At 58.9% G+C, this 112,503-nt stretch carries 112 protein-coding genes, 1 tRNA gene, 2 pseudogenes, 1 CRISPR repeat array and 1 riboswitch (1 of these 117 running past the window's edge); of the genes and pseudogenes, 43 read left to right on the forward strand and 72 right to left on the reverse strand.

Translation table 11 applies throughout. The features are described from left to right. The 9 genes from ABGT66_RS02075 to ABGT66_RS02115 form a co-directional block, all read right to left on the reverse strand. On the reverse strand, positions 1-661 hold the 5' portion of the coding sequence (locus tag ABGT66_RS02075; RefSeq protein ID WP_346688504.1) for an ABC transporter substrate-binding protein. The gene continues 206 nt to the left of window position 1, outside the view; the window shows 661 of its 867 coding nt (coding positions 1-661); its start codon is at positions 659-661; the stop codon falls past the left edge of the window. Then, a complete protein-coding gene (locus ABGT66_RS02080) occupies positions 634-1,410 on the reverse strand; it encodes an ABC transporter ATP-binding protein (protein WP_346688505.1) in 777 nt (258 codons plus the stop codon). The genes ABGT66_RS02075 and ABGT66_RS02080 overlap by 28 nt, the downstream gene beginning before the upstream one ends. Next, positions 1,407-2,429: an iron ABC transporter permease gene (locus ABGT66_RS02085; RefSeq protein WP_346688507.1), complete on the reverse strand. Its 1,023-nt coding sequence runs from the start codon at positions 2,427-2,429 to the stop codon at positions 1,407-1,409. The genes ABGT66_RS02080 and ABGT66_RS02085 overlap by 4 nt, the downstream gene beginning before the upstream one ends. Before the next feature lie 3 nt (positions 2,430-2,432). Next, positions 2,433-3,317 (reverse strand): sirohydrochlorin cobaltochelatase, encoded by an 885-nt coding sequence (locus ABGT66_RS02090; protein WP_346688509.1) that lies wholly within the window; start codon positions 3,315-3,317, stop codon positions 2,433-2,435. Positions 3,318-3,491: 174 nt separating this feature from the next. Further along, a riboswitch (cobalamin riboswitch) is annotated at positions 3,492-3,670 on the reverse strand. 128 nt (positions 3,671-3,798) lie between these two features. Beyond that, complete coding sequence (locus ABGT66_RS02095) at positions 3,799-5,142, reverse strand: MATE family efflux transporter (RefSeq protein WP_346688510.1); 1,344 nt, start codon at positions 5,140-5,142, stop codon at positions 3,799-3,801. A gap of 490 nt (positions 5,143-5,632) precedes the next feature. Beyond that, positions 5,633-6,697 (reverse strand): alpha/beta hydrolase, encoded by a 1,065-nt coding sequence (locus tag ABGT66_RS02100; RefSeq protein ID WP_346688511.1) that lies wholly within the window; start codon positions 6,695-6,697, stop codon positions 5,633-5,635. Between the two features lie 365 nt (positions 6,698-7,062). After that, complete coding sequence (locus ABGT66_RS02105) at positions 7,063-7,770, reverse strand: carboxymuconolactone decarboxylase family protein (RefSeq protein WP_346688513.1); 708 nt, start codon at positions 7,768-7,770, stop codon at positions 7,063-7,065. A gap of 51 nt (positions 7,771-7,821) precedes the next feature. Then, positions 7,822-8,316: a cupin domain-containing protein gene (locus ABGT66_RS02110; protein ID WP_346688515.1), complete on the reverse strand. Its 495-nt coding sequence runs from the start codon at positions 8,314-8,316 to the stop codon at positions 7,822-7,824. A gap of 250 nt (positions 8,317-8,566) precedes the next feature. Further along, the gene (locus ABGT66_RS02115; RefSeq protein ID WP_346688517.1) at positions 8,567-8,941 is read right to left on the reverse strand and encodes a MerR family transcriptional regulator; all 375 of its coding nucleotides are present in this window, start codon (positions 8,939-8,941) and stop codon (positions 8,567-8,569) included. 192 nt (positions 8,942-9,133) lie between these two features. Between ABGT66_RS02115 and ABGT66_RS02120 the strand changes: the two genes are divergently transcribed. The 7 genes from ABGT66_RS02120 to ABGT66_RS02150 all read left to right on the forward strand — a co-directional run bounded on the left by ABGT66_RS02120 (position 9,134) and on the right by ABGT66_RS02150 (position 14,599). Further along, complete coding sequence (locus tag ABGT66_RS02120; RefSeq protein WP_346688518.1) at positions 9,134-9,892, forward strand: response regulator transcription factor; 759 nt, start codon at positions 9,134-9,136, stop codon at positions 9,890-9,892. A gap of 4 nt (positions 9,893-9,896) precedes the next feature. Beyond that, the gene (locus tag ABGT66_RS02125) at positions 9,897-10,217 is read left to right on the forward strand and encodes a hypothetical protein (RefSeq protein ID WP_300263587.1); all 321 of its coding nucleotides are present in this window, start codon (positions 9,897-9,899) and stop codon (positions 10,215-10,217) included. A gap of 3 nt (positions 10,218-10,220) precedes the next feature. Next, entirely contained in the window at positions 10,221-11,648 is a 1,428-nt protein-coding gene (locus ABGT66_RS02130; protein WP_346688520.1) for a HAMP domain-containing sensor histidine kinase, read from the forward strand. Positions 11,649-11,781: 133 nt separating this feature from the next. Continuing rightward, entirely contained in the window at positions 11,782-12,345 is a 564-nt protein-coding gene (locus ABGT66_RS02135) for a flavodoxin (protein WP_346688522.1), read from the forward strand. 44 nt (positions 12,346-12,389) lie between these two features. After that, positions 12,390-13,028, forward strand: coding sequence for a flavodoxin family protein (locus tag ABGT66_RS02140; RefSeq protein ID WP_346688524.1), 639 nt, complete (start codon positions 12,390-12,392; stop codon positions 13,026-13,028). A gap of 46 nt (positions 13,029-13,074) precedes the next feature. Beyond that, positions 13,075-14,136, forward strand: coding sequence for an alpha/beta fold hydrolase (locus ABGT66_RS02145; RefSeq protein WP_346688525.1), 1,062 nt, complete (start codon positions 13,075-13,077; stop codon positions 14,134-14,136). A gap of 160 nt (positions 14,137-14,296) precedes the next feature. Beyond that, a complete protein-coding gene (locus tag ABGT66_RS02150; protein WP_303147206.1) occupies positions 14,297-14,599 on the forward strand; it encodes a hypothetical protein in 303 nt (100 codons plus the stop codon). 62 nt (positions 14,600-14,661) lie between these two features. On the opposite strand, the gene ABGT66_RS02155 is transcribed toward ABGT66_RS02150, so the two are convergent. After that, positions 14,662-15,141 (reverse strand): Lrp/AsnC family transcriptional regulator, encoded by a 480-nt coding sequence (locus ABGT66_RS02155; RefSeq protein WP_346688527.1) that lies wholly within the window; start codon positions 15,139-15,141, stop codon positions 14,662-14,664. Positions 15,142-15,297: 156 nt separating this feature from the next. Between ABGT66_RS02155 and ABGT66_RS02160 the strand changes: the two genes are divergently transcribed. Together ABGT66_RS02160 and ABGT66_RS02165 are read left to right on the forward strand one after the other, a co-directional pair. After that, positions 15,298-15,546 (forward strand): DUF6485 family protein, encoded by a 249-nt coding sequence (locus tag ABGT66_RS02160; protein ID WP_346688529.1) that lies wholly within the window; start codon positions 15,298-15,300, stop codon positions 15,544-15,546. Next, positions 15,543-16,451, forward strand: coding sequence for a DMT family transporter (locus ABGT66_RS02165; RefSeq protein WP_346688531.1), 909 nt, complete (start codon positions 15,543-15,545; stop codon positions 16,449-16,451). The genes ABGT66_RS02160 and ABGT66_RS02165 overlap by 4 nt, the downstream gene beginning before the upstream one ends. A 360-nt stretch (positions 16,452-16,811) precedes the next feature. Here the strand turns inward: ABGT66_RS02165 and ABGT66_RS02170 are convergent, their stop codons facing one another. Together ABGT66_RS02170 and ABGT66_RS02175 are read right to left on the reverse strand one after the other, a co-directional pair. Then, entirely contained in the window at positions 16,812-17,720 is a 909-nt protein-coding gene (locus ABGT66_RS02170) for an IS3 family transposase (RefSeq protein WP_346688659.1), read from the reverse strand. Continuing rightward, positions 17,687-18,052, reverse strand: coding sequence for a hypothetical protein (locus ABGT66_RS02175; RefSeq protein WP_346688532.1), 366 nt, complete (start codon positions 18,050-18,052; stop codon positions 17,687-17,689). Before ABGT66_RS02175 ends, ABGT66_RS02170 begins: the two co-directional genes overlap by 34 nt. Before the next feature lie 138 nt (positions 18,053-18,190). On the opposite strand from ABGT66_RS02175, the gene ABGT66_RS02180 reads away from it, so the two are divergent. From ABGT66_RS02180 to ABGT66_RS02195, 4 genes are all read left to right on the forward strand, one after another. Next, positions 18,191-18,502, forward strand: coding sequence for an autotransporter outer membrane beta-barrel domain-containing protein (locus tag ABGT66_RS02180; protein ID WP_346688534.1), 312 nt, complete (start codon positions 18,191-18,193; stop codon positions 18,500-18,502). A 366-nt stretch (positions 18,503-18,868) separates the two neighbouring features. Continuing rightward, positions 18,869-20,983 carry a polyphosphate kinase 1 gene (ppk1, locus tag ABGT66_RS02185; RefSeq protein WP_346688535.1) on the forward strand — a complete coding sequence of 705 codons (2,115 nt, stop codon included), beginning with the start codon at positions 18,869-18,871 and terminating at the stop codon, positions 20,981-20,983. After that, positions 20,980-21,882, forward strand: coding sequence for a hypothetical protein (locus ABGT66_RS02190; RefSeq protein WP_346688537.1), 903 nt, complete (start codon positions 20,980-20,982; stop codon positions 21,880-21,882). Before ppk1 ends, ABGT66_RS02190 begins: the two co-directional genes overlap by 4 nt. Positions 21,883-22,049: 167 nt before the next feature. Further along, positions 22,050-23,057 (forward strand): hypothetical protein, encoded by a 1,008-nt coding sequence (locus ABGT66_RS02195; RefSeq protein WP_346688538.1) that lies wholly within the window; start codon positions 22,050-22,052, stop codon positions 23,055-23,057. Positions 23,058-23,168: 111 nt separating this feature from the next. Here the strand turns inward: ABGT66_RS02195 and ABGT66_RS02200 are convergent, their stop codons facing one another. Then, entirely contained in the window at positions 23,169-23,384 is a 216-nt protein-coding gene (locus ABGT66_RS02200) for a sulfurtransferase TusA family protein (protein WP_300261706.1), read from the reverse strand. 13 nt (positions 23,385-23,397) lie between these two features. Further along, positions 23,398-24,480, reverse strand: coding sequence for a YedE family putative selenium transporter (yedE, locus tag ABGT66_RS02205; RefSeq protein WP_300261709.1), 1,083 nt, complete (start codon positions 24,478-24,480; stop codon positions 23,398-23,400). A 459-nt stretch (positions 24,481-24,939) separates the two neighbouring features. On the opposite strand from yedE, the gene ABGT66_RS02210 reads away from it, so the two are divergent. Next, entirely contained in the window at positions 24,940-26,454 is a 1,515-nt protein-coding gene (locus ABGT66_RS02210) for a transposase (protein WP_346688540.1), read from the forward strand. A gap of 208 nt (positions 26,455-26,662) precedes the next feature. Next, positions 26,663-27,103 (forward strand): hypothetical protein, encoded by a 441-nt coding sequence (locus ABGT66_RS02215; protein WP_346688541.1) that lies wholly within the window; start codon positions 26,663-26,665, stop codon positions 27,101-27,103. Between the two features lie 112 nt (positions 27,104-27,215). Here ABGT66_RS02215 and ABGT66_RS02220 read toward each other — a convergent pair whose 3' ends face one another. Further along, positions 27,216-28,403 carry an iron-containing alcohol dehydrogenase gene (locus ABGT66_RS02220; RefSeq protein ID WP_346688543.1) on the reverse strand — a complete coding sequence of 396 codons (1,188 nt, stop codon included), beginning with the start codon at positions 28,401-28,403 and terminating at the stop codon, positions 27,216-27,218. 172 nt (positions 28,404-28,575) lie between these two features. On the opposite strand from ABGT66_RS02220, the gene ABGT66_RS02225 reads away from it, so the two are divergent. From ABGT66_RS02225 to ABGT66_RS02240, 4 genes are all read left to right on the forward strand, one after another. Continuing rightward, positions 28,576-30,063, forward strand: coding sequence for a hypothetical protein (locus ABGT66_RS02225; RefSeq protein ID WP_346688545.1), 1,488 nt, complete (start codon positions 28,576-28,578; stop codon positions 30,061-30,063). 15 nt (positions 30,064-30,078) lie between these two features. Continuing rightward, entirely contained in the window at positions 30,079-30,429 is a 351-nt protein-coding gene (locus tag ABGT66_RS02230; RefSeq protein WP_346688546.1) for a hypothetical protein, read from the forward strand. 148 nt (positions 30,430-30,577) lie between these two features. Further along, on the forward strand, positions 30,578-33,100 hold the full coding sequence (gene mprF / locus ABGT66_RS02235) for a bifunctional lysylphosphatidylglycerol flippase/synthetase MprF (protein ID WP_346688548.1): 2,523 nt from the start codon (positions 30,578-30,580) through the stop codon (positions 33,098-33,100). Positions 33,101-33,131: 31 nt separating this feature from the next. Further along, positions 33,132-33,908, forward strand: coding sequence for a DpnI domain-containing protein (locus tag ABGT66_RS02240; protein ID WP_346688550.1), 777 nt, complete (start codon positions 33,132-33,134; stop codon positions 33,906-33,908). Positions 33,909-33,941: 33 nt separating this feature from the next. Here ABGT66_RS02240 and dmpI read toward each other — a convergent pair whose 3' ends face one another. The 16 genes from dmpI to ABGT66_RS02320 all read right to left on the reverse strand — a co-directional run bounded on the left by dmpI (position 33,942) and on the right by ABGT66_RS02320 (position 50,945). Then, a complete protein-coding gene (gene dmpI, locus ABGT66_RS02245; protein ID WP_346688551.1) occupies positions 33,942-34,355 on the reverse strand; it encodes a 4-oxalocrotonate tautomerase DmpI in 414 nt (137 codons plus the stop codon). 24 nt (positions 34,356-34,379) lie between these two features. Beyond that, complete coding sequence (locus ABGT66_RS02250; protein ID WP_346688553.1) at positions 34,380-34,784, reverse strand: putative quinol monooxygenase; 405 nt, start codon at positions 34,782-34,784, stop codon at positions 34,380-34,382. Between the two features lie 102 nt (positions 34,785-34,886). Then, a complete protein-coding gene (locus ABGT66_RS02255) occupies positions 34,887-35,837 on the reverse strand; it encodes a DUF362 domain-containing protein (RefSeq protein ID WP_346688554.1) in 951 nt (316 codons plus the stop codon). A gap of 85 nt (positions 35,838-35,922) precedes the next feature. Continuing rightward, complete coding sequence (locus ABGT66_RS02260; RefSeq protein ID WP_346688556.1) at positions 35,923-36,789, reverse strand: carboxymuconolactone decarboxylase family protein; 867 nt, start codon at positions 36,787-36,789, stop codon at positions 35,923-35,925. Positions 36,790-36,946: 157 nt separating this feature from the next. Beyond that, positions 36,947-38,428, reverse strand: a complete 1,482-nt coding sequence (locus ABGT66_RS02265) for an altronate dehydratase family protein (RefSeq protein WP_346688557.1) — start codon at positions 38,426-38,428, stop codon at positions 36,947-36,949. A gap of 13 nt (positions 38,429-38,441) precedes the next feature. After that, positions 38,442-39,932 (reverse strand): tagaturonate reductase, encoded by a 1,491-nt coding sequence (locus ABGT66_RS02270; protein ID WP_346688559.1) that lies wholly within the window; start codon positions 39,930-39,932, stop codon positions 38,442-38,444. Between the two features lie 69 nt (positions 39,933-40,001). Then, positions 40,002-41,291, reverse strand: a complete 1,290-nt coding sequence (locus ABGT66_RS02275; RefSeq protein ID WP_294192768.1) for a TRAP transporter large permease — start codon at positions 41,289-41,291, stop codon at positions 40,002-40,004. Further along, entirely contained in the window at positions 41,291-41,791 is a 501-nt protein-coding gene (locus ABGT66_RS02280; RefSeq protein WP_294192767.1) for a TRAP transporter small permease, read from the reverse strand. Before ABGT66_RS02280 ends, ABGT66_RS02275 begins: the two co-directional genes overlap by 1 nt. Positions 41,792-41,885: 94 nt before the next feature. Beyond that, on the reverse strand, positions 41,886-42,911 hold the full coding sequence (locus ABGT66_RS02285) for a C4-dicarboxylate TRAP transporter substrate-binding protein (protein ID WP_346688560.1): 1,026 nt from the start codon (positions 42,909-42,911) through the stop codon (positions 41,886-41,888). 52 nt (positions 42,912-42,963) lie between these two features. After that, positions 42,964-43,989: a zinc-binding alcohol dehydrogenase family protein gene (locus ABGT66_RS02290; RefSeq protein WP_346688561.1), complete on the reverse strand. Its 1,026-nt coding sequence runs from the start codon at positions 43,987-43,989 to the stop codon at positions 42,964-42,966. Between the two features lie 144 nt (positions 43,990-44,133). After that, on the reverse strand, positions 44,134-45,417 hold the full coding sequence (locus ABGT66_RS02295) for a lactate racemase domain-containing protein (protein WP_346688563.1): 1,284 nt from the start codon (positions 45,415-45,417) through the stop codon (positions 44,134-44,136). Positions 45,418-45,511: 94 nt separating this feature from the next. Then, positions 45,512-46,795: a TRAP transporter large permease gene (locus tag ABGT66_RS02300; protein ID WP_346688565.1), complete on the reverse strand. Its 1,284-nt coding sequence runs from the start codon at positions 46,793-46,795 to the stop codon at positions 45,512-45,514. Then, positions 46,792-47,322: a TRAP transporter small permease subunit gene (locus ABGT66_RS02305; RefSeq protein WP_346688567.1), complete on the reverse strand. Its 531-nt coding sequence runs from the start codon at positions 47,320-47,322 to the stop codon at positions 46,792-46,794. The genes ABGT66_RS02300 and ABGT66_RS02305 overlap by 4 nt, the downstream gene beginning before the upstream one ends. A 126-nt stretch (positions 47,323-47,448) precedes the next feature. Next, complete coding sequence (locus ABGT66_RS02310; protein ID WP_346688568.1) at positions 47,449-48,489, reverse strand: C4-dicarboxylate TRAP transporter substrate-binding protein; 1,041 nt, start codon at positions 48,487-48,489, stop codon at positions 47,449-47,451. 452 nt (positions 48,490-48,941) lie between these two features. Beyond that, positions 48,942-49,904, reverse strand: coding sequence for a bifunctional 4-hydroxy-2-oxoglutarate aldolase/2-dehydro-3-deoxy-phosphogluconate aldolase (locus tag ABGT66_RS02315; RefSeq protein ID WP_346688570.1), 963 nt, complete (start codon positions 49,902-49,904; stop codon positions 48,942-48,944). 12 nt (positions 49,905-49,916) lie between these two features. Continuing rightward, positions 49,917-50,945 carry a sugar kinase gene (locus ABGT66_RS02320; protein ID WP_346688571.1) on the reverse strand — a complete coding sequence of 343 codons (1,029 nt, stop codon included), beginning with the start codon at positions 50,943-50,945 and terminating at the stop codon, positions 49,917-49,919. 279 nt (positions 50,946-51,224) lie between these two features. Here ABGT66_RS02320 and ABGT66_RS02325 point away from each other — a divergent pair, with 279 nt between their 5' ends. Beyond that, the gene (locus ABGT66_RS02325; protein WP_294192745.1) at positions 51,225-51,986 is read left to right on the forward strand and encodes an IclR family transcriptional regulator; all 762 of its coding nucleotides are present in this window, start codon (positions 51,225-51,227) and stop codon (positions 51,984-51,986) included. Positions 51,987-52,076: 90 nt separating this feature from the next. On the opposite strand, the gene ABGT66_RS02330 is transcribed toward ABGT66_RS02325, so the two are convergent. The 4 genes from ABGT66_RS02330 to ABGT66_RS02345 form a co-directional block, all read right to left on the reverse strand. Further along, positions 52,077-52,910, reverse strand: a complete 834-nt coding sequence (locus ABGT66_RS02330; protein WP_346688573.1) for an aldo/keto reductase — start codon at positions 52,908-52,910, stop codon at positions 52,077-52,079. A gap of 182 nt (positions 52,911-53,092) precedes the next feature. After that, positions 53,093-53,479, reverse strand: a complete 387-nt coding sequence (locus ABGT66_RS02335; protein ID WP_346688575.1) for a hypothetical protein — start codon at positions 53,477-53,479, stop codon at positions 53,093-53,095. A 13-nt stretch (positions 53,480-53,492) separates the two neighbouring features. Next, positions 53,493-55,190 carry a 23S rRNA (adenine(2503)-C(2))-methyltransferase RlmN gene (gene rlmN / locus ABGT66_RS02340; protein WP_346688576.1) on the reverse strand — a complete coding sequence of 566 codons (1,698 nt, stop codon included), beginning with the start codon at positions 55,188-55,190 and terminating at the stop codon, positions 53,493-53,495. Positions 55,191-55,275: 85 nt separating this feature from the next. Then, the gene (locus ABGT66_RS02345) at positions 55,276-56,508 is read right to left on the reverse strand and encodes a phosphodiester glycosidase family protein (protein ID WP_346688577.1); all 1,233 of its coding nucleotides are present in this window, start codon (positions 56,506-56,508) and stop codon (positions 55,276-55,278) included. A 426-nt stretch (positions 56,509-56,934) separates the two neighbouring features. On the opposite strand from ABGT66_RS02345, the gene ABGT66_RS02350 reads away from it, so the two are divergent. Together ABGT66_RS02350 and ABGT66_RS02355 are read left to right on the forward strand one after the other, a co-directional pair. Then, entirely contained in the window at positions 56,935-58,665 is a 1,731-nt protein-coding gene (locus ABGT66_RS02350; RefSeq protein ID WP_346688579.1) for a PEP/pyruvate-binding domain-containing protein, read from the forward strand. A gap of 2 nt (positions 58,666-58,667) precedes the next feature. Beyond that, the gene (locus tag ABGT66_RS02355) at positions 58,668-60,401 is read left to right on the forward strand and encodes a PEP/pyruvate-binding domain-containing protein (RefSeq protein WP_346688581.1); all 1,734 of its coding nucleotides are present in this window, start codon (positions 58,668-58,670) and stop codon (positions 60,399-60,401) included. A gap of 69 nt (positions 60,402-60,470) precedes the next feature. Here ABGT66_RS02355 and ABGT66_RS02360 read toward each other — a convergent pair whose 3' ends face one another. From ABGT66_RS02360 to ABGT66_RS02375, 4 genes are all read right to left on the reverse strand, one after another. Next, the gene (locus tag ABGT66_RS02360) at positions 60,471-61,853 is read right to left on the reverse strand and encodes a M20/M25/M40 family metallo-hydrolase (RefSeq protein WP_346688583.1); all 1,383 of its coding nucleotides are present in this window, start codon (positions 61,851-61,853) and stop codon (positions 60,471-60,473) included. A 19-nt stretch (positions 61,854-61,872) separates the two neighbouring features. Next, entirely contained in the window at positions 61,873-62,979 is a 1,107-nt protein-coding gene (locus ABGT66_RS02365) for a Xaa-Pro peptidase family protein (protein ID WP_346688584.1), read from the reverse strand. 74 nt (positions 62,980-63,053) lie between these two features. Beyond that, entirely contained in the window at positions 63,054-64,241 is a 1,188-nt protein-coding gene (locus tag ABGT66_RS02370; protein WP_346688586.1) for a DUF3798 domain-containing protein, read from the reverse strand. A 20-nt stretch (positions 64,242-64,261) separates the two neighbouring features. Continuing rightward, positions 64,262-65,269, reverse strand: coding sequence for an ornithine cyclodeaminase family protein (locus ABGT66_RS02375; RefSeq protein WP_346688588.1), 1,008 nt, complete (start codon positions 65,267-65,269; stop codon positions 64,262-64,264). A gap of 201 nt (positions 65,270-65,470) precedes the next feature. Here ABGT66_RS02375 and ABGT66_RS02380 point away from each other — a divergent pair, with 201 nt between their 5' ends. Together ABGT66_RS02380 and ABGT66_RS02385 are read left to right on the forward strand one after the other, a co-directional pair. Further along, on the forward strand, positions 65,471-66,181 hold the full coding sequence (locus ABGT66_RS02380) for an FCD domain-containing protein (RefSeq protein WP_346688590.1): 711 nt from the start codon (positions 65,471-65,473) through the stop codon (positions 66,179-66,181). A gap of 295 nt (positions 66,182-66,476) precedes the next feature. Next, positions 66,477-67,754, forward strand: a pseudogene (locus tag ABGT66_RS02385) (IS256 family transposase). Between the two features lie 258 nt (positions 67,755-68,012). On the opposite strand, the pseudogene ABGT66_RS02390 reads toward ABGT66_RS02385, so the two are convergent. The 7 genes and pseudogenes from ABGT66_RS02390 to ABGT66_RS02420 form a co-directional block, all read right to left on the reverse strand. Further along, a pseudogene (locus ABGT66_RS02390) lies at positions 68,013-68,147 on the reverse strand (integrase core domain-containing protein); the annotation flags it as partial. 564 nt (positions 68,148-68,711) lie between these two features. Then, positions 68,712-69,032 carry a multidrug efflux SMR transporter gene (locus ABGT66_RS02395; RefSeq protein WP_294193576.1) on the reverse strand — a complete coding sequence of 107 codons (321 nt, stop codon included), beginning with the start codon at positions 69,030-69,032 and terminating at the stop codon, positions 68,712-68,714. 228 nt (positions 69,033-69,260) lie between these two features. Beyond that, complete coding sequence (locus ABGT66_RS02400; protein ID WP_346688592.1) at positions 69,261-70,433, reverse strand: iron-containing alcohol dehydrogenase; 1,173 nt, start codon at positions 70,431-70,433, stop codon at positions 69,261-69,263. Positions 70,434-70,447: 14 nt separating this feature from the next. Then, positions 70,448-71,122: a DUF1638 domain-containing protein gene (locus ABGT66_RS02405; protein ID WP_346688593.1), complete on the reverse strand. Its 675-nt coding sequence runs from the start codon at positions 71,120-71,122 to the stop codon at positions 70,448-70,450. A 33-nt stretch (positions 71,123-71,155) separates the two neighbouring features. Further along, entirely contained in the window at positions 71,156-71,896 is a 741-nt protein-coding gene (locus tag ABGT66_RS02410; RefSeq protein ID WP_346688595.1) for a 2-phosphosulfolactate phosphatase, read from the reverse strand. Positions 71,897-72,095: 199 nt separating this feature from the next. Beyond that, the gene (gene tnpA / locus ABGT66_RS02415) at positions 72,096-72,578 is read right to left on the reverse strand and encodes an IS200/IS605 family transposase (RefSeq protein WP_346688597.1); all 483 of its coding nucleotides are present in this window, start codon (positions 72,576-72,578) and stop codon (positions 72,096-72,098) included. A gap of 181 nt (positions 72,579-72,759) precedes the next feature. Continuing rightward, positions 72,760-73,671, reverse strand: a complete 912-nt coding sequence (locus tag ABGT66_RS02420) for a YitT family protein (protein WP_346688599.1) — start codon at positions 73,669-73,671, stop codon at positions 72,760-72,762. Positions 73,672-73,836: 165 nt separating this feature from the next. On the opposite strand from ABGT66_RS02420, the gene ABGT66_RS02425 reads away from it, so the two are divergent. Next, on the forward strand, positions 73,837-74,271 hold the full coding sequence (locus ABGT66_RS02425) for a hypothetical protein (protein WP_294193571.1): 435 nt from the start codon (positions 73,837-73,839) through the stop codon (positions 74,269-74,271). A 63-nt stretch (positions 74,272-74,334) separates the two neighbouring features. Next, positions 74,335-75,522 (forward strand): Zn-dependent hydrolase, encoded by a 1,188-nt coding sequence (locus ABGT66_RS02430; protein WP_346688601.1) that lies wholly within the window; start codon positions 74,335-74,337, stop codon positions 75,520-75,522. Positions 75,523-75,639: 117 nt separating this feature from the next. On the opposite strand, the gene metX is transcribed toward ABGT66_RS02430, so the two are convergent. Both metX and ABGT66_RS02440 read right to left on the reverse strand, forming a co-directional pair. Further along, positions 75,640-76,710 carry a homoserine O-acetyltransferase gene (gene metX, locus ABGT66_RS02435; RefSeq protein ID WP_346688603.1) on the reverse strand — a complete coding sequence of 357 codons (1,071 nt, stop codon included), beginning with the start codon at positions 76,708-76,710 and terminating at the stop codon, positions 75,640-75,642. A gap of 9 nt (positions 76,711-76,719) precedes the next feature. Then, positions 76,720-78,015 carry an O-acetylhomoserine aminocarboxypropyltransferase/cysteine synthase family protein gene (locus tag ABGT66_RS02440; protein WP_303146862.1) on the reverse strand — a complete coding sequence of 432 codons (1,296 nt, stop codon included), beginning with the start codon at positions 78,013-78,015 and terminating at the stop codon, positions 76,720-76,722. A gap of 294 nt (positions 78,016-78,309) precedes the next feature. Here ABGT66_RS02440 and ABGT66_RS02445 point away from each other — a divergent pair, with 294 nt between their 5' ends. Further along, positions 78,310-79,356: a homoserine dehydrogenase gene (locus tag ABGT66_RS02445; RefSeq protein WP_346688604.1), complete on the forward strand. Its 1,047-nt coding sequence runs from the start codon at positions 78,310-78,312 to the stop codon at positions 79,354-79,356. Positions 79,357-79,422: 66 nt separating this feature from the next. Here the strand turns inward: ABGT66_RS02445 and ABGT66_RS02450 are convergent, their stop codons facing one another. The 3 genes from ABGT66_RS02450 to ABGT66_RS02460 form a co-directional block, all read right to left on the reverse strand. Further along, entirely contained in the window at positions 79,423-80,616 is a 1,194-nt protein-coding gene (locus tag ABGT66_RS02450) for an ATP-binding protein (protein WP_346688606.1), read from the reverse strand. A 175-nt stretch (positions 80,617-80,791) separates the two neighbouring features. Further along, positions 80,792-81,178, reverse strand: a complete 387-nt coding sequence (locus ABGT66_RS02455; RefSeq protein WP_346688608.1) for a helix-turn-helix domain-containing protein — start codon at positions 81,176-81,178, stop codon at positions 80,792-80,794. Positions 81,179-81,190: 12 nt separating this feature from the next. Beyond that, complete coding sequence (locus ABGT66_RS02460) at positions 81,191-81,625, reverse strand: helix-turn-helix transcriptional regulator (protein WP_346688609.1); 435 nt, start codon at positions 81,623-81,625, stop codon at positions 81,191-81,193. 163 nt (positions 81,626-81,788) lie between these two features. Here ABGT66_RS02460 and ABGT66_RS02465 point away from each other — a divergent pair, with 163 nt between their 5' ends. Further along, positions 81,789-83,108, forward strand: coding sequence for a Wzz/FepE/Etk N-terminal domain-containing protein (locus ABGT66_RS02465; protein ID WP_346688611.1), 1,320 nt, complete (start codon positions 81,789-81,791; stop codon positions 83,106-83,108). Positions 83,109-83,201: 93 nt separating this feature from the next. Here ABGT66_RS02465 and ABGT66_RS02470 read toward each other — a convergent pair whose 3' ends face one another. From ABGT66_RS02470 to ABGT66_RS02490, 5 genes are all read right to left on the reverse strand, one after another. Beyond that, complete coding sequence (locus tag ABGT66_RS02470; protein ID WP_346688613.1) at positions 83,202-83,699, reverse strand: sigma-70 family RNA polymerase sigma factor; 498 nt, start codon at positions 83,697-83,699, stop codon at positions 83,202-83,204. Next, complete coding sequence (locus ABGT66_RS02475; protein WP_346688614.1) at positions 83,692-84,039, reverse strand: D-Ala-D-Ala carboxypeptidase family metallohydrolase; 348 nt, start codon at positions 84,037-84,039, stop codon at positions 83,692-83,694. The genes ABGT66_RS02470 and ABGT66_RS02475 overlap by 8 nt, the downstream gene beginning before the upstream one ends. 68 nt (positions 84,040-84,107) lie before the next feature. Further along, positions 84,108-84,263 (reverse strand): YvrJ family protein, encoded by a 156-nt coding sequence (locus ABGT66_RS02480; RefSeq protein WP_300264136.1) that lies wholly within the window; start codon positions 84,261-84,263, stop codon positions 84,108-84,110. A 216-nt stretch (positions 84,264-84,479) separates the two neighbouring features. Then, the gene (locus ABGT66_RS02485; protein ID WP_294191983.1) at positions 84,480-84,707 is read right to left on the reverse strand and encodes a DUF2922 family protein; all 228 of its coding nucleotides are present in this window, start codon (positions 84,705-84,707) and stop codon (positions 84,480-84,482) included. Between the two features lie 48 nt (positions 84,708-84,755). Further along, positions 84,756-84,974, reverse strand: a complete 219-nt coding sequence (locus ABGT66_RS02490) for a DUF1659 domain-containing protein (RefSeq protein WP_294191984.1) — start codon at positions 84,972-84,974, stop codon at positions 84,756-84,758. Positions 84,975-85,129: 155 nt separating this feature from the next. Between ABGT66_RS02490 and ABGT66_RS02495 the strand changes: the two genes are divergently transcribed. The 7 genes from ABGT66_RS02495 (at position 85,130) to ABGT66_RS02525 (ending at position 89,873) form a co-directional block, all read left to right on the forward strand. Further along, complete coding sequence (locus ABGT66_RS02495; RefSeq protein ID WP_346688615.1) at positions 85,130-85,996, forward strand: PDZ domain-containing protein; 867 nt, start codon at positions 85,130-85,132, stop codon at positions 85,994-85,996. 194 nt (positions 85,997-86,190) lie between these two features. Further along, positions 86,191-86,406: a type II toxin-antitoxin system prevent-host-death family antitoxin gene (locus tag ABGT66_RS02500; RefSeq protein WP_300264131.1), complete on the forward strand. Its 216-nt coding sequence runs from the start codon at positions 86,191-86,193 to the stop codon at positions 86,404-86,406. Position 86,407: 1 nt separating this feature from the next. Next, positions 86,408-86,821 (forward strand): PIN domain-containing protein, encoded by a 414-nt coding sequence (locus tag ABGT66_RS02505; protein WP_300264130.1) that lies wholly within the window; start codon positions 86,408-86,410, stop codon positions 86,819-86,821. 214 nt (positions 86,822-87,035) lie between these two features. Beyond that, the gene (locus tag ABGT66_RS02510; RefSeq protein WP_300264128.1) at positions 87,036-87,341 is read left to right on the forward strand and encodes a type II toxin-antitoxin system RelB/DinJ family antitoxin; all 306 of its coding nucleotides are present in this window, start codon (positions 87,036-87,038) and stop codon (positions 87,339-87,341) included. Further along, positions 87,338-87,670 (forward strand): type II toxin-antitoxin system RelE/ParE family toxin, encoded by a 333-nt coding sequence (locus ABGT66_RS02515; RefSeq protein WP_346688618.1) that lies wholly within the window; start codon positions 87,338-87,340, stop codon positions 87,668-87,670. The genes ABGT66_RS02510 and ABGT66_RS02515 overlap by 4 nt, the downstream gene beginning before the upstream one ends. Before the next feature lie 99 nt (positions 87,671-87,769). After that, positions 87,770-88,765: a phosphohydrolase gene (locus ABGT66_RS02520; RefSeq protein WP_294191992.1), complete on the forward strand. Its 996-nt coding sequence runs from the start codon at positions 87,770-87,772 to the stop codon at positions 88,763-88,765. 1 nt (position 88,766) lies between these two features. Then, a complete protein-coding gene (locus tag ABGT66_RS02525; RefSeq protein WP_346688619.1) occupies positions 88,767-89,873 on the forward strand; it encodes a glycosyltransferase in 1,107 nt (368 codons plus the stop codon). Positions 89,874-90,253: 380 nt separating this feature from the next. Here ABGT66_RS02525 and ABGT66_RS02530 read toward each other — a convergent pair whose 3' ends face one another. Next, positions 90,254-91,195, reverse strand: a complete 942-nt coding sequence (locus ABGT66_RS02530) for a LysR family transcriptional regulator (RefSeq protein WP_346688621.1) — start codon at positions 91,193-91,195, stop codon at positions 90,254-90,256. Positions 91,196-91,392: 197 nt separating this feature from the next. Here ABGT66_RS02530 and ABGT66_RS02535 point away from each other — a divergent pair, with 197 nt between their 5' ends. From ABGT66_RS02535 to ABGT66_RS02555, 5 genes are all read left to right on the forward strand, one after another. Continuing rightward, entirely contained in the window at positions 91,393-92,316 is a 924-nt protein-coding gene (locus ABGT66_RS02535) for a DMT family transporter (protein WP_300264118.1), read from the forward strand. Positions 92,317-92,469: 153 nt separating this feature from the next. Continuing rightward, on the forward strand, positions 92,470-92,748 hold the full coding sequence (locus ABGT66_RS02540; protein WP_294192029.1) for a hypothetical protein: 279 nt from the start codon (positions 92,470-92,472) through the stop codon (positions 92,746-92,748). A gap of 29 nt (positions 92,749-92,777) precedes the next feature. Further along, positions 92,778-93,434 (forward strand): polyphosphate polymerase domain-containing protein, encoded by a 657-nt coding sequence (locus tag ABGT66_RS02545; protein ID WP_346688622.1) that lies wholly within the window; start codon positions 92,778-92,780, stop codon positions 93,432-93,434. A 21-nt stretch (positions 93,435-93,455) separates the two neighbouring features. Continuing rightward, positions 93,456-94,127: a DUF4956 domain-containing protein gene (locus ABGT66_RS02550; RefSeq protein WP_346688624.1), complete on the forward strand. Its 672-nt coding sequence runs from the start codon at positions 93,456-93,458 to the stop codon at positions 94,125-94,127. A 7-nt stretch (positions 94,128-94,134) separates the two neighbouring features. Then, positions 94,135-95,529 (forward strand): CotH kinase family protein, encoded by a 1,395-nt coding sequence (locus ABGT66_RS02555; RefSeq protein ID WP_346688626.1) that lies wholly within the window; start codon positions 94,135-94,137, stop codon positions 95,527-95,529. A gap of 66 nt (positions 95,530-95,595) precedes the next feature. On the opposite strand, the gene ABGT66_RS02560 is transcribed toward ABGT66_RS02555, so the two are convergent. Both ABGT66_RS02560 and ABGT66_RS02565 read right to left on the reverse strand, forming a co-directional pair. After that, complete coding sequence (locus tag ABGT66_RS02560; protein WP_346688628.1) at positions 95,596-96,453, reverse strand: ADP-ribosylglycohydrolase family protein; 858 nt, start codon at positions 96,451-96,453, stop codon at positions 95,596-95,598. Positions 96,454-96,513: 60 nt separating this feature from the next. Then, positions 96,514-97,293 (reverse strand): hypothetical protein, encoded by a 780-nt coding sequence (locus ABGT66_RS02565; protein WP_346688629.1) that lies wholly within the window; start codon positions 97,291-97,293, stop codon positions 96,514-96,516. Positions 97,294-97,374: 81 nt separating this feature from the next. Between ABGT66_RS02565 and ABGT66_RS02570 the strand changes: the two genes are divergently transcribed. Continuing rightward, a complete protein-coding gene (locus ABGT66_RS02570; RefSeq protein ID WP_346688631.1) occupies positions 97,375-97,842 on the forward strand; it encodes an NUDIX hydrolase in 468 nt (155 codons plus the stop codon). 174 nt (positions 97,843-98,016) lie between these two features. Here ABGT66_RS02570 and ABGT66_RS02575 read toward each other — a convergent pair. From ABGT66_RS02575 to cas9, 12 genes are all read right to left on the reverse strand, one after another. Further along, a tRNA-Leu gene (locus ABGT66_RS02575) sits at positions 98,017-98,101 on the reverse strand. A 63-nt stretch (positions 98,102-98,164) separates the two neighbouring features. After that, positions 98,165-99,094, reverse strand: a complete 930-nt coding sequence (locus ABGT66_RS02580; RefSeq protein WP_346688633.1) for an alpha/beta hydrolase — start codon at positions 99,092-99,094, stop codon at positions 98,165-98,167. 223 nt (positions 99,095-99,317) lie between these two features. Continuing rightward, positions 99,318-99,680: a 50S ribosomal protein L19 gene (gene rplS, locus ABGT66_RS02585; protein WP_300264086.1), complete on the reverse strand. Its 363-nt coding sequence runs from the start codon at positions 99,678-99,680 to the stop codon at positions 99,318-99,320. Positions 99,681-99,772: 92 nt separating this feature from the next. Beyond that, complete coding sequence (gene trmD, locus ABGT66_RS02590) at positions 99,773-101,026, reverse strand: tRNA (guanosine(37)-N1)-methyltransferase TrmD (RefSeq protein WP_346688634.1); 1,254 nt, start codon at positions 101,024-101,026, stop codon at positions 99,773-99,775. 1 nt (position 101,027) lies between these two features. Continuing rightward, positions 101,028-101,573 (reverse strand): ribosome maturation factor RimM, encoded by a 546-nt coding sequence (gene rimM, locus ABGT66_RS02595; RefSeq protein ID WP_346688635.1) that lies wholly within the window; start codon positions 101,571-101,573, stop codon positions 101,028-101,030. Next, positions 101,557-101,802, reverse strand: coding sequence for a KH domain-containing protein (locus ABGT66_RS02600; protein WP_294194828.1), 246 nt, complete (start codon positions 101,800-101,802; stop codon positions 101,557-101,559). Before ABGT66_RS02600 ends, rimM begins: the two co-directional genes overlap by 17 nt. A 12-nt stretch (positions 101,803-101,814) precedes the next feature. Further along, the gene (rpsP, locus tag ABGT66_RS02605; protein ID WP_294194830.1) at positions 101,815-102,087 is read right to left on the reverse strand and encodes a 30S ribosomal protein S16; all 273 of its coding nucleotides are present in this window, start codon (positions 102,085-102,087) and stop codon (positions 101,815-101,817) included. 73 nt (positions 102,088-102,160) lie between these two features. Further along, the gene (gene ffh / locus ABGT66_RS02610; RefSeq protein WP_346688637.1) at positions 102,161-103,522 is read right to left on the reverse strand and encodes a signal recognition particle protein; all 1,362 of its coding nucleotides are present in this window, start codon (positions 103,520-103,522) and stop codon (positions 102,161-102,163) included. 3 nt (positions 103,523-103,525) lie between these two features. Next, positions 103,526-103,870 carry a sigma factor-like helix-turn-helix DNA-binding protein gene (locus ABGT66_RS02615; protein ID WP_294194836.1) on the reverse strand — a complete coding sequence of 115 codons (345 nt, stop codon included), beginning with the start codon at positions 103,868-103,870 and terminating at the stop codon, positions 103,526-103,528. A gap of 82 nt (positions 103,871-103,952) precedes the next feature. Further along, positions 103,953-104,911: a CRISPR direct-repeat array (repeat unit 36 nt; unit sequence GTTATAGCTCTCTGTCACACTCCGAAATGCTATAAT). Positions 104,912-104,974: 63 nt separating this feature from the next. Next, complete coding sequence (gene cas2, locus ABGT66_RS02620; RefSeq protein WP_346688639.1) at positions 104,975-105,274, reverse strand: CRISPR-associated endonuclease Cas2; 300 nt, start codon at positions 105,272-105,274, stop codon at positions 104,975-104,977. A 49-nt stretch (positions 105,275-105,323) separates the two neighbouring features. After that, a complete protein-coding gene (gene cas1, locus ABGT66_RS02625; protein WP_346688641.1) occupies positions 105,324-106,202 on the reverse strand; it encodes a type II CRISPR-associated endonuclease Cas1 in 879 nt (292 codons plus the stop codon). Further along, a complete protein-coding gene (cas9, locus tag ABGT66_RS02630) occupies positions 106,189-109,353 on the reverse strand; it encodes a type II CRISPR RNA-guided endonuclease Cas9 (protein ID WP_346688642.1) in 3,165 nt (1,054 codons plus the stop codon). Before cas9 ends, cas1 begins: the two co-directional genes overlap by 14 nt. A gap of 522 nt (positions 109,354-109,875) precedes the next feature. Here cas9 and epsC point away from each other — a divergent pair. Together epsC and dctP are read left to right on the forward strand one after the other, a co-directional pair. Next, positions 109,876-110,598: a serine O-acetyltransferase EpsC gene (gene epsC, locus ABGT66_RS02635; RefSeq protein WP_346688643.1), complete on the forward strand. Its 723-nt coding sequence runs from the start codon at positions 109,876-109,878 to the stop codon at positions 110,596-110,598. 420 nt (positions 110,599-111,018) lie between these two features. Next, positions 111,019-112,020 carry a TRAP transporter substrate-binding protein DctP gene (dctP, locus tag ABGT66_RS02640; protein WP_294194843.1) on the forward strand — a complete coding sequence of 334 codons (1,002 nt, stop codon included), beginning with the start codon at positions 111,019-111,021 and terminating at the stop codon, positions 112,018-112,020. Positions 112,021-112,234: 214 nt separating this feature from the next. Here the strand turns inward: dctP and ABGT66_RS02645 are convergent, their stop codons facing one another. Then, on the reverse strand, positions 112,235-112,465 hold the full coding sequence (locus ABGT66_RS02645) for a hypothetical protein (RefSeq protein WP_346688645.1): 231 nt from the start codon (positions 112,463-112,465) through the stop codon (positions 112,235-112,237). Positions 112,466-112,503 lie beyond the last annotated feature (38 nt).

A 112,503-nucleotide genomic window follows, 5' to 3' on the forward strand; every position in this document is an offset into this window, starting at 1 on the left:
TCTTGAGCGCGCGCTCCAGACCCCACGGCGCGATCGAGCTGCCGCTGCGCAGAGGCTTCGCCTCCGCCGCGGCGTTGACTCCGCCCGCAAGCTCCACGAGATGCGCGGCCCACGAGTCGGGCGAGCAGGTGTGAAGCTCGCGCGACGTAGCTTCGACGAAGACGAGCGGCCTGCGCCCGCGCGAGGATTTCTCCGCCGCGGCGCGGATTTCGGCGCGCGCCTTCGCAAGCGCCGCGACCGCTGCGTCGGGCGAAGTTCCCGCGAGCTCCGCTATCTTGCGCAGATATTGCTCGAAGCCATCCCACGTTGGCGGGTCTATGACCTCGACGCGCACGCCCGCGCGTTCGAGCACTTTCTTCAGTTCGGGGTTCTGGCTGTCCGCGAGCGTGCGCGTCAGCACGAGGTCGGGGCGCAGCGCGAGCAGAGCCTCCGGCCCCGCCTTCATCGAAAAGCGCGGAACGCCGGGAAGAAGGCCCTCGTTGTCGTTCTCCGATATGCCGACGAGCTTCGCGCCCGCGCCGAGCGCGACGACGTTGTCCGTGTGGCCCGGGTAGAGCGAGACGATGCGCGCGTAATTTTCCGCGCGCGCGGGAATGGCGGCGAGCGCCGCGAATATGAGGGCGGAGGCGAAGATCAGAAGCCTTGCGCGGAAGGGTGCCATGCGCGTCCTCCTTCCTCCGACGTGTATTTTTTGAATTCTATGCCGTAGAGCGGGCCGAGCACTTTTTCGTCGAGCTCCGAGGCCGCACCCTGCGAGGCGAGCGCGCCGCCGCGCAGCGCGATGTAGCGGTCGGAGAAGGGTATCGCGGCGTTCAGGTCGTGCGCCGCGACGACGACGGTTTTGCCGTGCGCCGCGAGCTCGCGGAGAATGGAAAAAATCCGCACGGACTGGCTCGGGTCGAGCGCCGAGGTCGGCTCGTCGAGCAGGAATATATCGGGGTCCTGCGCAAGCGCGACGGCGATATAGACGCGCTGCTGCTCGCCGCCCGAAAGCTCCGAGGCGCGGCGGAAGAGCAGGTGCGAGACGCCCGCGCGCCCGGCCGCGTCGAGCACCGCCGCGTCGTCTTCGGCGTTCAGCTTCGAGAAGAGGCCGCAGTAGGGCAGGCGGCCCATAGCGATTACTTCGTAGACTGTGAAGGGCGACGAAATTTTCGTCTGCTGCGGCACGAAGCCGACCGCGCGCCCAAATTCCGCGCGCGACATGGAGCGCAGCTCGCGCCCCTCGAGCTCCGCGCTGCCGCGGTAGCCGACGACGCCGCCGAGAAGCTTCAGCAGCGTGCTCTTGCCGCTGCCGTTCGGCCCGATGAGCGCCGTCAGAGCGCCGCGCTCGACGCTCGCGGAAAATCCGCTCAGTATGTCCTTGCCGCCGTAGCCGCAGGAGACGGAGTCGAGCACGAAAGCGCCGCTCACGCCGCGCGCCTCCTTCCCGCGAGTATCCAGCAGAAGAACGGCCCGCCGATGAGCGCAGTTATCACGCCGACGGGAAGCTCGCCCATCCTCTGCGCGAGGCCGTCCGCCGCCGAGAGCAGCAGAGCGCCGCCGAGGAAGCTGAATACGAGCAGCGGGCGGCTCGCCGGGCCGATGAGCGTGCGCAGCAGGTGCGGCACGACGAGGCCGACGAAGCCGATGATTCCGAAGCAGCTGACCGCGAGCGCGGTCGCAATCGAAGCGAAGAACAAAAGCGTGCGGCGCAGCTTCCGCTCGTCGACGCCGAGCAACTCGCCGCGCCCTTCGCCGAGCGAGACGGCGTCGAGCTGCCGCCCGTAAACAAAGGCAGGGACGAAGACGAAGGCCGCGCCCGCCCACGCCATGAGCGCCGACGAGGGCGACGCGCCCGAGAGGCTGCCCATGAGCCAGAGCACGATGGCGCCGAGCTTGTCGTCGGCGATAGCTTTAAGGAAGGTCACGCCGGCCGAGAGCACGGCGTTCGTAATTATTCCGGCGAGCACGATGTAGGCCCCGCCGCCTCCGCTGCGCCACGCGATTACGCCGACGAGCCAGAGCGCGAAGAGCGCGCCCGCGAAGGCCGCGGGCGTGACGGCGAACGAGCCGAAGAAAAATCCGAGCGCGCCGCCGAAGGCCGCGCCCGAGGCTATGCCGAGGGTGTAGGGCTCGGCGAGCGGGTTTGCGAGCAAGCCCTGAAGCACTACGCCCGAGACCGCGAGCAGTCCGCCCGTCCCCGCCGCGGCGAGGAATCTCGGCAGCCGCACGGAGCGGACGACTAGAGCCTCGGGCGAAGACAAGTCCTCACCCGAGAGGAACGGAGAGATGAGCTCCGCGACGCGCGCGAGCGGGATAGCCCACTCGCCCTGCGTGATGCGCCACACCGCGGTGAGCGCGAGCAGCGAAAGCAGGACGAGCGCGAGCTTCGTCCGCTTCCCCGCCGTCTCTTTACGGTATTCCAGCAGATCGCGCGCGGAGCCTTCCATAGTTTATTTCATCATGTCCTTTATCTTCGCGACGAAGAGCTCCGCCATGTTCGGGTCCTCGCCGAGGCCGACGAGCTTCGTCGAGATGTTCTTGAAGCCCGCGGCCTTGAGCACGTTTATCCACGATTCGTCGTCGTCCGCGCCGGCGAGGTCGTTGTTCGCGTGGTCGCCCGCGACTATCATGAAGGGCGAAAGCACGAGCGCCTTCGGCTTCTCTCTCTTGAGACCCGCGATGACGTTGTCGATAGTCGGAGCCGCCTCGACGGTGCCGACGAAGAAGCGCCCCGGAGCCGCAGCGTCGAGCGAAAGCTGAAGCTGCGCATAGAGCGCGTTCGCGATATGCTCCGGCGTGCCGTGGCCCATGAGGACTATCGCCGTGCCCTTCTGCGCGAGCTCCTTGTCGAAGCGCTTGACTAGAATCTGCGCCATCACGTCGCAGTCCTTCACCGTCGCGAGGTAGGGCTGCCCGAGCTTAAGCTCCTTGAAGCCGTACTTGCCGCGTATCTGCGCGAAGCCGTTTACGAGGCTCGCTATATCGTCGTACTCCTCGCCCGGGATTATGTGCATCGGCATGACGCAGACGTGCGTGAAGCCCTCGTCGTTCATCTGCGCGAGCGCCTCGGCGGGCGTCGGGATTACGACGTTCTGCTCGCGCGCCAGCTTCCTGCGGATGATGTTCGACGTGTAGGCGACGCGCACCTCAGTGTCGGGGAACGCGGCCTTCGCGGAATCGACGAGGTTGTCTATCGCCTTCTTCGCCTCCGGCATCGACGTGCCGAACGAGGCTATCAGTATGCCGCGCTTGTCCTCCTTCGGCTTCGCCTCGGAAGCGAGCGCCGTTCCCGCAATCATTGCAGAGACCAATAACATCAGTGTGAGTGCAAACATTTTCTTCATCGCGTGGTTCTTCCTTTCCGCGCCGTCCTCGCGGCGCCTCGGTCAAAATTTCAGGCCCGACCAACAAAAAAAGACCCGGCGTATTCGTCCGCCGCGTCTCGCACCTTTTGCAGCTCTCAGGCCGTTTCTCTTAAAGCTGCAAAGGCGTTCGTCCGCGCAAACTTTCCCCCTTCCCCTCCCGGCGTCAGGTTTCCTGGCTCCCCTTCGTCCTCCGCCGCGCCTTCCCGACATTGTCAGTGGCATCTCGCGGCTTCGTCAGAGTTACAGTAGCGGGACTGCTCCGGCATCGAACCGGATTCCCTTGCGCCGAAAGCGAATATTCAACTGTCCTTCGATTATATTACAGCCCCGTAAAAAAAAGAAGACGAGCCCGCGCGGCACGTAAACGAAAAAAGCGCGCGGCGCGGCGTCTGTGCCGCAGCCGCGCGTTTTTACGCGTGCAAAAAATCCGCAAAAAACGGCGAAACGCGCCTTAGAGGAACGCGCGGCCGTCCGCGAGCCGCTTCGCACGGCGCAGCCAGACCGGCGCGAGGAAGGCGAGCGCGCCCATCCACGCGAGCGGCGTCGCGAAGCATATCCCAGCGTAGCCGAAGAAGCGCGCGAGCACGAAGGCCGCCGTCACGCGCATCACGAGCTCCGAGACGCAGGCCGCGAACGGCGTGCGCGCGTCGTCCATGCTCTGGAGCGCGGAGCGGTAGATGCAGAGCAGGCCGAGCAGAGGATAGAACGGAACGACGACGAAGAGATAGCCGTAGGCCGCCGCGTTGACCGCCGCCGTAGCGTCGTCGATGAAGAGCGGCACGACGTAAGCGCGCCCCAAAAGCATAATCGCGCCCATAATTACGTTCGCAATCTCAAGCTGCACCAGCGAGGCGCGCACGCCCGCCTTTATGCGCCCGCCGAGCCCCGCGCCGTAATTCTGCGCGACGTAGCCCGCTATCGCGACGCCGAAAGCGCCGTTGACGAGCACCGAAAGCTGGTCCACCTTCGTAGCCGCCGTGAAGCCCGCGACCGTCTCCGCGCCGAGGCCGTTGACCGCCGTCTGCATCGCGAGCAGCCCGACGCACATCACCGACATCTGAAAGCCCATCGGGAACGCGAGCCGCAGGTGGTTCTTGAAGAGCAGCGGCGACCTGTGCCAGTCGTTGCCGAGCACGCGCAGCTCGCGGAAATTCCGCGCGCCGTAGAGCGCGCAGAGCGCCGCCGAGACGAGCTGCGAAAGCACCGTCGCCCACGCCGCGCCCGCGACGCCCATGCCGAGCGGCACGATGAAGATAATGTCGAGCGCGATGTTCAGGAACGACGAAAATATAAGGAAGTAAAGCGGCGTCCTGCTGTCGCCGAGCGCGCGCAGAACGTTCGAAACGAGGTTGTAGGCGACCGTCGCGCCCGTGCCGAGCATGACGGCGAACATATAATCGTAGGCCATCCCGTAAATTTCGGGCGGCGTGTCCATCCATCGGATGATCGGATGAGCAGCGAGACAGCCGAAAAGCGTCAGCACGACGGTGAAAACGAGCGACAGCAGCGCCGAGGCCGCAATCGACCGCCGCACGCCCACCTCGCTGCGCGCGCCGAAGCGCTGCCCGATGCAGATGCCGAAGCCGCCCGTCAGCCCCTGCACGAAGCAGAGTATGAAATAGATGAAAGTCCCAGTCGAGCCGACCGCCGCTAGCGCCTCCGCGCCCATCGTGCGCCCGACGATGACCGTATCCGCGAGCGTGTAAAAAAGCTGAAACAAGTTGCCGCCGATAATCGGCAGCGTAAAGGCGAAGACCGTCCGCGCCGGACTCCCCGCCGTCAAATCCTTAACCATAGCGACGCGCCTCCAAAGTTCCCCGCGCGCCGCGCGAACGCCGCGCGCTTTCGAGAACGCATATTCTAGTACCAAGCGGCGGAAATTCAAGAGCCTTTTGTAAATTCATCGTAAAGAGCGCGAAGCAAGGAAAAGCGCGAAGCTTCACGCCGCGCGCCATAAGCCGGCGAAAACGCCGCCGCGTTATGCCGCGCACATGAAACCGACGGCGGCGGGCGTGCGTTTGCCCTGCGGCGCAGACGCAGCGCCGCGCGCGTGAATTTGACGCGCGCGATGTCACGTTTACGCGACATCCGCCGCGCGATGGCGCGAGCGTCAAACCGTCGCGCGGCACGCAAAAGCAACCGCCGCGCCCTTAAATTACGGACGCGGCGGTTGTTTTACGCAGAGGCGATTTTTTAGTTTTCGTGCGTTTGAGGAAAAGTGATTTTTTCAGTTTCCCTTCGTTCGGCGGAAAATGATTTTTTCACTTTTCCGCGCGCGGCGGCTCTTACAGATGTTTGCCGAAGAACTCCTTGAGCTTCGCGACTTCGAGGTCTACGTACTCGGGGACGTGGTAGGTGCTGATGTGCGTCGCGCCGGGGACGAGGTAGAGCTCTTTGTCGTTCGTGCCGGTCGCTTTGGCAAAGGCGTCGAGCGTCATGTAGAGCGAGTCGGCTTTCTCTCCGGCCATCATGAGCAGAGGCGCGTCGATGAGCTTTATCTGGTCGGTCGCGTCCCAGCTCATCAGCTCCATGAGGCTCGCGGTCGTGTAGCGGAAGGTCGAGTTCGGATGGCGGTGCGTCCTGCCGTAGTAGACCATGCCCTCGCGGTAGAGGTCGGTCGGGATTTTCGCTATCGCTTCGTCGGTGAGCGCGTCGAAGTCGACTTCGCCGGAGTAGCTCATCTTGCCCTGAAGCTCCGCGGCGCGCGCGTCTGAGGCGGCCTTCATACGTTCGTTTACAGTGTTCGCCAGCGAGCTCATGTATCCCTCGCGGCGCACGAGGCCGCTGTTGAACATGCTTAGCGTCGCGACTGCCTTGAAGCGCTTGTCGGATTTCGCGGCGTTCAGCGTGTAGCCGCCGCCTCCGCATATTCCGAGGACACCGAGGCGGTCAGCGTCTACGCCGGGATACGAAGAGAGGTAGTCGGCCATGCCGTGGATGTCTTCGGTGCGGTAGAAGGGCACGTCCTTGCTGCGCGGTTCGCCGCCGCTCGCGCCCTGGAAGGCCGCGTCGGCCGCTATCGTCACGTAGCCGAGCTCCGCCAAGCGCTGCGCGAAGAGGCCCGCGACCTGTTCCTTTACGCCACCGTTGGGGTGGGCGACTGCGACGGCGGGATATTTTTTCGATTTGTCGTAGCCCGCGGGCGTGTAGACGTTGGCGGCGATTTTAATTCCGTTCAGCTCGTAGCTGACGGGGTGGATGTTGACCTTGCCCGCTTCGTTTTTCGTTATCGCGCCGCGATAGACGAGGCCGAAGGGATTTTTCGCCTGTTCCGCCGCGTGCGCCTGATGGGCGAAAGCCGTTGCCGTTACCGCCGCTGCCGCGGCGAGCGCCATTACTGTCATGTTCATGTTTTTCTCTCCTTTGAGATTGTTTTCGGGGGTCCGGCGCGCTTTCGCGCCTCCCTCTCGTTTACGTGGGCATTGTACGGCGCGCGCCTTACGGCGGTATGACGCGAGCGAGGCGTAATGTTGCGCTTCGGCGGCGCACTCTTGCGGATTGTTGCAAAGCTGTAAAATTTCCAGCGAGGCGTGGAGAGCGTGCGAAAGCGGCGAATGGCGCGGCTGTTCCGCGTCGTTTTGCGGACGCGGCGGCGCGCGCCTCGGCTCGCCGTCGTTTCCTTAATTTCACGCGCGCGGCGTAAACACGCGAAAGCGCGGGGCTTTTTCGCTCCGCGCCATCGCGTTTGGGTATATGGGAAATTTTAGGAGAAGTCTTATTTTCTCGCGGCGAGCGCCTCTTTCAGCGCCTGCTCAGCCGCCGCGCCCTCGGCTTCGCCGACTTCGGCTTTAAGCGTGCGCGCGAGGTCTTCCATCTGCGCGGGCGTCACGCCGGTGTTGAGCGTGTTGCCGGTGTGCGAGCGCAGCTGCGCCCCGGCTCCGCTTATCGCAGAGAGCGCGGAGACTGTCGCTATTTCGCGCTCCTGCCACGTGAGTACGCCGCGCTCGAAGATGTCGGCGAAGAGATGCTCTTTGAGGAACATGTCGATGCCCGGCGCGAAGGCGGCGTTCGCGGCCTTGTAGCTGCGGCCGACGAGCTTGTCTCGGTTTTCAGCGCCGATTTTGTCTCTGTCCGCGTCGCGCGGAAGTATCTTCGGTTTCTCGCCTCTCGGATCTTTTATGCCCGCTTCGGCGCGTTCGCCCACCAGCGCCATGAAGCCGTTTATAGCGTTCAGGCTGCGCGGGAAGCCGCAGTAGGCGTACATCTGTATGAGGACTTCGTTTATCTCGTTGACGGTCAGCCCCGCGGCCAGCCCTTTTTCAAGCGCGGTCCTGAGCTTCGGCATGTCGCCCTTCGCTGTGAAGGCCGCTATCGGAGCTATGGCGCGCTGTTTGGGGGACAGCTCCTTCGCCTCTTCCGCGAAAGCCGCGGGAGCGAACGCCAGCATGAGGGCGCAAATTGCAAACGCACATATTTTCGTCATTTTCGTTACCTCCGTAAAAGTTTTTATGTTGCGCGGACGCGCCGCGATTTTCTAATTGCCCGGATAATCTTCGCCGTTCGTTTTTTCCATCCACGTGCAGCTGCGTCCCTCTTCGTCGAGCGGCGCGAGCGCTATGTGCGTCACGCCGGAGTCTGGCGCCGCACCGTGCCAGTGCTTGACTCCGGCGGGAATCCACACCGCGTCGCCCTCGCGCATCTCCTGCGGCTCTTCGCCCCACTGGCGGACGAGGCCGCGGCCTTCGGTGATTATGAGCATCTGACCGCGCGGGTGCGTGTGCCAAGCCGTGCGCGCGCCCGGCTTGAACGTCACCTCGCCCGTGGAAACGCCTATCTCTTTGGCGGGGAAGTAGCCGCGCGATACGGCCTCTCCCGTGAAGTTCTCCGGCGAGGCCGGGCCGACGCGCTGCTCCGTTTCGCAGATTATCCGCACGTTCGACTCCGCCTCGGCGCAGAGCACGCTCCATAGGAATATTCCGAGCGCCGCGGCGACGACCGCAATGGTTATGACTTTGACTGTTTTCTTCATGTTCTGCCTCCATATATTTGGTGTATTTTTATAGACGATATTCTTTAAGACCCGCCGCGGTTCACCGCGGCGGATGAGGAGAGGAATTTCCGCCCTCCGAAGGCCGCGCCGGCGCGGAATCGGCGGCGCGGAGAGCTGCTTTTGAGGAAGTGTGCGCTTTCGTCATGAGCGTGCCTGTTGGGTTCTGTCTATCTCTATGGGCGGGGCCTTCGTCCGCCTCTTGCCGGGCTTCGCGCTTCGGCTATCCGGCCTACGCCGCGAGCGCAGCGCCCTTGGCCTGCGTGCCGCGGCAGTATTCCGCCGCGCGGGCGAGCAGCTTTAATTGATCTTTCAGCGCTTCGAGCTCGGCTTTCGCGCGCGCCGTCCGCTCCGCTATTATTTCGCCGCGTCTTTCGAGCGCCCGCTCTCCGCGCCCCGCGGCGATGAAGTCACGTATGCGCGCTATCGGGATGCCCATTTCGCGCAGCGCCCGTATCGTGCGGATATTAAACAAATCCTCCTCGGAGAATACGCGCCGTCCGACGCCGTCGCGCGCTAGGCCGGGAAGGAGCCCTTCCTTGTCGTAGTATCTGAGCGTGTGCTCCGAGAGCCCCGTGAGCTCCGCCGTTTTTTTCATCGTGTACATCGCAGTCCCTCCGCGTCGTCCGTTTTCGCCCTTCGGCGCTTAATACTCTATCGCGCGCGCCTTACGCCGTTATGACGCGCGCCGCGCGTAACCTTGCGTTTGTCCCGCGAACCTTGCGGTTTTGTAAGATTTCGTCGCTGGAGTATGGAGCAACGATATATTAGAATGAAGCAAAGATTGGGAGGCGCGGAGATGAGCGAGGAAAAGACGAAAATTCTCATAGTTGACGACGACGCGGAGCTGCGCGAGCTTATCGCTGAGACGCTCGCAAATTACGGCTACGCTTCGGAGAGCGCGAAGGACGGCGCGGAAATGTTCGCGGCGCTCGAACGCGGCGGATTTTCGCTCGTCCTGCTCGACATCATGATGCCGGGCGAGGACGGCCTCTCGCTCTGCCGCAGGCTGCGCGCACACGGGACGCGCTGGGCTTCGCTGCCGGTCATATTTCTTACGGCTTTGCAGGAGACGACGGACAAGGTCGTCGGCCTCGAAATCGGCGGCGACGACTACCTCGGCAAACCCTTTCAAGCGAGGGAGCTTATAGCACGCGTGCGCGCGCTGCTGCGGCGCGCTTCGATGAACGGCGCGCCGCAGCCGGAGCCTCCGCGCGCGGGGGAAAATTATCTGCTCGCCTTCGGGAACTGGAAGCTCAACGTGATGGCGCGCCATCTGATAGACGAGTCGGGCGTCGCCGTGCCGCTCTCGGCGGCGGAGTTCCGCCTTCTCATGCTGCTGCTGAAGCACCCGCAGCAGGTGGTGACGCGCGACATGATTATGGACTACCTCGCGGAACGCAGCCTGAACATCTACGACAGGAGCATCGACGCGCAGGTCAGCCGCCTCCGCGCGAAGCTGCGCGACAAGAACGCGAACCCGCCGCTGATACGCACGATGCGCGGCGACGGCTATATGCTCGCCTCGCCGGTGCGGCGCGAGGCGGCGTGGGAATAGCCGGATGCGGCTCGCCGCGCAGGCCGGTTTCGGCGTTTTCACATTCATAGCGGAGAATCCCGCGCTCACGGCACTCATATGCTGCGCGGCGCTCGTTCTGCTCTGCCGCGTCGACGGCGGGCCGCGCCCGCTTTTCGCCTTCGCCGCATACTGCGCGCTTGCGGCGGCGGTCTATCTGCCTGGCGTATATTTTGGGGGCATGGGCGGCCTCCTACTGCTCGCCTATACGCTCGCGCTCTTCCCCGTGATTTTCGGCGCGCTCTGGCGCTTCATGCCGCGCTTCGGAACGCGGCACGGAGAGCGCGATATAAAGGAAGTGGAATAGATTATGAAAGGCTTCATAAAATTCCTGCGGCTCGACTCGCTCTGCGGGCAGCTCGTTGCAATAGCGGTGCTGAGCCTCGCGGCGCTCCAGTGCGTCAACTACTACGCCGTCTACTCGATTCAGCAGTCCTACGCGGGCGAGTTCCTCGCCGTCGGCCACGACTACATCGCCTCGGTCTGTCAGGCGCTCGCGCACATGAGCGCGGCGGAACGCGGGGAGTACCTCGCCTCGCTCGACAGGTCGCGCGCCGCGCTGCACAAGCCGTTCCGCTTCCGCGCCGCCGAAGCGCCGGAGTGGGAGACGGAAACGGATTATTACAAATCCGTGCTGGCGCGCGAGGCCGTGACGAAAATCCTGACCGAGGCGGGCATTCCGCCGCGCGACGTTCGCGCGCGCGTGCTCTATCAGGACGCGCCCGAGGCCTCGTCGCCGAGGTACGCGGGCTACGTCTTCCCGATGATGCAGATGCTCGTGCAGGACGGCGGCGGCTCGTGGCTTGAGCTCGTTCAGCCGCTCTCGGTGACGGACAGGCGGCTGATATGGCGTCAGAGGATTTTCATAATGCTTGAGTCGCTGATATGCTCCGCCGCCGTCATCATGCTCATCGTGCGCGCGATGCTGCCGCTGAACAGGCTCGGCAAAGAGATAGAGCGCTTCGGCGCGACGCCGGAGACGGCCCAGCCGCTCGAAGAGCGCGGAAATTACGAAGTGCGCGAGGTGGCGCGCTCTTTCAACAAAATGCTCGCGCGAGTGCAGCGCAATCTGACGGAGCGCAACAACATGCTCGAAGCGATGGGCCACGACCTGCGCACGCCGCTCGCGCGCGTGCAGCTGCGCCTCGACAGCATAGAGCCGCCCGAGCTGCGCGAAAAATTCGCCGCGAACATAGAGGAGATACGCTCGATAGTCGAGCAGGGGCTCGAGCTCGCTCGCAGCCTGCGCACCTCGGAGAAGGCCGTGCCGATGGACGCGGCGGCCTTCGCCGCAAGCGTGGCCGACGACATGGCGGCGAACGGCGGGGCCGTGACGTTCGCGGAAGCCGCGGACTGCGGCGAGCCGCCTCTCGTCGCGGCGCGTCCGACATGTCTGCGCCGCGCCGTCGAAAACCTCGCGGGCAACGCGCTCAAGTACGCGGGCGGTGCGGAGCTCTCAGTCGAACGGCGCGGCGAAAGCGTGATAATCCGCGTCGAGGACCGCGGCCCGGGAATCCCGCCAGAGCTTCTCGAAAAGGTCTTCGAACCCTACTTCCGCGTAGAAGGCTCGCGCAGCCGCGGAACTGGCGGCACGGGCCTCGGCCTCACGATAGCGCGCAACATGGTGCTCCTCAACAACGGCTCCCTGACGCTCGAAAACCGCGAGGGCGGCGGCCTGCGCGCGGTGATAACCCTGCCCGCGCTAAAGATGGCGAAAATCGGAGAAATCCGAAGCTAGAGGCTTGTCTTAGACGACGCTCTAAGAATTAGCATAAATCAGGCGAAAGAACAAAACAGGAGCAATTCGGGAAAAGCGCACGGCGCTTGTCCGCTGTTGGCGCTTTGCCCGAAGAAAGGAGAACGAAATGAAAATGAGAAAAATTTCTGCGTTTACGGCTGCCGCCGCGATTTTCGCGGCGCTCGGATTTTCGGCGGAAGCGGCGCGCGCCGCGGAAGCTCCGCTCGCGGGAGACAAGAAAGCGCTCGTCGTCTACTTCTCAAAGACGGGCAACACGCAGGGCGTCGCGGAGACGGTCGCGAAGCTCACGGGCGCGGATATATTCCGCTTGGAAACCGTCGAGCCCTACCCCGACGACTACCACACGTCGACCGAGGTCGCAAAGCGCCAGCTTGAGGAAAACGCGCGCCCCGCGCTCAAAGCCGTGCCGCAGGATCTCGCGCGGTACGACGTGATATTCCTCGGCCACCCCGTCTGGTGGCACACCATACCGACGCCCGTCATGACCTTCCTCGAAGGCGCGAAGCTCGCGGGTAAAACGATAATCCCCTTCTGCACGCACGGCGGCGGAGGCGCGGACGAGAGCGCGGCGGCGATACGTAAGCTCGCTCCGAGCGCTGCGGTGCTCGACGATAAAGAGTTCTACGGAGGAGCGTCCGAGGAAGAAATAGCGGATTGGCTCGCGTCGCTGAAATAGCGGCTCGCGCGCAAAAATATAAAAATTTCGGGAGGAGTTATGCAATGAAGGTAATGCTCGTAAACGGAAGCCCGCACAAGAACGGGACGACAAACGCGGCGCTCGGCGTAATCGCGGAGCAGCTCGGCAAAGACGGGGTCGAGAGCGAAATTTTCTGGCCGGGCGCGAAGCCCATATCCGGCTGCATAGGCTGTATGGCCTGCGCGAAGCTCGGCAGGTGCGTCATTGAGGGAGACCGCGTCAACGAATTCGTCGAGCTCGCAGAGAAGGCGGACGGCTTCATCTTCGGCACGCCGACGCACTACGCGGCGGACGCGGGGCATATCACATCGTTCATGCACCGCGTCTTCTACTCCGACTTTATAGGCAGAAGCGGCTCCGCCGTGCGCCTCAAGCCAGCCGCGGCGGTCGCGGTCGCGCGCCGTGCGGGAGCGGTCCCCGCCTTCGACCAGCTCAACAGGATGTTCACGATATGCGAGATGCCCGTAGTCTCCTCGCGCTACTGGAACATAGCCTTCGGTCACAACGCCGAAGAACTTATGCAGGACGCGGAAGGGCTGTGGACTCTGCGCACGCTCGCGCGGAACATGGCCTTTTTCCTAATGTGCATCGAAGCGGGAAAGAAGCTCGGCGTGACGCCGCCAGAGCAGGAAGAGCCGGTCTTTACGAATTTTATACGCTGACGCAGAACGCGCGGAAGAAAGGAAGAATCAAGCTATGAATAAATTTTTGAAAAACGCATTCGCGGCGCTCGCGCTCGCGGCGGTTATCTGCGGCGCGGCGTTCGCAGCGGAGCCTCAGCCGATCGTGATACGCGAGCAGGGAGTATTCGCGGCGGGCGGAACGGTGAAACAGAATCCCGGCAAGTTCGACCCGTACAAATGGAACGCTGAAGGTCAGACGCTGCACGGCGACCACGCGCGGGTCTTCTACCAGATACCGGAAAACGCGAAGAAGCTGCCGCTTGTATTCCTTCACGGCGCGGGGCAGTCGATGGCGACGTGGCAGACGACGCCCGACGGACGCGAGGGCTTTCAGAACATCTTCCTGCGCCGCGGCTTCCCGGTATATCTTCTCGACCAGCCGAGACGCGGACAGGCGGGACGCTCGACCGTGGACATGGAGGTGAAGGCCGCGCCCGACGAGCAGCTTTTGTTCGGAATCTTCCGTTTGGGAATCTGGCCCGACTTCTTCCCGAACGCGCAGTTCTCGCGCGACCCCGCGGCGCTTGAGCAGTATTTCCGTCAGGCGACGCCGAACACCGGCCCTTACGACGCCGAGGTTATATCCGACGCGGTCTCCGCGGTTTTTGACAGAATAGGCGAGGGCGTGCTCGTAACGCACTCGCAGGGCGGCGGCCCGGGCTGGCGCACGGTTATGAAGAATCCGAAGGTTCGCGCGGTCGTAGCCTACGAGCCGGGCAGCGACTTCGTCTTCCCGAAGGGCGAGGCCCCGGCCCCGATGCCGAGCTCGGCTGGAACTCTCGCGCCCACTGAGGTCAAGCTTGAAGATTTTCTGAAGCTGACGAAAATTCCGATAATCGTCTACTACGGCGACAATATACCGGAAGAGCCGTCGGCGAACCCGGGACAGGATAACTGGCGCGTGCGCCTCGCTATGGCACGACTCTGGGCCGGTGCGGTGAACAAGCACGGCGGCGACGCGAAGCTCGTCCATCTGCCCGAGATAGGTGTGCGCGGCAACACACACTTCCCCTTCTCCGACCTCAACAACATCGAGATAGCGGACCTCATGTCGCAGTTCCTGCACGAAAAGTGGCTCGACAGGTAGAACTTACGAAAGCGGCGAAATCCGACGGGCCGCCCGCCGCGGCTCGCAGCGCGTCGCGCACTTATTGCGGCGCGCCGCGTTTTCCTATATATTGCGTCTGTTGGAGTGAGGAATTTACGCTCAGGCATATTGAAAAAGCCGAAAGAGGGGCGTTGTGCAGATGACGTATGTCGCTGTGGCGGGGCTGTTCATAGTTTATTTGATAACCGAATATCCTGCGCCGGCCTGCGCGGCGGGGGCGCTGGCGCTGTGGCTGCTCTGCCGCGCCGCAGGAAGTCTCGTCCCGGCCGCCGCCTTTGCGGTATACTGCGCTCTTACGGCGCTCGCATACGCCGCCGGCAGGGCGTTCTTCCACACGTCGTATCTCCCGGGTATGGGCGGGTTGGCGCCGCTCGGCGTTATGGTCGCCCTCTTCCCCGTCATATTCGGCGCGCTGTGGCTGTTGCTGCGCCGCCTGATGTGACGGCGCGCGCCGGAAAAAATCTGCCCGTTTTCGTACGCAGCGCGCCGTGGCGCGAATTTCCGCTACTCCGCGCCCTCCGCGGGGCGGATGCCGAGCTCGCGCTCCGCGGCTATCAGGTGCGAGCGGACGAAGCCGTAGGCGCGCAGCGATTCGAGGAAACCGCGCATCTCGTCCTTCGAGCGGAAGGCCGCCTCTATGAGAAAGTCCAGCTCACCGTAAATTTCCCAGAAGCGTATCACCTCGCGCGAATTTTCGAGCAGCGGCGCTAGCGTCGCGTTCGGCGTGCCGCTGAACTGCGCGTCGGGGTTGAACTTGAAGGTTATCATCACGTGCAGCGCGCGGCCGACGGCCTCGGCGTCAAGCTCCGCGCCACAGCGCGCAATCACGCCGCGCTCCTCCATGCGCAGCACGCGCTCGCGCGCCGCGGGGCGCGTCAGCCCGACCGCGCGCCCTATCTCCTGATATGTGACGCGCGCGTCCTTTTGCAGCAGCGCGAGGATTTTCCAGTCCGTCGCGTCGAGCTCGTCCCTTTTCAAAACCAACGTAAGCCGCCTCCGTTCATCGTGAAGTTCTAAGCGCGACGATACCTTACAAACGTAAGCGCGCGCTCGATAAAAAGATTCTATCCGATATTTCGCAAAATCGAAAACTCTGGGAAAATTACCTCAAACAGAGCCGGAAGGCATGGAGTGATGAAAATGTCCGAAATCGACGCTGAAACGAAAAAATCATGGAGCTCGCCCTTCTGCACCTGCGTGGACACGGCCTGTCCGAACCATCCGTCGAACCACACAAAGGGCTGCGCGCCATGCGTCGCCGCCTGCGTTGCGAAGCGCGAGATACCAGTCTGCTTCTTCCGTAAAATTCAGCCAGATATGTCGCGCGACCAGGATTACAGCTTCGAGGGCTTCGCGCGCTTCGTGCTGACGGGGCGCAGCAAAGAATGATGAACGGACAGACCGCGCGCGGCGTCCTCATGGCGCTCGGCACGGCGCTCGCGTGGGGCGGCACGGGCTCGTTTGCGAAGCTCATCGCCGCGGGCGGCGTCAGCCAGCTCACCGTCGTCTGCTACCGCGGCTTCTTCGCCGCCTCCGTCGTCGGCCTCTTCATGCTCGCGCGCCGCGGCTCGTCGTTCTTCCGCTGCACGCGCGCGGAGCTCGCGCAGTACGCGGCGCTCGGCGTCTTCACGGTGCTCTTCAACGCGACCGGCTACATGATGTCCTGCGTCTACCTCTCCGTGCCGCAGGTGCTGATGCTCAACTACACATTCCCCATCGTGACGATGGCGGGAAGCGCGCTGATAAACGGCGAGCGTCCCGCGCCGCTCCAGGTGCTCTCGGGCTTCCTCGTCCTCGCGGGCCTCTACGTCGGATTTGCCGCGGGCGGCGTGGACCTGCGCTCGATCTCGCTCGCGGGCGTCGCGTGGTCGATGCTCTCCGTCGCGGGGCTCTCGGGCAACGCGCTGCTCTCGCGCAGAATCTCCGGGCAATCCGAGCCGCTGAAACAGCTCTTCTACTCGCACCTCCTGGGCGCGCTCATGCTCGCCGCGATACGCACATGCGCGGAAGGCTGGCCCGACCTCGCGAACATGACGCCGCGTATATTCCTCTACATGCAGTACCCCGCGACGTTCGCCGCGCTCGTGGGCTACGGCCTGCTCTTCTCCGCGCTCCGCCGCATCTCCGCCTCGCTCGCGAGCATGATATGCACGATGGAGATAGTCTTCGCAGCCGCGCTGACGCCGCTCATCATCGGCGAAGTGCCGCCGCTCCACGAGCTCGCCGGCTGCGCCGTAATCGCGGGCGCGGTGCTCCTCTCGATAGCCTCCGAACGCGGAGGCAAAAGCGCGTAGCCGCTTGTTATGCAAGACAACAATAAAAACGCCGAAAAAACATCTTGCATCGTTGCATAAAGACGGAAAATTTTTCTTTGCCTGGGAAAATTCAAGAAAATAATTTATGCAAAAATGCGCGATTTTACGCTGATGAAAAGCGCCGCCGCAGCGTTGACGCAAACAGAATTGTCTGTACTCATCAAATAAAAGATTACAGTATGTCATCTATACAGAATTAAGGCTCATCTATAAACTAATCTTTTGTATGTTATTTTAAGCACAATGAAAGGAGTTATTCGCCAATGGCAGTGCACTAGTCAACAAAAATTGGACATTAGACTTTTCTAATCCTGTACAATAGGGGTATATCTCTTTACTTCACTTCTTCCTCTTAGAATTACCGTTTCCGCTATACGCCTCCCTATACTGTTTCGGCGTCATATATCCCAGCGCATAGGCGGGACGCTCTTCGTTGAAGAATTTTATGTATTCTTCTATCTCCCGTTCTATGCTTTCTTTGCCAGTTACGTGAAAGTCTGTAAACAGTTCCGATTTCAGCCAGCCGTTTATCGCTTCCATCGCAGCGTTGTCCGTCGGCGTACCAGCTCTGGACATTGAATGTCCTATGTGGTGAAGGCGAAGTATGTCGTTGTATTTCTTGGACGCATATACCGCGCCCTGGTCTGAATGCAGTATCGTCTGCCATTCCGTTTCTTTTTCTCTGGTTTTTATCAGTCCTTCTAAACCGTTTATGTATGTCATCCTGTCTCCGCGTCTTGAAGACAACGCATGGCTCACTATTTCGTTGTTCCACAGGTCCATGTACAGCGTGAGTTCGTAATACGTCCCTTTGAAGCAGAACGCCGTCATGTCGCTCGCTATGTACTGCATCGGCGCGTATGCGGGAAGGCCGGCGAGAAGCAGGTTCGGAAACAGCCTGTACGGATTGCCTGGTTTTTTATAGCGGTAGTGTTTCGTCCTGCTTTTTATACCGGCAGCCCTGCAGCATTTATAGGCGTACGGATCGGAATGGACTATCCCGGTATCAAGCCTTATCTTCGCGTTGAGCCATCTGTATCCGTGCGATGGGTACTTCTTATGGTATTCCATAAAGAGCATTATGTTTCCGGCAAAGTCTCTCGCCCTCTTGGATGGTTCAAAAATGCTGCGCTTCCAGTTATAGAAGCTGCTTCTGGGGATTCCGGTTACGCGGCATAGGAGGATTACCGGAAAATATTCGGAGAGTTCGAGGATTACTTGGTATTCGAGCTGTCTAAAAGAATATATTCCTTTGTTCGACCATCTCCTTTCACCTCGTAGCCTTTTTTTAATCTTGCTTCAGCCACTTTTGATTTTATCAGCTCGATAATGAGTTCTTTTTTAGTCATAGACTCATAATCTGAGATGTCCGGTCGGCTTTCGGAAGGCTTGTAAACATAGCAGCCTGTGTTATTCCCCGAGGATTTAGGCGGCAGACTGTTGGAATCACGATACATGCGCATGTAGTCCCTTGCAGTGTCGTCGCTGATGCCGTAGGCTTCCGCAGCCTCATAACGGCTCATTGTACCTTCATAAACCTTTCGTCCTATCTCAAGACGTTCTTCCTTCGTGTACCGCATGGCAGGCCTCCTGTACATATAAGCACTATGCTTATGACTCAAGATATGATTGTCATGTACCGAGAACAATTATATCTTGTCTCACTTTTACCCCCTTCGTGTACAGGATTAGTTTAGCAGTGCAATTTCGACGTCGATATGGGCGACACGGATTCGGTGCGCCTGCGCGGCGGCCTCGTGCTCGGACGCGAGATTATCAACGACGACGGCTCGAAGTTCCGCGGCTACGTCAAGGCCTCGATTCAGCACGAATTTGACGAAAAGACGGATATCTGGCTCGACAGGCGTCTTTTCGTCTCAGACCTCTCAGGCACGTGGGGAAGCTACGGCCTGGGGCTCCAGTACAGGGCGAAGCACGGTCAGTCTCTCTTCTTCGATTTCGAATACGGCTGCGGCGAGAAACGCGAGCAGCCGTGGGCCGTGCAGCTCGGCTACAGGATAGAAATGTAGCTGAAATTTGCTTCCGTCGCGCCCTCCAGGGCGCGTGAGTTGAAACGCTTATGTTGCGTTTAGCGCTCATAACGGGATCGCCGCTCTCCGGGACGCCGGAGGGCGGCGGTTTCGTTTTAGGAGATTTTAACATTTAATTTTCGATATATATGAACTTAAACAATTTTTTGTTTATGTTGATTTGGAATAAAATCTTACGTTCCTACTGATTTGGTGTAAAGTTCCGCAGCTCAGTAATATCCCGCAGAATACGTCGCGCGCGGCGCCCGTCGGGCACGCCGCGCTTTTTCTTTACAAAACTGTAACGTTGGATTTCGGCGAAAAGCGCCGCGCTTCCGCGTTTTCGCGGTAGTATGTAGTCGGAATATGATAATTTTGACGAACCTAGCGACGGGGGACGACGAGATGATTATGAACAACAGAGAGCTGAGCTGGCTTGTTTTCAACGACCGGGTGCTTCAGGAGGCGCAGGACAGGAGCGTGCCGCTGATGCAGAGGCTGCGCTTCCTCGGTATTTTTTCGAACAATCAGGACGAGTTTATAAAGGTGCGCGTCGCGAAGCTGATACGGCTGAGCCAGCTCCGCGGGCTGAAGCCGTCGCAGCAGGCCAAGCGCCGCGAGGCGGTGGAGGTCCTGCCGCAGCTTTACGCGCGCATGGCGGAGTCGCAGGAGAAGTTCGACGCGGCCTACGACGCGATTCTCAAGGAAATGGCGGAAATCGGCATAAACGTCGTGAAGGAGACGCAGCTGACGGAGGAGCAGGCGAGGTTCTGCATCGACTATTACGCGTCGGTGGTCAGCGAGCGCATAGTGCCCTTCCTCGTGCGCAAGACGATGAAGATGCCCTTCCTCAGCGACGGCGCAATCTATCTCGGCGTAAAAATGACCGGCGAGTCGGCGCAGAGCACGCGCTACGCGATAGTGCAGATTCCCGTCAGCAGCGCCTGCCCGCGCTTCGTCGAGCTGCCGCCCTCCGCGCCGGGCCGCCGCGACATAATTTATCTCGACGATATAATACGCTTCTGCCTGCGCGAGATTTTCTTCATGTTCAAGTACGACGATATCAGCGCGCATACGCTGCGCGTGGTGCGCGACGCGCAGATAGACATGGACGACGACATCTCGAAGAGCCTGATGGAGAAGATGGAGGAGGGCATCGAGAACCGCAACTTCGGCGACCCCGTGCGCATAATCTACGACAAGGACATGCCCGCGGACCTACTCCAGCTCATCGTCAGCAAGCTCACGGTGAAGAAGGGCCACGGCCCCTCGCTCGACCCGGGCCGCCGCTACCACCTGAAGCGCGACCTGATGAAGTTCCCGCGCGTCGCGCCGCAGCTCGAGGAGAAGCTGCCGGCGCAGCTGCGCCATCCGCTCATCAAGCCCTTCGCGAGCATCCTCGAGGTCGTCGCGCGCCGCGACATCATGCTGCATTTCCCGTACCACACCTTCAACCACGTCATAGACTTCCTGCGCGAAGCCGCGATAGACCCGAAGGTCGAGAGCATCTTCATCACGCTGTACAGGACGGCGGAGCACTCGAAGGTCATCAACGCGCTCATCGGCGCGGCGAAGAACGGCAAGAACGTCACCGTCGTCATGGAGCTGCTCGCGCGTTTCGACGAAGGGCAGAACATAGAATACGCGGACATACTCCAGCGCGCGGGCGTGCGCGTCATCGACGGCGTCGCGGGGCTAAAGATCCACTGCAAGCTGATACTCGTCGAGCGGCGCGAACGCGGAGGCACGCGCGGCTACGCCTACGTCGGCACGGGCAATTTCAACGAATCGACGGCGAAGATATACTCCGACTTCGGCCTGCTTACCTGCCGCCATGAGATAGTCGCTGACGCGCGCGCGGTGTTCGACTTCATATCGGCGCACAGGCCGCTCGAATGCCGCGAGCTGCTCGTCGCCCCTTACAACATGCGCTCGACCTTTGAAAAACTCGTAGAAGATGAAATAAAGAACGCTAAAAAAGGCAAAGAAGCCTATATAAAGGCGAAATTCAACAGCCTCACCGACGAGGATATGATAAACTTGCTCTACAAGGCGAGCCGCGCCGGCGTGAAGATAAGCCTCATCGTGCGCGGGGCCTGCTGCCTCCAGCCCGGAGTGCCTGGACAGAGCGAGAACATCCGCGTGATAAGCATCATCGACATCTACCTAGAGCACGCGCGCATGGCGATATTCTGCAACGGAGGCCGCGAGAAAATATTCATAATGAGCGCGGACTGGATGACGAGAAACCTCAGCCGCCGCATAGAGGTAGGCACGCCCGTCTACGACGAGGCGATACGCGAGCAGCTCCGCAGAGTCTTCGAGCTCCAGTGGAACGACAACGTCAAGGCGCGCGACATGGCCGTCTTCGGCGAGAACCGATATTCCGCGGGGAACGGCGGAAGCGAAAAATGCCGCTCGCAGCTCGCGCTCCACGAATTCTACAAAAAAGCGGCGGAGGAAGAGAGCGAACAGCAATGAAGAACATGAACACCATCGCGGCGATAGACATCGGAAGCAACGCCGTGAGGTTCCTGATAAGCAACATCGAAGAAGACTCCGACAAAAAATGCCGCAAGGTCGCCTTCCTGCGCGTCCCAGTGCGCCTCGGCGAGGACGCCTTCACGAGCGGCACGATAAGCGAAGAGCGCCGCGCGCGGCTCTGCGAGGCGATGCAGTCCTTCGACCACCTCATGAAAGCCTTCGGCGTGCGCGACTACCGCGCCTGCGCGACCAGCGCAATGCGCGACGCGAAAAACGGCCCCGAGGTGCTCGCCGAGATAAAAGAAAAAAGCAACATCGACGTGGAAATAATCTCCGGCGAAAAAGAGGCCGAAATAATCTACGCCGCGGCGCAGCCCTTCATAGCCTCGGCGGGCGGCGGCGGAGAAAAGAACTCGCTTCACGTCGACGTCGGCGGCGGCAGCACCGAGGTCGTGGTCTACGCCGAGGGACGCGTCGCGGAGTCCTACTCCTTCCCGCTCGGCACAGTCCGCCTGCTCAACAAGGCCGTCTCGAGCGAAGAAAAAGACGACTTCAAAGCCGCGCTGCGCGAAATCGGCGGCAAATACTCGATACAGCGCATAATAGCCTCCGGCGGCAACATCAACAAAGCGCAGAAGCTCCTCAACAAACGCGAGGGCGAGCCCGTCAGCTACATCGAGCTCAAAATGCTCTACGACATGCTCAAAAAAATGACCTTCGAGGAGCGCATCAAGAACTTCAAGCTCAACCCCTACCGCGCCGACGTAATCATCCCCGCGCTGAAAATCTTCCTCACCATCAGCAAGCTCTGCGGCGCGCCGAACCTCATAGTCCCGCAGGTCGGCTTAGTCGACGGCATCATAGCGAAGCTCTTCGCGGAAAGACGCTGCGGATAGGCAGAACAAGACGACGCAGCCATAATACATACGCCGCGCCGCGCAATTTGCGCCGGCGCGGCGTTTTGTGTCTACCGCGTCTGACGACGTTACGCCGCGTCGCTGTATGCTGTATAATCTAATCTAAGCAGCTGGAATTTTCGGTACACAAGGAGGCATAGTCAACAATGTTGGAGTGTGCGCTGGAATACATGGACAAGATATTGTTCGACGAAAAAATTTATAAAATCTGGGACGGCCTTATCGAAAACGGCGGGGAATGCAATGAAGACGACAATTTGAGCAAGATGGCCGCCAGCCAATATAATAAGTATTTGCAGCCGGGGAAGAAAAAGGGCCGGGCGATGGAATCGCTGAAGCCGGCGGAACAGGGGTATCAGGTGCCCGAGCCGTGGAATGGAGACTTGGAGAAAGCCGATATACTGTTCCTCTCCTCCAACCCCGGCATTAACGTTTTTGAGAAATTCCCACGCTATATAGGCAGAGACAAAGCGTCAGGAGAGATGAGATTCTCTTACGCGCCTGTCACAGACGCCGCGCAGGCCGATTATTTATCGCGCGAAGATGTAAGACAGTTCTTCATCAGGCGTTTTCAGGAAAACCCATACACACAGTCGCGCCTTCCCGGCGTTTATGAGTTTATAAAAAATGGCGACGGCGGCGTCGGTCCGTGCCGCATAAGAGGCGTCAAATACTGGAATGTGATGATGAAAATAGCCGCAAATATCCTCGGCATAGAACTTGACGAGAAAATGGCGGACGAATCGGCACGGCGGGAGATATTCAGCCATATCCTCAGTATGGAGATGGTTCCATTCAAATCCGCAAAAGAGGGCGACATTCCAAAAGACTTATGGAAAGATTGCTGGGAGGATAATTTTTCAAGAGAAATATTCTACAGCAGCAACGCGAAGGTCGTCTTTCTGGTCGGCTGGAAAACGACCAAGATGTTCTGCACACTCGAAAGGGACAGAGGAATAAACATAATGGATGCGAAAACGCTGTGGGGGTCCAAAGAGCGGCGTAGCGCATGGACTTACGACGAGAAGGGCAGAATGGTCGTCGCAATTAAACATCTGAGCGGCGCGTGGGGGGCCTATGATAAACTAATGCCAAGCGAATATTACACGCCCGAGATTTTCAACAAAATGCGGGAACTTTTGTCGTCTCGATAGACAATACTTGCAGACGAAAGAAAAAACGGCGGGCCCGCAATGAGCCCGCCGTTCCGTTATGCGTACTGAATGACTGCCGTGCGGCGTTCCCGTGCGTAAAACGCGCGCGCGTTACTTCGTCGCGGTGACGGCGTAGCCGCCGTCCTGCTCCTTCCATTCCGTCTTCCAGCCGGCGTTCTGCGCGAAGCGCATGACGTTCTCGCGCGAGGTGACGGTGTCCACAAGGATTTCGACGACGCCGGAGCTGTGCTTGTCGAGCACCCTTTTCGTTTCGATGACGGGCTGCGGGCAGGAGAGGCCGCGCGCGTCCACTGTGATTTTATCCATGATTACACGCCTCCTAGTTCATTCTGTGTTTGAAAGCGAAGCCGACGGCGAGGCAGAAGACGAGCCCCGTTATCGTCGCTGGTATGCCGAAAGCGCCGATTCCCGTCGCGGAGCTCGCGAGCGAGAAGTTATGCGCGAAGGCCGCGCCGACCAGCATTCCCATCACGAAGCTGCCCGCGTCAGAGTCGCCCTCGCCGGACATAATCAGCATACGCCCGGGGCAGCCTCCCGCAAGCGTAAAGGCGAGGCCGGAGAGCGCCATGCCGAGGAAGTTCCACAGCTGCATCGTGTGGGCGACCGGCTGACCCTCAAATCCCGGCTTGAACTGTCCGAGCGCGAAGTTCGTCACAAAGGCCGCGACGATGAAGGCCGCGATACCCTTGAAGAGATGGCAGTCCCTTATCATGATAAGGTCGCGCACCGCGCCGATGGTGCAGAAGCGCGTGCGCTGCGCGAGCCAGCCGACGATGAGCCCAGCGGCGAGCGAGATAAGTATCGGAGCGTGGGCCGCGCCGGGGCCGCTCTCTGAGAAGAATATCGGCCCCGTGCCCTTCGGTCCGAGCAGCGGACGGACGAAGAGCAGAATCAGTATCGCGGCGGCGAAGAGCGGCATGACGAGCCCCGCTGCCTTCGGCGTCGGGCGCGACGGGCCGAGGCTGAAGCCGCCGTAGAGAAACCAAACGCCGATGCCGATGCCGGCGATGAGCCCGGCGATGCCGGCGATTGCGTTCCAGTCGCCGCCCGCGAGACGCAGATAGGCGCGCCACGGGCAGCCGAGGAAGACGAGCGCGCCGATCATAGCGAAGAAGCCGAGCGCGAAGCGCACCATCGGCGACGAGCCGCCGCGCGGCCTGTACTCGGAGAAGGCGAGCGCCGAACCGAAGGCCCCGAGGATGAAGCCCGCGATTTCGGGGCGCAGATACTGGACAATCGCGGCGCGGTGCAGCCCGAAGGCCCCCGCGATGTCGCGCGTGAAGCAGGCGACGCAGAAACCCATGTTGCCGGGGTTGCCGAATTTTACGAGAAAGGCGGCTATTACGCCCAAAACCAGCCCCGCAACCGCCGGGCCGTTCTTTGACATAAGCAGACGATCCATTTGCTTTTACCTCCAATTATGTTCGGAATATAAAATCGAAAACAACGGACGAAACGCACGGGCGGGACTGCCGCGCACAATACGGCAGCGGCGGCAACTTCGCGCCTCCAAGCGCGCGGACGTACGCAGAAACCGGCGATTCGTCCTTCGCTTACAAATAAAGGGGGAAAATATGCGAGAGCGCGCCGCGGCAGACGACAGACCCGTTACACGAGCCGATACCGGCAAATCACGTCATCTGGCCACTCTCCCTTCCGGCCGAAAACGTCCGGCCACATGATTATGATAGTCACAAACGGCGCATTTAGCAATGATTTCAGAAAATTTGCGGTTGTGCGCAGGCATAATAAAAAGGAAAAGTAAGGTGAAAGCGAAAACCTTTTGACGTACTTGTCTTTATCAAGCTTTGACAATATACTTAAAGTATACTAACGCAGACACACAGGAGCGGCGGAAGCGATGGCGCAGAGCGTCAGGATAGAAATCAACGAAGGCCATAAGCTATATAAATACTGCGACAGGCTGACGAAGGCCGCGGGCGCGCTGTGGAACGCGGCGCTGTCCCGAATCACGCACGGCGCGGCTATGTGCGGAAAGCGTGAGAGCGTAATGACCGCCGCGGAACGGCGCGTGTGGAACGAGCTCATGGCAGTCCTCCCAATTATCAGAAGCGAGCCGTGGTTCGTCGTCAGCCCGGCGGTATTCCTCGACTCTGTCTTCATGAACGACTTTTTGGCCGCCATAGGCTGTGAGGAATATGTTTTCCCGTTCCTGCCGCGCAGCTCGGCGCGGTACACAGTGAAGAACGCCGCCGCGGCGGTACGCAGCTACCGCAAAGCGCTAGAGGCTTACGAGAAAAGCAAGAAAAAGCCTCAAATCAAGCCGCAGCCGCCCAAAGAGTCAAAGCGCGGAGGCCGCTGCTCCGTCACCATACACAGAGACGAATGCGCATATCACGCATGGAAACGAAGAAACGGCGAAGAGGCGCGGCGCATAGGCCTGCCGCTTGCGAAACGAAAACGGCGCTTCGATATCAGCGGCGCAGACGTGCCGGGGCAGCTGGCGCAGGTGACGATAACTCCGAAAGGCGGCGGCTTTGAGCTTATTCTCGCCTTTGAGGAAGAGATTCCCCCTCCGGCGGCAAAAAACGACGGCGCGCCCTCCTATGAGCCCCCTGTCGCGGACTGCCGCTCCGCCGCGGCTGGACAGAACGCGGCAGGTTCCGCGCTTCGCGTCGAATGGGACGACTCGCTCCCGAACGCGCTGCGCGTCTGCGCAATCGACACTGGAACGGATAATTTAGCCGCGATTACGAACAACGTCGGTGAACCGTGCTTCCTGCTCAAAAAGGAAATGCTGAGCGGCGAACTCTCGCGGCTGCGGAACGAGATAAAACAAATGCGCGGACTGCCCCGCGTAAAGCCGCACATAATCGCGGTGGAAAGGGGCAAGGCCGCCGCGCTCCTGAACACTCGCGAAATCCACCGCACTCTCGACATGGCGGCGAAAATCATAATCGACTGGTGCGCGCGCGTGGAAACGGGCACGATTTTCTGCGGGACCGCCGCGCTGCGCAGACAACTGGTGCGAATCGACACGAAGAGCAACGCGAGCTTTTACGCGAGCGTCTATAATTTCATCTCCGCCGTACTGATTGATAAAATACGCAGAAAAGCCGCTGCCTCGGGCATCCAGTTCGTTGCTGTGGACGAGGCGTACACGTCGCTCGCATCGTTCCCGGACGGCGACGCGATACCGTCGGCGAACAGCGGCATCATAGAGGCCGTTTTCTCCGGCAAACGAGTGACGCAGGACAAATACAGAACAGCGGACGGAACATATATCCACGCCGACCTAAACGCGAGCGCGAACATAGCGCGCAAAGCCTGCCCCTCCGCCTTCGCCGGAGAGCACACGCCGCCGGATTTCGACAACATCATTGTGATAACGGATCCGTTTACGCAGAGGATGTAGATTAAGGAAGCTCTGTCGATATGCCGCCCAAGCAATACGAAAAGGTCCGGCGACAAAAAACGCTTAACGCCGCATCGAGCAGACTGTTGGGACAAAGCCGCGGCGCGACGGGCATCACGCGGACGTTGTCAATTCTGCGGCGGCGTGTTAGATTCGGCACGGCGCTCGCAAACGTTTTGCAGGATAAAATCTCGGGGAGGAATAATTCATGATTCGTTGGTCAATCGAGGACGAAAACGGCTGCGAAGGATTTTTCGAGAGCAAATTTTTCCGCAACGACGAGAACGGCGGCGAATTTAGTATTTACGGGGCGGGGCAGGAGTTGAAGGAATGCGCCGAAAAATGCGTCGAGGCATTCAACGGCCTGCCGGAACCGACGATAGACGAGATTTGTGAAAAGCTCGCCGCCGCCGCGCGCGAAGAGGTCGAGGAGGAAGGTTTCGAGCTGCCCGCGCTCGACGGCCCGCGCGGTATTTTAAACTACTGCTGGTTCAACGCGATATACGTGGACATGGCAGGAAAAGACGACGAAACCGCCTACGCGGTCGAAGGCGAAGGCGACTGGGGCGCGCCGACCGGCTTCGTCATAAGAGGCGGCAGGGTAATCTACGCGGGCGGCGATTATCTGGATTACATACAAAACGCGTAGCCGCGCGCGCAAATGTCAGGCCGCCGCAGGCAGGCAAAATACAGGACGAGCGGAGCAAAGCGCCCGCTCGTCCTTCTTTTTACCTAAAAGGCAGAAACATCCGCCGTTTTTTCTACATCGCCGCCCTAAATATCTTCTCCATATCCTCGGCGGAGAGCTTTTTCATCGTGCCTACGCCGCCTTCAAATTTTGCGGCGCATTTTTCCGCCATTTCTTTGAGCTGCGCGCCGGTGGGCTCTATGCCGAGCTCGCGTATCGTGACGGGCATTTTCAGATCGCGGTAGAACTCTTCCATCGCGGCGATGCCTGCGAGCGCCGTCTCTTCGTCCGTCGCGGCGGGCTGCAGGCCCATGACTTCCGTCGCAAACTGCGCGAAGCGCGCGGGGTTCTCTTTATAGACGTAGCGCGCCCAGCTTCCCCATACCGCGGCGAGCCCCGCGCCGTGCGCGACGTCGAATATCGCGCCTATTTCGTGCTCAAGCTGGTGCGTCGCCCAGTCTCCGCCGTCGGTGCCGCAGCCCGTTAGTCCGTTGTGCGAGAGGCTGCCCGCCCACATCACTTCGGCGCGCGCGTCGTAGTTTTCCGGCTCGGACACAAGTATTTTCGCGTTCCTGATAACGGTGCGCATCAGCGCCGCGGCTATGCCGTCGGTGAGCTCCATGCGTCCGCCGCCGCCGAACCAGCGCTCCATCGTGTGCATGAGGATGTCCACGCAGCCGCAGGCCGTCTGGTACGCGGGCAGGGTCATCGTCAGCTCGGGGTTCATGACGGCGAATTTCGGGCGGCAGAGGTCGTTGCCGTAGCCGCGCTTCGTTTCGGTCGCTTCGTCGGTTATTACGGAGGAGCAGCTCATTTCGCTGCCGGCCGCGGCTATGGTAAGGACGGAGCCTACGGGCAGGCAGGCGCGCGGCACGCGGATGCGCGCATAGAAGTCCCACACGTCGCCGCGCTCTTCGTCTGCGGCGCCGTATGCTATCGCCTTCGCCGAGTCTATAACGCTGCCTCCGCCGACGGCGAGGATGAAGTCGACGCCCTCGCGGCGGCAGAGCTCTATCCCTTCGTTGACGAGCGAAAGGCGCGGGTTCGGCACGACGCCGCCGAGCTCGACGAAGCTGACGCCAGCCTCGCGCAGCGACTCGCGTATCCTGCCGAGCAGCCCGGTGCGTTCGGCGCTGCCGCCGCCGTAGTGGAGCAGCGTCTTTTTGCAGCCGAGTCCGGCGACGAGTTCCCCGGTCTTATTTTCAGCTCCGCGTCCGAACACTACCTTGGTCGGCGTGTAATATGTGAAATCCTCTATCATCGGAAATTTTTCCCCCTCGCGCGGTATTCGCGCAGAATTTTCTTGCCGTCTTAAATTATAGCGTGAAGCAGCAAAAGCGCGAGAGCCCCTAATTTTGCGCCGCACGCGCGCCGCCGCGCGCTCTCCGCTATAATAATGGCGTGTCAGTACCTTTCGAAAGGAGGCGCGTCGCATGAAGCGCGCTCGTAAATTTACCGCCGCGGCGGCGTTTCTGCTTTTTCTCGCGGGCTTCGCGCTTCCGCGCGGAGCGGAGGCCGTCCGCCTTACGATAGATATTCCGTCCGTGACTGAGACGGTGCTCGAGTCCGGGCGCGACTTCTACGTCGCGGGGCACATAGACCGCGAGGGCGTGCCCGCGGCGGAAATGCCGCTCGACATCCGCGTCGAGGTCGCGGACGCGGGCGAGATGCGCGACGGCATACGCAGGCCGGTGCGCGTCGTCGAAAGCCGCGTCGGCAAAAGCGGCGTGACGGAGCCGCGCGACATACTCTTCGACTGCGCGGGGATCGCGCCGTGGGTGAAGCTCGCGCGCGAGGAGCTTGCGGCGTCGCCGCCGCCGGAGCTCGTCTTCCGCGCCGAAGCGCCCGCGTCGTTCCGCGACCCGCGCGTCAAGGCGGCGGTGACGGAGGAGCGTTACGCGGCGCTCGTGCAGGGCGGCGCGACGAAGGAATGCGGCGGCGATTATTCTAAAATTTACGACACGGACCTCGAATGGAACTACTTCCGCGTAACGGCCCTCGCGCTGCACGAGGGGTGCGTCGTCGCAGAGGTTTACAAGGACGTTATGCTCGGCTCCGTGCCGGACAAAATTCTGGCGCGCTTCTCGCCGCCGGAGCATTTCGCCAAGGCCTCGGCGCTCGCGCGCGAGCGCGGCTGGCGCATGTATCTCGACCCGTTCCCGGGCTACTGGAACGCGGGGCTGCCCGCGCCGTGCGAGATACCTGTCCGCTGGCGCGCGAACGACGCACTGGAATATTCCTCCGGCTTCGTCCACGCCGTGATTTACAACATCTCGGAGAGCAGCGCCTCGCAGAGCGTGGAGCTCGGGCGCATCGCCTTCGACGGGCGGATGTTCCGCAGCGACGAGGTGCTCTTCTACGTCTACGACATCGGCGAGCCGTCGCTGGCATACGAGGGACGCGAGGGCGAGGCGCGCCGCGAAGGGGAGCTGGTGCGTCTCGCGGAGGGCGAGAGGCTGCGCTTCTCGCGCGCGGAAATCGGCGAGCGGCCCGAAAAATACTTCCCTCGCGAAAACGCGGGCCGCGTAGACTGGAACGTCTACAACTCCGTCGCCTTCCGCCCCGGCGAGGCCGTGACGCTCTACGGCGTCGTGACGCCCATCCAGCCGATGCTCTCCGAGGTCGAGCCGAACGACGACGGCACATATACGATTAACAACAGAATAAAAACGCTGCGCCTGTGCGCCGAGGAAATCAGCCGCGGCGAGGTGATAATCGACGAATTTCCCGTCGGCCTCGAACGCTTCTACGACAACGCCGCGCCAGACGCCGCCTCGCCCTCGCTATACGAATTCCGCAGCACGCTGCGCCTGCCGAAGCGCGAAGGCAAAAGCCTCTACACAGTGACGACGCAGTGCTTCGACGCGCACGGCGAAGCGGTAGAGGGGACGGAGACGATTTTCTATCTCTGGGTGCGGTGAAGGAGAATTCCGAAAATGAATGAAGCGGACGAAAAAGTATTTCCATTCGCCGACGCGCCGGACACGGCGGCTATTGTCTGCCGTCATGTTTTGGAGGAGGGCGCGCCTGTAACCTACGTCTCGCACGACGAGGACGACGGCATGTGGCAGTTCCTCTGCGGCGGTTTGCACGAGACGGCGGACGCGCGGCTCGTCTCGCTTTACTCCGTCTGGAAGCGCGACGAATCCGTGGGCGGGTTGTGCGAAATGCCGCCTGGATTCTTCGCATGGCGCTCCTGTGTGGAGGACGGGTGGCGCGTCGGGAAACGGCGAAGCGCCGGACACGGCGGATTAAGGCCGAGGGCCGTTCGCAGGCGAAGAAACTAAACGGCCCGATAAACCTGCGGGCGGGGCGGGATTTTTCAGAGAAAATACGCAGAACGAAACGGCGGCGCGCAATTTTACGGCTCGCCGCCGTTTCGTATCGCGCGATATAATTTATCAGAAAAAGCATAACGAAAGCGGGGCGGCGCGGATGGAGAGAGCGGTCAGGATTGCGAAAAAGCTTCTGCCTTTTGCCGGCGCGGCGGTGTTTCTGCTCGCCGTTTACGCGATACACAGGGAGCTCGCGGGCGTGCGGCTGTCGGAGCTGCGCGCGGCTTTTGCGGAGACCGGGGCGGAGGACGCGGCGCTTGCGCTTCTCGCGGTCGCGCTGAATTACGCGGTGCTCGCGGCGAACGAGGCGCTCGCTGTCGCGGAGGGCGGCGGCGGGCTGCCGTGGCGCAGGACGGCCCCCGTTTCGTTCATCGCGAACGCCGTCGGCTTCAACCTCGGCGCGTCCGCGATTTCCGGCGGCGCGGTGCGCTGGCGGCTTTATTCTGCGCTGGGGTTCGACCCGGTGCGCATCGGGCGCGTCATAGCCTCGACGCAGGCGGCCTTCGTCCTCGGTCCGGTGACTGCGGGCGCGCTTGCGTTCATAATCGCGCCTGACGCTGTTTTCGCGCGCGCGGCTTGGCTCGGCTCCGCGCGCTGGCTGCTCGCGGCGCTCTGCCTCGCCGTTCCCGCCGCGGCGTTCACCTTTTCGTTCCACGGCTCGATTCCGTGGATAGAGGGGCAGAGGCTCGCCCTTCCGTCGCCGCGCGGCGTCGCGGCGAAATGTCTGCTCGGCTTTCTAGATATAGCAACGGCCTCGCTTGTGCTCGGCTTCGCGCTGCACGCGGAGGGCGCGCCGTTTTTCGCGCTCTTCTCGGCCTACGCGCTCTCGGCGCTGCTCGGCTCGCTGAGCCAGATCCCTGGCGGCCTCGGCGCATTCGACGTGACCTTCATGCTGCTGATGTCGCCCTTCTGCGGTCACGCGCATATCGTGAGCGCCCTGTTGCTCTATCGCTTTTTATACTACATCGTGCCGCTTGCGCTTGCGACGGCGCTCCTTCTCCTGACGGAGCTGAACGGGCGCTTCGCCGGAGCGCTCGGACGGATAAGCTTCTTCCTGCCGGACGCGGCGGCGCTCTGCACCTTCGTCGCGGGCGTCTGGCTGCTCGTCTCCACGGGCGTCGCCCTGCCGCCCGACGGCGCGGCGAAGCTCGCGGCATTCCCGCTGCCTCTGCTCGAAGCGTCGCATTTCATGCGCAGCCTTGCGGGGACGCTGCTGCTCTTCCTCGCGTGGGGCGTCGCGCGCAGGCTTAAGTCGGCGTGGCGTGCCGCGGTCGCCGTTCTCGCGCTTTCGCTGCTCATAACGATGATAGGGCCCTTCCGCCCGATACGGACGGCCTTCCTGCTTCTGCTGCTCGCCGCGCTTTTCTTCTCGCGCCGCGAGTTTTACCGCCTTTCGTTCTTCTCGAACCCAGGCCCCGCGTGGAGCGCCGCGATTCTGGCCGCGGCCTGCGCCGCGCTCTGGTGGGGCTTCTTCTCGTACCGCACCGTTGAGTTCCGCGGCGATATGTGGTGGATATTTACCTTCACCGAGGGCGCGCCGCGCTTCCTGCGCGCAGCGGCGGGCGCATCCTTCACGCTGCTGGCGGCCTTCCTCGTGCTCTGGCTGCGCCCCGCGAAGCTGCGCATGGACTGCCCCACGCCGGAGAAGATACGCGAGCTCGTCGCCGCGTCGGGCGACAGCGAGGCGGCGCTCGCCCTGCTCGGCGACAAGCGCTTCTTCATGTCCGCCGACGGCAGGGCCGCCGTCATGTACGCCGTCTCCGGCTCCTTCTGGATCTCGATGGGCGACCCGATAGGCGACAGGGAGAGCGTCCCGGCGCTGATATGGGACTTCTGCGAGGCGGCGGACCTGCGCGGCGCGAGCGCGGCCTTCTACGAGGCGGGCGGCGACTGGCTGCCGGTCTACGGCGAGGCCGGGCTCAAAATTTCGCCGGTCGGCGACGAGGCGCGCGTCGACCTCTCCGAGATGACCGGAGAGCTCGAAGGGCCGAAGTGGCGCAAGCTGCGCCCGATAAGGAAGCGCGCCGCCGCGGACGGAATTTCCTTCCGTGTCGTAGAGGGCGCGGAGCTCGACGCGGTTATGCCGCGCCTTGCGGAAATATCGCGCGAGTGGCTCGAAAGCGTCCACGGCGGCGAAAAGGGATTTTCTCTCGGATTCTTCGACGAGGGCTACATGCGCAACTTCCCCGTCGCCGTGGCGGAGAAGGAAGGCGCGATATTCGCCTTCTGCAACCTCTGGCTTGGCGGCGACGGCTCCGAACTCTCGGTCGACCTCATGCGCTACGGCAAAGACGCGCCGCGCGACATAATGACGTGGCTCTTCCTCGAAGTCATGCTCTGGGGCAAGGCGCGCGGCTTCCGTTGGTTCCGCCTCGGCATGGCCCCGCTCTCGAACCTCGACCCCGACAACTCGCTATTCGAGCGGCTCGGCGGCTTCATCTACGAGCACGGCGAACATTTCTACAACTTCAAAGGCCTGCGCCAGTACAAGGAAAAATTCAGCCCCGAATGGCGCCGCCGCTACCTCGTCTACAAAGACACCTTCGTCCTCCCCGCGCTCGTATCGCAGCTAGTGCGCCTCGTCTCGTCGAAGCGCGGCCCCGGCTGCGGCTGCGGGGCGTGACGGCGGAGACGCGAAGGTGTGTAGCGGGAATATGAATTGTTATTTTGACCGAAGCTTGGCGGCGCAATATAAAAGCGTATCGCAGAAGATCCGTGTAATGACCGAGGCGTGGGTGACGGAAAATATCGCCTGTCCGCGCTGCTGGGGCTCCAGGCTCGCGCATCTCCCGCAGAATACGCCGCTCGGCGATTTTTCATGTCCTCCGTGTGGCAGTCAGTACGAACTGAAAAGCAAGCGCGGTAAAGTCGGACGTAAAATCGTCGGCGGCTCATACGATAAATGTATCGAACGTGTAATGAGCAATGACAATCCAGACTGGCTGGTGATGAGCTACGACGCGGCGGAGCTCTGTGTGAAAGATCTGTGGTTTATCCCGAAGCATTTCTTCGTGCCGGAGATCATTGAAAGGCGTAAGCCGCTTTCGGAACACGCAAAGCGCAAAGGCTGGATCGGCTGCAATATCCTGTTCGACGAAATCCCCGCGCAGGGGCGTATAGCGCTGGTCAGCGGACGCATCCCCGCGGCGAGATTGGATGTCGAGCGGCGCGTCAAGCTTGCGGAAAAGCTGTATACGGGCAACCTCGGCGTTCGCGGCTGGCTCATGGACGTGCTGACCTGCGTCAACAAAATACCGGACGAACGCTTCACTCTTAGCGAAATATATGGATTTGAAGCGGAGCTTCAGGTCAGGCACACCGGCAACAACAACGTCCGCGCTAAGATACGCCAGCAGCTTCAGCTGCTGAGGGACAGAGGGCTGCTGGAGTTTGAGGGCCGCGGCGTATACGTCAAAAAAGCGCGCGGCTGACGCAGCTCATTTACTTCGCGTCCATCCCGTTGATTATTCAGCGCGGCGAATTTCGTGCGGTGCTGCAAGTCGGCCTTGCGCACGACGGCGGCGAGGCGTCATGGGCAGAACGCCGTCGCCTAGGCGCTGCGTTTGAGCGCCGCGCAGCGCATTTCTATTGCAACCTATATCTCGCGCGTTGGCAAAATTTAAGGCCGGGGGCTTCGCTCTCCGGCCTGTCGTGTGCTGCGGCGCGCGCGTGTTTTTTACTGCGCGGGCTGTTTTTTTGTGCGCCGAGAGCGGCAGGCCGCTGGCGCCTATGTTGTCGGGGTCGTTCTCCTTGAGGAAGACGAAGATTATATCCTTCGGCAGCCTCAGTATTTTCGACGCGCTTTCGGTCAGCTCGGCGATGAGCTGCGTTTTCTGTTCTTTCGTGAGCTTTGCGGCTTCTACCGTAATCGCGGGCATTTTGTAAAATCTCCTACCGTTCCGTTATTTTGCGGGCTGCGCGCCGAGTCGGTCGCAGAGCTCGAGCGGCGTGACGCGGATGACTTTCTTCGAGACCGCCATATCTTTAGTCGTCTCTATGTATTTTTTGAAGTGCGGCGTCGCACAGTGGGCGTCGTAGGCCGCGTCGTCCGTGTACATGTCGAAGAAGGTGAGCTTGTTCGGGTCCTCGGCGTCGGCGACCATGTAGAGCGCTATGACGCCGGGCTCGACGCGCAGAGACTCGCGCATCTCCTCGCGCACGGCGGCGAGGAACGCTTCGCGGCACTCGGGCTTGAGCACTATCTCTGCCATGTTGACGCGCGGGGCTTTTTCTTCGGCGAGCGCCGTTCCCGCGAACGGCAGCGCGAGCGCGGCGGCGCAGAGCAGAGCTAAAATTACGTTTTTCATAGAAAATCTTCCTCCTTGAATTTTTCGCGCGGCGGGTGATTTCGGCGCGCGCTGTAAAAATATGCCGGGCGCTCGCGCGTCCGGCTGTTTTGCGTTGTTTCGCTAGTCGAGCGAGACGAGCTTGTATTCGCCCGTTCCCATGCCGAGCTCCTTCATGTAGGAGAGCTGGCGCAGGCCGTGGCGGCTTTCTATGCGTTCGCGCAGGCCGCCGTCCTTGTTCTCGGGCAGCGCGTATATCATGTCTATCGTCGCCTGGTCGACGGCGAGCAGGCTCGTCGAGCCGAGGATGCCGATGTCGGCGAGGGCCGGAGCCGCGGCGCTCGAGCCCGCACAGTCGCAGTCGACGGACATGTTCTTCATGACGTTGATGAAGGTGATGCGCTTGCCGAAGTGGTCGACGACGGCCTTAGCGGATTCCGTCATCGCTTCCATGAATTCGTCCTGCGTGCGCCCCCACTGGCTGCCGTCCTTCGCGTGGATCATCCGCTTGCCGACCTTGCCGTCCGCGCAGCCGATGCCGATGTTCTTGAGCGAGCCGCCGTAGCCGCCCATCGTGTGGCCCTTGAAGTGCGTGTAGACGACCATCGAGTCGTAGTCCGTGATGCTACGCCCCATCGACATTTCGGTGAAGTGCTTGCCGCCCTTGACGGGGAGCATGACGGTGCCGAACTCGTCCATTATATCGACCTTGCAGAAGTCGAAGCCGTTGGTCTTGAGCGTCTCGCGGTGTCCCTCGGTGGTCTGGCGCGGGCTTGAGTAGTAGACGTTGGTCTCGACTATATTGCTGTTCGGGATGTGCTCGACGAGCGCCTTCGCCATCGGCAGGGGCAGCAGGTTCGGCCCGTTCGGCTCGCCGGTGTGGAGCTTTACCGCGACCTTGCCAGTGATGTCCGCGCTGATTTTGTCGTAGATTTTGAGCAGTCCCGCGGGGCTGATGTCCTTCGTGAAGTAGACGACGGGAACGTCCGCCTCCGCGCCGAAGGCCGCGCCTCCCGCGAGCGCGACCGCAGCCGCCGCCGTGAGGCCGAGCAGCCGTTTGATGAATTTTTTCATGCAACGCCCTCCTTTAGGATTTTTTCGTGAAATCTGTGCCGCTATGGTAATGCTTGAAGCGCACTCGAAGTCAAGCGCCGCGCCGTTATTTCTGCTGCCCGGCGACCTCTGCTACGCAGCCGAGCGCGTTGAGCGTCCGCGGGAAGCCCATGTAGGGGAGGCACTGGGTTATCGCCTCTATCATCGTCGTCTCGTCGTTGCCTACGTTGAGGTTCGCCTGCACGTGGCTCTTGACCTGGCTTTCGCAGCCGCCCTGCGCGGAGATTATGCAGAGCGTCAGGATTTCGCGCGTCTTTATGTCGAGCGCGCCGCGCGTGTAGAAGTCGCCGAAGCACATCGATGCGAGGTATTCGGCTACGTGCTTGCGGTTCTCCGGCGAGCTTTGGTACATTCCGTCGAGCCCCGCGGGGAAGATGGATTTCTGCGTGAGGGAACCCTTTTCGCCGCGGTCGGCCTCCGTCACCGTCGCGACGCTCTTCGGCAGCGCGGCCTTCTTTTCGCGGAGCGCCTCGTTCATCTTGTCCGCCGCCGCGAGCGCCTTCGAGAAGCCTATGTAGGGCGCGCACTGGTAAATCGCCTCTTGAATCTCCTCGGCGGTCAGCCCCGCGTTGACGGCGGCCTTGACCTGCGCCTTGAGCTCGTCGAGCGTCTGGTTCACCGTCAGCACGGAGAGCGTGATGAGCGCGCGCTGTTTGTCGGTCAGCACGCCGCGCCGGTAGATGTCGCCGTAGATGAAGTTCGTCGCCATTTTGCCAAGCTCGCCGCCGTTTTTGTAGAAATCGCCGTCGCCGCCCTTGAAGAGCTCATTGAACTTCGCCTCCGCAGCCGCCGCGCGGTTCCTCGTCCCTATCTCCTTCGCCCACCGCGGGGCCTCCTCCGCGAAGCACGCGCCCGCGCACATAAGCGCCGCGAGAAGCGCCGCCGCCATGACAATCAAAATTTTCGCCTGCATGTAAATTCCTCCTTAGAATACTGCTTTTGCGAAAATCCTAAAATCTGGAGGCGGCTCCATGTCAAGAGCGCGCGGCGATTTTACAAAAAAATGCGCGCCCCCGCGGGCGCTTCGGAGCGTTTCCCGCGGGGGCGCGTTTATTGGGAGGGTGGATGCGCTAGAGCGTTACGCCGTCTTTGAAGATGGCGATTTCGCGGAAGCCCATCTGTTCGCTTTTCGTCTGTTCGCCGCCCGCTACGCGGAGGACGAGGCCGAAGAGGCGCTTCGCGGCTTCCGTTATCGGCTCGCCGTCGGCGACAGGGCCGGCGTCGAAGTCTATCCAGCCCGATTTTTTCGCGGCGAGCTGGCTGTTGCTCGCAATTTTGATGGTCGGCGCGGGCGCTCCGAAGGGCGTGCCGCGTCCCGTCGTGAAGAGGATTATGTGCGCGCCCGCGGCGGTCATCGCCGTCGCGGAGACGAGGTCGTTGCCCGGGCCGTAGAGCATGTTGAGGCCGTGCGCAGTGACCGCGTCGCCGTAGCCTATAACGTCGGCTATCGGCGCGCTGCCGCCCTTCTGGACGCAGCCGCAGGACTTGTCCTCGAGCGTCGTGATGCCGCCTTTTTTGTTGCCGGGCGACGGGTTTTCGTAGACGGTCTCGTGGTGGCTGATGAAGTAGTCCTTGAAGCTGTTGAGCATATTCGCGGCCTTGTCGAAGACCTCGCGGCTGACGCAGCGGCTGAGCAGCATTCCTTCAGCGCCGAACATCTCGGGCACTTCGGTGAGCACGGTGCTGCCGCCGCGCGCAATGACCATGTCGCTGAAGACGCCGACGGTCGGGTTCGCCGTGACGCCGGAGAGGCCGTCGGAGCCGCCGCACTTCATGCCTATGACGAGGCCGCTGACTGGGACGGGCTCGCGCTTGAACTGCGAGGCGTACGCGGCGCACTCTTCAAGCAGCGCGCGCCCCGCGGCGAATTCGTCCTCGACGTCCTGGCAGGTGAGGAATTTTATCCGCTCCGGGTCGTAGTCGCCGAGCTCCGCGACGAACTGGTCGTGCTGCAAATTTTCGCAGCCGAGGCTGAGCACGAGCACAGCGCCCGCGTTGGGATGGCGCGCGAGAGCCGCGAGCAGCTTGCGCGTCTGCGCGTGGTCTGCCCCGGTCTGGCTGCATCCGTAGGGATGCGTGAAGGCGTAGAGTCCTTCGACGCTGCCCGCAACGAGGTCCTGGCTGTCGGCGGCGAGCTTCTTCGCCACGTCGTTGACGCAGCCGACGGTCGGGATTATCCATATTTCGTTGCGCACGGCGACGCGTCCGTCCCTGCGGCGGAAGCCCATGAAGGTCTCGGGCTCGACGCGCTCGACGGCGGGAACCGCAGGCTCGTAGCTGTATTCTTCCTCGCCCGAGAGGTTCGTGCGCATGTTGTGCGTGTGTACCCACGCGCCCGCGGCTATGTCCGCCGTCGCGTGGCCTATCGGGAAGCCGTATTTTACTACGGGCTGCCCTTCAGCTATCGCGGCGAGGGCTATTTTATGCCCCTGCGGAATCTCTTCCGCCGCGGTGACGGCCCCGCCGCCGACGAGCAGGGTTTCGCCCGCGGCGACGGGGTGCAGCGCGACGGCTACGTTGTCGCGCGGATTTATGCGGATGAGCTTCGTCATGAAGCCGCGTCCCTTACAGGCAGGAGGCGTAGGCCGCCTTCGCGCCCTCGGCGCGTATCTCCTTGAGGTCCGCGAGCACGGTTTCCTCGAGGCCCGCTATCTCCGTCAGATCCTGGTCCCACATCTGCTTGTTCGTGAGGACGGCATGGACGAGCTGCTCCGGCGTGTCGTTCCTGTGCTCCCAGTAGAACTCGAGCGCCCAGCGGTCGTCGCTGACTGTGTAGGTGTTGCCCTTCGGTCGGCGGCAGACGAGCCCCTTGTCGGTGAGCTCCTGCACGTCGTTGGAATAGAAGGCGATGTAGGCGGCGAGGCTCATCGTGAGGCAGACGGGCAGCTTGCCGTTGATTTTGATGTAGTCGAGGAAGCTCGGCATGTTACGCGCCTTCCATTTTGAGGTGGAGTTGAGCGAGATGCTCATAAGCTCGTGGTCGACGAAGGGGTTGTTGAAGCGGTCCTCGACGGCCGAGGCGAACTCTTCGAGGTCTTTCTTGTCGAGCGGCAGAGTCGGGATGACCTCTTCGTGGAGCATTTTGTTCATGAAGCCCTTCACGTCTTCGTCGTGCATGCAGTCGCGCACGATGTCGAAGCCCGCGAGGTACGCGCCGAGGACGAAGCCGGTGTGGGCGCCGTTGAGTATGCGCACCTTGCGTTTCTTGTAGGGCGTAACGTCGGGGACGACGATGCAGTTGAGGCCGGATTTCTTGAACGGCAGCTGCTCTTCGAGCCACGCTGGGCCTTCGATGTTCCATACGCCGAAGACTTCGCCGACGTCTATGAGTTCGTCGTGGTAGCCGTTCTCTTCGTCGAGGCGAGAGGCCTCCGCGGGGTCTTTGACGCGGCCCGGCACGATGCGGTCGACGAGCGTCGAGCAGAAGGTGCATTCGCCGCACCATTTGGCGAAATCTTCTTCAAGCCCCCACTGAGCGATGTACTGCTTCACGCACTTTTCGAGCTCTTTCCCGTTGTTGTCGATGAGTTCGCAGGAGAGTATCACGACGGGCTTTTTGCCGGCCTGCCAACGCTTGTAGAGCACCTGCGTGAGCTTCGCCGGGAAGGACGAAGGCGGGCAGTCCTCTTTGCCGCATGCGGGGTCGTATACTATGCCGGCTTCGGTGGTGTTCGAGACGATGTACTCGAGGTCGTCGGAGACGGCGACTTCCATCATCGCGTCGTAATCCGCCTTCTCATAGGGGTTGAGGCAGCGGCTGACCGAAGATATGACGCGTTTGCGGTCGACCTTCTCGCCGTTTTCACGTCCGCGCAGGTAGAGCGTGTAGAGCCCCTCCTGCTCGTTTATCTGCTTCGCGAGTCCCGGCGCTATCGGCTGCACGAGGACGGCTTTGCCGTTCCATCCCGCGCGCTCGTTGGACATGTCGAACCAGTAGTCGGCGAAGGCGCGGAGGAAGTTGCCTTCGCCGAACTGCAGAATCTTCTCCGGCGCTTTTTCGAGTATGTAGCCTTTGTAGCCGGAGCGTTTGAGAACGTCATAATTGAGTCTTTCCATGATTTTTCACCTCAATAAGTCAAGCGAGGCGCAGCGGAAAATCCGCCGCACCCCGCGGTAATATTTGGATTAGTCTCCGAGAAGCATCAGGATTCCCGTTGAGAAGACCGGGACGTAGGTTATGAGCAGCAGGTTGATGACGAGCAGGATGTAGAACGGTACCGCTTCCTTGATAAACGCGCCAGTTTTGCAGCCCGTTATGCCGCAGGTGACGAACATCAGCGTTCCCATAGGCGGCGAGAGCGCGCCTATCGCGTTGTTGAAGATGTAGGTCATCGCGAACTGTATCTCGTTGATGCCGTAGGCCTGCGCGATCGGGTGGAGCAGCGGAACGAGGATTATCATCGAGGCGTTTCCTTCGATGAACATTCCGACGATGAGCAGGAATATGTTCACTATAAGAAGGAAGACGTACTTATTGTCGATGGTCGAGACTATCCACTCCGTAAGCTGCTGCGGGAGGCGCTCCTTCGTCAGCACCCACGAGAAGACGCCCGCCGCCGCTACGATGAGCATTATCGACGAGGTCGTGCATACGGTCTCCTTGAAGCCCTTCTTCATATCCTCCCAGCGCATTTCGCGGTAGATGAAGCCGAGCATGACCGCGTAGACGATCGCCACTGCTCCGGCTTCGGTCGCCGTGAAGACGCCGATGCGGATTCCGCCGATGATGATGATCGGCAGAAGCAGCGGAAGTATCGCGGGCTTGAAGGCCGCGACGTACTCTGGGAAGGTGACGCGCGTCGTGCGTATCGGGGCGTAGCCGCGCTGCTTCGATATTATGCGGACGACTATCATCATCGAGACGCAGAGCAGGAGGCCGACGCCGATGCCCGATATAAAGAGGTCGCCTATCGAGACGTTCGCGATGCAGCCGTAGAGTATCATCGATATTCCCGGCGGGATGAGCGGCGTAATCATAGCCGAGGTGGCCGTGACGACCGACGAGAATTCCTTAGAGAAGCCCTTCTTCTCCATTTCGGGGACGAGCATCTTCGCTTCCATCGCCGCGTCGGCGAGGTTGGAGCCGGAGAGTCCGCCCATGAGCGTGGAGAGGAGGACGTTGACCTGCGCGAGGCCGCCGTACATGCGGCCCGTCATGACTTCGCAGACGTTCATGATGCGCGCCGTGACGCCCGTGTAGTTCATCATGATGCCCGCGCATACGAAGAACGGTATCGCAAGTAGCGCGATGCTTTCGACGCCGGTTATAGTCTGCTGCGCGAAGATTATCGGGTTGACCTTAGGGCTCGCGACGAAGTAGACCGCCGCGCCGCCGAGGACTGAGATGAATACCGGCACTTTAAGGAAGAGAAGCACCAGCATTACGACAGAAGCTGCAAGCAGTATGGTATTCATTATTGCTCAACGGCCTCCTTAGCTTCGGATTTGACGCCCTTGAAGAGCGCGTAGAAATAGCTGATCACCATCAATACGAATGAGACAGGGCCGATGCCGTAGATAAGGGCGTAGGGGATTTTGAGCATCGGCGTCGCGCGTCCGCTTCTTAAGAAAATTCCGATGTAGCCGAGGCTCTGGTAGAAGAGATAGCCGAGCACCACGACGACCACGATGGAGATGAGTATCTCCATGATCTTCTGCATGCCCTTCGGCATGAGGTCGACTATCATTTCGATGGCGACCTGGTTGCCCGCGCGGAAAGCTACGCCCGCTCCCGCGTAGACTATCCAGACCATGCAGGCGAGCTGCACCTCTTCGAGCCATGTGAAGGGCGCGCCGAGCAGATAACGGAAGGGGACTCCGGCGAAGGTGAGGACGATCAGTATCGCGAGGACCACGGATGCGACGATCGTATCCAGATTCCAGAGCACGGCCTTGAATTTGCTCTCTTGATTCATTATTCATCCTCCTTTTGGCGAAAACCGGCGGCATCCTTGGTTCTCCAATTTTGCCGCCGGTTCGCCGACTGTCGTTGAATTTACGTTTGGGGCGTTATTTCGCCGTCTTGCCCATAGCGGCGCAGACCTTCTCGTAAAGTCCGTCGGACCAGCCGAAGGTCTTGCTGTGCTTGTAGAAGTCCTGCGCCTTCGCGCGGAAGCCGTCGAGAACCTCCTGCGTCGGCTCGACGACCGTCACGCCGTCGTCCTTCATCATCTTGAGGTAGTTGGCCTCTTCCTTGGCCTGGACTTCGTTGTTGTACTTGCCGGCTTCGATTCCGGTCTCGACCAGCCACTTCTGCTGCTGCTCGGTGAGGCTGTTGAACCAGTCCGCGGAGCAGACGAGCGTCGTGAAGTTGAGGACGTGTCCGTCGAGTATCAGATATTTGCCGACTTCGTGTAGCTTGCGTCCATAGAGCGTCGCGAGCGGGTTCTCGGCTCCGTCGATGGTCTTCGTCTGCATCGCGGAGTAGACGTCGCCGAGGTCCATGCCCGTCGAGACGGCGCCGAGGCAGTCAAAGCCGTAGGACTGAATCTGGTTGTTGGGGACGCGGATCTTCATGCCCGCGAGGTCCTCTACCTTGTTGACCGGTTTGACGGTGAGCGTGTGGCGTGCGCCGTAGACCCAGTTGGAGACGAGGACCTTGAGTCCCTTCTTCTCAAGCTGCGCGCACTGGTCCTTGTACCAGTCGGACTCTATGAGCTTCCAGCACTGCTCCCAGTTGTCGAAGAGGAACGGAGAGAAGACGATTCCGAAATCGGGCACGCCGTAGTCCGCGTAGAAGGCTCCGTCGGCAAGGGTGCAGACGGGCTCGCCGATGAGCATGGAGTCGATCAGCTCGTTCTTGCTGCCGAGCTGACTGTCGGGATAGGGGGTGATCTTCATCGTGCCGCCGGAGGCCTTGTCGAGCAGCTCGGCCCACTTCACTATTCCCTGTCCGAAGGGCTCCGTGATGGAGTTCTCGAAGCCTATCTGGAGCTCGATCACGTCGTCCGCCGCGAAGGCCGTGCCGCCGAACACGAGGGCGCAGGCGAGAGCCGCGCTGCATACCATAGCCGCAAATTTCTTCAATGACTTCATAACAACTTTCCTTCCTTATATAGAGATTTTTTTTCGCTCCGCCCGCCGCTTGCTAGGCGAAGTCGATTACAACCTTGAGCATCTTTCCGGCGTTCGCCGAGAATTCTTCGAACGCCTTCGGGGCTTCGTCGAGTTTGTAGGTGTTCGTCACTATCTTCTCGAGGTCGACGCCGCCTGCCTTCACGAGGTCGATGAGTTCGAGGAAGTCCTTCTTCATCGCGTTGCGCGATCCGTAGATGTTGAGCTCCTTCTTCTGGATAATCGTGAAGAAGAAGTCGTCGATGTTCTTCTTGGAAACGCCGATGAGCACGACGCGCGCGCCGAAGCAGGCCGCGTCGATGCAGTTCTGGAAAGTGCTGGGCAGGCCGACCGCCTCGATCGTAACGTCGAAGCCGTCGCCGTTCGTCAGCTCCTCGACGCCCTTCGTAAAGGCCTCGGGCGAGGAGTTCAGAAGCTTGTGGTCGAGGCCGAAGGTCTTGAAGGCGTAGTCGAGCTTGTCCTCGGCGACGTCGCAGATGGTGACCTCCGCGCCCTTCGCCTTCGCCGCCACCGCCGCGAGCACGCCGATGGTTCCAGCGCCGACGACCAGCACGCGCTCGCCCGCCTTCACGTCCGCGCGCGAAACGCCGTGCCAGCTGATGCAGAACGGCTCGATAAGCGCGAGCGTCTTCGCGGGCAGCCCCTTGCCGTCGTAGATGCGCTCGACCGGCATCGTGATGTACTCGGCGAAGCCGCCCTCGCGCTGCACGCCCATCGTCTGGTTGTCGGTGCAGGCGTTGACAAGGCCGCGGCGGCAGGAGTAGCACGTGCCGCAGTTGAAATAGGGATTGCAGGTTACGATCATTCCTGGCTTGAGTCCCTTGTCGTTTTCGTCGATTTCGACAATCTCGGCCGCAAGCTCGTGGCCCGGGATGCGCGGGTACGAGACGTAGGCGTTCGCTCCGCGGTACGAGCCGAGGTCGCTGCCGCAAATGCCGCCGTAGAGCATCTTAAGCAGAGCCTCGCCGGGTTTGCGCACCGGCTTGTCGATTTCCTTGACGACGACCTTGCCTGGTTCTTCGATGCAAATTGCTTTCATGGTGATTCCTCCCAACAGTTTTGTAAGAAAAGATTTATTTTCCAATTACTTACAGCTTATTTTCCCGCGACGGGATAAAGCCTCTTTCATACCACAGCGGACGAAGGACGGATTCCTGCGCGCCGCTTTTCCGGCCTTCCGCGGCTACCAGAGATTTCCGTCCTCGTCGAAAGGCATGTACTCCGGCTCGGACTCGATCTCTATATCCGGGTTGGCCTCCGCCTCGGCCCAGTACGACTCCGAGAACATGATGTGCTCCAAATGCAGGCTGTTCGGTATGCGGACGACGCGCGGATTCGACTTGTCTATCTCGTTGCAGCTCTTGATGCAGACCTGTATAGTCTCCCTGTCGCTCTCCATAACGATAGGGATGCGCACGCCGCCGAGGACGGTGCAGGTAATCGCGTTTGGATACATCGACGCGAGGTCGAGCTTGTCGAAGACGCGCTTCGTCGTCGCGCTGGCATAGCCCAGCCCGATGCCGTTGCCGTGCGTCTCCGGGCTTAGGTCGAGCACGGCCACGCGCTGCGCGTCGATGCCACCGGTCGCGTATGGAGTGCAGAAAGTTCCCGTGATGTTGGGGTCCATGCCGTCGCCGCTGAAATTTTTCCCGATATAGTCCACTATCAGCACGTCGCACGAATCGACGCGGATTTTCGGCATGTAGCTGAAAGCCTCTTTCAGCAGCTCCGGCTCCACACGTTCGATGTCTTCGGCCGCGACGGCCGTTATCTTGCAGGTCTCGTCGAAGGCGTTCTCAATTACCGGCACGCCAAAAAGTACCGGCGCGTTCTTCAAAATGCAGCGGCCGTACAGCGGAACGTTCTTCGCCATATTTTTGAAGCCGGCTTCGTGGCACTTCTCCGCGCCGAACTGTTTGCCGAGGCCTATCGCCATCATCTTCATCATGCCGCTCTCGTAAGGGCCGCGGAACGCCGTGTGCGGCTTGACGCGGCAGCCGAGTATTATTCCGTCGGCCTCCGCGGCGTTTTTATCGATGTACACATCGCCGCCTTCGTCGTTGACGCCTATCTTCTTGACCTCCATCGAAGAGACGACGGGGCAGCCGATGTAATCCTCTACGATTCCATAACCGGCCAAGATTTCGCGCTGGCCTTCCGCGGTCGCGCCGCCGTGGCTGCCCATGGCGGGCACGACGAACGGGAACGCCCCGCGCGACTTTACAAAGTCTGCAATACATTTAGTGGTCAGCGCTACGTTGGCGATGCCGCGCGAACCTGCGGTAATCGCGATGCGCATGCCGGGCCGCACGCGCGACGCGAATTTTTCCTCACTCAGCAGTTCTGCGATCACCTGCGGTATGCGCTCAGGCTCGATATGGTCGTGCGAGAACTTCTGCCGCACGCGGAACATTTTCGGTATAAACGTATCTTTCACCAAATCAGCAACCAATGGACGTTCTCTCATAAAAAACCCCTCCGGGTGTTAATAAGCCCCGACCGGTGCTTCGCAAATATCTGCTTCAACACCGGTTCGGGTTCTAAATCTGCGTATCGTCTGACTAATAAACCAAATCCACCAAGAATGTTGAGAGCGGCGGGAAGTAGGTCAGAATAAGGATGTCGATGAAGAAGAGTATATAGAATGGAATAGATTCCTTCATGAAATCCTTAGTAGGACACTTCGTAATGCCGCAGGTTACAAACATCAGCGTTCCCATAGGCGGAGTGAAGGCTCCTATCGTGCAGTTGAAGATGTAGACCATCGCGAAATGTATCGGGTCTACGCCGAAAGCGAGAGCCACGGGATGAAGCAGCGGACTCAAGACTATCATAGAAGCGTTGCCCTCGACGAACATTCCGACGATGATTAAGAAAATATTAACTACGAACAGGAACACATACTTGTTGCTGAAGGCTTCCGTCATCCAGCTAGCGAAGGTCTGCGGAATCTGCTCGCGCGTCAGTATCCACGAGAAGCAGGAGGCGGCCGCGACTATCAGCATTATCGAGCTGGTCGTGGTAACAGTCTCTTTGCAGCCCTTCGCGAAATCGACTACGCTCATTTCGCGGTATATAACGCCGAGCATGAGCGCGTAGACGATGGCGACGGTTCCGGCTTCGCTCGCCGTAAATACGCCGATGCGGACGCCGCCGATGATGATTATCGGCAGAAGCAGCGGAAGAACCGCGGGACGTATTGCCGCCCATTTCTCGCCGACAGACAGCTTCGTCGTGCGTATCGCCGAGTAGCCGCGCTTCTTAGACAGGAAGTGCGTGAAAATCATCAGGCATACGGTCAGGAACAGTCCAGGGCCGATACCGGCGACGAAGAGCTGGCCGACGGAGATGTTGTTGATGCAGGCGTAAATAATCAGCCCAGTTCCGGGCGGAATCAGAGGAACGACCATGCCGGAGGCCGCCGTGATAACGCTTGAGAACGCTTTGGAGTAGCCGTGCGCCTCCATCGCGGGAACCAGCATCTTAGCCTCCATAGCGGCGTCGGCGAGGGACGAACCGGAAAGCCCGCCCATCAGCGTCGAGAGCAGAATGTTGACCTGAGCGAGGCCGCCGGGCATACGCGCCGTCAGTGCGGCGCAGCAGTCCATGACGCGGCGAGTTACGCCGGTGTAGTTCATGAACACGCCAGCCATTACGAAGAACGGAATCGCAAGCAGCGCAAGCCCCTGTGCCCCGGCGAGCACCTGCTGGGCGAAAATCGCCGGGTTGGTCGCCGGATTGCCGACGAAATAAATCGCAGAAGCGGCGAGGACCGAGATATAGACCGGCACCTTAAGGAAAAGCATCACCAATAGAAGGATGCAGGAGAGAGTGATGATGTTCACCGCTTTTTCGCCTCCTCAAATTCTTCGTCCGTTATAGCTTCTATCGTCTCCTGCTCCGTGTAATGGAACCAGTTGACCAGTATAAAGTTGACTACCTGCCAGATGCAGGAGAACGGGACGATGCAGTATATCATGATGTACGATAAATGAAGGACCGCCGTAGTACGTCCGCTGTTTGCAAAGACCATCATGTATTTAATTGAGAGATAACCGAGGAATGCAAGAGTGGCTATCGTTATAAGCAAAATCACGATGTTGATGATGTTTTTGAGCCACTGAGGGAAGTATTCAAAGAATATTTCAATCACCGCGTGGTTGCCGGTGCGGAACGCGGCTCCGGCTGCGCCGAAAATCACCCATACGATCGTCGCGGCCTGAACTTCTTCAATCCAGGTGAACGGGCTGCTGACGACGTAACGGGCGATTACTCCCGAGAAGGTCAGCCCGACCAGCACGCATGCGGCGATCGAGGCGATCACTACGTCAAGGTTCAGCAACATGAATTTCCAATCAATCTGTTGTTTCATGCTAGTAGCCTCCGATTTCAGACAAGAGCTGCTTTATGGTAAAAACGCCGGTTCGACGCCCTTCCTTACGCGGAGAAGGAAGCCCGCGTCGTTTGGCTTCCTTCTCCGTCAACAGCGTTGCCTGCGTTATTTTCCTTCGGCGATCTTTCTGACCGTGTCGTAGAGGCCTTCGCTCCAGCCGAGCGTCTTGGTAGCTTCGTTGAAGAAGGGCTGGGCCGCCTTCACCCACTCAGCCTTTTCTTCCGGCGTCAGGTCGATGACGGTCACTCCGGCGTCCTTCATGCCTTTTTCAGCGGCCGCGGTCGCTTCGTCGTAGAGTTCGTTATTGTAAAGTCCCGCTTCGTCGGCGCACTCCATAAGGACTTTCTGCTGCTCGGGGCTGAGCGTGCTGAAGAATGATTCTCCGCAGATCCACATCGAGGTGGCGAGGATATGCTCGTTCTTCGTCAGATACTTCGCGACTTCCTGGAAGGAACGGTTGTAAAGCGAGCTGATCGGGTTTTCAACGGCGTCGATGGTCTTGCCGCTCATAGCCTGGTAGACGTCGCCCATGTCCATGCCGACCGGCGTGGCGCCGAGAGCCTTGAAGCTGGTGATGGAGAGGTCGTTCGAGGAAACGCGGAGCTTCAGTCCGGCGAGATCCGCGGGCGTGCGAACTTCACGAATAGCGAGGATGTCGCGCGCGCCGTAGATCCAGTTGGAGGTCAGGACGCGGAGGCCGCCGGTCTTCGCGAGCTGGTCGCAGAGGTTCTTGTACCAATCGCTGTCTATGATTCTCCAAAGCTCGTCCCAGTTCTCGAATGCATAGGGAGCGTAGAAAAGGCCGAAGTCGCGCACGCCGTAGTCCGCAAGGAACGCGCCGTCCGCGACGGTGATGATGGCTTCGCCCATGAGCATCTGGTCGATAAGGTCGTTTTTCTTGCCGAGGGTCGAGTTGGGGAAGAGTTTAAGCTCTATCGAGCCGCCGGACTTCTTCTCGACAAGTTCTTTCCAACGCTCCGCCGCCTTAGCCGCAGGTTCCGTGACGGCGTTCTCATAGCCGACGTTGATGCTCACCTTTTTGTCCGCAGCGCTGGCCGCGTCCGCCCCTCCGAAAAACGCGAGGCCGAGCGCCATCGCTCCGCAAAACAGTGAAGCCAAAATCCTTTTCTTCATTGTACCCTTCATCTTAAATCTTCCTTTCCTCTTTTATATATGTAGGTTGAGACAACCTATATATCCATGAATATGTAGAGCGCCCGCCGCCGTTTACCGCACGAAGTCTTCGCAGATGAATCCGGCCCTCTCCGCGGCTGTATGCCGCCCTGCTTTCCAATGCGCGTCGCTCTTATGCCGATTCCTCCAAACATATTTGTTGAGAAAACTTAAAATCAACTTGCACATAACTTGTATATTAGATAGATTACTGTTACAGTATATGCCCCGCGCCTCGGGTTGTCAATTCGTGCGGAGGACTTTCATCAATTTTCACAAGTGCGGACAGCACAAAAGTTTTCGTAAAACGACATACTCGTTATGTGCTTATGATGAAAGCCGCGCGCAGAGGCGGAGGCACGGCGGCGCGGGGCCATAAAAAAGCGGGCCGGCGCTTCCGCGCCCGCCCGCTTTTTTCGTTCTTTCTACTTCCTGTTCAGATGCACCGCGAAGCCCGCAACCTCTCTGTCGAGGTAGGCGACCGTGATGCGTCCGTCTTTTCTCTTTATCGTCTCTTCCACTACGCCGATGCCGAAGCCCGAGAACCACTCGAGAGCGCGCTCGACGGAGAGCGTCTCGATAGCGATGTGTCCCTTCTCGCCGCGGCCCTGCGCCTTCATGAACTCGAAGGACTTGCCGACGAAGGCGGAGCTGTTGCCCTCCTTGAAGGGCATTCCGAGCATTGCGGAGAACATGCGCGCCTCGTCGAGCGCGCAGCACTCGCACTGCGGGTTGATGCCGATGTGGAGGAGCGAGAAGCCGAGTGACAGCAGGCGCGCCTCGCGGCAGAGCGTCTCAATGCGTCCCCAGTCGCCGGCCTTGACCGCGTCCGAGGGAACCATCCAGCTTCCGCCGACCGCGAAGACGTTCGGGCAGGAGAGATAGTCGATGAGGTTCTTCGGGCCGACGCCGCCGGTCGGGATGAAGGAGACCTTTCCGCCGTAAGGGCCGTTGAGCGCCTTGAGCATCGCGACGCCGCCGGACTGCTCCGCGGGGAAGAACTTGATGACCTTGAGGCCCATCTCGAGCGCCTGCTCGACCTGGCTCGGCGAGCTGACGCCGGGCGTCACGGGGAGGCAGAGCTGCTGGCAGTGGGCTACGACGCGCGGGTTGAAGCCCGGCGTGACGATGTACTTCGCGCCGGCTTCCGCAGCCGCGTCCGCCTGCTCCGTCGTGAGGACGGTGCCCGCGCCGAGGATGAGCTCGGGGCATTCTTTGGCGAGAATCTTTATCGACTCCGCCGCCGCGTCGGTGCGGAACGTCACTTCCGCGACGGGGATGCCGCCCGCGATGAGCGCTTTGCCGAGCGGCAGCGCCTCTTCGGGCGAGTTGAGCTTGATGACCGGTACGAGGCCTATGCGGCCGAGCTTTTCGAGAACTTCGTTCATCGTCCTGTCTCCTTATCTCTGCACGCGGCCCGAACCGTCGCCGCCCGCGAGCGTGAGGACGTCGCTGACCGAGACTCTGTTGTAGTCGCCGAAAATCGTGTGCTTCAGCGCCGAAGCCGCCGCCGCGAACTCGACCGCCGCCTGCGGCGTCTCGAGGTTGTTGAGCCCCCAGATGAGGCCGGAGCCGAAGGAGTCGCCGCCGCCGATGCGGTCGACGATGTCGCGGATTTCGTACTTCTTGCTCGTGTAGAAGCCGTCCTTCGTCGCCATGACTATCGACCAGTTGTTGATGTCGGCGCTGACGCTCTCGCGGAGGCTGACCGCGAGCTTCTCGACGTTCGGGTAGATCTCCATGACCTTCGCCGCGAGCGTCTTGTACTTGTCGCTGTCGATGCTGCCCTTCGTCACGTCGACGTCGAGCTCGATGCCGAGGCACTTCTGGCAGTCCTCTTCGTTCGCGATGAGGACGTCTACGTACTTTGTTATCTCGGACATGACCTCCTGCGCGCTCTTGCCCCACTTCCAGAGCTTCTTTCTGTAGTTGAGGTCGCAGGAAACCTTGACGCCCATCTCGTGCGCGGCCTTCATAGCCTCGAGCGTCACTTCCGCCGTGCCTTCCGCCACCGCGGGCGTGATGCCCGTCGTGTGGAACCACGCGGCGCCGTCGAAGATGGCCTTCCAGTCGAAGTCGCCGGGCTTGACCTCGGTGATCGACGAATGGGCGCGGTCATAGACGACCTTCGAGGGACGCATGCAGGCGCCCTTCTCCGCATAGTAGATGCCGACGCGGCTTCCGCTTCTGCGGATATACTGCGTGTCGACGCCGAAGCCTCTGAGCTCGCGCACCGCGGCGTCGGCTATCGGGTTGTCGGGCAGAGCCGTAACAAAAACCGCCTCTTCGCCGTAATTGGCGAGCGAGACGGCGACGTTGGCCTCCGCGCCTCCGAACGTAGCCTCAAGCGACGGCTTCTGGAAAAGAACGTCAGTCCCCTGCGGCGAAAGGCGCAGCATCAGCTCTCCGAAAGTTACAAACTTTTTCATTTTTTATTGCCTCCCTGTTGAAGTTCAACAAAATTTTTTTGACGACTTATAACTTTCTCGAATATTTTTGTTCCGTATCTCGGAACGATGTTTCATATATCTTAACGATAAAAGTGTACTTCTTAAATTACGTAAATGTCAAGCGGAAGTTCGTAAAATTACCGATGAAAAATTTTTTTTGTTCGCGCGCACCATAGGCCGATGATTTTTGCAGCTTTCGGAGGCTTGCGCTACAATAGCGCAATACGCCCGGGCGTAATTTTTTTGAAGAGGTCTGAAATGGCTGAAACTGGCAAAAATCACGAAGCTATAAAAAAGGCGGTGCTCCTGCTTTCGGAGCTTACTAGGAAGAGCGGGCCGTCGGGCGTGACGGAGCTCGCGCGCGCGCTCGACATGCCGAAGGCGACTGTGCACAGGATACTCGGCATACTCTGCGAGGACAACGTCGTCGTCAAGACGGCGGACGGACGCTACAAGGTCGGGCCGACGGTGCTGCTCTGGAGCGGCGGCTACAGGTATTCGACGGCGGTGATAGAGCTCGCCGCGCCGTGGCTGCGCAGGCTGCGCGACGCGACGAACGAGACCGTCCACCTCTGCGTCTACAACAACGGCGCGGCGCAGTACGCGGACAGGCTCGACAGCACGCAGAACGTCACGCTGCGCTGGTCGCGGCTCGGCTCGGAGCTCCCGCTCTACTGCACGAGCGCGGGGCGCGCGATACTTTCGCAGCTGCCGCAGGAAGAGCTCGACGCATACCTCGATTCCGCGGAGCTTTCGCCGCGCACGGCGAGGACCGTCACGTCGAAGGAGGAGCTGAAAAAGATGCTTGCGCGCTTCCGCGTGCAGGGCTACGCCGAGGAGATAGAGGAGAACGAGGACAACATCCGCTGCCTCGGCGGCGCGATAACGGACCGCGAGGGTTATCCGGTCGCGGCGATCAGCCTGACCGCGCCGACCTTCCGCTTTACCGACGAGGACGCCGCAAAGTACGGCCCGATGATCGCGGAGTTCGCGCGCGAGATTTCAAAACAGCTTCCGTAGCGCGCGGCGTTTTCCGCGAGTCGCAAAATGAACGGCCCGTCCCTGACGCTTGGGGGCGGGCCGTGGTTTTGTGCTTCTTCGGCGGGCGCGCTATTGTTTCAGCAGCGCTTCGACCTTTACGGGGTTTTCGGGCGTGCCGGACATGGCTATGCCGGTGTCCATTTTTTCAAGGCGCGCGATTTCTTCGGCGGAGAGCTCGAAGTCGAAGAGGGCGGCGTTTTCGCGGATGCGTTCCGCGTGTGCGGATTTCGGGACAGGCGCGGCGCCGCTCTGCATGAGGAAGCGCAGCGCCGTCTGTGCGGGGCTTTTGCCGTGCGCGGCGGCGACGGCCGTCAGCTCCGCGTTTTCAAACATTTCGTTTCTGCGTCCCTGTCCGAGCGGCGCGTAGGCCATGCAGCGCACGCCGTATTTGTCCATCCATTCGCGCTCGGCTCGGCGCTGGCAGAGCAGGTGCATTTCTATCTGGTTCGCGGCGGGAGTGACTTCGTTGAATTCTATCAGGTCTATCAGGCGGTCGGGGTTGAAGTTCGAGACGCCTATCGCGCGTATCACGCCCTCGGCGCATAGTTTCTCAAGCTCGCGCCACGCGGCGTAGTAGTCGCCGAGCGGCCAGTGGAGCAGCACGAGGTCGAGGTAGCCGGCGCGCAGCTTTTTCAGCGACGCTTCGACGGTCTCGCGCGTTTTGGGGTAGGAGCGGAAGTTGACCTTCGTGACTATGAAGAGCTCGCCGCGCGGCACGCCGCCCTCGGCTATGCCCGCGCCCACGGCCTCTTCGTTTTTGTAGGCCTCCGCCGTGTCTATCATGCGGTATCCGCAGCGTATCGCCTCCGCGACGCTTTGCGCGCATTCCTCTCCGTTCATCTTGAAGGTACCGAAGCCGAGCGCCGGCATCGTGATTCCGTTGTTCAGTGTGAAGCTGTTCATCGCAGCGCCTCCGTGGTCTTTTTATTATTTTTTCAATCCGCAATATAGCGGACAACGCGCCGTAAGGCAAGTGCTTCGGCGCAAAGCGCGCGCCGCGCGGATAAAAAAGCGGCCCGTTCCCTGTGTGCGGGAGCGGGCCGTGAGTTTCTGCTGTTTTGCGGACGCGCGGCGCGGCGGCGCTTTTATTTCGTTTCGGCTTCGTCGTCCTTGCGCAGCGCGGTCGCGGGGAGCTCGACAACCTCTACGGCCTCGGCCATCTCTTCGTCGTCGGCGGCTACGTTTATGTAGGGGCCGCGCGCGTCATATCCGCCGCGGGGCGGCGTCGGGTCGTCCGACGAGTATATGCGGCGGCGCGAGGGCTCGGCCTGCGGCTCTTCTTCGGCGCGGCGGCCTGCGCCGCGCGAGGTGTAGACGGTGAAGCCGGAGCCGCCGCGAAGCAGGCGCAGCAGCCACATCACGATGAACGCGGCGAGCAGCACGCCGACGAACATTATCATGAACGGGAAGGCGAGGCCGAAGAATACCGTCCCTATTATGAGGAAGAGTATCAGATAGAGCGAAAAGTTCATCTACTTTGCCTTCCTACGATTTTTTCGCGTTCCGCTTCGGCTTCGCGGAGTTTTTGTAGAATTTGGCGAAGGGGCCGTCCTTCGGCGCTGGCGCGGATTTCCGGCGCGGCGCGCTTTTTGCGGGGCGCTCGCGGAAGCTGCGCTCGCCGCGCGCTTCGCCCGCCTCGCGGCCGCGTTCTTCGCCGCCGCCTCTGTAGGTCGGGCGCGCCTCCTTCATTTTGCCGCTGCGGTAGCGCTCCTGCGGCTCGGCGTTTTCGCGGCGGCGCTTGAAGGCTCCGCGCTCTTCTTCGTTTGCCGAGAAGCGGCGCTCTCCGGCCTCGCGCGCGCCCGCGTAACGGCGTTCGTCTCTTTCCTCTCCGCCGCGGAAGCGTCCGCGCTGCCCGCCGTTTTCGTCGCGGCCTCTGAAGCCGCCGCGCTCTTCGCCGTTTCCGGCGAAGCCGCGTTTTTTATATCCGTCCCCGCCGCGCGCAGGACGTTCGTCCCTCGCCCTGTCTGCGCCGTAACGCGGACGCGCCCCGGCGCTTTCGTCGCGGCGTCCGAAGGCTCCGCGCCCGCCCTCTCTTCCGCCGGACTCGCGGCGCTTCGGCTTCTCCGCGGGCTTTGCCGCGCGCGCCGCGGCGCGCTCCTCGGCCATTATGTTCCTCGGCGCGGAGAACGTTCCGTGCTCGAGCGGCGCGTCTATGCCGTTTTCCTTGCGGCGAAGCTGTCCGCAGGCCGCGTCGATGTCAGCGCCCTGCTCGGCGCGTATCTCGCATTCAAAGCCCGCCGTCTGGAGCACGCTCTTGAAGCGCAGCACGTCCTCCGCCTCGGGCTTCGCGTAGCGCCCCTCGACCGAGTTGCACGGGATGAGGTTTACGTAGACGTGGATGCCGCGCAGGAAGCGCACAAGCTCTCTCGCGCGCTCGACGCTGTCGTTGACGCCTCCGAAGAGCGCATATTCAATCGTTATGCGGTCGCCAGTAGTTTCTTGATAATCAACCAAAGCCTCGCGCAGCTCCTCGACGGGATAGCTGTTGTTGACGGGCATTATCATGCTGCGCAGCTCGCCGTCGGCGGCGTGGAGCGATATCGCGAGCCGCACGCCGAGCCCCGACTCCGCGAGCGCGCGGATACCGGGGATTATGCCCGAGGTCGAGACCGTTATGTGACGGATGCCGAGGTTGCGCAGCTTCGGGTCGTTCAGCATCCTGATGGACTTGAGCACCGCCTCCGTGTTGAGGAACGGCTCGCCCATGCCCATGTAGACGACGTTGTTTATCTCGCGACCTATCTTCTTTTCAATAGCGGCGACCTGTCCCGCTATCTCGCCAGCGCTGAGGTTGCGCACGAAGCCCGAGAGCCCCGTCGCGCAGAAGGTGCACTGCAGCGGGCAGCCGACCTGCGTCGAAATGCAGGCGGTCAGCCTGTCGCCCTGCTTCATCAGCACGGACTCGACGGACTCGCCGTCGCGCAGCCGCCAGAGGAACTTGCGCGTGCCGTCCGCGGACCTCTGCTCGCGCGCGAGAACCGGGAAAGCAAAGTCGAGCTTCTCCGCGAGCTTCTCGCGCAGCGGCTTCGACAGGTTCGTCATCTCCTCGGGGTCGTCGGCGTGCTTCTGCCAAATCCACTGGCATATCTGCCCCGCGCGGTAGGCCGGCTCCTCCAGCGCCTTCTCCGTATATTCCTTCCATTCGCCGAAATCCATATCCGGCGCGTAAATTTTCTCTGTCATTTTTATTTTCCTCTCGCCTTTCGCGTATTTGCGTATCGATAAAGCCTTATATAGTTTAACAGCGGCGCGCCCTCCGGCGCAACGTCTACTGCCGCACTCCCGCGCCCGGCTCGAACATCAGCACAGCGTAGGGAATCGGCCGCTCCACGTCGCTGTCGTTGCTCGGCTGCGAGAAAGTCATCCCGCGCCACCATATCGAGCTCGAGCCGCCGCCGTCGAGATTCAGCGCGTCCGTCAGCGCCAGCCCCTTGATGCAGAACGTCCGAAGCTCCTCTATCGTCATGCCGACGCTGTGCATATTGTCGCGCCCGTCCACGACGCCCCAGAAGACACGCGAGCCGTCTGTCCCGACGAAGGTGCGCGGATGGCGGCGGTTCAGCACCGCGGGGTCCACGTCCTCCGTGTTCGGCGCGGCCTCGCCCTCCTTCACGAGCAGCGGCCCCGCCTGCATCATCTCCGTATACTCGTCATACTCGTGCACCGAGCCGATGTTGTTGACAATCTTGCCGTCTATAAAGATGAAGCCGCCGCTCTCGTTCCAGCCGAAAGCCGAGCGGTTCGGCCAGAATTTCGCGTTATCCGTGCGCCCCTGGCGGCGCAGCACGCCGATCGGCTTCGCGCCCGAGAAATAGCCGCCGTTGATGCCGCCGACGACGCCGTAATTTTCTACCGCAATCGTCGCGAGCGCCGCGCGCTTCGAGCCTATCATCTCCGCCGTCGCAATCTGGCACGGCACCGCCGCCATATCCACGGCGAGCGCAGCGGCGAAAAGCGGCTCGTTCCTGCCGTTCTTCATATCGCCGTTCGCCGGGCCCGACGGGGTGCCGACGCCGCGCTTCACCATAAACAGCGTCGTACCGTTCCACGAGAACGAAGCCTTCCACGAGACGGACTTCGCGCACTCGCGCAGCCAGCCTTCAAACCCTTCCATATCCTCCGGCGTCAGCAACTCGTCCAGCGACGCCGTCATAGCCGCGGGCGGCTGCGGGCTCATCGTCGCAGAAATATACGAAACGCCCTCCACCTCCGGCCACTCGGGCAGAATCCCGATTTGGTCGACGGCGGCGAGCGCGAAGCCCCAGCCCATAGCCTCGAAGGCGAAGCGCAGCGCGTCGCGCCTCGTCATATCTCCCTCGACCGCGGTAAGAAACTTCTCCGGCGTCTCGCGTCCGAGCGCCTCGAACACGACGGGCGCAGCCTCCGCCTGCGTCAGTGCCTCCGCGCGCGCCGCGGGAAACGCCGCCGCGCAGACGAGCGCCAACGCCGCGAAAGCGGCGCGCCCCGCAAATCCAAACCCTGCAAAAAAATCCTTCGTCATAATCCTATCCGCATACGCTCCGTTCGCAGTCCATCTGTAAATTTTCGCGGCGCGGCGCAGCTTCGCCGCCCGTCCGCATATTGTACCACTTGCCCGCGCGTCCATTGCGGCTTCATTTGTATCAAAAAAGTATGGAGATTTTATGGCGGAACTATAAGCGTTCCAAAAGCCCGCCGCGCGGACTAAAACGGGAAAACGCGCGTGTTAATTCTAATTTCATGCGCGCCACAAATTAAATCATAGGTAAAACGCAAACGATATAAAACGAAATCGGTGCTAGCGTTTGACAGGCGGCATTTTGTTATACGCGGTTTTTGCGCGGCGCGTCCGCCTCAAACGTTATATAATACAATAAGAAAGAGTTTTGTTTTTAAATCCGCCCGGCGGCGAAGAAGGCGCGGGAACGGTCAGGAGGAATTGGATTTTATGGACTACGGAGAGTATTACAAGAGTTTCGATCCTTACCCCTATTATGAGGAGCGCGGCTGGCTCATCGGCGACGGGCGCATCGGCGGGAAGGCGAAGGGGCTTTCGTTCGCCCACTTCGTTTTGTCGAAGAACGGCCTGACGGACGACGTGCATCTGCCGGATTACTCCTTCGTCATAACGACGTCGGTATTCAACGAGTTCATGGAGATTAACAATTTCTGGGAGAAGCTCGAAAATCTGCGCGCGCACACGGACGGCCCGATTATCTACAAGGCCTGCGCCGAGGCGCGGCTGCCATACGCGCTTGACGAGCCTCTCGAAAAGATCCTCGACCTTATCCAGACGCCGCTCTGCGTGCGCTCGTCGTCAACGCTCGAGGACGACGTGAAGCTTTCGTTCGCGGGCAAGTACGCTACCTGCTTCTCGTCGAACTCCGGCTCGCGCGAGGAGCGGCGCGCGCAGCTCGAGGCCGCGATAAAGGAAGTCTACGCCTCGACCTACAACCCCGCGGCGCGCGAGTATAAGCGCAAGCACGGCATCAAATGGGGCGGCGAGCGCATGGCGGTGCTGATTCAGCCCATCGCGGGACGGCAGTACGGCAAGATGTTCTATCCCGAGCTTGCGGGCGCGGCCTTCTCCAAGGTTTTCCGCCGTCCGTCGCCGCGCATCAAGAAGGACGACGGCGTCGCGCGCATATGCTTCGGCCTCGGAACGCGCACGGTGGACAGAGCCTACGCGCGCACCTTCTATCTGACGAATCCGAACCTGCGCCCAGAGGGGACGAAGCCGCACGAGATAGTGACGCACTCGCAGGAGCATTACGACTACGTCGACCTCGAGAAGCAGGGCTTCGCCTCCGAGCACGTCGCCTACACGGTGCGCGACATCATCAAAAAGCACCGCATGGCGCAGACTTATCTCCAGTGGTTCGACGACAACTCCTTCCACTGGATTCACACGGACACGAGCAACATGAACGCGCCGCGCCCGGTCTTCACCTTCTCGGAGCTGCCGAGCCGCTGCCCGAAGCTTTTTGCGCGCATCCGCAAGCTGCTGCCGCTCTTCGAGAAGGAGCTGCAGCTTCCCGTCGATATGGAGTTCGCCTACGAGGCTTCGGACGACCGCTTCACGCTGGTGCAGATGCGCCCGCTCTCCGTCTACGACGACAAGGGCAAGGTCAGCATCCCGGATGTGCCGCTCGAGAAAACTATACTGCGCGGCGACCGCATGGTGGCGAACGGCAGGCTCGAGGGGACGAAGCATATAATCTACGTCGACCCGGAAATTTACGGCAAGAAGGCGGACTTCTCCGAGGTCGCGCGCGCTGTCGGCGAGGAGAACGACAAGCTCGACGGCGAGCGTTACATACTCGTCGGCCCGGGCCGCTGGGGCAGCTCGAACCCGATGCTCGGCGTCCCCGTGCGCTACGACGAGCTGTCGAACTCCGGCTGCCTGGTTGAGCTCGGAATACCGCAGAAGGGCATGGCCCCGGAGCTGTCGTACGGCACGCACTTCTTCCTCGACCTCGACTGCGACAACATCCTCTACCTGCCGGTGTTTGACGGCGCGCGGAATAACGTGTATAACAGAGACTGGTTCGAGAGCCACAAATGGAAAAAAACGTCCCACCCCGCCGTAAGGCACTACGAGGGACTTTTCGACGTGCTCCTCGACGGAGACACCGAAACTGGAATAGTGATAGACAAAACCGACGGGGAAGGTGAATAACGATGACCTCTGCCGAAAAGGCAAAGGAACAGTACTTTGAGTGGCAGCCCCACGACGATCCCGATTTTGCGCCGCTGATATGCGGCAAGGGGACCATCGGGGGCAAGGGGCGCTCGCTGCTTTTCGCGCTGCGCAGGCTCCGAGACAGCGGCGATCCGGACATGAGCCGCGTCAAGGTGCCGCGCTCGATATATCTCAGCATCGAGATATTCCACAAATTCCTTGAGCGCGTGCCGTCGCTCGACACGCTGCTCGCATGCGGCGACCCCGAGGGCATGGAGCGCGTCTTTCTGCTGACGCCGCTGCCCGAAGAGGTCTCGCTGCGCATACGCCAGTTCCTCGCAGACATGAACGACCCCGTCGTCATACGCAGCTCGAGCCGCCTCGAAGACGACGTGAAGCACTCCTTCGCGGGGAAATACCTCAGCACCTTCCTCGGCAACAACAAGGGCACGCTCGAGGAGCGCGCGCAGGCCGTCGAAGACGAAGTGCGCCGCATATACTCGCGCACCTTCTTCCCCGCGGCCGAGGACTACCGCCGCCGCCACAAGCTCGGCGACGACGACATGGGCATAATCATCATCCGCATGGCGGGACGCTGGCGCGGGCAGTACTATTATCCCACGATGGGCGGCGTCGGCTACTCGCAGAACTTCCGCCGCTGGACGACGAGAATACGGCAGGACGACGGCCTCGTGCGCATAGTCTTCGGCCTCGGCACGATGAGCACGAAGCGCGGCTACGCGCGCACCGTCTCGCTGACGAACCCGATACTGCGCCCCGAGGGCTTCTCCCCCGAAAAAATAGCCGCCATAGCGCAGGAGCACTTCCACGTCATAGACGCGAACCATCCGAACCGCCTCACGACGCTGGACATAAAAACGGAATGGCGCCAGCTTTTGCAGTACCATCCGGACTTCTCCGCCTACGCGCAGGTCTTCAGCCGCGAGGACGGCGAGGGCGCCTTCTCCTCAATAATGAAGAACATGGCGCAGCTCGAGCCGGGAAGCAAAATCTGCTTCACCTTCGACAACTTCCCGCGCAAATATCCGGTATTCTACCGCCGCGCGAAAAAAATGCTGAAATTCCTCGAAGCGCAGATGGGCGTCCCCGCCGACATCGAATTCGCCTACGAGCCGACCGAGGACTCCTTCTGCCTCATACAGTCGCGTCCCTTCTGGACCAACGCGTCGGACCTCGACGAATGGCCCGAAATCGACGAAAAAAGCATACTCCTCCAGGCCGACCGCATGGTCACGCACGGCGCGATCCCCGATATACACAAGATAGTCTATGTGGACTACAACCTGTACTTTGAGCGCCGCGACTTCTACGGCACGGCGCGCCTGATAGGCGAGCTCAACGAAGCCTCGCGCGGCGAACCGTACATTCTGGTCGCGCCGGGACGCATCGGCTCAAGCAACCCGGAGCTAGGCGTCCCCGTACAATACGGCGAACTCACCAACTGCCTCGGCATGGTGGAACTCGGCATCCCGCGCCTGGGCTACATGCCCGAGCTTTCCTACGGCACGCACTTCTTCTCCGACCTCGAAGTCGACGGCGTCCTCTACATGCCGGTCTTCGCAGGCGAAGACCGCAACATCTTCAACATCGACTGGTTCGACCGCACCCAATGGACCCCCTGGGGCAACGACACCATCCGCGTCTACAAAGGCGACTTCGCCGCCTACATGGACGGCGAGAAAAACAGAGGGGTGATTGTGGAGAAGGGGTAAAAATACAAACAGATCAAAACTAAAGTTGGTCAATCTTTTTGTTAGCCAACTTTAGTTTTAATCTAGATTTTATTGACAGAAACTTGGGAACTTTGTCATAATTGATGCAATCATTTTGATCGCACAATTATAGTCTTCTAAATATATATTTTCGTTAGGAGCGTGTTCACGGCTGTCTTCATTCATTACCCCAATCATTATGCATGGGATATTCATTTTCCCGCATACTGCACCAACGCCGCTACTCCCCCAATCGTTGAGAATGACGTTGGGTCCCATTCCATAAATATCATACGCTGAACTTACAGCTGCTTTCATAAGCGCGGAGTTACTATCCGTACGGAACGGTTCATACGATGACTCCAATTCCACATCGATATCGGGAAAACCATGTTTATCTAGATGCTTTCTTATCTTCGCCATAACACTATCAACAGTCTGGCCTTTAACCAACCTCAAATCTAAATAAACAACAGCTAAGCTAGGTAGTATCGTTTTTGATTTTCCATTATGAAAATCACTCTCGAATCCATTAATATTAATCGTCGGGTAATTTATGAGACGCATCTTAACGGCATCGCCAGTTTCATGGTTTAAAAACGATTGCACTCCGCACGTCTTGTAGGTTGCTTCTTCGTCCAGAGACATGTCATGTATGATAGCCAATTCACTCTCGGATAGAGGCACAATATCATCAAGATATCCCTGAACTAATATTTCCTCCTTACTATTTTTCATAGAAGCAAGCGCCCATATTATCCGCCATATGGGGTTAGCGATAATTGCGGCATTGGCCGAGTGCAGGTCAGAGGCCGCAGTTCTACACGACAATTTAATTTTACATATTCCTTTTACACCCAGTGTAATATGTGGACGTCCTCTCTCAAGATCTCTGCTACCGCCCTCCCAGAAAAAGCCGTCACACTGTAGCATATCAGGGTATTTCTTCATAAAAGCTGCAAGATGAGGACTACCGATTTCTTCTTCGCCATCATAAAAAAACTTTAAATTAACAGGAAGTGTGCCATGCACTTGTAGGTACGCGTGTACAGCGCATATACGTGAGAACATGCTCCCTTTATTGTCTGCAACACCTCGTCCCCATAGTCTACCCTCACGAATCACAGGTTCAAATGGCGGTGATACCCATTTATCGAGCGGCTCGGCTGGCATTACGTCATAATGGTTATAAAACGCAAGCGTATGATTGGCTCCTACGTCTAGATGTGCAAAAATATACGGCGATCCACCTGTTTCTATCTTTTCAGGCTGTATATCCAGCTTATTCTTTAAGAAATATGCGCATATATCCGCCATTTTATCCATACCAGCATGATACATCGAGATACTTGGCTGACGTACAGCTTCTACTAACCAATCAATATAAGTGTCCATATTAGCATCTATGTATTGATACACCTTTTTGAGAGTATCGTCTGATATATGAAGCATGCTAGATTCTCTCCTAAAACTATAAAATGACTTGTAATGTTTTGGGATATTGATTGAGCACCCACGCCTGTCCTGAGTCATCAACAGCGACAAGATTCTCTATTCTTATACCATATTTTCCAGGGAAATAAATACCAGGCTCTATGCTAAAAACATTTCCAGGACATAAAATATGTTTGTTAAATGCTTTGATAAATGGGGTTTCATGAACTGATATACCAACTCCATGCCCTGTTCTGTATGGGAAATAATCGCCGTACCCAGCTTCTTCGATAACATGCCGTACGGTACGATCTATATCTCCAGCGCTAATACCAGAATGTACTGCCCGTTCTCCGGCTGTTTGTGCATCCAGTACGATGTTATATATATTTCTTTCTTCTGCAGAAGGCTCGCCGACAAAAAATGTGCGTGTCATGTCCGAGAAGTAACTCTTATATCTCCCGGAAAAGTCTATTAATACTATGTCTTTTTCTTGTATTACGCGACTGTCCCCGTTATAGTGCGGCAACGCGGCGTTGGCTCCTGAAGCGACTATATGGCTAACGTGCTTACAGACACCGCGTGCAAGATCATTATGTATTTCTGTAAGTTTATCAGCAATTTGACCTTCAGTAAGGCCTGGGCGAATAAATTTGCTAACCTCGCTGATAGTATCATCTGCAATTTTTGCTGCATGCTGCATTAATGCAAGTTCTTCAGCATTTTTTATGCTTCTTAGCGGACTTAAAATTTCTTCTCCATCGCAGCATATTATATCCATGGCGGTTGAAATCTTCAGCATATCTACCGCACGGACAGCATCGTTGAAAGCTATCCGACCGGAAGTAATACCGACCTTACGGCAGCTTGCAATAAATGTGTCGACAAATCCTGTATGATCTTCCCATACCGCGCACAATGAAGAATCTCCGGCAATTTCCCGCATTTCTTCTAAGTAAAGTTTAGGCGTCATAAAGAAAAATTGGCCTTCTTTTGTAACTAGCAATCCTTTAAAGCGCTCATCTGGCAGGCAGTCTAACCCACACATATATTCAAGATCAGGTGATGGCGCAATAAAAAATGCATCATATTGATGTTCTAACAACAAAGCCGTCAGAGCGTCTAGTCTATCTTTATGCATCATATGAATATAAACTCCTTTCATAAAAAGGCCGTTGGCATATACAATATACCAACGGCCTTATGAAGCCTTAATGTCTATTTAATCTTGCGATATTTTTCTGGAACTTCGATATCTGGTGTTCCTACAAAACCATCTCCGAAAATATAAGTATCTTGATATATGAGCATTAAATTTCTACTGGTAACACCTGTCCCCAAGTCAGTGTAGTAATTGCCGTTCCATTTGGAGCCAGGAGTCGCATTGTCAAAACACGTCAGGAAATCTTTCTTGCTGGAAAGCTTCATTTTCCCTTCAACCACATTAATTCCAAAGTCTACCAACGCAATTGTATTGGCATAACCATAAGAGTAGGCCCATGTCCCCATTCGCCCTTTACCACCTGCTTTAATCACAGCATCTTCTACCTTTTTTAATATTGCCGGCCAATCTCCGGCTTCATCAGATAGATCTATACTAAAAGCCGCTGGGTAACCGACCAATGGAGAAGGGCTATCTGCTTCAATATACATACCGCCATATTTAGCAATTTGGCGCAGAAGAGGTTCATGCAAAGCATAGTTGGTTGTAAAAAACACCGTTTTCGGCCCATATTTTTCCACCCAAGCAGGAACTTTTTCGATCATAAACTGCTGTGCTCCAACAACACCGACATCACTGGTAGGGTCAGGAGCGCTTTCATATGCAAATTTCATTCCTAAATCTTTGCATGCTTCCTTAATAATGGCAACTCTGCGCGCGATACTTTCATAACTCATATGCCTGGGGAAAGAAATATGGACAAAAGTATCTGCCCCCATTTTCTTCGCAGTATAAGCTAAAAGGTAACCTTTATCTATAAAATCTATAGTAGTAGCCATATCAGCAGCCGATGTGATAACATTCGGGTCTTCATGCGCCTCGCCGACGAGGCAAATGATGTCTGGCCGCTTCTCTTTTACGCGCCGTATTGCTTCTGTCGTACCAGGGACACCTTGATTAATGACGATAACTTTCAATTCCGGATCATCCGCCAACCCGGCAATTTGCGATATAGTTGTTTCCATTTCAGACATAAAGTTATCCGGATATGTGACATGTTTAATTATACCGCCATCTGACACATCACCATATTTTTCTAAACAAAATTCAGCGCCACGTACTTCATCTTCACTCTGAGACAGAGTCCCTGTAACAATTCCTATATGAAATTTGGGCTCCGCATATCCAATGGAGCACATCAGCATAGCTATCATGACAGCTAAAATAATCTTACTGCACTTCATAGTATATTCCTCCCATTTTCTTAGATCTCCAAAGCCTTATTAAAGATAAAAGCTTCTCCTAAATTCTGCTCAAGAACCTTATCATACAACATCGTCGCTACAGCAATATCCATTGCGCCGGTTCCTATCGGTATACAGACAATGCGTTCATGCTCAGAAATTTTATATTCTTTTGTCTGTGCGACAATTTCGCCAATAGTTGCATTAATGTCACACTCTTTAAATTGACCTGAATCAACTACACTCTTTAAAGCACCTCGATGCATCGTTTGCCCGACAGAATCAACGATGACATGATCAGCGCTTAGCAGCAACTCATCTTCACACTCCGTAAAGGACCCCATAGGAAATAAGATTTGCCCCTCTTTAAACCATGAATTCTTGATAAATTTATCCTTACCATGAGTTACAGAAACAATAATATCTGTGCCATAAAAAACATCCTCTGGCTTTTCGCTGACAATGAATTTTGTATCAATTTGCCTTGACATCTCTTCGACAAATTTAGCAGATGCTTGCGGGTTGATGTCGTAAAGCCGTATCTCTTCAATATCAAAAACTTCGCTAAACGCCATAAGCTGCGTGCGCCCCTGAGTGCCAGCACCAATTAACCCTAACCGAATTTTTTTCTTATTCTCGATGTATTTTGCTGCTACGGCAGCTTGTGCACCTGTCCTATAATTTGTTATTTGTGCACCGTCCATCACACATTTAAAAATTCCAGTGGCAGGATCAAACAACAATATTAAAGCGATAATATAAGGTAGCCCCCATTTTGGATTATTCAATGAACCGCCAACACATTTAATGCCTGCACTTTTTTTGCTATGAATATACGCCGGCATAGCATTAAGTCCATTTTTATAAGGCGGCCATTCAGCGTCTTCCCCCAATTCCAGCGTGATTTTCGTCGGACAAACAACTTCCCCACGCCCCCAATCTCGGAAAGCATCCTCACATGCAGTCACAGTATCCTTCATAGTTAATAATCTTTGAACAGTCTCTGCATCAATTAACCTACACGGCATAAAAACTCCTCCTATATAACTATTCTTGCGCATTGAGCTATCGGATTATCCTACAATATATCATACATTTTACCCTGAGCAATTTGTCATGTCAATAATTTTATTAGGCTGTATAAATTATTTTTTACATATTTACATACAATCATATATTCATTACATAACCTATAAAATGTTACAATGTTCATGGAGGGAGAGTTTGAGATGATTCAAGCAATTGCAAAAACGACCGTGACCCAATCCATATTAGACGAAATGATAAAGTTGATAAAAAACAATACATGGATGCCTGGAGAAAAGATCCCCAGTGAAAATGAACTGGCGATAGCATTTTCAGTTGGCAGAAATTCTGTCAGAGAAGCGGTTAAAATTTTAAATAAAATGAATGTATTAATTTCCCGCCCTGGTCAAGGCACTTTCCTTGCAAAAGATGCGATAAGCAATATTCTATCATCAGAACTAATTATTACAGGATATAAAAACGCGTCGTTTGAGGAGATAGCTGAAATACGAACTCTTCTGGAATCTCAATGTGCATATTGGGCAGCGCAGCGTGTTGACGACAGCGATATAGTGGAGTTAATAAATCTATTGGAGAGCATGCGTGCTAGTGAAAAAAGCACTTTATTGGAGCAAAACAAAATCCACTATATTTTCCACGAAACGATCATTAGACTTAGTAAAAATTCTCTGCTCAAACCAATGTTATTATCCATTAAAGCAGAAATAGACAATCACCATGCACGCTTTGATACGCTTTCACCTAACGATATAGCGGAGCTCATAAACGATCAAGAAAAAGTATTACTTGCCATAATAGCAAAAATGCCAGACAGAGCGCAAGATGCAATGAGATATCACCTTGAACGAGCGCAAAAATTTATAGAAAAAGAGTGTAAGATGAGCAAACAATAATACTGAGGATATTGTATGACGCTGAGAAATTATGTTAAATCTGATATATGTCCAGAATATCAAAGATATTCATAGAATATGATGTCTAAGGGCTTAGTGGGCAACATATTTATATATTACCACATAGCACTATAATATACCCAATCGAGAGTGTGAACAGAATTCTGTAAGTTGAAATCCATCCCACCCTGCTATGGTAGACTTGCTAGGAGGATGGTTTATTATGTCACGCATCAGCAAACAGCAGAGTTCTTCAGATGAGCCTAAGAAAACCAGGCGGCAGCGCCGTTCCGAGATGAGCCCGGAAAAGCGCGAGTTCCTCCGCAATTTCGTCGGTATGTACGATATCAAGACGGCGGCGGATCTCCAAGATGCCGTCAAGGACCTTCTCGGAGACACCATCAAGGATATGCTCGAAGAGGAAATGAACGAGCATCTTGGGTACGAGAAGTATAAACATTCAGACAACCCCGACAGCCGTAACGGATACAAATCAAAGGAAATCATGAGCAGCGCTGGCAGCATCACTATAGACGTTCCTCAGGATCGAGACTCAGCCTTTGAACCAAAGGTTGTGAAGAAGGGACATTACAAGCCGGCTGCGCGGAGCGCATTCAAAAATATCCTCAGCCGGCGCAGTATGCGGGGGCGTCTGCCGTAGAAGGATATCAACGCCATCGAGCAGAAGATAATCGCCATGTACGCACGAGGAATGACGACACGCAATATTTCCGACACTATCATGGATATATACGGCTTTGAGGTGTCAGAGGGATTCATTTCAGACGTTACTGATAAGCTTCTGCCTAAGATACAGGAATGGCAGTCACGTCCGCTCGAAGATGTATATCCGGTAGTCTTCATCGACGCAATTCACTACGCTGTAAGGGACGAGGTAGGCGTACGCAGGAAGGCTGCGTATATTGTTCTAGGCATATCTGCGAGCGGACACAAGGACGTTCTTGGCATCTACATTGGGGAGAACGAGAGCGCGAAGTACTGGCTTTCTATCCTTAACGAGCTTAAGAACCGAGGCGTAAAAGACATCCTTATCGTCTGTGCCGACGGCCTTACCGGCATCAAGGATGCCATAGAGGCGGCCTTCCCGCAGACCGAATATCAAAGATGCATTGTACATCAAGTCAGGAACACGCTGAAATATGTAAGCGACAAAGACCGCAAGGCGTTCGCGAACGACCTCCGCAGGATATACGGCGCACCCAGCGAAGAACTCGCCCTTGGCGAGCTTGACCGAGCCGCTGAGAAATGGCAGCAGAAATATCCTAACTCGATGAAATCGTGGTACAAGAACTGGGACGCCATATCTCCAATCTTCAAATTTTCGTCAGAGACAAGACGCGTCATATATACGACGAACGCCATAGAGAGCCTGAATTCCATATACCGGCGTCTGAACAGCCAGCGCAGTTCATTTCCCGGAGACCAGTCTTTACTCAAGGCGCTGTACCTCGCCACAATGGAAGCCACGAAGAAATGGAGGCTTCCAATACGCGACTGGGGCAAAATATACGGAGAACTGTCGATAATGTACGAGGGGAGGCTGCCTGAGTAGCCGTGACTTCATGCTAAAAAACGATACCGGCGTCAAATTGAGAAATTGACGCTTAGCGGCCTATACCCTATAGTAGAAACGTGACGGCGTCTGGCGAAAAGACGCCGCCACATCAAAATCAACTGCCACAGCAGCGGCAGTCTTGGATAACTTACAGAAAGAACTTCACAGGCTCGCGTAAGTCATAATTTCCCGAGGAGACTTTAATCCGAGAGGCCTCCTCGGGAAGTTGTTGTATCTGAGGTTATGGACTGCCAGCTATGCAGCAAAATCTTTCAATGAATAGAACTTATGCGACACATAATAGAAGTATTCGTTGTCTTTCCTGTGCGACCTTTCCACCTTTCCGTTATGACGCGGCGTGTACGGCTTTATCCGCTTATGCCTTATCCCATAGCACGCTAAATATTTTTCAAAGAGCGTAGGCTCGCCTTTCTCAGAGGTAAAACGTTGGGCAAATTCAGAACCGTTGTCCGTCTGGACACATTCTCATACGGACTTAAAGAATCTCAGTATATGCGTCATAAATACCATTGACTCAATTTGTCGTTAAGGAACTTAAGAGAACCGTTGTAAGGCTTAATCCACCTGTAAATACACTATCTGTTCGTGGCGTATCGTGTAGCGGCTCTTGTGACGCCACACTTTATCACGTACGTGGTTAGAGATGATTGCCTGTAACGTTCCTTTTGTGATGTCTTGCTCTTGTGGGGAACCATCCTTCTCTTAGTAGATTTGTGGTGAAATTACTTTACGGTATAGGCAGGCCTCCTGCTTTTTGTTTACTGTATCTCTTTGCATATTCACATTAACTGATATTTTACATATATATTATTATATTGTGTCTTATATACTTCTGCTCTCTGTTACATATATAGGATAAACTTAAAGGCGCTCCGCTTACGTATTTCGGCGGAGGAACGCCCGGCTCGGGAAATTCTGCGCGCGGAGGCGCGTTTAGTGGCCGGAGGTGAGCTTGAGGCCGATTATCCCCGTTATGAGCATCGCGACGAAGAAGAGGCGCGGGAAGGTGACGGGCTCCTTGAAGAGCACGATACCGACCGCGACCGCGCCGAGCGCCCCGACGCCGGTCCACACGCCGTAGGCCGTGCCCATGGGAAGCTTCTTGACCGCCATCGCCAGGAAGTAGAAGCTGACCGCCATGCCCGCGAATGTGAAGATTGTAAATTTCAGGTTTGTGAAGCCGTTTGAGTATTTCATGCAGGTCGACCAGACGACCTCGAATATGCCCGCGATGAAGAGCTCTATCCACGCCATGAGGATTTTTCCCCCTTAAAAAATAATCGCCTTCGCCCGCGCGTCTTCTTCGGCCTAACGACGCTGCGGCAAAGGCGTGTGCGTCCACCCGGCGGCGGACGCTGCTCGGGGAAGAATATCACAGCGCGCGCGCTTTGGCAACGGCGGCGCGGCGAGGATTCCGAGCGCGCCGCTAGGCCGCAAAAAAGGCGGAGCCCCGGCCCCGCCCTCAGCGTTTCCCGTATTTTGCTACCACGCGCGCTCGTATATTTCCTTTACGGCTTCTTCCGTGAGCCTGCGCGGGTTGTTGTTTATCAGTCGCGTCTCCTTCATCGCGGCCTTCGCCATGTGCGCGGCGGCGTCGCGCGGGATTCCGAAGTCGCGCAGCCGCGTCTTGACGCCGCACTCCTCGCCGAGCGCGATCATCGCGTCGAGCGCCGCGGAGGCCGCGCGCTCCGCGCTCATGCCAGCAGTGTTTATGCCCATCGCCTCGGCTATCGGGACGAACTTCTCCGGGCAGCCGTCGAGGTTGTATTCCATGACCCAGCGCAGCATCGCGGTGTTCGCCTCGCCGTGCGGCACGTGGAACTCGCCGCCGAGCGGGTATGCCATCGCGTGGACGCCCGCCGTGCCGGACATCGCGAAGGCCATGCCCGCCGTGAGGCTGCCGTAGGACTGCGCGGCGCGCGCGGCGGCGTTGTCGGGCTCGCGCACGCAGGCGGCGAGGTTCGGCGCTATTTTGCGTACCGCGGCGAGCGCGAGGTCCTGCGTCAGCGGGTTCGTGCCGAGCGAGAGGTAGGACTCGACCGCGTGGACGAGGGCGTCCATGCCCGAGGCCGCCGTTATCGCGGGCGGCAGTCCGTGCGTCAGCTCGGGGTCTACGAGCGCGATGTCGGCGACCATGCTGCCGCCCGCGACGCCCTTTTTCATCTTTTCCTCGGGGAAGGAGAACACCGCGACCGCCGAGACCTCCGATCCGCTCCCCGCGGTCGTCGGTATCATTATCGTGGGCAGGCCGCGCGCGGGGACCTTCTCCGAGCCGACCATCGCCGCCGCGTCGAGCTCGGGGAACTTCGCGAGCACCGCCGCCATTTTTGCGAAATCCATCGAGCTGCCGCCGCCGAGCGCGATGAGGCAGTCGCCGCCGAGCGCGCGTATATCAGCCGCGGCCTTGTATAAGAGCGCGACGGGCGGCTCCGGCTCGACCTCTGGCCAGAGCTCGGGCTTCATGCCTAGCTTCCTCGCGCCGTCCATGAGGCGCGCGAGCGCTCCGCTCTTTGCGATGCTGCGCCCCGTTATAAAGACGGGCCGCTTCGCGCCGAGCGCCGCCGCCTTCTGCGCCGCGAGGCTTGAAATCCCGGCCTCGAATATGACCTCGCGCGGCATCCTGAAATTAAAGGGCCGTCCTATGATATTCTCCATTGTCGTCACCTTCGTCATTTTTGTTCCTTGTGCGGGAAGAACATATCGCGCGTAAGCGTCTCGCCCGCCTCCGCGACGACGAACAAATCATCCCAGTCGCCCGAGACGAGCTTTTCGAGCACGACGCTGCCGCCCGGCACGTGCCGCAGCTCGCAGCGCGCGATTTCCGCGCCGCGGCGCGCCTGCGCGAGAAAGTCCTCCGCGCGGCTGTCGTAGGTACCCGTGTCGATTATGTCCGCGTGCGTGTAGCTCGCGAACCATTTGTCGAAGAGCGCGAGCCCCTGCTCGCGGCCGTACCTTTCGCAGACGGATTCGCGCAGCCCTTCGAGCGAGTAACGGCCCGTGTCCGTGTCCCTGATGTAGATGTGTCCCGGCTCTTTTAGATTTTCGTGCGGCGCGCCGTCTCTGTTCAGCAAAATCGTGATGCAGTCGTCGGCGCGCGGCGCGACGACGCGCACCGGCGCGTACACAGACTCCCACGAGCCGCCGCAGAAGCCCATCGCGACGAGGACGGTGTCGAACTCGCCCGCGAGTCCGCCGAGCGCCGCAATGAGCTGAAGGCGCATTTCCTTCGGCTCGGCGTGGTAGCGCCTGTCGACGCAGCGCACGGGGTAGCCCGTCCCCATCTTTCGCTGCGCCGCCGCCACCTGACGCGCCATAGAGCTGCATGCGAGAATTACCGCGTTCATTGCGGCGTCCCCCGTAATTTGCGACCCGCGCCGTCAGCGCCCGACTATCGCCGGAACGCCGGAAATTTCCTTGACGACGGGGACGGTCGAGCTCGCGTCCACTTCGCCGCAGAAGAAAAGGTCGTTGTCGAAGCCGAGGCCCGAGAGTATCTTTCCGTGCGTCGAGGCCTGGCAGACCGCCGTGATGTCCGGCCCCATCGACTGCCACAGCGACATCGCCGCCATCGCGCCGTCGGTCAGCTCCATCTCCTCGGCGCCGTTAGAGGGCGCGAGCGCCAGCAGCTTCTCGACGAGCATCCCGGCGCAGATTGTGTCCTCGAGCGAAAATTCGCCGTTGCGCCCCGCGCATATAATCCCGACCGACGGCCCCGCGCAGAGCGCGTCCCAGGCCGCCGCCTCCGCGTTGCGCACGCAGCCCGCAATGACGTGCGCGCAGTCCTTCACGGCGCGCATTATCGCGCGCGTGCCGTTCGAGGTAGTGATTATCGCGTGCTCCGGCGCGCCCGCGGCCTGGAGCTCTAACGGCGAGTTGCCGAAGTCGAAGCCCGGAGCGGGCAGCCCGCCGCGCTCGCCCATAATTTTCCAGTCCTCGCCCAGCTTCTCTTTCATCGCGAAAGCTTCGTCTACCTCCGTCACGGGCACGAGCACCTCGCCGCCCATGTCGAAGAAGGTCGTTATCTGCGTCGTCGCGCGGAGCAGGTCGACGACTATGCGCGCGTCGTGCTTTTTGAGAGCCTCGCACGGAAGGAAAGCCACGTCGAATGTGTATTTCAATTTGAGAGACCTCCAAAGTTTATATATGAAGATTATATAACCGCGCCCGCGCCGCCGTAAGCCCCGCGCGGCCGCAAATCAGAACTACCGGCTAAGCCGGTAGTTTGTGCCAGCCCTATAAGGGCATATTACCGGCAGCTCTAAACGAGCTTGAAAGTCCGCCAACCGCACCACTTTCCCGGGCGGCTCCTAAAGGAGCTTACCGGGAATCTTTTTTGCCTGCGTTGACCGGCTTACCCGTAAACGGGTCTACCGGCTCAAACAAACTCAGCTGGTCTGCTTGATAGTCCTCTTTCAGCTGGTTCTTGATATACTCCGCTATTTTTTTCTGATTGCGCCCTACTGTGTCTACGTAATATCCTCTGCACCAGAAATGTCTGTTGCCATATTTGTATTTCATATGTGCAAAGCGGTCGAATATCATAAGCGAGCTTTTGCCCTTCAGGTATCCCATAATCTGCGACACACTATATTTGGGCGGTATGGCAATCAGCATATGGATATGGTCTGCGCAAAGATTGGCTTCAAGAATTTCAATTTCTTTCCTCTCGCATAGGGTTCTTAAAATTTTTCCAATCTCAGTTTTCAGCCTGCCGTAGATAATCTGTCTTCTGAATTTCGGAGCAAAGACTATATGGTATTTGCAATTCCATTTTGTATGTGCTAGGGTTTCTGTGTCCATGTTGGACCTCCTCTGTACGTTGCTAAGACGGTTGACGGACTGTCTTATACTACGTCAGAGGAGCTTCTGTTCATAGCTATAAGCTGAATGAACTCCATGCATAGCATGGAGTTTTCTTTATACAACAAAGCCCGCCGTGCGGCGGGCCGTCGATTTCGTAAATTTTGCCGGGCGGCGCGTGCTACACGTTGCGCCAGCGCTTGAAGCCGCGGCCCACAACCTCGTCCGCCTCGGCGAGCACCATGAACGCGCCCGGATAATTCTGCGCGAGGAACGCCTTCAGCTCGACCGCCTCGCGCGTGCGCAGCAGCGTCATAATCGTGAAGCCCGCGTGATGCTTGTAGCCGCCCTCGCTCTTCAGCAGCGTGCAGCTGCGGTCAAGATGCTGCGAAATAAATTCGACGACCGCCTCCGTGTGCGACGTGACGACGAAGACGAGCTTGCGCTTCTCGAACGACGACAGCACGCGGTCCATCGCCATGCCGTTCACGTAGCAGGAGACGAAGCCGTACATCGCGTTCGTCAGCCCGATGATGCCGATGGAGATGAGCAGCAGCGTCATGTTGAAGTAAATGCTTATCTTGCCTATCTCGAGGCCGTACTTCTTGCGCAGCACCGATATCGCGATATCCAGCCCGCCGATGCAGACGCCCTGGCGGTAAAGCAGCCCCGCGCCGAAGCCCTTGATCGCGCTGCCGACCACCGCGACGAGAAACCTGTCCTCGATGACCGGGAACTGAATCGTCTGCATTAAGTCGAGCGCGAACGAAAGGAAGAAAGCGTTGAAGACCGTCCAGATAAGAAAGCGCCGGTTAAGCGTCCGCGCGCCCCACGCGAGCATGACGACGTTCAGCGCGAGCAGCGTGTAGGCCGGGTTTATTCCGAACGCGTACTTCACGAGCACCGAGACGCCCGTCACCCCCTGGTCGGCGAATCTGTACGGCAGCGTGAAAGCCGCGACCCCCACCGAATAAATAATAATCGCGACGACCGACGTGACGAGCGTGCGCCACTCGGAAAAGAATATAACCTCGGCCTTCCTGTATAAATGCTTCCACTTCAGCCCGTCCGCCGGATGCCCGGAATGTTCCATAGCGCCGTTCTCCCCGTATGCTCTCGCAGTTTTTTCGCGCGCGCCGAACGGCGCGCCTCTCCGCGTGATTTTAGCACAAACCGACATTTTTGCCGCGCGCCTCTTTTGCGCGGCGCAAGCTGTGATAAAATGTAGCCTGAAAATTTATGTTCGGGAGGAATAACAATGCCGGCACCAATGCAGATAAGCCTTGAGGAGATAATATCGATGCTGCTCCAGCGCGTCGAAGCCCTCTCCGCAAGCGACGAAAACAGCAAAACCAAGCAGAATATAATCTACAGAGCCCTCTACAAAAAAGGACTCATCACCGAAGAAGACATACTCGACTCCGTGAAGGAAGAATACCGCATGCTCAAAGAGCTCGGCGTGATACAGGACGAGCCGAGCGACGACATGTACAAGACCATCACCGACGGCATCCTCCAGTGGATAAAGGGCGACGTCGAAGGCATCAAAAAGTCGATGGCCGAATACGAGCAGAAGCTCCGCGAATTCGCACGCGAAGAAGCCGCGAAAAAGCCGAAAATCGAAGTAGCCGGCGCCAACGTCCTCAACCAGCTCGACGCCGCAGCAAACAAAGGCGGAAAGCTGATAATATAACAGGCGGTCCGCCGCATACGTTTGCGGGGCGGCTCTTTTTCGACAATACAGGAGTGAAATCAAGTGAACAAGGTAAACGAGATACTCAATGAGATAGGCCGCGCCGGACGCGCCGAAGACGGCTCCTACACGCGCGCATGCTACAGCCCGGAATACTTCGAGGCCGTCGACATAACGGAAAAACTCATGCGCGAATACGGCATGGTAACGTCGCGCGACGCGGCGGGCAACCTCCGCGGCGTTCTGCGCGGCGCGGGGCTCGGCCATAAAAGCATAATCATAGGCTCGCACCTCGACACAGTGCCGAGCGGCGGACTCTTCGACGGCGCATACGGCGTCGCGGGCGGACTCGAGGTCGTCCGCAAGCTCAAGGAAGAGGGCAGAAAGCTGCGCCACACGCTCGAGCTCTACGCCTTCAACGCGGAAGAGTCGAACCCGCTCGGCGCCACCTTCGGCAGCCGCGCCGTGACCGGCCTCGTATCGCCCGAGCAGCCCGGGCTTGCCGAGGCGCTGAAAAATTACGGACACACCGTGGACGAGATAACGGCCTGCCGCCGAGATTTCAGCGACGCGAAATGCTACCTTGAGCTTCACATCGAGCAGGGCGACTACCTCTTCAACGAAGGGCTCAAAATAGGCGTCGTCAGCGGAATCGTCAGCGTAATCAGCTACCGCGTGACCGCGATAGGCCACAGCAACCACGCCGGAACGACGATGATGAAGAACCGCCACGACGCGATGGTCGCGATGGCGAGGCTTATCACGGAAGCCGACAAACGTTGCCGCGCGATAGACGACACTCTGGTGCTGACGGTCGGGACGATAAAATGCTGGCCCGGCTCTGAAAACGTCATCCCCGGCAAGGTCGAATGCACCTTTGAAATGCGCCACATGGAAAAGTCTAAGACCGACGAGCTGATAAAAGAGATACGCGAAATCGCGGACAGCATAGATACCGTAAAATTTGAAATAGTCAATATGATTAACAAGGGCTCGGTCTCATGTGACGCGCACCTGATGGACGTGATAGGCGCGGCGGCGAAGGAGGCGGGAGAAAAGCCCGTCGTCATGCCGAGCGGCGCGGGCCACGACGCGAACCCGATGGCGCACCGCGTGCCCATCGGCATGATATTCGTGCCGAGCAAGGACGGCCTGAGCCACTGCCCCGAAGAGTGGACGGAGCCGCAGGATACTGAGGCGGGCGCTGAGGTGCTGTACCGCACGGTGCTCGCGCTGGACGCGGAAGATTAACGCGGCAATTTTGAATTACGGCATAATAATCTAATACGGAGAACGGGCGGAGAATTTTATCCCCGCCCGTTTTATTTGTGCCGCAGAATAAACATATCGAAAAAACCAGATATTCTCTTACCCCTGCAAAAACTCCCTCAAATAGTCGTCGAGCTGGTCGAAGTCCATCAGGAAGGCGTCGTGGCCGTTGTCGCTTTCTATTTCTTCGTAGTAGGCGGCGACGCCGTTTTTGGCGGCGGCGCGGACGGCTTCTTCGACCTGCCAGTTGGGGAAGAGCATGTCGCTGGATATGCCGAGGCCGAGCAGCCTGCGCCCCGCGAAGCGTTTCCACGCCGCGTCGACGCCGCCGCGGCCCGCGCCTATGTCGTGCAGGTCCATCATGCGCGTGAGGTAGAGGTAGCAGTTCGCGTCGAAGCGCTTGACGAGCTCCTGCCCGTGGTGGTGCAGGTAGCTTTCTATCCGGAACTGTCCGCCCCACGCGCCGGCGGCTTCGTCGGCCATTTCGCGCATGTAGCGGTTTGAGAAGGTTTGTTCGCTTTTGTAGGTTATCATGGCGAGCATTCTGGCGGCGGCGAGGCCGTTGACTGGGCCCGCGCCTTCGTAGTCGCCGCCGCGCCACTGCGGGTCGTCCATGATGCTTTGGCGCTGGACGGCGTTGAAGGCTATCGCCTGCGGGTATAGGCGGTCGGGTGCCGCGATGAGCGCGCAGCTGTTCGCGAAGTCGGGGAAGGATATCGCGGCTTCGAGCGCTATCATGCCGCCGAGCGAGCCGCCGACTACGGCGCGCAGGCGTTTTACGCCGAGCGCTTCGAGCGCGGCTTTCTGCGCGAAGGCCGTGTCGCGCGGCGAGAGTATGGGGAATCTCATGGCCCAGCGTCGCCCGTCCGCTGGATTGACGGCTGCGGGCGAGGTGCTGCCGTATGGACTTCCGAGGTTGTTGAAGCATATTACGCGGTATTTCCGCGTGTCGAGCGCCATGCCGTCGCCGACGACCGCGCCCCACCACGGCTCCGGCTCGCCCGCTTTGCGTTCGCCGGCAAGCTTCCAGCTTCCGGTCAGCGCGTGGCAGACGAGTATCGTCTCGTCCCCTTCGCCGTAGTCTCCGTAGGCCTGCGTCAGCTCTTCAAAGTACGCGCCCGAGGGCAGCGTCACGCGCGGCAGGACTACGGAGGAGTGTTCTTCGCGCATTATTTGCGTTTACCGCGCCGCCGCGGCGAGCCCTCTTTCAAGGTCGGCTATTATGTCGCGCGCGTCCTCGATGCCGACGCTGAGGCGCAGCATTCCGTCGGATATTCCCGCGGCGCGGCGCTGTTCCGGCGCGAGCTGCGAGTGCGTCGTGCTGGCGGGGTGCGTGACGAGCGTGCGCGACTCGCCGAGGTTCGCGGCGTGGTGGATCATCTTGAGCGCGTCTACGAATCTGCGCCCCGCCTCTACGCCGCCCTTGACTTCGACCGCCATCATGCCGCCGCAGCCGTCTTTGAGGTAGACCTTCGCCATGTCGTTCTGCGGATGGCTCGCGAGGCCGGGGTAGCGCACCCATTCGACCTGCGGATGGTTTTCGAGGAAAGTCGCGACTTCCATCGCGTTTTCGCTGTGGCGCTTCATGCGGAGGCCGAGCGTGCCGAGCGACATGCGAAGCAGGTAGGCGTCGAAGGCTGACGGGCAGCCGCCGAGGTCGCGCAGAATCGAGGCGCGGAGCTTCGCGGCGAAGGCTGCGCGGCCGAAGCGCTCCGTGAAGGTGACGCCGTGGTATCCCGCGTCGGGCTTCGCAAGGCCGGGGAATTTATCGGGATAGGCGGCCCAGTCGAAATTGCCGCCGTCTATCACCGCCCCGCCGATGACGTTGCCGAATCCGGAGATGTATTTCGTAGTCGAATGGAAGACGATGTGCGCGCCCCACTCTATAGGGCGGCAGAGCGCGGGCGACGCGAAGGTGTTGTCCACGACGAGCGGCACGCCCTGGCGGCGCGCTATGCGCGAGAGCGCCTCGAGCGGCGCGACGTTGATAATCGGGTTGCCGATGGTCTCGGTGAAAATCGCGCGCGTTTCGTCGTTGATCGCCTGCTCAACCTGGCAGGGATGGTCTCCGTCGACCATTATCACCTCGACGCCGAAGCGCGTCAGCAGATTCTGGAGGAAAGTCAGCGTCCCGCCGTAGACCTTGCGCGAGAGGACGACGTTCGTCCCCGCCTCGCAGAGCGCCGCCGCGATATGCGAAAGCGCGGCCTGCCCGGAGGCGAGCGCGACCGCGCCGACGCCGCTTTCAAGCGACGCGAGCGTATCTTCGAAGGCCTTCACCGTCGGGTTCGCGATGCGCGAATAGGTGAAGCCCTCCTCCTCGAGATTGAAAAGCCGCTCCGCGTGAGCGCCGTCATGGAACTGATAGGCCGCCGTAGCGTATATGGGCAGCCCCAGAGCCCCCGTCGCGGGGTCGCAGTCCCAGCCCGCGTGCAGAGCCCTCGTCATAAAGCCGTAATCCTTGCAGTCCGCCATAAAAAACGCCTCCTTATAAAAAAGCGGCCCCGTTCCGAAAGCCGCGCCGTTATGCAAAAATATTGAAAAAACCGAAAGCCCCCGCCCGCGGCGCGCTCTGTACGGAACGCGCCATATCAGCGGAAAAAGCCGTTCGGAAGCCGATTCACCGCCATTCTAGCGGCGCGCTCCGCCCTTGTCAAGAAAGCCGCGCGCGCGTTAAAATTTATCCAAAATCAAAGACGCGGGCGGCCCTCTGAGGCAAAACCGCGCGCGTCGGGAACGCTCATCAAAAAAACGGAGGGACTGACGAAAATGGAGAGAACCGTAAAAATCTGCATGGCGGGCTTCGGCAACGTCGGCGTACGCTTCGCGCGCATGCTTCTGGAACATGAGCGCAGCCTTCGCGACGAATACAACTGCCGCGTCGTCGTCACCGGCGTCTGCACGCGCACGCGCGGCACCGTCATCAACCCCGAAGGGCTCGACCTCGGCGCGCTCCTAATAATGAAAGAAGAGCTCGGACGCTTCGACTCCGAATACCCGGGCTTCACGCCGAACTGCGGCGCGCCCGAAATGATAGAGCGCTGCGGCGCGGACATATTCATAGAGCTCAGCACACTCTCCGTCAAAGACGGCGAGCCCGCGTCAAGCTACATACGCGCGGCGCTCGAACACGGAATGCACGTCATCACCGCCAACAAAGGCCCCGAGGCGTGGCGCTACGCCGAGCTCAAAGCGCTCGCGGACGAACACGGAAAACGCTATCTCTTCGAAACCGCTGTGCTCGACGGCACGCCGCTATTCAACATGGCGCGCGGCTGCCTGCCCGGCTGCGAAGTGACCGCGATACGCGGAATCATCAACACCACGACGAACTTCATCCTCGGCGAAATAGAGCGCGGCGGCACATACGACGAAGCCGTCGCCGAGGCGCAGCGCCGCCAGTTCGCCGAGGCCGACCCCTCGATGGACGTAGACGGCTGGGACGGCGCGGCGAAAATATGCGCGCTCGCCAACGTCCTGATGAACGCGAACGCGACGCCCGAAGACGTGCGCGTGCGCAGCCTGCGCGAAATCACGCCGCGAGAAATAAAAGCCGCGCGCGAAACCGACTGCCGCATAAAATACATCTGCTCCGCCGAACGCGCGGAAGACGGCGCGCTCGCCCTCTCCGTCGCCCCGGCGCTCGTCCCGATGGACGACCCCGCCGCCCTCGTCAACGGCACCTCGAACATCATCACGCTCCGCACCGACATGATGGGCGAAATCTCAATCATAGAAAAAGACCCGGAAATAAAACAGACCGCCTACGGCGTCTACAGCGACCTGCTGACGATAATAAGCGGGGAAAAGGAATAAAAGAGAACAACGGGAAATATACAAAACCGCCGCCGCCTCGTGACTACTGGGCGGCGGCGGTCGTTTCTAACTCCATCGCGCCGCCGTAAGAAAATCTCTGATATTGTTGTGCTTTATCCCGTTCCGGCTTAAATCCAGTTCGTCCATCGAGACTACATATTTAGGATAGTTGTCGGGGACAGTCTCGTAAACGCCGAACTCGCGCCGTACTGTCTCGTCGGATGCGAGCAGATAGCACACCTGCACATATATTTTCTCTCCGTGCTTTTCCGCGATAAAATCAATTTCCTTGTCCCCGGCCTTGCCCACCGTGACGGAATATCCGCGCCGCAGCATTTCCATGAACACGATATTTTCAAGGACGAGATTAACGTCGCGCATATTGCCTCCATAGACGGCTTCTCTTATGCCGTGGTCGGCGGCGTAATATTTTTCGTTGGTCGTAAGAATCTGCTTCCCCTGCAAATCCTGCCGCCGCACTCTGTAGAACAGATAAGCGTCTGCACAGTACGTTATGTAGTTGAGGATCGTCTCTGTTGACACCCCGCGCTTTTCGCTCTTAAAGAATTTGGAGACGGACGTAGCGGAAAAAGTAGTTCCTATATTCGCCATAACGTAGGCGAGTATCCGCTCGAGCAGGTCCACGTCGCGCACCTGATTGCGCTTGACTATATCTTTCAGCTGCACCGAATTAAATAAATCCTTCAGATATTGGCGGCACGGCTCCTCCTCATAACGCAGATTGCCTAAATAAGGCATTCCGCCGAACAGCAGGTACTTTTGAAAACATACGTTGGGCGGCGTATCGTGGAAAACCGAACGATAAAGCTCCGTAAATTCGGAAAATGAAAAGGGATAGACCACGAACTCCACGTACCGGCCTCCGAGATAAGTAGCGAGCTCCCCTGACAGCAGCTTCGCGTTGGAGCCCGTTATATAAATGTCGCAGTCGAACTCGACACGGAAGGAGTTGACGCACTTCTCCCAGTCCGCGACCTCCTGGATTTCGTCGAAAAAAAGGTATGCTTTTCCTTCTATTTGCTTGACGCGCGAGGCAATCTCGTCGTGAAGCGCCCGCGCCGTAAGCAGACGGGCGAATCGCATATCCTCGAAATTGATTGAAACGACGCTCTCCCGCCCTACGCCCGCGGCGGCCAGCTCGTCCTTAATAAGCTCGAGCATGACGGATTTCCCGCTGCGCCGTATGCCGGTTATCACCTTGATAAGCTCTCCGCCGATAAACGGGCGTATCCTGCTCATATACGCTTCGCGCTTTATCACCGAAATCAACTCCCCGCGTGATATTTTATTCTCTACGCAGGATATATTATAGCAAAATCATATTTTTATTCGATATATCGAATAAAATCTGGATCACGTTTTCATTCTCTATATCATGTCATGGAAAATGCGTCGGTTTTTTGCCGCGGCGCTCCTATGTGTGCCCTTCGCTCTCCCTCTTTATCCTCTGCCATAGCAGCTCGACGTGGGGGAAGACCTTTCTGGCGTCGTCGGGCGACATGTCGTAGCGGACGGTTTTGCCGCATTCCCTTCTTTCAACCGACAGCATGACGGAGTCGTCCCGCACCCTTGCGGTGAGCGAGTAGACGACGCAGAGGCCTTCTCCTTCGCCGGCGCAGTCCTTGCGCTTTTCCGGCGCGTCGGGGTCGAGAACCTCGCCCATCAGATACGCCGCCGAAGTGCGCAGCGCCTCCGCCAGCTTGAGAAGATTCGCGCTGTCCGGCATAAAAACGTCGCGCTCCCATGAAGACACCGTCTGCCTCGCCGTACCGACCAGATAGGCGAGCTCCTCCTGATTCATAATTCCGCGCCCTTATCCCCGCGTCTCCATCTCTTTTTCTATCTTTTGCCACAGGCGCTCAACGAAGGGGAATACGCGCTCGGCGCATTCAGGCGGGAGTTCGTAGCGCACCGTTTTGCCGTTCGAGCTTTTTTCCATCGATATAAGAATCGGTTCAGGCGCCGCGGCGTTCAGCGAGTAGGCGGCCTTGACGCTTCCGCGGCTCGGGCGCGGCGCATCGCCGTCCGGCGCGGCGGGTTCGGGCTGCGGCGTTTCGCCCATTATGTAGGCTACGGAGGTGTTGAGCACCTTCGCCAGCTTCAGCAGATTCGCGCCCTCCGGCAGACAAATGTCGCGTTCCCATGACGAAATCGTCTGGCGCGCGGCATCGACAAGATATGCAAGCTCTTCCTGACTTTTTACACCGTTTAATTTTCTGAGATAGCGTATCCTTTCGCCGACCGACATCGCCAAGCACCTCCGTCAAAAACATAGCGCGAAAGCAGAAAGGCGAAAGCAATTATATATGTCATTTTTAAATGTCATTTTGACGTGTTTGCTTGACAGACAAAGAAGCGTGTCTCTATAATTTGGTGACTGGTACAAAGTTTGTCTGATTGGTGATGATATTATGGGCAAAGAGCTGCCGCCGCGGAGCGAGATGTATGGGTGGAACGACGAGTATGACGAGATAGACCTCGTAGACATCTTATCCTCTTTATGGAAGCGCAGGCTGATGATAGCGGCGGCGGCGTTCGTCTGTATCGCGTGCGCGCTGGGCTGGCTGCTGCTCACGCCGCGCGTGTACGAGAGCAGGACGACGCTGCTTTTCCTGCCGCCTCTGCCCGCCGAGATAGACAGCGAAGAAAGCCGCAGCGTCGTGCTGACGCCGGACACGTATTTCACCCTCGCGACGGCGGAGGATTTGCTGCACGACGTAGCGGAGGCCGCTTACCGCGGCGCGGCGGGCGAGGATATGCCGTCGGTCGCGGCCATGCGCCGCAGCTTAACGGTCAAGCTTGCGGAATCGTCTGAGAAGGCGCAGGGCGTGCCGGACCAGATGGCGATGTCCGTATCCTTCCGCGCGCGTGAGCCCGAAGAGGCAATGAAGGTGCTGACGCTCTGGACGGAATTGTTTATAAAGAGGAACGCGCAGCTGTTCGTCGACAGGACGGGTTCTTCGTTCGAGTTCCTCGGCAAATCCGTCGAGACCGTGCAGAAAGACCTTGAAGCGACGGAGAATAGTCTGCTCGCATACCAGAAGGAGAATACCATTCCGCTGATGAAGGTTCGTCTTGCGGCGCTCGAACAGACCTATTCCGGCCTGCTGGCGCAGTATAACGAAAAATCCGCCGCCCTCCCGCCGCTTGAGGCGGAGGAGAAAGCGGCGGCGAAGCTGCTTGCGAAGGAGCCGGAGACGAAAGCTCTGTCGCGCGGCATGAGCCGCGAGGCGCTGTGGAATTTCGTTTCGAGCTCGGAGGCGGGCGCGGCGAAGCAAAATCCCGCGGCGCTCAACGTCAGCGACGAGATACAAAACAGCCTCTATCAGCAGCTAAAGGAGCGGCGCTCCGGCGCGGAGATAAGAATAGCCTCGCTGCGCGCCTCTATTAAAGATTTGCGCGCGCGCATCGATAAGACGCAGAAAGAATACGCCGCGCTGAATGCGCGCATTCTCGCGGCCGAGACGGAAGTCGCGCGGCTTCAGCGCGAACGCGCGACGCTGCAGGAATCCTACGCCGCGCTTTCAAAGCAATATCAGCGCTCACGCGTCGCGACGGTCGAGGCGACCGACCCGATAAAGATAGTCGAAAAGCCGATAGTTCCGCGCGAGCCGGTTTCGCGCGGAGGCCTCAAGATACTCTGCCTCGCCGGCCTGCTCGGCTTATTTATGGGAACGACCGCGGCGCTCGTCGCAGAGATGTTCGCGAAGAGGGCGGAGGCAAAGGCGTAGCGCCCTTCGCGTAAATTCCTCAAGACAAAACGAGCGGGCCGTCTCCCGATTTCCGGGAAACGGCCCGCTCGTTCAGCTCTGTCTTACGTTGTTCTATTCCTCCCGCCTTATCAGCGGTCTCAGCTTGTCTCTTATCTTTTTGAGGCGCGCGGCTACGGCCTGCTGGCTTATGCCGAGTTCGCGCGCTATTTCGGCCTGGGTGAAGCCTTCCATGAGCGCCTGCGTTATGTCGAGCTCGCTTCGCGTGAGGGTGCGGCGCAGGGTTTCGCGCAGCTCGGCTTCGCTGTATTTTTCGTCTTCCGCGCCCGCGGTTTCTTCTATCGCTTCGAGCAGCACTTCGCCGCCGTCGTCGTGCGCGCGCCCGCGCAGGCGCGCCGCGGCGTCGCGCACGTGATACGGCACACGGTTGCGCAGGAATAGCGGCAGCCACTGCCTGTCGCGGCACTGAGGGACGAGGACGACGAGCGCCATGTAGCCCTCCTGCACGAGGTCCTCGTATTCCGCGCCGCGCCCCTGGTATTTCGCCGCCGCGGCTTTGACGAGCGGCGTGTATTCGCGCGCTATGCGCTCTATATCTGATGCGTTATTCATCGTTTATTTCCAGGTGGACGAAGTTCCGCGACGGGTATGGCAGGATTTTTGAGAATCCCGCCGCGCGCGCGAGAGTGCGGAATTTTTCCTGCTCCGCGCGCGGCACGGCTACGTCGGCGGCAAGGCCGCGCATGTGGCGGCTGTTCGGGACGCCGCCCACTTCGGCGTTGTGGCGCGCGCAGCGGTAGCCGCTGGTGACGGTCAGGGGCTTTCCCCACGCTTCGCGCAGTTTTTGGAGCGAGGCGGCGAGCTTGGGGTGGAGCATGACGGTGTGGCAGCATGGGCATTGGAACTCCCGAAGGCTGAAATTTTCCGTTATCTGAAATTCGTTGAGGCGCATTGATTTTTCTCCTTTTTGAAAGCCGCCGCGGGCTTTCCGCGCTTCGCGGCGGCGCTCTCCCCGCGCCGTCATTCATGACGGGCCGAGGTCTTTTCCATTACGGCTCCGAGGTCTGTTACCGCTTTCGTCAGCTCTTCGAGCCGCCTGTCCATCCTGATGAGCAGGTAGGCGGCGACGGCTACGGAGAAGCCGTTCTGTATCATGCTCGCGGTAAGCTCTTCCATCGTCATTCTCTCCTTCCGCCGCGCGGGCGCAGCAGTGCCGTGAGCGCTCTGAGCGCCGCGCGCAGCACTTTTATGATTTTGTCCATTGTTTTTGCGGGGTTCTCCTTTTTCTGTTTTCGCCGGGGGTTTTGATGGGTAGATTATAGTATATATTTCTCTGATTGAGAATACTAAAAGTTTTTAGAATCGGGGAGGGAGCGCCCCTCCCCTGTCGGTTTAGGCCGAGGGCGTGAGCGCGATCTCGGTCGAGGTGCGGTCTATGAGCTCCGCGGTCTCGCAGCTTTCGAGGACGACCGCGAAGGGCTGCTGCTCGAGGATGAGATCCACGGCGGCCTGCACCTTCGCCGCGCCTTCGGGCTCCGCGAGGGTCGGGGCCGCGTAGTCCATGCTGACGTAGAAGCTTTTGCCAGTCTCGGTTATGAATTTCAGCTTTACCGTTTTCATCGTTTCCACCTCCTTTTCAGTCGTTTTCTTTCGTTTCGCCGCGCGGCGCTAGGCGCTTTCGAGGAGCTCGGTGTCGTACTTCCTGACGGAAGCGACGGGGTACTCGAGAAGCTCGCCGAGCGCCGAGGCGAGGGCGCTGAGAGTGTCCGCAGTCGCAGCCGCGCCGATGTTGGAGAGGGATACGGTCTTGGTGACGGTCTTGCCCTCTTCCTCGCCGAGCGATATCGTGAGGCGGAGCGAGCTGCTTATGTGCTTGAACTGTGCCATTTCGTCGTCCTCCTTTCTTCGTTTGATGACAATAATAGTGTGATGGAAGCGTAAGTTTTACAAACAGATTTCTTTTTTATTTTTGCGGACGCTTTGGGACGGCGCGCCGTGATGATAGAATAAAGCGGTGCAGTACATTGAAAGGAGAGATTCGCATGAAGAAGTTTATCGCGGCGCTGCTCGCCGTGCTCGTCGCGGCGACCTCCGCCGCGGCCTACCCGCCGCCCCCGCCTCCGAGAAGGTACGGCCCTCCGCCGCCTCCCCCGCCGCCGCACCATCACCGCCATCCGCACGACTACTGCGACGACGCGGCGCTTTTCGGCGGGCTTGCGGTCGGGCTGATGATCGGCGCGCTCGCGAGCAGCCAGCAGGACCAGGCGGCCGCGCGCGAGGCGGAGCAGCAGCGCGTCTTTGAACGCGAGGCGGCCGAGGTGCGCGAGGCGGCGCGGAAGCTCGCCGAGGCGCAGAGCGTGAACGTGACTGAGATTATCTCCAAGCTCGGCCCGGACCACGCGCTTGAGGACCTCGACAACTACTGGCAGGCGCACGGGCAGCCGACGCTGCAGGACGTGAACAGGCCGCCGCGCACGCTGAAGATAGCGGGATTTTCGCAGAATATGAGGCTGCTTTACGACATCGACCGCGAGCGCAGCACGGTGACGGTCACGGTGAGCGCGCCGGAGTACAACGTCACGGAGAGCCGTACGATGCCATACGTCTACGCGCCGCCGGCGGCGCAGGCTTCGGGCGGAGTTGAAAAGCTGCTGGGCTTCACCGTATCGGACGGCTCGCGCAGCCCCGAGGGATTCCTCGTGATAACGTCCGTAGTTCCCTCGACGGTCGCGGCCTACGCCGGCGTCAAGAGCGGCTCGGTGCTCTGCGCCGTGGACGGGAACAGCACGGCGAACGTGAGCGCCGCGCAGATGGAAGCCTACGTAGGAAGCCGCGCAGCCGCGGGAGCCGCGGTGAAACTGACGCTCGCCGGCGGCGGCGCGCGCCGGACGCTGGAGCTGAGGCCGTAAGGATAGAATCCGGCAAACGGACGAACGCTGGCCGCCGCCCGGAGGACACGCGGGCGGCGGTTTTTGTGTTCGCGTTGTTTGCTGCTATGAGTCAAATTTCTTCAGCGCACAAAAGCATTATCATATATGTACGATGTTTTTTATAAATCGCACAATTATGTTATAATTATCGTACGATTAAAGGAGGGGATACCATGTCCATAACTGCAACGGAATTGAAAGCAAATCTTGGGAAGTATCTTCAAATGGCCGAAACGGAAGATATTTATATAACGCGCAACGGCAAAATGGTAGCGCGGCTTACAGCGCCATACAAGAACAAAAGAGAAATCGCGGAATCGCTTTTCGGCATAATTCCAGCCGACATAACGCTTGAAGAAGCACGAGAAGAAAGATTGAGCAGAATATAATATGCGGGCTTTAATAGATACATGCATAGTTATTGATGCCTTGCAGAACCGTAGTCCGTTCGCAAACGATGCGCGGGCAATATTTTACGCCGCGGCTGACAATCGTTTTGACGGGTATGTGACAGCTAAGTCAACAGCTGATATCTACTACCTTATGCATAGATATACACACAGCGACAAAGAAACAAGAGACGTGCTAAGACGTCTCGGTTCGCTTTTCGAGTTTCTTGACACTTCAGCGGCTGACTGTATCAATGCTATCGACTCCAACATAAGGGATTATGAGGATGCAATAATGTCGGAAAGCGCGGAGAGGTCAGGTATGGACTGCATCGTTACGCGCAACACCGCAGATTACCTTTTCTCTAAAGTCGCGGTATACACCCCGCAGGAATTTCTTGCAATGTTCGATTGATGGAAGGTGTTTTAGCCTCCGTTTCTGCACGCATTACTCCGCCGCACTGCACGCTGGAGCTGAGACCGTAGGGATAATATCCAACAAACGGACGAACGCAGGCCGCCGCCCCGAGGATACGCGGGCGGCGGCTTTTTTGCTGCGCTTATCGCAGCATATTTGCTTGCGTATGCTTGCGTTTACAATATAATTATAGAAAAGGAGAGTGAACGATATGGCTAACACTACGGCGGTCTACGCGCGCATCGACACCAAACTGAAGGAAAACGCGGAGGATATTCTCGCGCAGCTCGGGATTTCGCCTTCGAGCGCAATACAGATGTTTTACAGCAAAATTGTGCTGACGCGCGGAATGCCCTTCGAGCTGCGCCTGCCGTACCCCAAGCCGACGGCGATAGGCGGCATGACGCGCGAGGAGCTCGACGCGGAGCTGGAGAAGGGGCTCGACGATATCAGAAGAGGCGAAGTATATTCTGCCGAAGAAGTTGACAGAGAGCTGGCAGAGGAATTCGGCATATGACGCCGGGCAAATACCGAGTAGACTACTCCGCTTCTGCAAAGAGCGATTTAAGAGCGATATTTGCGTATATTGCGCATACGCTGAAGGCGCGACTGACCGCGGCCCGTCAAATTGACAGGCTGAAAGCTGCGGCGCTCGCGCTTGATTCCTTTCCGGAACGGCATGAAATCGTTGAAAGAGGATACGGAAGGACAGAAATCCGAAAATTCTCAGTGGACAACTATATTGTATTTTATTCAGTGAATTCCCAAACAAAAATTGTGACGATAGTCCGTATATTTTACGGCGGAAGAGACGTCAAAAACATAGTCAACGCCGAAGAGCAGTAATTTATCGCTTCCCGGGCTTCTGCGCCCCGCAGCCGCGCGCTTTACTCCGCCGCGGCGCTGCTTTACAATTTAACTAAATAAAAAACCGGAGGAATAACGATGGACAGACCTCTTCTTCATATAATCAGCCACACGGACCTCGACGGAGTCGCGGCGGCGGCGCTCGCGTGGCACGTGAAGGGCGGGCGCGTCGCGCGCGTTTCGCTGACGGGCTACGGCGAGGTGGACGCGCTCATCCTCGAAACGCTCGCGTCCGGCAAGGAGCCGCTCGTGCTCGACCTCTTCTGCCAGAAGGAACAGACTATCGACGAGGTGGACAGGCTTTACGACGAAGCCCGCCCGCCTTTTCTTTTCGACCACCACAAGAGCACCTTCGAACGCTACGGCAACAGGAAATGGGCCGTCATCGACACGAACTACTGCGGCGCGCTCGTCTACTGGAACTGGATGTCCGAGCGCGCGCAGGACTCGCGGACGAAGGAGGCGCTCGCGCGGCTCGAGCCGATCGTGCGCATCGCGAACGACCGCGACCTCTGGCTCGGGCAGATACCGGAGAGCCGTTTGTGGCAGGCGCTCGTTACGATGTGCGGCCACTGGGGGATGTTCGCGCGGCTCGCGGCGAACCCGAGCGCGGAGCTGACGCCCGAGGAGTTTGACGGCGCGTCGGAATTCACGGAGCGCCAGGAGGCGCGCTTCGCCGAGGCGAAGGAGCATATATGGAGGCACGGCGCGGAGCTGGCCTTCCTCTGCGACGGGATTCTCGAATACGGCGACGTTTCCGACTTCTGCGGCCTGCTGCTCGACCGCGACGAGAATCCGCCCGAGGTGGCGGCGGTCGCCGCGCGCAGGCTCGGCGGCGACTGGGCCGTATCTATGCGCAGCCGCGACGGCCTCGCGGGGCGCGTCCTCGCGCTGCTGAAGGACGGCAAAAAAGTCCGCGGCGGCGGACACGGCGACGCCTCGGCGCTCTATTTCCCGCGCAACTACACGCAGGAGCAGATGCGCGACTCCATCCTCGCGGCCATAAAGGTCGAGAAGGAGCGCAGCGCAGCGCCGAAGGTTACGCTCGGCGACCTCTTCAAAGGGCTGGCATAGGATGAAAACCTTAGCGCTGATCTACGCCTCCGAGGGGACGGGGCATAAAAGCGCCGCCTTCGCGCTGCGCGAGGCCTTCCTCGCGGCGAACCCGGAGGGGAACGCCCTCTGCCTCGACATACTCGACTTCGTCCCGCCCTTCATGAAGGGACTCCTCTCCGGCGGCTACGACGTTATGGCGCGCAGCGCGCCGTGGCTCTGGTCGCGATTCTACTGGGGCTCCGACAAGCGCGGCGGCCAGGCCTCGGCCTTCGAGTGGGTCCACGGACAATTCTGCCGCGCATGCCTGCCCAAGCTGAAGCGGCACCTCGCGTCGAAAGGCGCGGAAGCGGCGGTATTCACGCACTACTTCGGAGCCGCGGAGTTTGCCGCGATGAACAGGGGCCGCGCGCCCGTGTATTACGCGGACACGGACTTCGAGACCCACCGCTTCCAGCGCAGCCGCGAATTCACGATGAGCTTCGCCGGCAGCGCGCGCGCCGCGCGCCAGCGCTACGCCGAAGGGATAACCAACGTCATGGCGACCGGCGTCCCCGTCGCCGCCAAATACGCGCACATGCCAACGAAAGCCGAGGCGCGCGCCAAACTCGGCCTGCCCGCGAACGAAAAAGTCGTCCTCGTCAGCGGCGGCGGCATAGGCGCCGGCCCCGTACAGAAGGCGGCGGAATCGCTCGCCGCGGCGGGATATTACGTCCTCGCCGTCTGCGGCGGCAACGAAAAGCTGCGCGCAAGCATGAAAGCCTTCTTCATGTACAAAGAAAACGTCCGCGTCGAGGGCTTCGTCCCCGACATGGAAAACTACTACGCCGCGGCCGACGCCGCCGTGATGAAGCCCGGCGGCCTCTCGGCCTCCGAGGCGCTCTGCGCCGGCCTGCCGATGCTGCTCACCGACCCGATACCGGGACAGGAAGAGCTAAACCTCTCCTACCTCGCCGCGAACGGAGCCGCCCGCCCGCTCGTAATCCCGCAGCGCGCCGCCGAAGCCGCCGACGAAATATTCGAAAGCGGCGAAGCAAGCAAAATGCGCGAATGCGCCCTAGCCATAGCGCACCCCCGCGCCGCGGCGGAGATAATAAACATAGTGACGCAGGACGCTGGGGCGTGGTAGGAAGCAAAGCCGGAGCAAAATCCCCGATATCTCACACAATTTGATAAATTTCATCAAACAAAGCCGCGGCGGCGATATCCACGCCGCGGCCTTGTCGCCGCAGCGCCGCAAACAAAAAAACGCCCCGGGATTCCCTTTTCGGGAACGGGGCCTAACTGAGGGGTTTTTGTGAAGATTTAAGGAAGGTTGTTATTTTCAACGGCTGCGCCTTCGTGCAAGCTCCGGCGCGCCGTGTAGCCGTCTGTTTTCCGTCCGGGGCCGCGCCCCGTCCTTCAACGGTTCATATGATAGCGCGCGTCAAGCGGCGCGTGTAGATACAAAATTGGAATATCGATATATAAATATCTATATATCCCGTGCGGCAAAGCGTTCCGGCTTTTCTACGCGTTTTGCTCCAGCTCTTTTTTTACGCGCGCGACGGTCTCGCGCAGCTTTTCAGCGAAGAGCTTGTCCTCCGGCGTGAAGCGGTAGTTCTTGCGGTAGATGAGCAGGTCGCGGAAGGAGTTGTCCGCGTCGCGGCAGCGCTTCTGGACGAGGCCGAAGCGGTCGAGCGTCTCGTGCGGCATGGGCGAGACCCAGATGTAGGCGGCGGGCAGGCGGCAGAGCAGCTCGAACTGTATTCCGCGTTCGTAGACGGCGATTTTCTTCTTTTTCTCGTGCTTCTGCGCGAGCATGCGCGCCTCGGAGACTGGCAGCGCGGGGATGGAGTTGTCGTCGTGGACTATTTCCGTGTAGAGGCGCAGCTCGGAGTATTTCAGCTCGGGCGCGGACGCGAGCGGATGGCGGCGCGACATGAGCGCGAGGTATTCGAATTCCCACACGGGCTCGTATTTGAGCGAGCGTTCTTCGAGCGCGGCGAGGAAATATTTTTCGTGCTCGCGCTGGCAGCGCAGTATCCCGAGGTTCGAGACGCCGTCGCCGACGTTTTTGAGCACCTGCGTGGAGTTCGTCTCGCGGTATTTTACGTCGAGCCCCTCGGCGTCGTCGAGCGCCGCGGCAAATTCGGAGAATGCGAAGGCCGCGTAGCTCGCGCGCGGGAGCGAGAGGCTGAATTTTTTCACACCGGAGGGCTTATAGAGCGATTCGAGCTCGTCCACCTGTTCGAGTATGCGCCGCGCGTATTCGAGGAACTGCTCGCCCTGCTCGGTCGGCTCGACGCCTTTGGGGGTGCGGCGGAATATCGTGATGTTCATGTCTTCCTCGAGCTCGCGGATGGCTTTGCTCAGGTGCGGCTGCCCCATGAAGAGATTTTCCGCGGCCCGCGAAATGGAGCCCGTCTTCGCCACCTCGACTGCGTAGCGCAGATGCTGGATATTGTTCATAAATTTATCCTCCGGTCTTTATTTCGGCACGCTCCTATAATAGCAGAAAAAGTTAAAAAATGTGTCCTCGATTTGTAAAAAAGGAAACAATATTCCATTTTGCGCCGTTTCTTCCACTGCGGAGAAACGGCGCGCCGCCGCGGCGCGGACGCGGTATAATTCTGCCGTCTGATACCGCCGCCGGGAGGGGTTTCGCAATGCCTGAAAGATTTCACGATATGGATAAATCGCGCGCGCCTCGCGCGCTGGATTACGCGATGGTGCTCTGCGCCGTCACTATATGGGGCGGCAGCTTCGCCGCCACGAAGTACGCGCTCGCGCAGGCGGAGCCGTCGCTGATTCTCTGCCTGCGCCTCGCGATGACGCTGCCCGTGCTCGCCGCTGGATGCGCGCTCGGGCGCGAGCTGCGCCTGCCGACGGCGCACGAGGCGTTCGTGCTCGCGCTGCTCGGTTTTCAGGGGATATGCTTTCACCAGGGGATACAGGCTGTTGCGATGAAGACGGCGGGCGCGGGAAACGCGAACTGGATGATGGTCGCTTCGCCCGCGGTCGTCGCGGTGCTCGGCTGGCTGTTCCTCAAGGAGAAGATCTCGCGCGGCGCCGTCGCCGGGCTCGCGCTCGCCTCGGCGGGAGTCGCGCTCGTCCTCGCCGCTGGGACGGTGAAGGAGACCGCGGAGAGCGTTTCCTTCGGCTCGTGGGGCGATTTCCTGATGCTCGCCTCCGTCCTAAACTGGGGCGTCTTCCTCGTAATTTCGCGCAAGCTGCTGAAGTCCACGATGACGCCGGCCTTCTCGATATTCTGGGAGCTGGTATTCGCCGCGTTCTTCGCGTTCCTCGCGACGCTCATCTTCGGCACAGACTACTCCGTCATCCCCGGCTTCACCGCGGGCACGTGGCTTTCCATAATCTTCCTCGGCGCGCTCTCCTCCGGCCTCGCCTATCTTTTCTGGTACAAGGCCCTCGCCGCAATCCCCGTCGCGAAGCTCACCGTCTTCCAGTTCCTCCAGCCCGTCGCGGGCATGGTCATATCATACCTGCTGCTCGGCGAGCGCTACACAATCTGGCTCGTCCTCGGCGCGGCGATGATAACGGCGGGAATTTGGCGCGTGAACCGGCGGTAGGGACGGCGTGTAACAATTTCGTAACATTTTCCGGCGCGGCGTTTTAGCGATGCGCCGCTTCTGATATTATTTTATTATTGGCAGTGTTTACATTTAATAATTTCCGCGCCGTGTCACGCAGGGCGGCGGCGCGTCGGGGAAGGAGTTACGCTTATGAAGAAGAAAAACCTGACAGTGCTGCTCGCGCTTCTGCTTGCTGCGGGCGTCGTGTCGTGCGCCGCTCTTGAGAGCGCCTCTGCCTGGCCCGCGAGTTCCGGCGCAGCCCCTTACGGCGCTTCGAACTACGACGACGGAGGCTCGGATTACGACCGCGGCGGCTCCGGCTACGGGGATTCCGCGCACGGCGGACGCTCGAATTACGGAGATTCCGCGCACGGTGGGCGTTCCGATTACGGCGACACGCGCTACGGAGACTCACGTTACGCGCGCTAGAGGCCGGGGGCGCGCCCTTCCGGCATGAATTGAAGTTTCTTGTCACGCGCGGCGAGGGCTTTGCGCTTTCGTCGCGTTTTTCCGCACTTTTCACGCGCGACGGGCACGCGGGCGCGGACGGGCGTTACGAGGTCCACAGCCTCTATTTCGACACGCCGGACGACCGCGCGCTGCGCGAGAAGCTTTACGGCCTGCGCGATAAGGAGAAGTTCCGTCTGCGCTATTACGGCGGGGACGTTTCTTTTGTGCGGCTCGAGAAGAAAATAAAGCGCGGCGAGCTCTGCGCGAAGTTTTCCGCGGTTCTGCCCGAGGGCGGCGCGGAGGCGCTTCTCGCTGGGCGGCCGGATTTTCTGCTTGAATCGGACGAGCCGCTTTTCGCGGAGTTTTACGCGAAGCTGCTCGGCGGCCCGCTGCGTCCGAGCGCGGCCGTCAGCTACAGCCGCGAGGCTTTCGTTTACGCGCCGGGCGGCGTGCGCGTGAATATCGACAGGGACCTGCGCCGCTGCCTCGACGCGCGTGAGTTTCTGAATCCGCGCCGCTTCGGCGTGCCGGCGGACGGCGGCTTCGATTTGCTCGAGGTCAAGTACGGCGCGTTCCTGCCGGACGTGGCGCGTATGGCGGTGCAGACGGCGGCCTGCGCGCGGAGCGCCTTTTCGAAGTACGCGGAGTGCCACCGCTTTGAATAACCGGACGGGAGCGATTTGCGCATGACCTTCAGAGATATTTTCAAGAGCGGCTTTCTCGCGCGGACGGCGCAGCTTTCCGTCGCCGATATGGCGGTATCGATGCTGCTCGCCTTCGCGATAGGGCTATTTATTTTTTACATTTACAAAAAAAGCTACCGCGGCGTCATGTACTCGGCGAATTTCGGGACGTCGCTCATCGCCGTCGCGCTGGTGACGACCTTCGTGATGCTCGCCGTGACGAGCAACGTCGTCCTTTCGCTCGGCATGGTCGGCGCGCTTTCGATCGTGCGCTTCCGCACCGCGGTCAAGGACCCGATGGACATCGCCTTCCTGTTCTGGAGCCTCGCCGCGGGCATCGTGCTCGCCTCCGGCCTCGTCCATCTCGCGGTGCTCGGCAGCCTTTTCATCGGCATCGTCATGCTCGTCTTTTCCGACAGGCGCGACGAGGAGCGCCCGTACATCCTCGTCGTCCACTGCGCGGACGAGACGTCGGAGCGCGCGGCGCGCGACTTCGCATCCTCGCGCGTCAAGGCGCTTTCGCTCAAGAGCAAGAGCGTTTCGCCGGGGCGCGTCGAGCTGAACTACGAGGTGCGCCTGTCTGACGGCGCGGCGGATTTCGTCAACGCGCTCGCGGCTCTGCCCGGCGTCAAAAACGCCGTCCTCGTCTCGTACAACGGCGACTACGCCGCGTGAACCGCGCGTGCTGAAGCGCAGAAACACGGATAAAATCTGCATAATCGCGATGACGGCGGCCTGCGCGCTCGCGCTGCTGCTCGCGGCGTGGAACGGCGGCGCGGGCAGCGATCCGGCGCGCGGGCCGGAATACGCGGCGGCGCTCTTCGACGGCGGGCGCGTCCATCAAATCGACATTGAGATAGAAAACTGGGAAAAATTCATAAAAAACGCGACGCGCGAGGAATATTCGCCATGCGCCGTCACGATAGACGGCGAGCGCTTCGACGGCGCGGGAATCCGCGCGAAGGGCAACAACTCGCTGCGCCTCACGCACAAATACGGACACGAGCGCTACAGCCTCAAAATCGAATTCGACCGTTACATCGAGGGCGCTTTATGGCGCGGCCTCGACAAGCTCTCGCTCGACGCGGCCTTCCAGGACAACAGCTATCTGAAAAACTTCATCGCCTACGGCCTAATGGCGCGGCTCGGCGTCCCCGCGCCGCTGCGCTCCTTCGCGTGGGTGACGGTAAACGGCGAGCCGCACGGCCTCTTCCTCGCGGTCGAAGAGCCCGAAGAAGCCTTCGCGCTGCGGAACTTCGGCCCCGCCCACGGGCGGCTCTACAAGCCGGACTACCGCTCGCTTGACGATGAAAACGCCGACGTGGCGCTGATTTACAGCGGAGACGACCCGCGGCGCTACCCGGGCATATTCCGCCGCGCAAAGTTCCCCGTATCGGCGGCGGACAAAAGGCGGCTCATAGCCGCGCTCGAACGGCTCTCCGACGAAAGCCGGTGCGCTTCCGCAGCGGACCTCGACCTCGCGGCGCGCTACTTCGCCGTCCAGGCCTTCGTCGTGAACGCAGACGGCTACCTCGGCCCGACGGGCCACAACTACTATCTGTACGAAAAGGACGGCCTGCTCGCGATGCTGCCGTGGGACTACAACCTCGCCTTCGGCACATACTCGCTCGGCGCGCCGCGGCCCGAGAACGACGCGCGGGCCTTCGTCAACTGCCCGATAGACGAGCCAGCGCCGCGTGAGATACTCGCGAAGCGCCCCTTCTTCTCCGTCCCCTTCGCGCGCGGCGAGTGGCGCGGGCTTTACAGACAATACCTCGGCGAAGCCGCGGCGCTCTTCGAAAGCGGCGAGTTCACGGCCGAGATAACCCGCGCCGCGCGCATGATAGCGCCCTACGTCGAACGCGACCCCACCGCCTTCTGCTCCTACGCCGACCACAAACTCGCCGTCAGCACGATAACAGCCTTCTGCGAGCTCCGCGCCGAAAGCGTCCGCGCCCAGCTGAACGGCGCAATCCCCGCGACGCGCGCCGGGCAGGCCGCCGCGCCGGAAACGCTGGTAGACGCCTCCGCGATACGCATAGAGGACATGGGCGAAATAGCCGACCTGACGGACTGACGCGGCGCACAGAAAACGCGGAAGGACGCAAAATCCTCCCGCGTTTCCGCAATTTTCGCCGCCGGCCTAACGCGCAGCGCCGTTAAAAAAATCCGCCTCGCATAGCTCCGCTATCCACTCGCCGCGCGCAATCTGCGCCTGCCACTCCTGCGGGATGCCGCGCCCGCCCGACGAGCCGTAGTAAATGCCCGCCAGCCCTCCTGCGACGGCCGCCGTCGTGTCCGTGTCCCCGCCGAGGTTGACGGCCTTCAGCACGCATTCGCGGTACGACGAAGTCGTCGCGAAGCACCACACCGCCGCGTCGAGCGTGTCGAGCACGTAGCCGCCGCTTCGGACATCCGCGCGCGGCTTCTTCCTTATGTCGTACTCGTCGTCGTAAAGCCGCGCCGCCTCCTCCGGCCCGCCGCCCGCGAGCAGAAGCTCCGCGATGCGCACATACTCCTCACACGCGCCTGTCGAAATGGGATGCGCGTGCGTCAGCGCCGACACGGCGGCGACCTCCTCGTCCGTGTGCGGAACGAAGGCCAGCGGCAGAATGCGCATCAGCGAGCCGTTGCCGTTGTCCGCGACGCTACGCCCGCCGCAGCTTTCCACGCCCACGCCCTGCATGTAGAGGCCTATCGCCTTGCGCGTCGTGTTGCCGATGTCGAAGACGCTGTGGTACGGCGTGAATTCGTTGTGCGCGTACCATCTCACGAAATTATCCATAATGTCGCGCAGGTCGATTCGCCGCCTCCGCCCGAGGCTCTCGAGCGTCGCGAGCGCGAGGCTGCCGTCGTCCGACCACGTCCCGGCGGGCAGCCCGTGAGTCCCGCCGCCGATCATATCGGCCACGCAGAACGTATCACGCTCGCAAAACTCCACAGGCACGCCCAAGGCGTCCCCGACGACCAAACCCATAATGCCGTCATATACGCGATTCAAAATATATCCTCCGACGTGAAATATAAATTTGACATAATTATAACGGAGCACGGCGCACGTTCATGCGCGGTTCAGCAGCCTATCCGCCGCGGCGCATTTCACCAGCAGACAATCCGCGTCCGTCCACACCTCCGTATCGACGCGGCGCAGGCCGTCGATGCGGCGCGCGGCGAAGCCGTTGGCCTCCGGCGACAGAACTTCGTCGAGCAGCGACACAATCGAACGCCCGCGCTCCACACCCGAAATCATAAAACCGGCGAACAACCCGCCGGAAACGCGCCCGCGCACATCCGAACCGCGCCTCCTGACGTTGTCCTCAGCCGCGCGGAACAGCGCCGAAAGCGCCTCCGTGTCGGATCCGGCGAACATCGAGGCGATATCGCACGCCGTGCGGACGCCGCCGCACATTGCGGACAGCAGCCGCGCAAACGCGCCGTTGAACTCGTTTATCGTCGCTATGTCGAATTCGCGCAGCCGCGGAAAAGAATCCCACATATCCTCGGACGGAGCGACAGCGACGAGAGCGCCGTCCGCGGGCAGGACGCAGTAAAGAGCGCGCCCGGGGGAAAGATATTCCTGGGCGGAGCCGCGCCGCCCCGCCGCGATGACGCACCTGTTCCTCTTCGGGAAACCGCGCCACGACGGCAGAAACTCCGAAATGAGAAGCGTGTACTCGTTGCCCGTGTCCGTCGACGCTCTCGGCCTCGGCCTGCGCTCGTACCAATCCCCGCCGTCCTCCGAAGCGCGGTAAAGCCGCACGCCGCCGCGCCAGAGCCGCAAAGCCTGCAAATATTTCGTGCCAAGCAGCCCCGCGGGAGCCGCTTCGTCCGCGTTGGTCATAACATTCACCCTGCCTCATTCTAACATCAAAACGGCGGCGGGGGATATAATAGGGGCAGTTCAAAAAAAGGAGACGAATACATGGAAATAACGGTGTCATACGCGGTGATCTACATGGACGCGAAAAGCGGGAAATTCCTCATCGTCCACCCGACGCACGAAACATACTGGAGCCTGCCCAAGGGCGGCATGGAGGAGGCCGACGGCGGCGACGGCGCGAAAGCCGCGGCGCGCGAGCTGTTCGAAGAAACGGCGATAAAAGCAGACCCCGCGGCGCTGAAATACGGAGGCCGCCACGACTACTACAGAGCCGGCAGAAACGGCAAAACGAAAAACAAAGACCTCTGCATATACCTGTACGAAACGGACGAGGCAATGAAAACCGCGGAAATGATCTGCGCCTCGATGGTACACAGCGCCCCCGGCGCGCCCTTCCCCGAAAACGACGATTTCAAATACATCGAATACGGCGAAATCGGCGAATACTTCCACGCCGACGGCGAAAGAGCGCTGAAAGCGGCGCTGCGGGAGCTGGGGATTGGGGAATAGCGGCAAAAACCGGCTGTTCTAAAACGCGCAGATACGCACGTTCGGCCTCAGCGCCTACAGACGCGCGCGGTGATATCCGCGCTGCGCGTTTTTTATCGTGGTTCCGTAATTTTGGCAAATGAATATAAAAAAAGAGACCAACCTTTCGGCTGGTCTCTCGAGGGTTTTTAAAAATGGTGCCGGAGACGAGAATTGAACTCGTACGGGTTGCCCCACACGCCCCTCAAACGTGCGTGTCTACCATTTCCACCACCCCGGCGCTCAACGCAAAGAAGTATATAAAAAGTTCGCCGTTTCGTCAAGCTTTTTCTGTGAGATTTTTTTATTTTTCCTGCGGTTTTTCCAAGCACTCGCGCATGAAGCCGGCGGCGGCGTTTACGGCCTGTTCCGCCCAGAATTCCGGGCCGCAGTGGTCGGCCCCGGCTATGAGGTAAAGGCGCGCCTCTTTGCCGCAGGCGCGGAGTTTTTCGTAGAGTTCAACGCTCTGGCGCGCGTTCGCGGTGCGGTCCTTCGTTCCGTGGAAGATGCAGAAGGGCGGGAGTTTTTTGTCGGGCGTTATGTGGGTGACGGCGCTCGCCTTCGCGGCAAGCTCGGGGTGTTCCATGACGTAGATTCCGCCGAGGAGTTTGCCTTCGGGAGCTTTCGGCGTGTGGTGGCTCGTGGTGGTCGGGAAGCCGTCTTCCATGAGCAGCGTGACGGTGCCGTAGTAGTCAAGCACGCCGCGCACTTCGGCGGAGACGCCGGGGAATAGGCTCTCGTCCATGTCGCCGCCCTCTTCGGCGAGCGCGCAGAATACCGCCGTGTGTCCGCCGGAGGAGTCGCCGCCTATGAATATCTCGTCGGGTATTATTCGGTATTCTTCCGCGTGCGCGCGCATATAGCGTATCGCATTGCGCGCATCCCGTATCTGCGCGGGGAAGGCGGCCTGCCCAGTGTGACGGTATTGTACGATCGCCGCGACGAAGCCCTTTTTCACGATCTCGTCGAGGCAGCATACCGACATGTAGAGATCCTGTTCTTTCCAGGCCGAGCCCTGCACGTAGACGAGGCACGGATATTTTTTGTCAGGCTCGTTCCGCGTTATCGGAAGCAGTATGTTGAGGTGCAGCGGGACGCCGTCAGGGGCCGCGTATTCGACTTCGCGGATGAACTGCACGCCGGTCTCAAAGCCTGTCGTTTCGATGCGTTCCGCACCTTCGGGGATTTCCGTATATTCGGGGAATTCTTCATACGTCCATTTTTTTACTTCCATTTGCGGTCGCCTGCCTGTCTTCGTCTCGTTTTCCGAAATTATAGGCTTTTTTGCAGGCTTCAGGCAACGGCGGCGATTGACGGGCGCGCCGGCGCGGTTTCACATCGCGTTTTATGACGGAGGTTCGGAGCAGAAGATTCTCGGGACGGCATTGCTGCGCGCACATACGAAGAAAGCCCCTCCGCGAAGGAGGGGCTTGGCTTTTTCCGTGAGATACGGAGATTTAGTCGAAGTCCTTGCGCTCTTTGATACGAGCGGCCTTTCCGCTGAGTTTGCGGAGGTAGTAGAGCTTCGCGCGGCGGACGCGGCCCTTGCGGACTACTTCGATTTTGTCGATGCTGGGGCAGTGGACGGGGAAGATTCTTTCCACGCCGACGCCGTTGGAGATTTTGCGGACGACGAAGTTTTCGCGGAGACCGCCGTGCTGACGGCCGATGACGACGCCTTCGAAGACCTGTATACGGCTGCGGTTGCCTTCCACGACTTTGACGTGGACCTTGACCGTGTCGCCGGGGCGGAATTCGGGGATGGAGCCTTCCGCCTTATGGTATTTTTTCTCTACCAGAGCCATTCTTGGATCCTGCATGAGGTTTTCCCTCCTTTTTGTAATGTTTTATTTTTTCATCTTTTACGGCGTTTTCGCGCCGTTGGTCTGTTGCGTTGTCCTGTCTCGTCTTTTCAGCGCCAGCCGAAGAAGCGGTCGAGCGTTATGCTCACGGCGCTTCTCACGGAGAGATGGTTCCAGCCGTCTTTGCCGCCGATTATCGGCGTCATTACGGCGTCAGCCATATCCATGACTTCGTCGTGGAGCCCCCAGCCAGTCCCGAATATGAAGAGCGGGCTGTGGTCGCGCCGCAGGATCTCGCGTTTGAGCGTGAGCCAGTGCTGCGCGCCTTCGTGACGTTTCGCCGTCGTCGCTATCTTGAACACCGGCTTTTTTTCTTTCTCTTCGGCCCAGGCCAGCGCCTTCTGTACGGAGGCGAATATTTTGAGCGTCGAGAAAGCCTCGCGCCGGTCGGGGTTGTAGTCCGCGCCCCAGCCCGAGGTCCAGTGTCCCGCGATGCGCTTCGCCATTTCGCGCTGCTGCGCGATTGGCGTTACGAGCAGGTATTTTTTTATTCCATAGGTGCGGCAGGCGCGCGCGATGTCGTGCAGGTCCATGCCCGTTATCGCGGTGGACGATTTTTCGCCGCGTTTGTCGAGGACGGGATAATGTACCTCCATCACGTAGGCGCCGCCCGAGAGCCACGGTATCAGCCCCGCGCGGCCGGCGATGTCGGGGCGCCTGTCAAGCGTACGTTCGACAGACTGCCTCCTGCGCCAGCGCTCGATGGCCTTGGCGTCTCCGCCCGTCAGCACTTCCGGCACGCGCTCTCCGCGCCATTCAGCTGGGCGCGTGTAGTGCGGCGTGTCGAGCATACCGCTGTAGAAGGAATCTTCTTCAACGGAGCTTTCGCTGCCCACTACGCCCGGGATGAGGCGCGATACGGCGTCGACTATGGCCATCGCGGGCATCTCGCCACCCGTCAGCACGAAATCGCCGAGAGATATTTCCATATCCACGTACTTTTCCGTGAAGCGTTCGTCCACGCCCTCATAGTGTCCACAGACGATGACGAGGTGCTCTTTGCGAGCGAGGTCTTCCACGAGCTCCTGATGGAAGCGGACTCCCTGCGGGCTCGGGTAGACGACGTAGGGCTTTCCGCCGCCGGAGACCGATTCGACCGCTTTCGCGAGCGGCTCCGCCATGAGCATCATGCCGCCGCTGCCGTAGCAGTAGTCGTCTATCTGCCTGTACGAGCCTTCCGAAAAGTCGCGGATGTCTACGACTTCCGCTTCGAGCTTCCCCGCCGCTATGCCGCGCCCGAGGACGCTCGCCGCGAGGTAGCCGCGCATCAGCTCCGGGAAGGCCGTGATGACGGTTATTTTCATCTCAGTCCCACAATCCCTCTGGAATATTTACTGTCATGGTGCCTCCCGCGACGTCGACGGAGACGACAGCGTCTCCGACGGCCGGCACGGGTTTTTCTTTGCCGTCCGGGGTTTTCACGACGTAGACGTCGTTGCTGCCCGTCTGGATGATTTCGCTCACCCGTCCGAGGTTTTCCCCCGTGCTCGCGTCGAGGACGGCGAGGCCGATTATATCGTCCAGCCAGTATTCGTCCTCTTCGAGCTCGACCCTTTCGTCTTTCGGTACGGTGACGGAGGCGCCCTTCATGGCCTCGGCGGCGTTTCTGTCCTCGACGCCCTGAAGGTGAAGGAAGAAGGTGTTCTTCCCCTCGTATGGCTCAAGCCTGCGCACCTTCCAGCTTTTCACGGGCTTGCCCGGCAGCGATATGTCGAGCTTTTTCATCCCGATGAAGCGCTCCGGGAAGTCCGTCAGCGGTATCAAGAGCATGTCGCCCCTGACTCCGTGCGCGGCGGCTATTTTGCCTATCTCGCACCGTCCTTCGAGAGAAGGATCAGTCTTCTTTGACATCGACGTCCACCTTTTCGCCCGACTTTATCGAGGCCGCCTTCGCCACGTGGCGGATGGCGTTGATGGTGGAGCCTTTCTTGCCTATCACGCGGCCCACGTCCTCGGAGTCCACCCTTATCGTTACGAGTATGACCCCGCCCTCGGAGCGGTCCTCTTCCACGCGAACCGCCTCGGGCTTCGTGACGAGCCTGCGTACTATCAGATCAACCAGGTCGACATAATTCGCCATGATTTATCCGCCCTATTCCGCTTCGGCCGCCGCTGCGGGAGCGTCGATGACTCCGGCCTTCTTAAGCAGCTCCTTCGCCGTATCGGACGGAGAAGCGCCGTTGCCGAGCCAGAACGCCGCGCGTTCGGCGTTTATCTTGATCTCCGCCGGGTCTACGAGCGGGTTGTAGGTCCCGAGTATCTCTATGAAACGGCCGTCTCTCGGGGAATGAGAGTCCGCCACAACCAGACGATAGAAAGGAGCCTTCTTTTTCCCGTGACGGGAAAGACGTATACGTACTGACATCTTGCGTTAACACCTCCTGTGTCTATTCTCTTAATGCTCTATTGAAAACGGATTATATCCGGCTCAATCAAATTCAGCGGAAGAAGCCGCGCTTCCCGCCCATGCCAGGCGGCATACGGAAGCCGCCTTTTTTGCCTCCGGCCATCTTGCCGAAGGTCTTCATCATGGACTTCATCTGTTCGTACTGCGCGAGCACCTGATTCACCATCTGCACCGAGGTGCCGGAGCCCTCCGCTATCCTGCGGCGGCGGCTGCCCTTGATTATCTCGGGATTGCGGCGCTCCTTCGGCGTCATCGAGAGTATGATGGCCTCCGTCTGCTTCATGCGCTTCGGATCTATCTCGGCGTTCTTCAGCGCCTTCGCCGCGCCCGGAATCGGCAACATTTCTATAACCTTCTCCAGCGGGCCGAGCCTCTTTATCTGCTGGAGCTGCATCAGCATATCTTCGAGCGTGAAGCGGTTTTTCTTCAGGCTCTCCGTCATGCGCTCTATATCGGCCTCGGAGGTAGCGGACTGGACTTTCTCAAGCAGACCCTCCATGTCCCCCATGCCGATGATGCGCTGCGCCATGCGCCGCGCGTCGAAAATTTCAAGGTCCTCCGTCTTTTCGCCGCAGCCCGCGAGCTTGATCGGCACGCCGGTGCTCGCGCGCACCGCGAGGGCCGGGCCTCCGCGCGCGTCGCCGTCGAGCTTCGTCAGCACGACGCCCGTCAATCCGAGGCGCTCGTGGAAGGTGTTCGCGACGTTGACGGCCTCCTGCCCCGTCATCGAGTCGACGACGAGAAGGATTTCCGTCGGGTTCGAGGCGGATTTCATAGTTTCGAGCTCTCGCATCAGCTCGTCGTCCATCTGGAGGCGTCCCGCCGTGTCAAGCAGAATCATGTCGCAGAGATGCGACTCCGCGTAATCGCGCGATTTGCGCGCGACCGCCACTGGGTCCGTCTCGCCCGGTTCGGGGCCGAAGAACGCGATGTTCGCCTTCTCCGCGAGCACGCGGAGCTGGTCGACGGCCGCGGGCCTGCGAAGGTCGCAGGCGACGACGAGCGGCTTGTGCCCCTTCGACATACGGCGCGCGATTTTCACCGTCGTCGTAGTCTTACCGGAGCCCTGGAGGCCGACCATCATGTAGACCGTCGGCGGCTTCGGCGAAATCACGAGCGGCGCGGGCGCGTCGCCCATAATCTTTATAAGCTCTTCGTAAACTATCGTGAAAATAAGCTGCGACGGCGTGATGGAGTCGAGCACTTCGCGCCCAGTCGCGCGCGCGCGTATCGCCTCGACGACGTCCTTGACGACCTTATAATTGACGTCCGCTTCGAGAAGCGCGCGGCGCACCTCGCGCAGCGCGAGATTTATATCCTCTTCGGAAAGCTTCCCCTTGCCGCGGAGGCTTGAGAAAATATTTTCAAAACGTTCTTTGAGCGAATCAAACATTGCCTACCCCTCCAGCAGCTTCTTGAAATTTATATAAAAATCCTCGGGCAGCCGCGATTTATTCTCTTCGAGCTCCCGCTCCATAGCTTCGAGCCTGCGCCTCAGCGCGGCGAGGCCGAACGAGGCTTCATACTCCTCCATGTGCTCCCGCGCGCGCGCCACAAGGTCGTGAACCCCCTGCCGCGAGACGCCGAGCGCCTCCGCCGCCTCCGCGAGCGAAAAATCCCGCATAAGGATCATCTCGCACGCGAGACGCTGCTTCTCCGTGAGCCGCTGCCCGTAGTTGTCAAACAAAAGCACGTCCCGAACGCGCTGATTCAGAGAATCTCTCTCCGCCAAGGCAGCCACCCCCAGTCAACCAGAGGATTATACAGGGTGTTGAGGAAGGTGTCAAGGAATTTGGCTTGACAGACAATAAAGCTGATAAGCGGAGGGTTTTTGTCATCACACTCCGAAATGCTATAATTCGACGATATGCGGAGCACTGCCGGGCAAGTTATAGCTCTCTGTCACACTCCGAAATGCTATAATCCAAAGAGTATTGCATGATGATGAGGGCGGGTTATAGCTCTCTGTCACACTCCGAAATGCTATAATAACTTATATGCAAACCTATTCGCCAACGGAGTTATAGCTCTCTGTCACACTCCGAAATGCTATAATGAAACACACAAGACATATCTGCGCGCCTTGGTTATAGCTCTCTGTCACACTCCGAAATGCTATAATCGCTTCTTCGCGCGCCTCTGCGAGCGTGTCGTTATAGCTCTCTGTCACACTCCGAAATGCTATAATTATGCACTGAATATAATGAATTATCCACCAGTTATAGCTCTCTGTCACACTCCGAAATGCTATAATTGCAGGCAGCATCAAGGTCGACTGTGAACGGTTATAGCTCTCTGTCACACTCCGAAATGCTATAATAAAAGCGAGATATAGGGGCGAAGTAGCGCGGTTATAGCTCTCTGTCACACTCCGAAATGCTATAATGTGGCCGTAGGCATTCCGCGCGTCGCGGCGGTTATAGCTCTCTGTCACACTCCGAAATGCTATAATAATTAACATTCAACACCTCACAAGCCTTGTAGTTATAGCTCTCTGTCACACTCCGAAATGCTATAATAAGCGGTCATATAAGGTTGCTCCGAGGTCGGTTATAGCTCTCTGTCACACTCCGAAATGCTATAATGTCAACGTCGAGTTTGCGCTCGAACAGAGCGTTATAGCTCTCTGTCACACTCCGAAATGCTATAATAGATTTCTATGTATTGTTGAGTTTACAAAGGTTATAGCTCTCTGTCACACTCCGAAATGCTATAATCGAAGTTTGCAGGCACTCTCGCATCTTTGGTTATAGCTCTCTGTCACACTCCGAAATGCTATAATACGCAACACACAAACCCGCTCCGGCAGCGCGCCGGGGCGGGTTTTCACGTTTATTTTTCCGTATCAGAAAAGCAGAGTTTGGCGCGAATCGAGCGTTTTTTCTTTTTTCGTCCGCGTGCCTACGAGAATCTTCATCGCAGCATACTGTTTGTCGGTGATTTGTAGAAAGCGCACGGAGCCCTTCGGCGGGAGCGCCTTTTTAAGCCGGTTCAGGTGCTTGTCCACGGAGTCCTCCCCGTTGACGATGCGGCAGTAGACGGAGAACTGGAGCATATCGTATCCGTCTTCTATGAGGAATTTGCGGAAGCGCGCGTATATCGTCCTGTCCTCCTTGGACACGACCGGCAGATCGAAAAACACCATCAGCCGCATGAAGCGGTTCCTTGTGCGGCAATCGCGCGCCATGCCGCGCTCACGGCTCCGCAAGCTCCGGCAGTTTCAGCGCTGAAGCGTCGCCCACAGCGCTGGCCGTGCTGAAGCTGGCGCACATTATGTCTATCGCGCGCAGTATTTTCTGCCGTTCAAAATTTATCACGACAGGCGCGCCGAGCAGCGCGGCAAGCTCCGCGCGTTCCTTTATAGTGAAAGCGGAGCCGTTTGTGACATTGCGCGCCGTCCAGAGGTCTACGACGGGACGCAGCACCTCCATGAAGTCGTCAGCAAGGTTGAAGGCGTTCAGCTCGTTTCTGTGGTGGATGCCGGCGGCGCATAGAAAGCCGTAAGATGTGAGCGAGCGGGCGACCGCGCCGCGCATTATCGCGTAGCCGTAGTTGAGCGCTGCGTTCACGGCGTTGTCCTCCTGTCTCGTCGTGTCGGGCATGTAGCTATCGAAGTAGATGCGCGCGGCGGCGCTCTCTCTGTTGTCCGGGTCTCCGCTTTTCACTTCGGAGGCAAGCGCGCGCAGCTCCGCGCCGCCTCGTATGCCCAGCATGTCGAGACAGAGCGCCTGGTTTTTTATTTTCTGTTTCACGACCGCCTTCCAGCAGTTCTTGCGGAAGGGCAGCGTCTGCTCCATCTGGCATTTCAGCACCTTGAGGAACCTGCTGTGGCGTTGGTAGGGCAGGAAGACGCCGCAGGGGAGATGTCCCTCGCCGCAGGTGAAGAGCGGCACGCCGCGCTCCGCAAGCTCGCAGAGCAGCGCCGCCGTGAACACCGTCCTTTCGCTTTCGACTATTATGACGGCAATGTCTTCGAGCGGTATTTCCGCCGCCTCTTCCTGCTTTACGACGAGATGTCCGTGCTTCAGGGAGAGGCGCGCGGGATTCGAGATTATGACGTTACGCCAGCTCATGCGGCGGCTTTTCTTTTTTGACTTTGTGGTACTCGCCGAGGACGTCTACTTCGTATTTTTCAATGCTTTTCGCCGTCCTCATTCCGATGCTGCGCCATAGCTCTGAACCGTCATGGGCTTTAACTGTAATTGCTCCAGTAGCTATGTCACACCCCACGTAATAACCAAATATTTCTTTTCCTTTGCTGTCAATTATCCTTAGCAAATCGTTGGTGCAGAGTGAACAAACAAAGGAATAGCTGGAATTGACCTCTACCCATTCTCTAACATCTTTACCTTGAGTTATAGCTCTGTCTTTGACTATCTTCTTCGCTATATCGCTTACGTAGTATGGAATGAGATAATATTTCCCGCTTTTGCTGTACACGTCCACCCGTACCATTCTTTCATTCGCGGCTATCCCGCCGCGCACCAGTACGCCCGACGTGCCGGACGAGAATATTTTTATGGAGCGCACGACTGGGCCGGGGCTTCCGTCTTTCGTAGGCTTGCGGAATTCTTTCGCGAAGGCTTTGTCAGGCTTGCCGCCGCATTCCTCAAGCCGTTTTTTCAGCGCTTCATGAAGCGCCTTGTCCCGTTCCTTGCCGACCATATTTTCAAGATTTGCGGGCGTTACAGACGTCAACGGCGTTTTTACCGCTGTTTTGCCTTCGTCCCGATATTTCGCGCTGCGGACGGTCTCGGCGTGTGCTGCACCGGCCGCGCTTCTGTCAGGCTTTCTTGATATAAAAACAGGCTTCAGCTCTTCCAGTTCTTCCCCTGTGTAGTTCATAAGGCCGAACTCCCTTATCTTCGCCGCCGGGTCGTCGGATAAGCGCGCTTCTATCTCTTTTCTGAAATTCGTCCACGGCTCGGGGAAGCGCGTTTTGCGCCCCTCCGCAGACTCTTTTTTCAGCTGGCACAACTCTCTTTTTCGTGAATACTCCGAGATTTTCCGAATTATGGCGGGGGTTGCGGCGGCTATTACGCAGGCGTCGAGCGCGTGGTGCAGGTCGCTGGCCCTCCTGTCTTTCAGCGCGTTTATGCCCCATTGCCTGCGCATGACTGCGGTAGCCCTTCCGTTGACTCTGGTCACGGGCCTGCGTACCGTCTCGTCCGCAAACAGCAGGTTCTTTTCCAGCCAGTCGGCGACATAACTCGTTATATGGCGCGTATCGCCGAGGGCGCGCGCTTTCATTTCATTGGCTTCACTTTCTCCAAAGTCTTTCGTCATGAGGCGCGCGGCGCGGCGTTTATTTTTAATATATGCTTCCACTCTGGCGGCAAAAGCCTCCCACGCCTCGCCGTCGCCGCCGAAAAATTCGTAGGGCGTTCTGTCTCCTTTGTTTCTGTTCGCGCTTCCGATTACAAGGACTTTGTTCGTCAGGCTGTCGTCGAACGAACGGCTGTACGGGATTATATGATCTATTTCAGCATAGCTGCCGTCGTCCCCAGCGAATGCGAGCTCGGGGTCTATATATTCGCCTGTATATGGACAGAATCCCGCCTGCTCTTTCCAAAGACGGTATTTTTCGAGTTGAAGGCCGTTAGGCCTGTAGCCGAACTGTTTTGCATAGTCCAGCGCAAGCGCGTCTTTCTTATCCCTGTTTTCGTTCTGTTCTTTTTCGATTTTTTTACGCTCCTCCGCCGAGTGTGAGAGCTCCCTCGCAAGCTCAATCTGTATATATGTCGGCGGGCCGTACCGTCTGATGATTGCGTTTACGACCTTCCTGGTCTGCGCAACAGCTCTGATTACGACGGGATTGCGCAATCCCTCCCAGTCGGGGACCGGCAGGAAGGCGCTGCGTTCCGTCTCTCCGCCGGGCGCGTAATGCGAATATCCTGCGAGCGCGCAGGCTTCGTCGTAGCGGCAGCCCTGGGCTTCCATGAATGGGATCAGCCTGCCCATGGCCTTGAGCGAAAGGTTTACGCATTTGCTGAAGTTAAGCGAGAGTACAGCTTCGGCAAGTTTGCGTTCAACGCCTCGTTCTTCGAGGTATTGCAGGATATCGTCGTCTGTCTTACGAAACGTCAGCGCGCAGGCTAATGCGTCGAGCATCTCCGGCGACGTAGTAATAAGCGTGTCCCAGTATTCTTTTCCAAGCGCCGCGCTTATCGTTTTTTTGAAAGCATGGAAGCCTTTCAGTTCGGCAAATACGGCATCCTCCGGGTCTTTGCCCTCTTTGGCGCGAGGCAGGCTTTCAAACGTCCATTCTCCGTCCGCGTCAAGCGCTCTGCGAATGTCTTTATACGTGACTTTTGCTTTCTTATATGCAAGCTTTTCTATGATTTCCATTTTTTCACGCCGCAGCTCGGCGCGCCGCCCGTCAACCCGGACTCTGAGATTGGCTATACTGCCGAGCAGTATAAAGCGCTCCGCCGTCCACGACGCCTTCGGAGCGCGAAGCTCGCCGGGTTCGAGCGTACAACGCCCCACCATTTTTTCAATCTGGTCTCCGCTTGCAAAAGGGAGCTGGGAGGAAAAGATTCCAAGATATTTGTTTTCTATCTCATGCGAAGTAAAGGGATTGCCGAAACTGCGCTGACGTTCAAACAGAACTTTTATTTCCTGCGTTAACGCGGCGCGCGTAACGGAACATGAATAATCCCCTCTCTTATTGCGCTTATGCTCCGCAAATTTTTCATCGCATTGCATCATCTCGCCGACCGTCCTGTAACCTTTTCCGCCGGAGCCGGAAAGCAGCTCCGCGTTGACGCTCATCGCCTGCTTCGCGCGTCCATCTTCCTGGTCTTTTTGCGCGTCGCCGCTCGCTGCGCTGCGGTTGGACTTGAAACCCCTCCGTTTCGCTATATGTATCAATACGCGCGCCCATTCCTCGCCGGAGAGCATGCGGTCAAGCCCCTCGGCGCGAAGCTCCCACGGCGTGAGAGAATGCGGACGGGAATAAAGCGCATCCATCTGCTCCTGCGTGAGGACGCTCTTAGATACTAACAGCGACCTTATATCTTCCATGCGCTGCCGTTTTCTGCGCAGCCGCCGCCTGGCGCTCCTCGCTTCTCGGCGCGGCGCCGCGAGCGAAGAGCCGTCTTTGGGGTTTTCCCCAGCTTGGAACAGCCGCACGCCGAGATCCGCAATTCTTTCTCTGTCGAAGTCAAGCACGCTCCAACCTACCGAAGTAATCCCTATGTCCAATCCTAAAGAATATTCCATGGCGAAAACCTCCTGACGCGAGCCTGCGCTGCGGTGATTTATTCAAAAACACGGGTGAAAATTCTATAACAACCAGAAACGGATAAAAGGATACCCTGACCGGTCATACACTTACGTGTGCGACGGCCAGGGCAAACCTTACGGTAAACTTATTATAGCAATGTGTCACACTCCGAAATGCTACACTCACTAAATACCGCGACATTATTTTATCCTATAGAATTGATAAAATCAAACTATTACGCACAGATGCGCAAAATGCGTGCAAAACATACGTTCCTCGCCTCTCTTGCCAACCCGTCCCGTCCGTTATAAAATACGTTGCATGAGTACGATAGTTTTGAACCGCCGTTTTGATAACGTTTGTTGTCGCCGCACGGAGTTATAGACCGCGCGGATGGTGTGCCGCGCGCATAGAGGCGCGGCCCGGGGCGGAATAATTTTATACGTAGCCGGAAGAAGCAAAATTTTCAGGGGGCCTGCGAAAGCGGGCCCTCTTTTTTTATTGCAGGAGGTAATGACATGAACGCATGGAGGACTATCAGAAGCGACTATCTCGCGGCTAAGCGCAACGACCCGTCGATTTCGGACGGCGCGCGCGGATTTTTCGAGGTCCTCCTCTGTACGCCGGGCTTTTTCGCTATAACGGCGCACCGCGGGATTCATTTCCTGCACTCGACGCTGCATATACCTGTTCTGCCGCGGCTGCTGTCGCTTTTCGTGCGCTGGTGGACGGGGATTGAAATCCACCCGGCGGCGAAGATAGGCGCGGGTTTCTTCGTCGACCACGGCGCGGGGGTCGTGATAGGCGAGACGGCGGAGGTGGGCGAGAACGTTACGCTTTTCCACGGCGTTACGCTCGGCGCGACGGGCAACGAAAAATCTCACAAGCGCCACCCGACGCTCGGCGACAATATTTTCGTAGGAAGCGGCGCGAAGCTGCTGGGGCCGATAACGGTCGGCTCGAATTCGAAGATTGGAGCGAACAGCGTCGTGCTGCGCAACGTGCCGGAGGGAGCGACGGTGACGGGCGTCCGCGCGCGCGTCGTGAAGCTCGGCGGCTCGCCGGTGCGTCAGCAAACCGCCGCCGAAGCCTATGCCGCTGAGCTGGAAGCGCGCCTCGCGCGCCTCGAGGAGGAGATACGCGCGCTTCGCGCGGCCCACGCGGAGACGCCGCCGTATCTTTCCGTTCAGCGTTTTTCCGCCGTTTCGCGCAGGCGCGGAACGCCGCGCGCGGGCGCGTGATATTTCACATTTTCGGCATTTCGCGCGCCGTATAAGACGTTTTTTCGCGGCGCACGAAATTTTCCGCCGCGTTTCGCGCGCCGCGCCGCTTGTCCCGCGGCGTAAATCGTCATACACTTTCCGCGCTGCGCACAACGCGCGGCGCGTGTCCCTCACTGGATGCGCGCGCTTTGCGCCGTCCCGCGCGCAATGAAAATCGCTTTAGTTTCAAAATTCCGCCACGATGTGAATTTTATCAAAATATTTTTTATTTTTTCATACAAATATTCTAACGTTGACATCGCGGCTCTTCTGATATATCTTTTATAATGTAGTTTGTAGAATTGCTTATTCATTTCTGTCTGTTTCTTTGAGCGGGCTTTTGCGGCCCACGCGGGCCGTAGTTATAAAAGCGAGAATCTGAAGGGAGAGGTACAAGCAATGAAGAAGTTGGCAGTATTTATGACGTCCGTCCTTGTTTTCGCCATGATGGCGACGGCGGCTTTCGCGGCGGATCAGATCGTGTTCCGTTTCGCAGGCCAGCAGCCGGTCGAGCACCAGTGCACGAAGATGATGCAGGATTTCGCGAAGGAAATCGCGGATAAGACCAACGGCCACGTCAAAATCGAAGTTTATCCCGCCAGCCAGCTCGGCGACTACACGCTCGTCATGGAAGAGCTCATTCGCGGCACCGTCGACATGTCGGTGACGTCGTTCGCGAGCTCCTTCGACCCGCGCTTTGAGCTCGTCTACATCAACGGCTACGTCAACGGCTACGACCAGGCGAAGGAAGTTTTCGCCCCCGGCGCGTGGCTCCCGAACAAGCTTAACGAGCTCGGCTCCGCACTCGGCGTCCGCGTCCTCGGCTCCTATGTCGAAGGCATGATCGGCGTCGGCTCGACGAAGCCCCTCAAAGAACCGCTCAACCCGAAGGTCGACAAGGGCGTCCTCACCCGCGTCCCGAACATGGACACCTACATGCTCGGCGCTCAGGCGATGGGCTTCCGCACCATCACCATTCCCTGGGCCGACGTCTATCAGTCGCTCCAGACCGGCGTCTGCGACTCCGTCAACGCTATGGCTACCGCGGCCGTCTACACGAGCCTCGGCGACGTCATCAAGTACTGGTACGCCACGAACTACTCGATGGAGTACCTCCCGCTCATGATCAGCGAGAAGTCCTGGCAGAAGCTCTCCCCCGAAGAGCAGAAGGTCTTCCAGGAAGCTGCGAAGAACTTCACCATCAAGTCCATCGATACCGCTCAGTCTGAAGATATGAAGTACATGGACCTCATGAAGAAGAAGGGCATCGAAGTTTACACCTACACGCCCGAAGAGCTCCAGCCCCTCAAGGAAGCCTGCATCACGACCTGGGAGAAGCTCGGCGAGCGCGGCATGACCCCCGAACTCATGAAGGAATTCAGAGAGCACCTCGGCAAATAAGCCGATCGCTGAACGATTCGGAAACGACAAAAGCGGCCCATAAAGGGCCGCTTTTTTAATGCCTTTGCGCCCGGTTTATACCGGGCTAGTTTAACGACTGCACAGCAGCCGCCAGGCAAATTTTAAGCCGCCGCCTCAGCGGCATTGGTGGCTGACCTAAAGAGCACGGGCGCGTTATGCTCATTTAACTTTAGGCAAGAGACAGCATAGCTCGTCATTCCGCGCTTGACGCAATGCGCTGTTCGCCCCAGCGAACAAATCGAAATATCTTTAGCATATTGCTAACGCCCGATAAAGCGGGGCGGGCCATATCGTCGGCGTTTTGCCGATGGACGCGGAATCCTGCGGCTTTAAACTCCGACGTGGTTGGGGCATTTAACGACATTAGATGCCGGGCCAAGCCCAGCATGACTGGATTGCTGTCTTTCTTTTCAAGTTTAGCCACTATATTTCGTCGTTTCGCGCCTGACGCGGAGTTCAGCC

The organism is uncultured Cloacibacillus sp. (assembly GCF_963926575.1).
Taxonomy (GTDB): Bacteria; Synergistota; Synergistia; order Synergistales; family Synergistaceae; genus Caccocola; species Caccocola faecigallinarum.

Coding starts and splice junctions, on each gene's coding strand:
- ABGT66_RS02425 (WP_294193571.1), top strand. CDS start 73,837: ATGCCGGCACCAATGCAGATAAGCCTTGAGGAGATAATATCGATGCTG.
- ABGT66_RS02405 (WP_346688593.1), bottom strand. CDS start 71,122: ATGAACGCGGTAATTCTCGCATGCAGCTCTATGGCGCGTCAGGTGGCG.
- tnpA (WP_346688597.1), bottom strand. CDS start 72,578: ATGGACACAGAAACCCTAGCACATACAAAATGGAATTGCAAATACCAT.
- ABGT66_RS02580 (WP_346688633.1), bottom strand. CDS start 99,094: ATGGAAGTAAAAAAATGGACGTATGAAGAATTCCCCGAATATACGGAA.
- ABGT66_RS02320 (WP_346688571.1), bottom strand. CDS start 50,945: ATGAAAAAGTTTGTAACTTTCGGAGAGCTGATGCTGCGCCTTTCGCCG.
- ABGT66_RS02335 (WP_346688575.1), bottom strand. CDS start 53,479: ATGAACTTTTCGCTCTATCTGATACTCTTCCTCATAATAGGGACGGTA.
- ABGT66_RS02360 (WP_346688583.1), bottom strand. CDS start 61,853: ATGCTTCATATATCAGACGATACTCTCAAAAAGGTGTATCAATACATA.
- ABGT66_RS02250 (WP_346688553.1), bottom strand. CDS start 34,784: ATGAAAAACGTAATTTTAGCTCTGCTCTGCGCCGCCGCGCTCGCGCTG.
- ABGT66_RS02525 (WP_346688619.1), top strand. CDS start 88,767: ATGAAAACCTTAGCGCTGATCTACGCCTCCGAGGGGACGGGGCATAAA.
- ABGT66_RS02140 (WP_346688524.1), top strand. CDS start 12,390: ATGAAGGTAATGCTCGTAAACGGAAGCCCGCACAAGAACGGGACGACA.
- ABGT66_RS02535 (WP_300264118.1), top strand. CDS start 91,393: ATGCCTGAAAGATTTCACGATATGGATAAATCGCGCGCGCCTCGCGCG.
- ABGT66_RS02395 (WP_294193576.1), bottom strand. CDS start 69,032: ATGGCGTGGATAGAGCTCTTCATCGCGGGCATATTCGAGGTCGTCTGG.
- cas2 (WP_346688639.1), bottom strand. CDS start 105,274: ATGGTGTTTTTCGATCTGCCGGTCGTGTCCAAGGAGGACAGGACGATA.
- ABGT66_RS02460 (WP_346688609.1), bottom strand. CDS start 81,625: ATGTCGGTCGGCGAAAGGATACGCTATCTCAGAAAATTAAACGGTGTA.
- ABGT66_RS02420 (WP_346688599.1), bottom strand. CDS start 73,671: ATGGAACATTCCGGGCATCCGGCGGACGGGCTGAAGTGGAAGCATTTA.
- rlmN (WP_346688576.1), bottom strand. CDS start 55,190: ATGACAGAGAAAATTTACGCGCCGGATATGGATTTCGGCGAATGGAAG.
- ABGT66_RS02120 (WP_346688518.1), top strand. CDS start 9,134: ATGAGCGAGGAAAAGACGAAAATTCTCATAGTTGACGACGACGCGGAG.
- ABGT66_RS02090 (WP_346688509.1), bottom strand. CDS start 3,317: ATGTTTGCACTCACACTGATGTTATTGGTCTCTGCAATGATTGCGGGA.
- ABGT66_RS02330 (WP_346688573.1), bottom strand. CDS start 52,910: ATGAACAGCTTCACACTGAACAACGGAATCACGATGCCGGCGCTCGGC.
- ABGT66_RS02100 (WP_346688511.1), bottom strand. CDS start 6,697: ATGAACATGACAGTAATGGCGCTCGCCGCGGCAGCGGCGGTAACGGCA.
- ABGT66_RS02375 (WP_346688588.1), bottom strand. CDS start 65,269: ATGCCGTGTAGGTTAATTGATGCAGAGACTGTTCAAAGATTATTAACT.
- ABGT66_RS02305 (WP_346688567.1), bottom strand. CDS start 47,322: ATGAAACAACAGATTGATTGGAAATTCATGTTGCTGAACCTTGACGTA.
- ABGT66_RS02550 (WP_346688624.1), top strand. CDS start 93,456: ATGACCTTCAGAGATATTTTCAAGAGCGGCTTTCTCGCGCGGACGGCG.
- ABGT66_RS02495 (WP_346688615.1), top strand. CDS start 85,130: ATGAAGAAGTTTATCGCGGCGCTGCTCGCCGTGCTCGTCGCGGCGACC.
- ABGT66_RS02265 (WP_346688557.1), bottom strand. CDS start 38,428: ATGACGAAGCTCATCCGCATAAATCCGCGCGACAACGTAGCCGTCGCG.
- ABGT66_RS02285 (WP_346688560.1), bottom strand. CDS start 42,911: ATGAAGTCATTGAAGAAATTTGCGGCTATGGTATGCAGCGCGGCTCTC.
- ABGT66_RS02475 (WP_346688614.1), bottom strand. CDS start 84,039: ATGCGCCTCAACGAATTTCAGATAACGGAAAATTTCAGCCTTCGGGAG.
- ABGT66_RS02450 (WP_346688606.1), bottom strand. CDS start 80,616: ATGAGCAGGATACGCCCGTTTATCGGCGGAGAGCTTATCAAGGTGATA.
- ABGT66_RS02230 (WP_346688546.1), top strand. CDS start 30,079: ATGAATGAAGCGGACGAAAAAGTATTTCCATTCGCCGACGCGCCGGAC.
- ABGT66_RS02190 (WP_346688537.1), top strand. CDS start 20,980: ATGAAGAACATGAACACCATCGCGGCGATAGACATCGGAAGCAACGCC.
- ABGT66_RS02505 (WP_300264130.1), top strand. CDS start 86,408: ATGCGGGCTTTAATAGATACATGCATAGTTATTGATGCCTTGCAGAAC.
- ABGT66_RS02280 (WP_294192767.1), bottom strand. CDS start 41,791: ATGAATCAAGAGAGCAAATTCAAGGCCGTGCTCTGGAATCTGGATACG.
- ABGT66_RS02465 (WP_346688611.1), top strand. CDS start 81,789: ATGGGCAAAGAGCTGCCGCCGCGGAGCGAGATGTATGGGTGGAACGAC.
- ABGT66_RS02570 (WP_346688631.1), top strand. CDS start 97,375: ATGGAAATAACGGTGTCATACGCGGTGATCTACATGGACGCGAAAAGC.
- ABGT66_RS02110 (WP_346688515.1), bottom strand. CDS start 8,316: ATGAAGAAAACAGTCAAAGTCATAACCATTGCGGTCGTCGCCGCGGCG.
- ABGT66_RS02095 (WP_346688510.1), bottom strand. CDS start 5,142: ATGGTTAAGGATTTGACGGCGGGGAGTCCGGCGCGGACGGTCTTCGCC.
- ffh (WP_346688637.1), bottom strand. CDS start 103,522: ATGTTTGATTCGCTCAAAGAACGTTTTGAAAATATTTTCTCAAGCCTC.
- ABGT66_RS02480 (WP_300264136.1), bottom strand. CDS start 84,263: ATGGAAGAGCTTACCGCGAGCATGATACAGAACGGCTTCTCCGTAGCC.
- ABGT66_RS02565 (WP_346688629.1), bottom strand. CDS start 97,293: ATGACCAACGCGGACGAAGCGGCTCCCGCGGGGCTGCTTGGCACGAAA.
- ppk1 (WP_346688535.1), top strand. CDS start 18,869: ATGATAATTTTGACGAACCTAGCGACGGGGGACGACGAGATGATTATG.
- ABGT66_RS02515 (WP_346688618.1), top strand. CDS start 87,338: ATGACGCCGGGCAAATACCGAGTAGACTACTCCGCTTCTGCAAAGAGC.
- ABGT66_RS02380 (WP_346688590.1), top strand. CDS start 65,471: ATGATTCAAGCAATTGCAAAAACGACCGTGACCCAATCCATATTAGAC.
- ABGT66_RS02400 (WP_346688592.1), bottom strand. CDS start 70,433: ATGGAGAATATCATAGGACGGCCCTTTAATTTCAGGATGCCGCGCGAG.
- ABGT66_RS02225 (WP_346688545.1), top strand. CDS start 28,576: ATGAAGCGCGCTCGTAAATTTACCGCCGCGGCGGCGTTTCTGCTTTTT.
- ABGT66_RS02200 (WP_300261706.1), bottom strand. CDS start 23,384: ATGGATAAAATCACAGTGGACGCGCGCGGCCTCTCCTGCCCGCAGCCC.
- ABGT66_RS02365 (WP_346688584.1), bottom strand. CDS start 62,979: ATGATGCATAAAGATAGACTAGACGCTCTGACGGCTTTGTTGTTAGAA.
- ABGT66_RS02180 (WP_346688534.1), top strand. CDS start 18,191: ATGGGCGACACGGATTCGGTGCGCCTGCGCGGCGGCCTCGTGCTCGGA.
- ABGT66_RS02530 (WP_346688621.1), bottom strand. CDS start 91,195: ATGAACAATATCCAGCATCTGCGCTACGCAGTCGAGGTGGCGAAGACG.
- ABGT66_RS02290 (WP_346688561.1), bottom strand. CDS start 43,989: ATGAAAGCAATTTGCATCGAAGAACCAGGCAAGGTCGTCGTCAAGGAA.
- dctP (WP_294194843.1), top strand. CDS start 111,019: ATGAAGAAGTTGGCAGTATTTATGACGTCCGTCCTTGTTTTCGCCATG.
- ABGT66_RS02490 (WP_294191984.1), bottom strand. CDS start 84,974: ATGGCACAGTTCAAGCACATAAGCAGCTCGCTCCGCCTCACGATATCG.
- ABGT66_RS02310 (WP_346688568.1), bottom strand. CDS start 48,489: ATGAAGGGTACAATGAAGAAAAGGATTTTGGCTTCACTGTTTTGCGGA.
- ABGT66_RS02270 (WP_346688559.1), bottom strand. CDS start 39,932: ATGGAAAGACTCAATTATGACGTTCTCAAACGCTCCGGCTACAAAGGC.
- ABGT66_RS02125 (WP_300263587.1), top strand. CDS start 9,897: ATGCGGCTCGCCGCGCAGGCCGGTTTCGGCGTTTTCACATTCATAGCG.
- metX (WP_346688603.1), bottom strand. CDS start 76,710: ATGCGCGAAGAACACTCCTCCGTAGTCCTGCCGCGCGTGACGCTGCCC.
- ABGT66_RS02370 (WP_346688586.1), bottom strand. CDS start 64,241: ATGAAGTGCAGTAAGATTATTTTAGCTGTCATGATAGCTATGCTGATG.
- ABGT66_RS02325 (WP_294192745.1), top strand. CDS start 51,225: ATGGCTGAAACTGGCAAAAATCACGAAGCTATAAAAAAGGCGGTGCTC.
- ABGT66_RS02260 (WP_346688556.1), bottom strand. CDS start 36,789: ATGCAGGCGAAAATTTTGATTGTCATGGCGGCGGCGCTTCTCGCGGCG.
- ABGT66_RS02160 (WP_346688529.1), top strand. CDS start 15,298: ATGTCCGAAATCGACGCTGAAACGAAAAAATCATGGAGCTCGCCCTTC.
- yedE (WP_300261709.1), bottom strand. CDS start 24,480: ATGGATCGTCTGCTTATGTCAAAGAACGGCCCGGCGGTTGCGGGGCTG.
- cas9 (WP_346688642.1), bottom strand. CDS start 109,353: ATGGAATATTCTTTAGGATTGGACATAGGGATTACTTCGGTAGGTTGG.
- mprF (WP_346688548.1), top strand. CDS start 30,578: ATGGAGAGAGCGGTCAGGATTGCGAAAAAGCTTCTGCCTTTTGCCGGC.
- ABGT66_RS02115 (WP_346688517.1), bottom strand. CDS start 8,941: ATGTACACGATGAAAAAAACGGCGGAGCTCACGGGGCTCTCGGAGCAC.
- rplS (WP_300264086.1), bottom strand. CDS start 99,680: ATGCAGGATCCAAGAATGGCTCTGGTAGAGAAAAAATACCATAAGGCG.
- ABGT66_RS02470 (WP_346688613.1), bottom strand. CDS start 83,699: ATGAATAACGCATCAGATATAGAGCGCATAGCGCGCGAATACACGCCG.
- ABGT66_RS02135 (WP_346688522.1), top strand. CDS start 11,782: ATGAGAAAAATTTCTGCGTTTACGGCTGCCGCCGCGATTTTCGCGGCG.
- epsC (WP_346688643.1), top strand. CDS start 109,876: ATGAACGCATGGAGGACTATCAGAAGCGACTATCTCGCGGCTAAGCGC.
- ABGT66_RS02485 (WP_294191983.1), bottom strand. CDS start 84,707: ATGAAAACGGTAAAGCTGAAATTCATAACCGAGACTGGCAAAAGCTTC.
- rimM (WP_346688635.1), bottom strand. CDS start 101,573: ATGTCAAAGAAGACTGATCCTTCTCTCGAAGGACGGTGCGAGATAGGC.
- ABGT66_RS02345 (WP_346688577.1), bottom strand. CDS start 56,508: ATGACGAAGGATTTTTTTGCAGGGTTTGGATTTGCGGGGCGCGCCGCT.
- trmD (WP_346688634.1), bottom strand. CDS start 101,026: ATGAAAATAACCGTCATCACGGCCTTCCCGGAGCTGATGCGCGGCTAC.
- ABGT66_RS02195 (WP_346688538.1), top strand. CDS start 22,050: ATGTTGGAGTGTGCGCTGGAATACATGGACAAGATATTGTTCGACGAA.
- ABGT66_RS02510 (WP_300264128.1), top strand. CDS start 87,036: ATGGCTAACACTACGGCGGTCTACGCGCGCATCGACACCAAACTGAAG.
- ABGT66_RS02315 (WP_346688570.1), bottom strand. CDS start 49,904: ATGAACGAAGTTCTCGAAAAGCTCGGCCGCATAGGCCTCGTACCGGTC.
- ABGT66_RS02355 (WP_346688581.1), top strand. CDS start 58,668: ATGACCTCTGCCGAAAAGGCAAAGGAACAGTACTTTGAGTGGCAGCCC.
- ABGT66_RS02150 (WP_303147206.1), top strand. CDS start 14,297: ATGACGTATGTCGCTGTGGCGGGGCTGTTCATAGTTTATTTGATAACC.
- ABGT66_RS02275 (WP_294192768.1), bottom strand. CDS start 41,291: ATGAATACCATACTGCTTGCAGCTTCTGTCGTAATGCTGGTGCTTCTC.
- ABGT66_RS02210 (WP_346688540.1), top strand. CDS start 24,940: ATGGCGCAGAGCGTCAGGATAGAAATCAACGAAGGCCATAAGCTATAT.
- dmpI (WP_346688551.1), bottom strand. CDS start 34,355: ATGCCCGCGATTACGGTAGAAGCCGCAAAGCTCACGAAAGAACAGAAA.
- ABGT66_RS02085 (WP_346688507.1), bottom strand. CDS start 2,429: ATGGAAGGCTCCGCGCGCGATCTGCTGGAATACCGTAAAGAGACGGCG.
- ABGT66_RS02215 (WP_346688541.1), top strand. CDS start 26,663: ATGATTCGTTGGTCAATCGAGGACGAAAACGGCTGCGAAGGATTTTTC.
- ABGT66_RS02220 (WP_346688543.1), bottom strand. CDS start 28,403: ATGATAGAGGATTTCACATATTACACGCCGACCAAGGTAGTGTTCGGA.
- ABGT66_RS02440 (WP_303146862.1), bottom strand. CDS start 78,015: ATGGCGGACTGCAAGGATTACGGCTTTATGACGAGGGCTCTGCACGCG.
- ABGT66_RS02105 (WP_346688513.1), bottom strand. CDS start 7,770: ATGACGAAAATATGTGCGTTTGCAATTTGCGCCCTCATGCTGGCGTTC.
- ABGT66_RS02455 (WP_346688608.1), bottom strand. CDS start 81,178: ATGAATCAGGAGGAGCTCGCCTATCTGGTCGGTACGGCGAGGCAGACG.
- ABGT66_RS02295 (WP_346688563.1), bottom strand. CDS start 45,417: ATGAGAGAACGTCCATTGGTTGCTGATTTGGTGAAAGATACGTTTATA.
- ABGT66_RS02130 (WP_346688520.1), top strand. CDS start 10,221: ATGAAAGGCTTCATAAAATTCCTGCGGCTCGACTCGCTCTGCGGGCAG.
- ABGT66_RS02165 (WP_346688531.1), top strand. CDS start 15,543: ATGATGAACGGACAGACCGCGCGCGGCGTCCTCATGGCGCTCGGCACG.
- ABGT66_RS02445 (WP_346688604.1), top strand. CDS start 78,310: ATGGAGAGAACCGTAAAAATCTGCATGGCGGGCTTCGGCAACGTCGGC.
- ABGT66_RS02540 (WP_294192029.1), top strand. CDS start 92,470: ATGAAGAAGAAAAACCTGACAGTGCTGCTCGCGCTTCTGCTTGCTGCG.
- ABGT66_RS02175 (WP_346688532.1), bottom strand. CDS start 18,052: ATGCGGTACACGAAGGAAGAACGTCTTGAGATAGGACGAAAGGTTTAT.
- ABGT66_RS02240 (WP_346688550.1), top strand. CDS start 33,132: ATGAATTGTTATTTTGACCGAAGCTTGGCGGCGCAATATAAAAGCGTA.
- cas1 (WP_346688641.1), bottom strand. CDS start 106,202: ATGAGCTGGCGTAACGTCATAATCTCGAATCCCGCGCGCCTCTCCCTG.
- ABGT66_RS02255 (WP_346688554.1), bottom strand. CDS start 35,837: ATGAAAAAATTCATCAAACGGCTGCTCGGCCTCACGGCGGCGGCTGCG.
- ABGT66_RS02600 (WP_294194828.1), bottom strand. CDS start 101,802: ATGGCGAATTATGTCGACCTGGTTGATCTGATAGTACGCAGGCTCGTC.
- ABGT66_RS02520 (WP_294191992.1), top strand. CDS start 87,770: ATGGACAGACCTCTTCTTCATATAATCAGCCACACGGACCTCGACGGA.
- ABGT66_RS02500 (WP_300264131.1), top strand. CDS start 86,191: ATGTCCATAACTGCAACGGAATTGAAAGCAAATCTTGGGAAGTATCTT.
- rpsP (WP_294194830.1), bottom strand. CDS start 102,087: ATGTCAGTACGTATACGTCTTTCCCGTCACGGGAAAAAGAAGGCTCCT.
- ABGT66_RS02350 (WP_346688579.1), top strand. CDS start 56,935: ATGGACTACGGAGAGTATTACAAGAGTTTCGATCCTTACCCCTATTAT.